This window comes from Bacillus infantis NRRL B-14911 (genome assembly GCF_000473245.1).
In the GTDB taxonomy this organism is placed as follows: Bacteria; Bacillota; Bacilli; order Bacillales; family Cytobacillaceae; genus Bacillus_AB; species Bacillus_AB infantis.
On sequence record NC_022524.1, the window covers coordinates 1,423,268 to 1,538,610 of the forward strand.

A 115,343-nucleotide genomic window follows, 5' to 3' on the forward strand; every position below is an offset into this window, starting at 1 on the left:
AGAAAAAGTGGGAAAAATGGCAGCGAGGATCTATGCCTCTGAATCTATGCAATACAGGACAGCAGGACTGCTTGAAGAGGCGCTGGGCGATGTATGGGACAGCCCTGATTCCCGCCTTGCAGGGAAGAGGATGAGCGAGTATGCCTCAGAATGTGCTGTCTGTAAGGTATTTGGATCGGAAACCCTTGATTATGCAGCAGACGAAACATTGCAGCTTTATGGGGGCGCCGGATTCATAAAAGAATATGGCATCGAACAAATATACAGGGACTCCAGAATTAACCGGATCTTTGAAGGCACAAATGAAATCAACCGGCTGCTCATTCCGGCAGGCTTGTTTAAGAAAGCTGCAAAGGGAGAAGTGGATTTCAGGGAGCTGACCGAAGAAGCGGCATCCGCCATCCTGCAGCCTGCATCTCTTAATGGAGTCCTGGCTATGGAGCGGGAGGCAGTCTCCCTGATGAGACATGCGTTTCTGCTTGCAGCAGGCCTGGCCCTGCAGGTTCACGGCCAGCAGATTTCGGAGGAACAGGAAACGCTGATGAAGCTTTCTGATATGGCGATATCCTTATATGCGGCCGAGTCGGCAGTCTACAGGACATATAAAAGCATCAATAAAGCCGGGGAAGAAGCATCCTTACAAAAAATTGACCTGGCCAGATCTTATCTGGAAGAGGCATTGTGGGAATGTGAGAAAGCCTTCAGGACCCTTTCTTCGGAACTGGCATTACGGGAAGATGTAAAAAAACTGGCCTCCGCTGTTGAAAAAGGATTCAGAAGAATAGAGCTGAATGGGGGAGGCTTCAGCCGGAACCGGAGAATTGCTGAAAGAATTTATCAAGCAACCCGCTATGTATGCTAGAAGCAGCAGAAAACTTGAGGAGTTTTGCAATGGGGACCGGCTGTGCATGCCGATTGAGGTTTTCTCATGTCCAAACCTTATATAACCGATTGGGGGAGAGAATATGGATAATCAGCACCTGCTTTCTGAAAAAAAAGCCAGTGTTCTGCTATTAACGCTGAACAGACCGGACAGCCTGAATGCTTTCAGCAGTGAAATGATTACCGGCCTGACTAAAGCATTCCGCCAGGCTGATCAGGATGAGGATATTAAAGCAATTGTCTTATCCGGCGCAGGCAGATCTTTCTCTGCAGGCGGAGACGTAAAAACAATGGGGCAGGCAGGTCCGGCAGAAATCTATGAACATATCGGGAAACTCAATGAGTGCATTTTAAGCATAAAAGCCGCCAGCAAGCCTGTCATTGCTGCTGTTCATGGATTCGCAGCAGGAGCTGGCTTCAATCTCGCACTCGCATGTGATTTGATCATTGCTGCAGATGACAGCCGCTTTGCGATGAGTTTTTCACAAGTGGGGCTTATTTCAGATGGAGGGGGATCATTTTTCCTGCCGCGGCTGATCGGGCCTCATCTTGCAAAGGAGTTTTTCTTTACGGCTGAAGCGATACCTGCGGACAGGCTGCTGCAGATGGGGATTGTCAGCAGAATTGTACCTGGCACGGAGCTGAGAGAAGAAGCGTTGGCTGTGGCAGAAAAGCTGGCATCAGGACCTGTCAAAGCATATGGGATGATGAAGAAGCTGATTGATGGCGCCCATGCCTCTACACTTGAGGGGGTATTGGAACAAGAACGCCTTATCCAGACGATGATGGCCGGAACAGAAGATCATTTAGAGGGAATTGCAGCATTCAAAGAAAAACGGAAGCCGCAATTCCAGGGAAAGTGAGGGGAACTTATATGAAGGCAATTCAGTTAAAGGAATATGGAGGACCTGATGTCCTGAAGCTTGTTGAAATGGACGTTCCAGAGCCAAGAGGACATGAGGTGCTGATTCAAATCCGCTCGATTGGCGTTAACTATGCCGATACAGCAAGGAGAGAGGGCCAGTATGTAGTAAAAACCCCCCTCCCCTTCATTCCTGGTGCGGAAGTGGCTGGAGTGGTTAAGGCAGTTGGAGAAAAGGCGGATATAGTGCCGGGCACCAGGGTAGTGGCACTGATAGAATCCGGCGGATATTCGGAATTTGCCATTGCCGACAGCAGGGGGCTCATTCCCATTCCGGAAGGACTTGACTTCCATGAGGCAGCGGCACTGCCCCTCCAGGGACTGAGCGCCTATCACATTTTAAAGACAATGGGGAGGCTTCAAAAAGGAGAAAATGTTCTTGTCCATGCAGCTGCTGGAGGTGTGGGAACACTGGCAGTCCAGCTTGCCAGGATATTTGGCGCTGGAAAGATTATCGCGACAGCCAGCTCAGAGCAAAAACTCAGACTGGCCGGGGATATGGGGGCTGACGTTCTGGTGGACTATACAGAAAGCGGATGGGAGGAGAAAGTAAGGGAAGCAACAGAGGGCAAGGGGGCCGATCTGGCACTTGAAATGGCCGGGGGAGAGGTTTTCGCTAAAACCATGAAGTGTCTCGCACCGTTTGGAAGGGTTGTCGTCTATGGCGTGGCAAGCGGAGAGCAATACAGAATGTACCCATCCTCACTGATGGCACGGAACCAGTCTGTGATTGGATTCTTCCTCCCGCAAATCATGAAAATGCCGGAGCTTCTTCATACAAGCATGAAGGAACTGCTCGGCTACCTGGCAGAAGGTAAATTGAAGCTGACGGTCGGCGGAATTTATCCCCTGGAGGAAGCTCCATTTGTTCATGAACAGATGCAGGGGAGGAAAACGAGCGGCAAACTGATTTTAACGCCTTAAAACCTGCTGAAGGCAAATTTTTAGGCTTTTCTTTTTATTCATTTCACCTTTTCAGCCCTCCTTCATACTATATAAAGTAGTTTAAGAAGGAGGCTTGAATTCAGCATGGATAATGGATTCTTTAAAAATATCGAGAAGAAAACAGGCGTTAATATGAAAGATATTCTGGAGCTGGCGAATTCTTTGCAGAATGCAAATTTCAAGGATGAAAAAACTGTCCGCAGCGTAATCCGCAGGGTATCCCAAATTGCCAACAAGCCGGTTCCAAAAGCAACAGAAGATAAAATTGTACAATCCATCGTCGCGGACGGCAAACAGCTGGATTTCAATACAATCAGCCAGATGATCAATAAAAAATAATCTGCAGAAAAGGACTTGGAGCGAGCCAAGTCCTTCTTTGCCTTCTTATGCCATTTTAGCTCCTTACCGGTGCAAGAAACCTGGAAGTCCTCGCCTTTTTGCCCCGCCTTTTCTGCGGGACAGATATGAACAGCTCCTCCTGTGCCCGTGTAACCGCTACATATAATAGCCTTCTTTCCTCTTCCATCGGGTCAGGGTCCCCATTCCTGTAAGCTTCAAGGGCGAAGTCATGGGGGATGCTCCCGTCAACAGCCCCGATAATATAAACAGTCTTATATTCAAGGCCTTTTGAGCGGTGAATCGTACTGAGTGTTATGCTATTGTCCCTTATATTGCCGGGCTTTTTCATTTCTTTATTCATGGCGCGCATATGCTCGGCATGCTCAAGAAATTCTGCTAGGCTCTCAAAATTGTTGGCAGCAACCTTTAAATCGCGAATATCATCTGAGCCTTTTTCCATACTGGAGCCTTCCAGCCCGCGTTTTTTAAGAAAGTCATTGAATCCGAGTTCTTTTTCTATCATATCAATGGCAGCTGCAGGACTCTTCGACTTGATGGAACGAATCGATGGGACAGCCCTTGCCAGCTTTTTCTCCTGAAAAGCAAATCCTGTTTTCACATCAGCAAGGCACTCGAGAAGAGTCCTGTCGGTCAGTATGCTTTCTGCTTTCAAGTCCTGCAGTACAGATTGCTTCAGGAAGAGCGCAGGGAGGATATTTTTGATGGATTCCTGGCTATCCTCATCAAGAGCCAATTTTAAGAAAGCCAGGAGGGTCCTCACTAAATAACGATCGTAAAATGATTCAGCATCCTGGTCAATCCTGAATGGCAGGCTGGAATTGGCCAGCCTTTCAAAAATGGCCCTCATCCCTGCGTGGGTCCTGAATAATAACGCAAATTCCCCTGGACTTCCGCCCTGGGAAATCTTCTCCTGGATATCGGTCACGATCATCGTCGCTTCTTCTTCCTCATCAAGCGGGAAAAAGAGGAGAGGCTTCCTTGCTTTTGAATACTGGGCTTTCATCTTTTTGTCGCGCCGCTGCTTGTTTTTGACAATGATGCTGTTGGCCGCAGACACGATTTCATGTGCGGAACGGTAGTTCTGATCAAGCACAACGATGCTGGCAGCCGGGAAATCTTTATCAAATTCGAGCAGATACCGAGGGTCGCTTCCCCGGAACGCATAAATAGACTGATCATCATCTCCGACTGCACAAACATTATTACTTTTTGCGGAAAGCATCTTAATCAGCTCATACTGGACTTTATTGATATCCTGGAATTCATCAATAAGGAAATAGTGAAAGCGGTTTTGATAAGACTCCAGAATATGGGGATGCTCCTGGAAAAGACGGTAACAGCCAAGAAGCATATCATCAAAATCGAAGAGCCTGTGAATCTCTTTATATTCTTCATAGAGCCTGTATAATTCTGTAACCGTTTTGTCCCAATCAGTTGCAGGTTTTGTGTCCTGTGGAAGAATAAGAGAGTTCTTCCAGAAACCGATTTTCTGCAGAGCCAGATCGAAAGCAAAGTCCTTTTCATCGATTTTCAGCTCTTTTGCAGCCCCTTTTAAAATCTGCTCCCGCTGCCATTCTTTTTTTAGCAGCTTTTGAGAGTTCCATCCTTCTCTGTCATGAAAGGAGAGGATGCGGTAAAAAATACTGTGGAAGGTGCCGGCAAGGAGCTGCTGTGCCTGGGCAGACTTTATGCCTGGATAGTCAATCAGCCTTCTTTTCATTTCAGCAGCAGCTTTAGCTGTGAAAGTAACCAGCATGATGGATTTTGGGTCTATTCTCAGCTCTTGGAGCATATAAGCAGTACGGGTGGTTAAAACCCTCGTCTTTCCGCTGCCTGCCCCGGCCAGAACAAGCAGGGGTCCGTCGATATGAGATACAGCAGCAGATTGTGCAGCATCCAGTTGGAATCCATTGTCTGCGAGATCCTTCAGGTATCCGCTGGCAGCTTTGTTTTTAAGAGGCATAGACTGGAAAGGGGCACCTGTTTTTACAAATGAAGCTTCCTGGAACACAGGAGGAGGCATTGTCTCAGCAGTGATCGTCCTCGATTTAGGCAGCCTGAACCCGCCGGCGGAGATTTCCGCTTCAACCGGCTCTTTTTTCACCTCGTTCAATGTCTCCTCTGCATCCTGGCATTCAGCATTGGAGTGAAGATGGTAGAAGTGGGGGGAAGCCTGTATCCCCAAGTACATCCTCACCCGCTCTCCGCAGGCAGGACAGAAAAGATTGCCCTTCTTTCCTTCATCATAGATTTTTTGGAATTCTTCGCGGCTGTAGTTATCTATATTAATAGTCTGTTGCCGGTAAACAGCAGTTTTCATGAAAAGTCATCCCCGTTTTTCTAGTTCATCTATTATGTATTGAATACCCATAAACCTGGGTTTCCACCTGGAAAAAATAAATATTTTATACCCGTAAACATGCCGAAGCCGGCGAAGTCTATCATAACAAAACAAGTGATTTAAAAAAAGGAGTTTCCTCAGTTTATCACGCGGGCCAAGGGGTATAGGAAGGAAAATATACATTTTCGGCAAAGTCTGGAAAAGACCTTGAAATGGAGGAATGGACAATGGGGTATATCGTGCCTTTCAATCATTATCAATACAATCAGTATGCTGTGAGGGACTTGGATAAAAAGCAGGATCCGTTCCGGCTTTATCCAGTTTCAAGGGTGAACAGAGTGGAAAATGACACACAATGGTTCCAGCCGGAGCAGCTGTTTCAATTTTCGCGTCCTGCTGAGACCCGATACTCGGAGGAAAAGCCGGCGAGGAAGGTAAATGAACGGACTGTTGAAAGAGTGTACGGGGACATGACAGGTAAAGGGACACTATTCAGCGAATCAATTTAAGGGACGTAAAGAAAGGGAGAGCCTAGAAGGTCTGCACATGCAGGGGCTCTCCCTTTTTCCATTCAGCGTAAAGCACATCTTTGACCGTTTTAGCTCCCCATCCCTTCAGTTCGGTTTGAAGCCTGCTTTCATCCCAATGGATCATATGCAGATTATCGGTGACAATTTCACCGTCAAGCACCAGGGTGACTGGAAGTTCTTCCGGCTGCAGCTGGATTTTGAAATCCTTGGCTGCAGGGGAGCTGTATTCCGGTTTCTTAAGCACGCTTACTGTCCCATCTGTTTCAAGTATCGCATACTCGCATTCGCGTATTGAAAAAATATCCTTGGACCTCAATAGATGCTGCAGCTGATTGATGTCAAGGTGATTCTTCTTTAAAGAGTCGTATACAATCTTCCCCTTTTTAATGACGATCGATGGTTCTCCCTCTAAAAAACGGCGCATTCTTTTATATCTCTGTGTCAAATACTCAGTGAAATAAATCAATACTCCCCATAAGAAGACGGCAAACAGGATTTGCCCCAGGCCGATCTCCTTATCAAATAATGCATTTCCCACCAGTTCTCCCAAAACAAGGGCTGAAACAAAGTCAAAGGTTGTGATTTGGGTGATCTGTGTTTTGCCCAGGAACTTAGTGATTAAAAAAAGGGCGGCAAAACCCACAACCAGCTCTGCGAAAATATGCAGATATTCCATGGCTATAACTCCTTTTCGTCCTTATTATTTTCATAGTATGTACGGACATGGAGGAAATTATTGACTGGGAAGAGTATTTTTCAATAGGAAAGGCGCCCTGAAATAAGGGCGCCCGGGTTTTTATAAGTACTTTTTCATTGTGCGGTGAGGGATGCCAGCATCCATAAATTCCTCAGAGACCACTTCATAGCCCAGTTTGCTGTAAAAAGGGATGGCCTGTGTCTGGGCATTCAGCTTAACAGCAGGAAGTTCCTGCTCTCTGGCAAGCTCTTCGATTTTATCCATGACAGCCTTGCCAGCCCCAATTTTGCGGGAATCTTTGAGGACGCAGATCCTTTCAGCCTTCCCGACCCCATCTACGACTCTGTACCTTCCGGCTGCTGCCGGGAGGTGGCTGTCATCGTAGAGAATGATATGGACGGCTTCCTTTTCGAACTCATCATACTCTTCTTCTTCTGGGACCTGCTGTTCGTCTATAAAGACGATTCGCCTGATATTATATACATCTTCAATCTCTTGCTGTTCAACTGCTTTTTTTACGATCACGATTTAAAATTCCTTTCCAAAACGAAATGTTTCATATACTGTCCAAGAACCGTTTTCCAGCTGATAGAGCAGATGGAAGCGGTCGATTGTTTCCTCATAGTTGACACGCTCCATGCGGAGTGAGCCGAAGACATCGGAATGCTCGTCATCCGAGAGCTTTTGCCCGACTGTAATATGGGGAACAAATGCATATTCCTGATTTTCGCCCCCGGGAAATATTTGATTGATTTCCGTGTGGAGTGCATCCAGGTAATCATCTGGTTCAACCTTAAGGTAAATCACGTTGTTGACCGGTTGAAAAGAGCTGAACTTATTGACCTTCATATTAAAAGGCCTAGCATTCTCAGCTGCTTTATGAAGCTTTTCGGAAAGCGATTCAGCCTGCTCATCAGTTGCCTCAAAAGCACCTTTCAGTGTCAAGTGCGGCGGAATGAGAGCATAATGCGGATCATAGCGCTTCCGATAGGAATTGGCCAGATCTTGAAGTTTCTTTGCAGGAAATATAACTATTCCATATTTCATCCTGAATACCTCCATTGATAAAAATGATAAGCACATATATAAGATTTGTTTATCTATTATAACAAATTTTCCGACTTCAATGATATAACAGGTGCTTTTTTAAGGCCGATTGTTTTTGAAAATCAATAAAATGTCTTAGGATTGAAGGCTGAGGACGCCTTTTTTGCTAATGCGTCTTGTGCTTGAGGGCGTTGCCGCAGGACGCGGCGTACTTAGTCCGCGTTCCTCGATAGAACAGTCGCCTCCGCTTTTCTTAAAGCATGTGCTTCAAAGCTCTTTTAAAGTCCGGCTGCCAGTATTTCCAGGTATGATTGCCTTCGAATTCGTCGTAGAAATATTGAAAACCTCTCTCAGATAATATGGATGAGAGACTTCTATTTGGTGTAAGGAAGTCTTCTATTTCTCCTTTAGTCGTTTTTACTTCTGTCTCTTGCGTGCCGACTACATGATAGATATTCAGCAGGCCGGGGGTTGGAAAGCTCCGGGCAGCTTTAAGGATGCTTTCGTCCACATAAGGAGATTGAAGGATTGTTTTCCCGAATGTATGCGGATATTCCAGCGAAGCCAGGAGCGAGACTGAAGCGCCAAGTGAGTCTCCGGCCAAAATGCGGCCCTGCCCCATTTGATAAGTAGGGAATTCTGCATCAAGGTAAGGCACGAGCTCATGTGCCAGGAATCGTATGTACGCCCTGTGTTTATCTCCCTCCGGATGATATTTGCTTCTGCGGTCATGCACATTTTTATAAGGGATGCCCACAATGATAACGTTTTCTATTTCTCTTTTGTGAAGGAGCTCGTCCGCTGCCCGTCCTGCCCGTCCCATTTGGAAATAATCCTTTCCATCCTGGGCAATGAGAAGGGAATATTTATAAAGAGGAGAATAAGAGGGAGGAAGATAGATAAGTATATCCAGCTCTTCTCCCAGCTCCCTGCTCTGAAAAGAGATTTCTTTTATCGTTCCTTTTTGAATTTCCATTCCAGACCTCCATTAACAGCTTTGTAAGCCTTTTAAAAGGAATTCTAACATAAGAATTTAAGAATTGCCCAATCTGTGCACCTTATTGGTTCAGCCTATTGCAGTAATATGTTATTATTGGATAATAAATCCAATCTTAATCCATGAATATTAATAACTCTTCAACATTGAAGGCAAAGACAGTTTTCCTTGCCGGCATAACCGCCCCGCTATTGGTTTTAGGACCGACCAGGGGATGGTAATTGACAATTGTGCAAAAGTTTATGTTAAAATAAACTTGAGAAATTCTAAATAAAAACAGAGGGGGAAATTCTATGAAAAGAAAAAGTTTTCTACTTTCAGCAGCATTGCTGCTGGCGCTTTCTATGATTCTTGCTGCCTGCGGCGGCAATTCAGATGAAGGCGGTTCAGACAATGGAGGGGAAGGCGGATCAGAAAAGCCTAAATTCCTCAGCATCGTTACCGGTGGAACCGGCGGTACATACTTCCCGCTTGGAGGCGCATTTGCGGATATCATTTCCGATGAAACCGGCATCCAGGCCAATGCTGAAACATCAGGCGCTTCTGCCGAGAACATGAATACGCTTAAGGATGGAAATGCTGAAATTGCTTTTTCACAAACTGATATTGCCTCATATGCAAAAGATGGAAAGCTGATGTTTGAAGGTTCTGCTGTTGACAATGTCAGCGCTATCGGAACGCTTTATCCTGAAACGATTCAAATCGTCACTACAGCTAAATCCGGCATCAAATCTGTTGAGGATTTGAAAGGCAAGAAGGTTTCTGTCGGTGCTCCAGGTTCAGGCACGAACCCGAATGCAGAACAGATCCTTGAAGTGCATGGGATGACATTTGATGACATCGACAAGCAGGATCTTTCTTTTGACGAGTCTACTGCAGGTATCCAGGATGGAACTATCGATGCGGCTTTCGTAACTGCCGGAACTCCTACTGGTGCTGTTGAAGGTCTTTCAGCAACTGAAGAAGTTGTCATTGTTCCTATCGAACAAGACAAAATTGATGCTCTGATTGAGAAGTACCCTTATTATATCCAGGATGAAGTCCCATCTGGAACTTACGGACTCTCTGATGCAGTAGCAACTGTTGCTGTACAGGCGATGCTTGTCGTGGCAAATGACCTGTCTGAAGATACGGTTTACGACATTACTAAGGCTATCTTTGAAAACACAGACAAGATCACACACGCAAAAGGCAAATTGATTACAGCTGAAAGTGCTCTTAATGGGGTAGGCATCGATGTGCACCCGGGAGCTCAGAAGTATTTTGACGAAAAAGGCGTAAAAGCCGAATAGTCTGCTGATTTTTCTAAATGGCTTCACCCTGGCCGGCGCCGCAAACCTGAACAGGTTACCGCGCCGGTCAATTCTCTTTAAGAGGACCTGAAGTTTAAGTCAGCCTTAGCCCAATGAGAGATGGGCCAGGTGAAGGTGTTGGCCTTCATCCCATTTTCTAACAGGGGGTCCTGATGAAAAAACGAACTAGATTGAAGAGAGCATTATTGCTGCTTCCCCTCTTAATTGCTGCCATTGCAATTATTATCTTTATCCCTTACAAAAAAGCACTTGTAATTCAATACCAAAATACAGGCAAAGTGCTTGCCTATATCCCTTTCACCGAGGAAGAAATTTTTAAAATAAAATATACCCATTCAATCCATCTTTCAGATGTGGTAGAGAGCTATAAACCAACAAAGGATTTGAAGATCCGGCAATACGAGCTTATGTATGAAGATTTTGCGATCGGCATGCCTGACAACGCTTCCGCAGGTGAGGTATTTGAACAAAAGGACGGGAAATACTATATCCGGAATATGAATAGAGTATTCCCTCATTTTGATATGCGGACAGGCAAGGTCAGGGCAAATCATAGAATTATATATAACGGAACCGAGTATCCTATGGCAGGTTTTATCGAGCCGGGAACATGGGTAAGATTTACAATTGATAAAATAAACATTTACCAGCAGTTGGAAGGAGTGAATATCCTTGAGCAATAAAGGAGAAACACTGACTCAGGAACAGCAGCAGGAGCTGCTCGAAAAATATGATCCCGAAGCGGGGACGCGAAAGCTGAAGGGAGTGCTGGGATGGATTGTCTTTTTAGGCTTGCTGTCCTTCTCCCTATTTCAGCTTTACACTGGAATATTCGGTGTATTGACAGCGCAGCTACAGCGTTCCATCCACTTGGGATTTGCACTTGCGCTTATTTTTCTTCTTTTCCCGGCGAGGAAAAAGGACAGGGGGAAAAAGCATAAGGTAGCTTGGTATGATTTAATCCTTGCCATTGCTGCGGTTGCAGTAGGGGCATACTGGCCGCTTATGATTGATGAAATCGTTATGAGGGTCGGCCGTTTGACTGATCTTGATTTTTATATTGGACTTACAGCAATCATCCTTGTCCTTGAGGCAACCAGGAGGGCAGTCGGGCTTCCTATAACCATCATTGCTGCCCTTTTTCTTGCGTATGCCTTATACGGTCCTTATATGCCCGGATTCCTTGCGCACAGAGGCTTGGATCTCCAAAGGCTGGTGCAGACGATGTTCTTTACAACCGAAGGGATATTGGGTACGCCCCTCGGAGTTTCTGCCACCTTCATTTTCCTGTTCCTGCTGTTCGGGTCGTTCCTGGTAAAAACGGGTGTGGGGCAATATTTCAATGATCTGGCTGTCAGCATTGCCGGAAAAAGGACAGGCGGGCCTGCGAAGGTAGCGATCTTCTCCAGTGCACTTCAGGGTACGATCAGCGGGAGCTCAGTTGCCAATGTGGTAACTTCAGGTTCTTTTACAATCCCGATGATGAAAAAGCTTGGATACAAGAAGGAATTTGCCGGAGCGGTTGAGGCAGCAGCTTCTACAGGCGGACAGCTGATGCCGCCAATCATGGGGGCTGCGGCCTTCCTGATGGTCGAATTCATTGGCGGAGGCATCACCTACTGGGATATTGCCAAAGCAGCAGCGATTCCTGCCCTTCTTTATTTCACGGGGATATGGATCATGACCCACTTTGAAGCGAAAAGAATAGGGCTCAGGGGCCTGAAGAAAGAAGAAATGCCAAACCGCAAAAAAGTGCTGAGCAAAATCTATCTGCTGCTGCCTATCCTGGCAGTGGTCGTCCTGCTTATGAGCGGTATGAGTGTAATTAGGGCCGCTCTCTGGTCTATCCTCATTACAATAGCAGTCAGCGCTATCAAAAAAGAAACCAGGATTAATTTTAAAGATGCTATTGACGCGCTCGTTGACGGTGCAAGAACTGCCCTTGGTGTAGCCGCTGCAACCGCAGCTGCCGGCATTATCGTCGGTGTGGTAACCAAGACAGGGCTGGGGCTGAAGCTGGCAAATGGACTGCTTGATCTGGCCGGCGGTGCTTTAATACCGACGCTTATGCTCACGATGCTGGCTGCCATCGTCCTCGGGATGGGTTCACCGACGACAGCAAACTACGTCATTACATCAACCATCGCGGCACCTGCCATCATTTTGCTTGGTGTGCCTGATTTATCAGCCCACCTGTTTGTCTTTTATTTTGGCATCATTGCCGATATTACACCGCCAGTTGCACTTGCAGCCTTCGCAGCCGCTGGTGTATCCGGAGGGGAGCCGATCAAGACCGGGGTCAATTCGGCGAAGCTGGCGATCGCGGCCTTTATCATTCCGTATATGTTCGTTCTTTCGCCTGAATTGTTAATGATTGATACAACATGGTATTATCTGGTCTGGGTAGTCTTTACTGCTCTTGCGGGAATGATGGCTATCGGGTCAGGTGTTATCGGCTACTGGTTCAGAAGGCTGTGGTGGTTTGAACGCATAATCGGCATTGTTGGTGGTTTATGCCTCATCTATCCAGAAACTTTAACAGATATAATCGGCCTTGTTTCATTTGCAGCTCTTATCATCCTTCAGTTCGTTATTAAAAGGGATGATTCACTAAAGCCGCAGACTGCAGGCTGAATTACAAAGGGAGTCCAATCGGGCTCCTTTTTTGAATGATTAAAATTGTGATAATATGGATGTGGAGGAAGATTTTTGAATATTAACATAGCTTGATTGCAAATCGAGTGGGGCGGAGGCGAAATATAGGTGGCCAAAGCAGAAGAGCTAATCCCAATACAAATATTGAAATTAGCTGATTTTACGGTATGTCTGCTCTTTTTCCGGCATGAGCGAAAGAATGTTTTCGAGCTTGAAGATTCTCATTTGCCTTCTTGTGAAGCAATAGGCAAGAACGGTAGTCCCATTTATATCCTTTACTAAAATCTTCCTTTGTGTCAGCTTGTTCTTGGCGGAAAGATAGATTACCTGTATAGCCATATTTTTTTCCATTGATCTGTATAAAATGCCTTTCATTTAGTTTTCCTCCCATTAAGCCTTCTTAGGGCTTTCATTTCTTGTATTTTTATTATATGCGAACAAATGTTCTTTTTCAAGTATGAGGCTTAACTTTTTTTCATTTTTTTACATTTTAGAGTCACATGATATATCGGTGCTTGCTTTAAAGAAAATCGACTAGGGGATTACTATGAATAAGCATATGATTGAATTAATTGAGGCAGAGAAAAACATAAAAGGGAAGATGATTCTCACTAATATTAATTTAAAGCTGGATGAGGGTGAACGGGCAGCTATAATCGGGCACAATGGCTCTGGGAAAAGCACCTTATTGAAACTGATGGCAGGTTTTTTTGAACCTACTGCCGGAAGCGTAAAAAGGAGGACCAAGAAGATCGGGTTTGTTCCTGAACATTTCCCTGATCAAAATCGGTTCAGGATGAGAGAGTTTCTTTTGTCTGCAGGAAGAATGGGAGGCCGAACGAAGTCAGAGCTTGAGGAAGAGATTGAATATTATGCTGAGTTATTCAATGCAGAAGGGTTTCTGGAAACTCCCTTGAAGAATTGTTCTAAGGGAACGATGCAGAAGGCTGGGATTATCCAGGCCCTTCTGCTGCAGCCGGATGTTCTCCTCCTGGATGAGCCATTGACCGGTCTGGACGAGGAAGCCCAGCAGGCATTCCTCAGGTACCTTCCAGGCCTTAAAGGAAAAATGGCCATTGCTTTTACTGCTCATGAAAACTTCCTTGTCAGAGAGGCGGCGGACAGGGTGATTGAATTGGAAAATGGTTCTGTTGTATCTGATGTTAATAATGTTGCAGAAGCCGTAAAATACATAAAAGCCCTAGTCCCGCATATTTCAATCCTAAAAGAGTTGCCAGCTGTTCAGTATAGCCAATTGGACCATAACCTGTTTATTATTAAAGAAGCAGCTTCGGCATCAGACGTCCTTCTAAAAAGCCTTCTTGATTCTGGCTGTTCAATTGTTGAAGTGATAGAAAGGGGGGGAGCGCTTTGATGGCTTTCCTTCAGTATCAGCTCAGAAGTGTAATCAGATCTTACAGATTCCTGCCTCCGTATACTGTTTACCTGGTCTGGATTTTCGTATTGTACACCTACGAAGGGGCACCCGTCCTTAGCAGCTACGCGGTCTCATCGATTGCTTTATATTTGTGTACAGCCTGGCTGGGCATGCTTTTCTTTTCCTTGGATCAGGAACAGGAAAAGTTTATCCTTATGTCACACCTGGGCAGCAAAAAGAAATACCTTGCTGGCAAGGCAGCTGCTGTGTTTGTCTCCTCCCTGCCGCTCATGATATTTGCTATCTACTTTCCTGTGATCACAGGAAGCTTTAGATTGGAAATGGAGATTTCTTTTTACCTGCTGGCTTTCTATGCCCATATTATGCTGGCGATTCTGGGCCTGCTTGTATCAATGCTTTTCTCTGGCGGACTGAACGCGGATAAAAGGTATGCCTGGCTGGCCGCTGTTCTCATACTTACAGCTTCATTAGCAGCAGAATCAGCTGCAGATGAGTGGAAGGGAGCTTCCTGGTTCCTGTGGCTGCTGCCCCCTGTCATGAGGGCGCTGAGTTATCTAAGCCAGGGGGACATTGCGGCTAAACTGGCACCATTGCTTAAAGACAGTCTGATTATAGTGGCTTACTGTTTGGCAGCAGCTGCTGCGGGGGTTCGTTTATTTTTAAAAAAGGAAGCGTGAATGGACATCGATTGAGGATTCATATTTAACAAATTGGTTAAGGGGAACTGTCACATGCCTCTTTAGGCAATGGAGACGTTCTCCAAACCGCAAAATAAAAAATATATTAAAACGAAAAAATATCTGAAATAGTATTGACTTTGCCCCGAAAATGAATATAATTAAATATGTAGTTAAGACACGATCTGATAGTTCAGCGGGAGAATACTTCCTTGACAGGGAAGGGGTCGGGGGTTCGAATCCCTCTCAGATCATACTGAAGGATGCGTGGCAGTATAATGCCACGCATCTTTTTTTGATGATATTTAGTATAGAAGCAAAAAAGGGCTGCCGAGATTTATCGGCAGCCCTTTTTGTTTACTGTTTTTTCATGATCTCACTAACAATTTCAAATGACCGCAAGCGGGCTTTGTGATCATAAATTTGGGCGTTGACCATGAATTCATTAGCCTGAGTTTTGTCCAGGAATTCCTGCAGCTTCTTCTGCACCGTTTCTGCATCGCCAATAATGGATGAGCCAAGCTGCTGCTGCAGCAGAGCCTTTTCGTATTCACTCCATAGTTCATCCATGTTGTCGACAGGCGGCTTCAGGGCACCTGGTGTATTGCGGATCAAATTAAGGAACTGCTGCTGCATGCTAGTGGCGAGCCTTTCAGCTTCTTCCTGTGTATCAGCGGCAATCACATTGACCCCTACCATTGCATAAGGCTCAGATAGTTCATCTGATGGCGTAAAATGGCTTCGGTAAAGCTGAAGGGCAGGCAGGGTATTATCAGGAGAGAAGTGGCTGGCAAACGCAAAAGGCAGTCCCAGCTGGGCAGAGAGCCTGGCGCTGAAGCCGCTTGAGCCCAAAAGCCAGATCGGTATATTCAAGCCTTCGCCTGGAATGGCTCTTACTCTTTTCCTTTCAGCCGGCGACTCTGCTTCAAAATACTCCCGGAGTTCTTCAAGCTGTTCAGGGAAATCCTGTCCATCGTTTCCGCGGTCCCTGCGCAATGCATGTGCTGTTAGCTGGTCAGTGCCCGGCGCACGCCCGAGACCAAGGTCAATTCTGCCCGGATAAAGAGATTCCAATGTACCGAACTGCTCTGCTATGACAAGCGGTGCATGGTTCGGAAGCATAATTCCGCCGGAACCAACCCTGATGCTAGAGGTTCCCCCGGCGACATGTCCGATCACAACAGAAGTAGCAGAGCTGGCGATCCCTGCCATATTATGATGCTCTGCAAGCCAATAGCGCGTATAGCCCCATTTTTCGGCATGCTGTGCGAGGTCCAGAGTATTCTTCAATGAAACCGCTGCTGTACTGCCTTCATTGATAGGTGAAAGATCAAGTACAGAATATTTAATATCGCTTAACTTTTTATTCTCAGACATATTGTCACTTCTTTCTTCTGGAATGGCGGCTGCTGCAGTTCATCAGCTCATGTCTATTTTATCAGCAGTAATTAGTCTCTCAAAATATTATGATTTAAACCGGAAAAATCCCGCTGGCCAGGCTTATATCCCATTGGGTATTTGCGGGGAGGACTGCCTGAAAAAGTGATTGGTAAAGGGGATTTCTTGCGGGAGGAAGCTGCAAAGGTTATTCTTAATGAAAATATAATTGTAAAGGATGATGACAGTGAAGCGGGTGCTGCCGCCAGGGCAATTTGAAACTGAAAAATGGCCTGTTCTCCACCAGGGCGATGTTTATGAATTTGATGAAGCTTCTTGGGATTTCAGGCTCTTTGGAGAGGTAGAAGAGGAGGTTTCCCTGTCATATGCTGAAATGATGATGCTGCCAAAAACGGTGTCCAGCATTGATATGCATTGTGTGACTACCTGGTCCAAGTTTGGGACCAGGTTTGAAGGCATCGCTTTAAGGGAACTGCTGCAGCTGGTCAATATCAAGGAAGATGTCAAATATATAAAGATATACGGGTATTATAACGGGGACCGTTTTGGCTACTCTGCAAACCTGCCTCTGGGGGACCTTCTAGGCAATGACGCCCTGTTTGTATACAGATGGAAGGATGAAAACCATGAATGGCAGGAAATATCCCCTAAGCATGGCTACCCGCTGAGATTCATACCTCCAGCCTCTTTCTATTTGTGGAAAGGCTCAAAATGGGTATCCGGCATCCGTTTTATGAAAGACGATGAAGAAGGCTTCTGGGAGGAGCTTGGCTACTCCATGACCGCCGATCCGTTTAAGGAGGAAAGATACAGATGAAGGGACTTTTTGGTCCTTTCTAATAACTATTGAAGCTTGAATAGATAAAAAATTTAGAAAAATCCATAAAAATAATTGTCAAAGCAGTCTCTGTTATATTACAATTTCCATAAGGGCGTGTGCATTATAATGAATATTTATGTTCCCGCATAAATGCCTCATATAATATCCCCGCGCCGCAGGAGGGCAATATGTATCAGGACAGCACAGTGTATATTATTGGAGACAGCAAGACATCCTCCAATAATCCGATCATGCAGAAATACAATGGTTTTTTCATTGCACTCGTCATTGACAGGGACACACATAAGATTGAAGATGCAGAATGCTCTTCAACAATTGGGCTGACTTCCCTGTTTGTTAAGTCATTGTTTGCAGGGAAATCCATGCTGGAGGAAGAAGGCATCCTTTCTGAAATAGAAGCGCGGTATTTTGGTTCTTCCCAGAAAGCGCTGATGGTTGCTTTTAAGAATGCCAGCATAAAGTACAAGCAAATAGCCGGAATAAATTTAAATGTATAGCTGCTTTTTCTGCTGAACCCAGATAAAATCCAGCTGTTAGAGACTCTCTCTGGCAGCTGGATTTTTTTAATAGCCTAAGTTCTATTCATAACGCTATTGAAATATAGTAATTTATCCGCTATAATAGTAAGAAAATTCAAAATATTTGAAAGTGTGGAGAGTCTATGAAAATATATCTATCGGTTGATATGGAAGGCATAACCGGGCTGTCTGATTATACCCATGTTGATTCTTCCAGGCATAATTACGAAAGAAGCCGCATCATTATGACAGACGAAGCAAATTTTATTGTTTCAGAAGCTTTTGACCGCGGTGCTACTGAGGTGCTGGTGAATGACAGCCATTCCAAAATGAATAATCTTCTTGTTGAGAGGATGCACCCGGAAACCCAGCTGATCACAGGGGATGTTAAGCCTTTCAGCATGGTCCAGGGTTTAAATTCTGAATTCTCAGGTGCTATATTCGCTGGCTATCATGCACGGGCATCCATGGAAGGTGTAATGTCTCACACCATGATATTCGGTGTCCGGAATATATACATAAATGACACAGCAGTCGGGGAGCTGGGATTCAACGCATATGTGGCAGGCCATTTTGGAGTACCGGTGATCATGGTTGCAGGCGATGACAGGGCGGCCAAAGAAGCCGAAGAGCTTATTCCGAATGTAACGACAGCCGTTGTAAAACAGACCATTTCCCGTTCGGCTGTAAAAACCCTCACACCGGCTAAGGCCGGAATGCTTTTGAAAGAAAAAACCGCCGCTGCTATCGAAAACAGGGAAAAGGTTAAACCGCTTGTCCCGCCGGATGCCCCTCTCCTGAGGATTGAATTTGCAAACTACGGCCAGGCAGAATGGGCAGGGCTTATGCCTGGTACGGAAATAGAAAAAGGAACGACAACTGTCCGGTTCCAGGCAAAAAATATTCTGGAAGCATACCAGGCTATGCTGGTCATGACCGAGCTGGCCATGAGAACGGCATTTTGTTAGGAAGTGGCCGGGATGAATAGTTATATACTCAAAAGACTTTTATCGATGCTTGTTACACTATGGCTGATCATCACGCTTACCTTTTTCCTGATGCACAGCATCCCTGGTTCTCCTTTCAACGAAGAAAGGGCGACGAGCGAAGCTGTCCAGAAGAACCTGGAGGCCTATTATCATCTGGATGAACCGCTTCCTGTCCAATATGCAACTTACCTGAAGTCGCTTATAACGCTGGATTTCGGACCTTCTATCAAAAAGTCGTCACAGACAGTCAATGACATGCTGAGCAGGGGCTTTCCGGTGTCATTTGAACTTGGGATGTGGACTTTGCTCCTGGCAGTCTTTTCGGGGATCGTGCTTGGCATCATCGCAGCACTCAGGCATAACGGATTCATTGACTATCTGGCGATGACCATCGCTGTGCTTGGCATATCAGTTCCCAACTTTGTTCTGGCAACGCTGCTGATCCAGCAGGTTGCTGTCAATTGGGACCTGCTTCCCGCAGCTACATGGACCAGCTGGAGGCATATGATTCTCCCGACACTGGCTCTCGCAACCGGCCCGATGGCAATCATTGCAAGGCTGACAAGGGCAAGCATGCTCGAAGTGCTGACCCAGGATTATATCAGGACGGCCAAGGCAAAGGGACTTACACCGGTAAAAATCGTATTCAAACATGCACTGAGAAACGCATTGCTTCCTGTTGTCACGGTGCTTGGCACCATGGCGGCTAGCATTTTGACCGGCACCTTTGTCATCGAGAAGATCTTTGCCATACCGGGGATGGGCAAGTATTTTATTGAAAGCATCGGAAACCGGGACTATCCCGTCATCATGGGAACAACCGTTTTTTATAGCGCCGTACTTATCTTCATGCTGTTTCTGGTGGATTTCGCCTATGGCGTACTCGATCCCCGCATTAAGCTGAGTAAAAGGGAGGGACGATAATGGAATTGCGAAAACAGCAGGAGCGCAGCGTTTCCCCGGAAATTCCTGATGAGTGGTTTACGCCCCGTTCGAAAGAAGAGGGGGAAGCTGAGGCAGTAGTGAGGCCAAGCCTTTCCTACTGGCAGGATTCGTGGAGGCGGCTGTCGCGCAACAAGCTGGCAATGGCCGGACTCGTATTTCTCATCTTTCTGCTCTTTATGGCTATTTTTGGACCGGTCATTTCACCCCATTCGGTCGAAAGCTCTAAGCTGACCGAACAGAATCTCCCTCCATCCTCCAGCCACTGGTTCGGCACAGATGAATTGGGGCGGGATGTGTTCACAAGAACCTGGTATGGCGCCAGGGTCTCACTGTTCGTAGCGGTGATTGCGGCCCTGCTGGATTTTATGATCGGAGTCATCTATGGAGGCATTGCCGGCTATAAAGGAGGCATGGCAGACAACCTGATGATGCGGATCATTGAAGTCCTGTACGGCCTGCCATATCTGCTGGTTGTTATTCTTCTTGCAGTCGTAATGGGCCCTGGCCTGACGACCATCATTGTCGCCTTGTCAGTTACAGGCTGGATTGGAATGGCCCGGATTGTCAGGGGACAGGTCATGCAAATCAAAAATTATGAATTTATACTGGCATCCAAAACCTTTGGAACAAAGACATCGAGGATCATCAGAAAGAATCTCCTGCCTAATACAATGGGCCCGATCATCGTCCAGCTCACGCTGACCGTGCCGTCGGCCATATTTGCAGAAGCTTTCCTGAGCTTTCTTGGCCTGGGAATCCAGGCACCGTTTGCCAGCTGGGGAGTAATGGCCAATGACGGGCTGTCAACTATCCTTTCCGGCCATTGGTGGAGGCTGTTCTTTCCTGCCTTTTTCATCTCCATGACGATGTTTGCTTTTAATGTTCTCGGGGACGGCCTGCAGGATGCACTGGATCCAAAGCTGAGGAGGTAGAGCCATGATGGAAAAAGTATTGGAAATCAAAAATTTGCATGTTTCCTTTTCCACCTATGGCGGAGAGGTAAAAGCAGTCCGCGGGGTGGAATTTGATTTATACAAAGGGGAAACCCTGGCTATAGTCGGCGAATCCGGAAGCGGCAAAAGCGTCACTTCCCAGAGCATCATGAAGCTGATACCTTCCCCGCCCGGAAGAATCGCAGAGGGGTCGATCCTGTTCAATGGCCGGGACCTGACCCGGCTGAAAGAGTCAGAGATGCGCAAGATCCGGGGGGCGGACATATCCATGATCTTTCAGGATCCCATGACAGCTCTTAATCCGACCATTACAGTTGGGGAACAGATTATAGAAGGAATCCGGCAGCATCAGTCCGTTTCCAAAGACCAGGCTAAGAAAAAGGCTTTGGAGATGCTTAAACTGGTGGGGATACCCAGTCCTGAGTCAAGGCTCAGGCAATACCCGCACCAATTCAGCGGCGGCATGAGGCAGAGAATAGTCATTGCGATGGCCCTTGTCTGCGAGCCGGAAATATTGATTGCGGATGAGCCGACGACCGCCCTGGATGTAACCATTCAGGCACAGATACTTGATTTGTTCAAGGAAATCCAGCAAAAGACAGGTGTATCCATTATATTGATCACCCATGACCTTGGCGTGGTTGCGCAGGTAGCTGACCGTGTCGCAGTTATGTATGCCGGGAAGATCGTTGAGGCAGGCACAAGAAGGGAGATTTTCTATAGTCCTCAGCATCCTTATACAGTAGGGCTGCTGAACTCGGTGCCGCGCCTTGATTCTGAAGAAGGGGAGCTTGTGCCGATACCTGGATCCCCCCCTGATTTGTTCGCACCGCCGCAGGGCTGTCCTTTTGCAGCAAGATGTGATTATGCAATGGAAGTTTGTGAAAAAGTCTATCCGTTTGAAAGCCGTTTAAGCAGTGAGCATCATGTGGACTGCTGGCTGCAGGATGAGCGCGCTAAAAAAATGCTGGTCCGTGTAAGATAGCACCGCCGGCGTTCCGGCTTGCCCGGAACGCCGGCGGAATTATCCAGATGCAGGTTTTCAAGAAACTGCATTGATAGATGAAAATAGAATGAGGGGGAGAAAAATGAAAAAATTTTTCATGTTGTTTCTGGCAATGTCGCTTGTATTCGTCATGGCAGCCTGTACAGCCAATTCGGATACAGGAAGCGAACCTTCAGATGAGGGCAAAGATAGTGGGGATAGCGGAAGTGAAAAGGTGCTTTACTTAAATAATGGTGTAGAACCAACATCCTTTGACCCTCCAATCGGTTTTGATGCCGTTTCCTGGAACTCGCTGAATAATATCATGGAAGGCCTGACAAGGCTCGGCAAGGAGCATGAAGCAGAACCTGCCGCGGCAGAGAAGTGGGATGTTTCTGAAGATGGCAAGACATACACATTCCATATACGTGATAATGCAAAATGGTCTAACGGGGATGATGTCACAGCAGGGGATTTTGTTTTTGCCTGGAAACGCCTGCTTGATCCGAATACAGGTTCGCCGGCAGCTTTCCTCGGCTATTTCATTGAAGGCGGCGAAGCCTTTAATACTGGTGAAGGATCGGCTGATGAAGTGAACGTAAAAGCTGTCGATGATAAAACATTCGAAGTGACTTTGACTAGCCCGCAGGCTTACTTTTTAAGCATCATCGCCAATCCGGCATTTTTCCCGGTCAACGAAAAAACAGCGACTGAAAATCCGGAATGGTTTGCAGAAGCTGACACCTTTGTAGGAAATGGCCCGTTCAAGCTGACAGAATGGGAGCATGACACAAATATGGTCATGGAGAAAAATGAAGAGTATTGGGATGCGGAAAATGTCAAACTGGATAAAGTGCACTGGGCGATGGTGAATGACACGAATACCGAATACCAGATGTATCAAAAAGGGGAGCTGGACACTTCAGATGTACCGGCAGACCTTAGCGAGCAGCTCTTTGAAGAAGGCAAGGTCCAGGTTGAAGATCAGGCCGGCCAATATTTCTACCGCTTTAATGTGAATAAGGAGCCATTCCAGAATGTGAACATCAGAAAAGCTTTTGCAATGGCGGTGGATCAGGAGCAAATCGTTGAATTTGTAACCAAGAATCAGGAGCAGCCTGCTTATGGATTTGTTCCTCCAGGCTTTAAGGATCCGTCCGGGAATGATTTCCGCGAAGTGAACGGGGACCTGGTCAAAACTGATGCCGCACAGGCAAAAGAGCTGCTGAAGAAGGGAATGGAAGAGGAAGGCTACAGCGAGCTTCCTGAAGTGACTCTGACATACAGCACGAATGATGTGCATAAAAAAATTGCAGAAGCCCTACAGCAGATGCTTAAAGAAAATCTTGGGGTCGATGTAAAGCTTGCAAATATGGAAGCAAACGTGTTCGCGACTGAACAGAAGGCGCTGAACCTGCAGCTTTCCAGAAGCTCTTTCCTGGCTGATTATGCTGACCCGATCAACTTCCTTGAGAACTTCCAGACCGGCCACTCGATGAACCGGACCGGCTGGAGCAATGCCGATTTCGATAAGCTGATTCAATCCGCAAAAAATGAAGCTGATGAAGCGAAACGCTATGACATGATGTACGAAGCAGAAAAAATCCTTTATAATGAGTCGCCTATTTTCTCACTGCATTTCTATAACCAGGTATATCTCCAAAATGAAGCTGTATCAGGTATCGTCCGCCACCCAGTCGGATATCTGGAATTAAAATGGGCTGACAAAGAATAGCATTGAAAAGGGGTGTTCTGCTGAACATCCCTTTTTAACTGGCAAACGGCAGCGCATATGGAAAGGGGCATATGATATGAAAATAAAGCCGGGACATTTGAAAAAAGGGGATGCTGTCGGTGTAGTTTCACCGGCCAGCCCGCCTGACCTCAAAAGCCTTGATAGGGGCATTAATTTTCTTAAAGAGCTGGGATTGGAAGTCAGAGAAGGGAAATCTGTCAGGAAACTAAATGGCTACCTGGCTGGCACAGACAAAGAGAGGCTCGAGGATCTGCATGATATGTTCGAAGACAAAGAGATTAAAGCGGTCTTTTGTGCAGGCGGGGGATATGGAACTGCCAGAATTGCAGGTGACCTGGATTATGGCCTTATTAAGGCAAATCCCAAAATATTCTGGGGCTACAGTGATATCACCTTCCTTCACACGAGCGTAAGGCAGAAAACCGGGCTTATTACCTTTCACGGTCCGATGCTTGCTTCCGATATCGGGAAGGAGGACGTCCACCCATTGTCCAAACAATATTTCAGCCAGCTTTTCAAGCCTGCAGATTCCTTATACACTGAAGAGATTTCACCTTTGACAGCAGTAGTGGAAGGAAGAGCAGAAGGTCCCCTGACTGGAGGCAATCTATGCTTGATCGCAAGTACGCTTGGAACTTCTTTTGAGATTGATATGAAAGGGAAGCTGCTGCTGATCGAGGATATCAATGAAGAACCGCGCTCAGTCGACCGGATGCTGAATCAGCTGCTGATGGCAGGCAAATTATCTGAAGCAGCAGGCATTGTCGTGGGGGACTTTAACAAATGTGAACCGCAGCGCGAGCTCAGCTTATCTCTTGATGAAGTTATTGATTACTATCTGATTAAAGCGGGCAGGCCGGCCATGAAAGGATTTAAGATCGGACATTGCTCGCCTCACTTCTCTGTTCCGCTCGGAGCGGATGCGGTGCTGGATACAGCGGAAAAACAATTGTATGTCGAAAGCGGCGTACGCTAAAGAGGTGCAAGGATGAATATTGAGCGAATTGAGACCTTCAGGGTTGCCATCCCATTGATCAAGCCGTTTAAGACTGCCTTAAGGACTGTGACTACAGCGGAATCTGTGGTCATTAAAATCACATGCGACAACGGCATTGAAGGCTGGGGAGAAGCTCCTCCTACAGTCGTCATCACCGGGGACAGCCTCATGAGCATCGAATCGGCCATCCACCATGTGTTCAAGCCATATCTTGTCGGTAAAAGCCTTCTGAACTATGAAACTATTTTCCAGGCAATAAAGACATTGATGGTCGGGAATTCAAGTGCAAAAGCTGCGGTGGATATGGCTCTATATGACTGCCTTTCCAAGCATTGCAGGCTGCCGCTGTATCAATTCCTTGGCGGTGCGAAAAATGAAATCGAGACTGACTATACAGTGAGTGTGAATAATCCCGAAGAAATGGGCGATGATGCTGCTTCCTATATAGATCAGGGATTCAATGTACTGAAGGTTAAGGTCGGAAAAGATGATATCATGACAGACATCAGCCGAATAAAGGAAATCAGAAGGCGTGTCGGCAACAAGGTGAAAATCAGGCTTGATGCGAATCAGGGATGGCAGGCAAAGGATGCAGTCAGGGCCATCAGGAAAATGGAAGACAGCCTACTCGACATTGAGCTGGTCGAACAGCCGGTTCCCGCAGACGATATCGAAGGGCTTAAACAAGTGACCGATTCCGTTGAAACTCTCATCATGGCAGATGAAAGTGTGTTCAGCCCGAAGCAGGCGCTCCAGGTGCTATGTACAAGGAGTGCTGATCTGATCAATATCAAATTAATGAAGGCAGGGGGAATTTTCCAGGCGCAGGCCATCAACCAGCTGGCTGAAACCTGCGGTGTCGAATGCATGGTGGGAAGCATGATTGAAACAAAAATAGGCATCAGTGCCGCTGCCCATTTTGCTGCAAGCAAAAAAAATATCACACGGTTTGATTTTGATGCCCCCCTTATGCTGGCCAAAGATATGGTAGAAGGCGGCATCAGCTACAGCGGAAGGAAAATCACTTTCCCTGATGCTGCAGGGCTTGGCATCAGGCAAGTGTATTCAGAAGGAGGAATTTCAAGTGGGAATTCAGCATAAATGGCTGGTAAATGTACCGGTGGCGACAGTTTGGACCTCACCTGAATCTGCCAGGGAAATAGATGGAAAAGCAATTTCCAGCTGGCCGGATATAGAGGGATGGCTGGCTGGCCTGACATATGAAACTAGCCTCGCGCTTTGCAATGAAAACAGAATCCAGACCCAGGCACTGTTTGGCCAGGAGGTTATCCTGCTGGAAGAAGAGGGACCTTGGGCGAGCGTCATAATCCTTAGCCAGCCTTCAGAAAAAAATGAAAGAGGCTATCCTGGCTGGATGCCAAAAAGCCAGCTGATGAAACTGAATGAATGGAATATCAAAAAAGGCCCTGTTGCATCTATCAGTTCGAAAAAAGCTGTTTTGTATTCAGAGGAAGAGAAGCCTTTAATGGAACTTAGCTTTGAAACTGTCCTTCCTGCTGTTGAGAAATCTGATGAGTGGCTTAAAGTTAGAATCCCTGAGGGGTACGGACTTCTTCGGCAGGAGGATGTTTTCCTTCATCCTTCTTTGGAAGCAAGGAGGAAGGGGAATGGAGCGGGAATCGTTTCCGAAGGTGAGCGCTTCCTTGGCTTGCCTTACCTTTGGGGAGGGATGAGCAGCTGGGGTTATGACTGCTCTGGATTCAGCTATAATATGTGCAGGGCAAACGGCTATATCATCCCAAGGGATGCCCATGATCAGGCACAAAGTGGCAAGAAAGTGGACCTTGCTGAGATCCAGCCGGGCGACCTGCTGTTTTTTGCTTACCAGGAAGGCAGGGGCAGCATCCATCATGTGGGAATCTTCTATGGAAACGGAAAATTGCTCCATTCGCCGAATACAGGCAAAACGATCGAAATTATCCCGCTTAAAGACACCATCTATGAAAAGGAACTATGCGCAGCACGCCGTTATTGGCAGGAGGGGGAAGATTGACGATGCCGGACAGCATACTTGAGGTAAAGAATCTCAAAAAACATTTTACGCTTGGAAAAGGAGAGGTGTTAAAAGCAGTTGACGGCATTTCCTTTGATATAAAAAAGGGAGAAACCCTCGGAATTGTCGGTGAATCAGGATGCGGAAAATCGACTGCCGGCAGGACGATTATCGGGCTTTACGATAGTACAGATGGGGAAGTCATCTTCAATGGAAAAAATGTCCACAGCATGACAAACAGGGAGCGCTTCTCTTTCCACAAGCAGATGCAGATGATTTTCCAGGATCCCTATGCTTCACTCAATCCCAGATCAACAGTAAGTGAAATCATTGCCGAGCCGATGGAAGTCCATGGCTTATTCCGGAATAAACAGGAGCGGATGGAAAAAATCTATCAGCTTCTGGAGGATGTCGGACTTAATAGAGAGCATGCCGGGCGGTATCCGCATGAATTCAGCGGGGGACAGAGACAGAGGATCGGCATTGCGAGGGCCCTCGCCCTGGAGCCTGAATTCATTATAGCTGATGAACCGATATCAGCACTGGACGTTTCGGTCCAGGCCCAGGTGGTGAACCTGCTCAAAAAGCTTCAGAAGGAAAAAGGGCTGACATACTTATTCATCGCCCATGACCTGTCAATGGTCAAGCAGATAAGCGACCGGATCGGCGTCATGTACCTGGGGCATATGATGGAGCTCACAACCAGTAAGGAATTGTACCGTAATCCGCTTCATCCATATACACGGGCTTTGCTTTCAGCCATTCCGATCCCTGACCCGGATGTTGAGGATCAAAGGGAAAGAATCATCCTCCAAGGCGAGCTGCCAAGCCCGATCGACCCTCCAAGCGGCTGTGTGTTCCGGACCAGATGCCCTCACAGCATGGATATTTGTGCAGAAAAGACGCCTGTCTGGCAGGAAGCGGAGAAATCAAGATTTGTTGCCTGCCATTTATACGATCCCAATCTGACCGGAAATCATGACAGCTCTCAGGCAGCAGCATCTAAATGACCGGGCTGCTCTCTGAAAATATCAATCAACTTGAAAAGAGGCTGGCTGATATCCTCAGACAATGTCCGGGTAATGCCAGTCTGGCAGTAGAGTACGGTGAGAGGGCAATCTATATGAACAGCGGGCGGAAATATCCTGCAGCCAGCCTCATCAAAATCCCGATCATGATGGAAGCTTTCTTTCAGGCAGAGGAGGGCGTCCTGGATCTCAGTGAGCAGGTGTGTATTGGCGGGATTGAAAAGGCCGGAGGGGCCGGTATCATTCAATCTCTTTCAGTAACAGCTTCCCTAAGCATTCTGGACTGTATAACCTTGATGATTATAGTCTCAGACAATACAGCTGCCAATCTGCTGATAAAATTGCTGGGCAAGAAAAATATTAATGATAGAATGCATGGACTGGGTCTTCAAACAACTGTACTGGGCAGAAAAATGATGGACTTTGAAGCCGCAGCAAAAGGTATTGACAATTTTACCACTGCCGCGGATATGGTTAAATGCCTGAGAGCAATAAAAGATGGTGAATTATTTTCCGAAAAGAACCGCAGCAAGATGCTAGATATAATGGAAGCGCAGCAATTCAGAGAAAAGCTGCCGGCCCTTGCATGCAAGGAGCTGAAGATTGCCAATAAAACCGGGGAGCTGCCTGGAATAGAGCATGATTGCGCCATCTTTGCTTCAGGCCGGGATGTTTTATATGCTGCCGTCCTGATCGAAGGTCTCTCAAGCCCGGAAGAAGGAAACCATGCAATCAGGCTGATTGGGAGCCGGTTATCTGAGTTTCTTTGCCTTCCGGAAACAGAAATGAGGTGAATTTATGAAAGAGTTTAAGAATTATAATGAGTTCTGGCCTTTTTACCTTTCGCAGCACAGCAAAAAATCCACTAGGACATGGCATTTCATCGGCACTACTTTTGTATATATCTGTATTGCTCTTGCCATCATTTATTTAAATGTCTGGTTTATCATTCTGGCGCCGGTCATTGCTTATGGGTTTGCCTGGTTCTCCCATTTCTTTATTGAAGGAAATAAGCCGGCAACTTTTGGACATCCACTCTGGTCGCTTCGGGCTGACTTCCAAATGTATTTCTATATTTTAACTGGACGTCTTTCAAGGGAAATCGACAATCTGCCTGAACAATATTCAGCAGAAAAATAGACTGTCAGAAAAGCATCCTCAGCCGCTGGGATGCTTCTTTCATTCTCAGTACTCCGCATACTGGTTTTTGACACTATAAGGGGAGGGATAGTAATATAATCATAGGTATATAGTAATTTTTTCCTGATAATAATAGACTAGGACAGGTGGACATCATTGTGAATAGCTACATTATTTCTGCGGCCGCCATGGTGCTGCTGGCTTTTATCTTTTTTTCTTCCGTTTTCCTGGGAAGCAGATATATCTATCAAAAACAAAAGTACTCCCAGACATTGCTTCTTCCGCTATCCAGCTCCTTTTATGTATGGCTGCAACTGATGACCTTATTAAGCATTTACGGATTTATCGAACCTGCAGATGCATTCACACTGAATAGCCTGGCGATTTTTCTGTGCCAGTTCGCTGTTTATATGGTTCTTTTTCAATTTGCTGGAGTTAAAGATGACCGGGAAATGTCGCTCAAGAATCTGGTGCTGTGTGTTTTCTTTGTTGGATTGACAATTGGCATAGATGTTTATTTTGTCAGAAAAATAAATCCTTCATTAGTTGTCAGCACTGAGCATATTCTCATTGCCAGCTTATTCTTCATTATTTCATTGTTCCTATGCTTCCGGTTTGTGCAGCAGATTTATATTGATAAAGTATTCAATAAGCAAAAAGTGCCTTTCTGGTTTCTCTCCTTTGGGGCGCTGCTGCTAGCTTATACATTTGTAGGGAGCACCATTGAGATTATCAGGAGTTTGAACAGCAGCGGGGATAACAGCTTATTTTTTACAGAAGTGCTCTCCATCCTGCTGCTCCTCGGTGTGACGACAGTTTACGGGGAGAAGCAGTATAACCGGAAAGAACAGGAATTGGTTGAAAGCAATAAACACCTTAATCACCTTGCCTACCACGATACATTGACGGGGCTTCCGAACAGGAGAAAGGTCATGCAGTCGATTGAGGAGTGGATGGCAGAGGATATCCAGTTTGCGGTTGTTTTTATCGATCTGGATCATTTCAAGCATGTCAATGATCTTCTCGGCCATAATATCGGTGATGATCTGCTCAAAAAAATTGCATCCAGGCTGAAAGAGAATTCGGGCAGCGAGGATATTGTGGGCAGGCTTGGCGGTGATGAGTTCATCATTTTGAAGCCAGTTAAGGAAAATCTGCAGCTGGATGATTTTTCAGCAGATCTGATTGAAAAGGTTGTAGAGCCTGTCCAGATTCTTGAACACGAGATCGTGATTACAACAAGCATCGGGATAGCCTTATATCCAACGCATGGGAAAGATGTTAATGACATCATGAAAAAGGCGGATATAGCTATGTACAATTCCAAAGATAAAGGGAGAAATACATATTTTATCTTTACGCTTGAGCTGGATGAGAGCATCATCCGCAAGATGACGTTAAAAGAAGATTTAAAGCATGCACTGGTGCGGGATGAATTGGAGGTACACTTTCAGCCGAAGATCAGAGTATCCGATCAATCAGTGAATGGATTTGAAGCGCTTCTGAGATGGAAGCATCCTTCAATCGGCTTTATTCCCCCGGCTGAATTTATCCCGATAGCTGAGGAATCAGGCTCCATATCCGAGATAGGGAGCTGGGTCCTGCGGCAGGCGTGCAGAGAAATTTCCGCTATTAACGAAAAATATGGCAGGCAATATATCATTTCTGTGAATTTCTCGATCAAGCAGCTCCTGCAAAAAGATATTGTGGAAACTGTCTCGGGCATCTTAAACGAAACCGGCCTGGATCCGAAGTTTCTTGAGCTTGAAATAACAGAAAGGGTGGCCATGAATGATGCCTATTCGGCAGGGGATGCTTTTATGCAGCTGCTTGACCTTGGGCTGATGCTGAGCGTCGATGATTTCGGGACAGGATATAATTCGCTGAGCAACCTCCAGGAGCTGCAGATCCAGCGGCTTAAAATAGACAAAACCTTTATTCAGCAGATGGAAAGTGATGAACATAATAAAGCTTTGGTCGCTTCCATTGTATCGATGGGCAAGCATCTTGGCATGCAAATCACTGCCGAGGGCGTTGAAACCCCGGAGCAGCTGTCATTCCTGATGGAAATCGGATGTGATGAGGCGCAGGGCTTCTACTTCTCCAGGCCAAAGCCGATTGAGCAGATTATGAATACAATCAATGCCGGCAGCAAAGCAATAGCCGGAAAGGAGCAGTAATGAATATTCTATGGGACTTTGACGGTACACTTTTTGATACATATCCCGCTTATACACGGATTCTGAAGGATGTGCTGGGAGAAGAGGCAGAACATGAAGAGATCCTGTCTCAATTAAAGATTTCTTTTACCCATGCCTTTACCCATTACAACCTGAAGGAAGAGCAGATTTCCTATATAAGAAAGATGGCAAGAAGTCTGAAGCCGCAGGATCTTCAGCCATTTCCAGGAGTGAAGGATGTGCTGAAAAGGGCCGGGTGCAATGTCATCATGACACATAAAGAGAGGGAGGATGTGCTGGCCATCCTGGAGCATCACAATATGTCCTCTTTATTTGCCGATCTTGTCGCCGGAGATGATGGATATCCCAGGAAGCCGCATAAAGCTTCTTATGAATATCTGCATGGCAAAAACAGCATTGATCTTGCCATCGGTGACAGGGAACTCGATATTCTTCCGGCGAAGGAGCTGGGCATCAGGACCTGCCTTTTCCAGAATACTACACCTGGCGCGGATTATTATTTGCCGCGTTATGAAGATTTTGAGACTGTTATTGGATGGGAAGCATTTAAATGAAAACAGAAAGCAGGCAGCATAGCTGCCTGCTTTCTATTTCATTAGATTATAATTCTAGAGCTTCAAAAGAGCTGTCTTTGCTGTTCATTACCCTGACGTCTGTCGGCTGTATTTCAAGGACGATATAATTCGGGTCATTCGGACCGTCGAACCATGGCTTTAAATGATCATTCCAGACCTTTTCCTTGAGCTCTTCAGAAGCATTTACAGAGGCCCTTCCTTCGATCTCGAGATAAGCATCTCCCAGCCCTTCGCCATCATATCCGATAAGTATATGCACATTCGGATTTTCTTCAATTTCTTCCGTTTTATCGGTCTCTTTGCTTGTTGCAGTATAAAGCTTCAGCTCATCATTGAAAAATGTCATATAGCGTGTATGCGGCTTATTGCTTTTTACAGTCGCAAGCGTTCCTATTTTATTATCTTCCAAGATTTTAAGCACTTTTTCTTTCACATCATTATTAGTCATAAGAATCCCCTCCTATTTTATCTTTATCAATCGTTTCGAAGTCTGCATTATACTTTTCTTCACTTGAGGAATTATCTTTCGTGTTCCTCCCCATCTTCTCCTCGTGCTGCTCCTGCTTTAAGTCCTCAAGAGGAATGGTATCAACATTCTGCTCTTCCTTGAATTTATCGTAGATGCTTTCTTTGTCGGTTTTAAATTGTTCAGGGTTGTCCATATCCTGCTGTTCGTATTTTCCGTCTTTTTCGCCTGCCATGCGAAATCACCTCTTATACGAGATTATTTTTGGTTCTTTTCTGTTTTGGAGCCTTCTCTTTGCGGTTCGATATCTTTGTTGTGTTCTTTCTTCTTTTCCTGTTCAATTGAGTCATTGTCCTGGTGTTTATTTGTTTCAGCCATGAATATAACCTCCTTGATGATTGTGTAATAGTACATTACCCTTTTTCAGAAGTGAAAAACCGGGAGGAGAATTTCAATGTGCAGCTGACGGAAGGGGGAGGGGTGCAAAATGATATATTTCCTCAGAACGAACAGGCTGATTTTTTTTCAGTAGCAATAAAAAATGCCCGCTGCATATGCAGCGGGCATTTTCACTATATACGTCCCAGAAGAGATTCGAACTCCCGACCTACAGTTTAGGAAACTGTTGCTCTATCCTGCTGAGCTACTGGGACAACGTTATTTATTATATAACCTTTTTCTCTGTTGGTCAATAATGATCGAAAAAAAATCCTGTTTTTTTTTGAAAGGCTTTTTCTGCATGAATTTTCCTTGCAGTGGGACAATAGTGGATATTTCTTAAGTAGGTTGGTGAAGAGATGTTCAAGGGCGGCAATAAAAGGGAAGAGCTCCTCCGTTTTTTAAAGGAGAAGGCTGGCCATGCATCAGATACAGCCGTTCAGGAGCTAAAAGGGGCGAGTTTTTCTGTCTATTTATTTTATATAAAAAGTATATGCGATACTGACAAAATCCAGGAGCAGCTTGTAAAGCCTTTTTTCCAGCTGCAGGATGAAACAGGATATAAAAAATATATTTGTTCACTGTCCGGTATCAGTGAGCTTGAGGACAGAGGGCAGGCTCTGAAGGATTTGATGAGGGGCTCGGCGATCCTCTTATTCAGGGAAACTTTTTATGTTCTGCAGCTAAAGAAATATATAAGCCAGGGAGTCAAGGATGCAACAGTCGAAACAACCATCCAGGGACCACAGACTGCATTGAGCGAAGACCTGGGTACAAATCTAAATATCATCCGCCACCGCTATCATAAGACAAGCCTGACGGTGGAAGAAAATGAAATAGGTTCTGTTTCCGGGCTGGGCCTTCTGCTTCTCTATGACAAGGAAAAGATTGAGGCAGACATCCTGCAGGGGGTAAAAGATAAAATAGAAAGCATCAAAGCTTCACAGAAAATCGTCCAGTCAGCAGGGGAAATCCATAGAATGCTGACGCCGCGGGAAAAAACGCTCTTTCCTGTGTTCATGATCACTGAGAGGACTGATCGCATAGCCCTTAATCTTGCACAGGGAAAGATAGTCATCCTTATTGAAGGATCTCCTTTCGGCCTGATTCTGCCGGCCGTTTTTTTCGACTTTATGAGCTCTATGGAAGACCTGTATCAGCCTTATTGGGTTTCTAGATTTCTGATCACCCTGCGGTATCTGGGCCTGTTTATAAGTCTGCTGCTCCCTGGACTTTACGTGGCCATTACTTCTTATAACCCTGAAGTCTTCCAGGTCCAGCTTGCACTGGGAATTGCGGGGAGCCGGTCATCAGTCCCTTATCCCTCCTATCTGGAGGTGCTGTTCATGCTGATTATGATGGAGCTGCTGACAGAAGCATCCATCAGGCTCCCTAAATCGATCGGCTCGACAGCAACGACGGTTGGAGGATTGATTCTGGGACAGGCTGCAACGGAGGCAGGGCTGGTGTCCAACATCATGATTATCATCGTCTCAGCTGTGGCCATTTCCAATTTTGTGATTCCAATCAATGAAATGAGCTTCTCGATGAGGGTCATGAAATATGTCATCCTTCTTTTGGCTGCCATGACCGGCATGATTGGCCTGGTGATTGGCCTGATGGGCCTGCTTCTATTCCTCGTACGATTGGACAGCTTCGGAAAGCCGTATCTGAAAATGTTTTTTGGCGAAGGCAGCAAACAGTAGAAGCGAGGAGGTCCGAATGACTAGCCGTTATTTTTATTATCTGATTTTGTTAAATATGCTTGCCAATATCATCGTTTTTGTTCCAAAGATGCTGATTGAGGAACGTACTGGCGGAGCGGTGATGTCCATGGCGGTTGCTTTGCCTCTTGGCGTGATCGGAGCTTATTTCTTTTCAAGGGCAATGGGCAGATTTGAAGGAAAAAGTCTGCCGCAGATTCTAAAGAACTCTTTCATCCCCGGCTGGGCAGGGAAGCCGCTTATCCTATATCTGGCCGTCATTTGGCTGGCATCTGGCCTGATCACACTTTACGCTTTTACGGACATTACAGAAAGATTTATCAATCCTGACATGGAGAAATGGCAGATAGCGCTTTTCTTTCTGCTATTTGTTGTATGGGCGGCTTCTTCTAAGCCAGAAAAGGTGCTGTACCTCCTGGAAATCATCCTCATTCTGAACGGGCCGCTTGCTGTGCTGCTTCTTGTTAAAATTTATCTCAGCGGATCGCTGAGCTGGCTGGACATTAAAGAGGGAGCGACACACCTGTGGCAAATGCCGACCTGGAAGTCAGTATCTGCTGCAACATATGTCTTTTCCGGATACGCAAATTTAGTCATCTTCAATGTAGTCATGAAGGGGAAGGTAAAGCCGCGCTTCTTTCTGCTGACCCTGCCTGCAGGAGCAGCAGTGCTAGCAACCACGTACTTCGTTCCAATTGGCACTTTTGGGTTTGAAGGAGTGGGCGATCTGGAATATCCCTGGCTGTCGAGTGCTGATGCAGTCAGAATGGAGCTAGCCTTTGTTGAAAGGGCATTCTACATTTTCATCCTGATCTACATAGGAATCTCGCTGATGAATGTTGTGGTTCACTGGCATGTAGCCCAGGCACTGGTTAAAAGTGTCTTCCTGCTTAAAATGCATAAGAATAAAACTAAACTGGGTGCACTTTCAACAAATTTTCCGCTGATGCTGTTTGCTGCATTGTTTTTTATTGGCGTTTTTCTTGTCAATGAAGAGAATATGTCTGTCTTTACAATATGGTGGATGAACATCCGCATGCCGAGCGAGTACATTATGGTTGTCCTGTTTATATTGCTCTCCAGGAGGAAAAACAAATGAAGAAATGGCTGCTGCCGGCTGTTTTCGTTCTCTTAGTGTTTGTTGGAGGCTGCGGATTCAAGGATATAGATAATCGGTTTTTTGTTGTGACAATGGGAATAGATAAGTCCGAGGAAGGAGGGGATCTGATCAAAGTATCATTGAAGCTTGCCATCCCCACGGCAGACACAAGGTCGGATGACAGCCGCTTTGTGGTTGTAACAGAAACTTCTGAAACGATATCAGAGGCGATAAGAATCATCAAATCAAGAGTCGATAAGGAACTTGACTTTGGGCATCTGAAGGTGATCCTGCTTGGTGACCAATTGACAGATGCCAGCATCAAAAGGGAAATGGATTGGTTCTACAGAAGAAGGGACATTCAGAAAATAGCCTGGATAGCGATTGGCAAGCCGACTGCTGAAGAGGTGATGAAAATTAAGCCCCCTTCTGAAAGGCTGGCATCCAATACACTTTTTCTCTCCTTTGATCTGCAGGGTTCTGAGTCTCCTTATACCATTTCCAAGTATTTGTTCCAGTTTTACAGGGAAAGCAAGAGCAAGGGGATCAGCCCGGTGCTCCCGGTGGTCAAAGTGAAAAACGGCCTCCTTGAAATCAACCAGGCTGATATATTTATGAATCATAAACGTGTACTAAGGCTTTCAAAGAACGAGACAAAAACTTTTAATGCCCTCAAGCACGAATTTGAAAAACAGCAGATTACTGTTAAAGAGAAGGATAAATTTTTCGTGGTTTCCATCGACAATTATAAATCTGATATAAAGATTGCTGAATCTGGAAATGAAGCTGCCGTGGAAGTAGGCATTTCAGTTAAAGGTACGATCGAAGAGTCAAGAAGCGATCTATCGGAGAAGGAGCTTGAGGTTTATAATCAGCTTCTTGAGAAGGAGATTGAACGGATAGTGAAAGACTTGCTGAAAAAGTTTCAGGAGAAGTCTCTAGATCCTATGGGGTTTGGGCTTGCTTACAGAGCCAGCCATGTTGAGAAGGATGAGTGGGAAAGATGGAATGAAATTTATCCTGATATCGACATTAAAGTAAAAGCAGATTCGAAAATCATGGGTACGGGGATCATTGAATAGTTTGGCATGTTCGGGCGCAAGTAAAGGGGCTATGGCAGGAGTCTTTTCTTAAAAATTTGGTAAATTTTATAAGGCGAGGATAAGAAATGGTTAAGAGAGGTAAAAAACCTGCAAATCCTATTTTATTTCTTTTTTAATTTTGTAAGATAAGCTTGTAACCGGTTCATTAAAAAAGAGGAGGAATAAAAGATGAAAAAATGGTTTTTGATGCTGTTTGCTGCTCTATCACTATCAATGGCAGTTACAGGATGCAGCGGTACAGAAGATGAAGATACTGATACAGACACAGAGCAGAATGAAGATGCAGATACAGAAACCGAAGAAGGCACTGAGGAAGAATCTGAATAAGGCAAACAGGCTGCCCCGCGGAGGCAGCTTTTATTTTTTGAAGGTGAATCCCATGAAAGACTTTTGGAGACGATATTCTATTATGCAGGCAATATAAAAGGAGTGGTCTCATGGGAAACAAGCCGGCAATCTCATCTTCTGAATTAGGTACTTTATGGATGACATATCAGCAAAAGTCAATGATAATTCATATGCTGCCGTATTTTATTAAAAATGCCGGGGATCCGGAAGGAAAGGAACTGCTGCAGTCTTTATTGGTTCAGGTAACCCCTTATAAAGAAAGGATTGAGCGTTTTTTTGAAGAAGATGGTGCAGTCGTCCCTAAAGGTTTTACCTCTCAGGATGTCAATCCCGATGCCCCGGTTCTGTATCAGCCTTATTTTGATATTCATTTTTTGAGGCTGATGAAGGAAATCAGCATGGGGCTGCATACGCTCCATCTCAGCATGGCGTACAGAGAGGATATCATCACCTTATACAGAAACCTTTCACAGATTACACAGGAATTTTATCAGCACTTTACGCAGTTCCTGCTCAAGAAGGGTCTGCTGCCGCGTCCGCCTTCCGTTACAATGCCCAAGGATGTCGAAATGGCCGAGGGAACTGGGTATATGAAGGGAAACGACCTTTTTGGCAACAAAAGATCCCTGAACACAGTTGAAGTCGCGCATCTATATCATGCCATTGAGAGCAATGTGACCGGGATGCAAATGATCACTGGATTTGCACAGACTGCAAAGAAGCAGGAAGTGAGGGAGTACTTCAATAAAGGAAAAGACCTCTCCCAGAAAATCATTGTTGAATTTGGGCAGAAGCTGACAGATAGCGATATACAGGTCCCATCCACTTCGGCAGGGTATCCGACCTCTTCGACTGAAGGCCCTTTCACTGATAAGCTCATGCTGTATTGCACCAGCCTTTTGTGCAGCTTCGGACTTGGAAGCAATGCGATAGGAACTGCCTTTAGTCTCCGAAATGACCTGCCTTTGAAAATGGCAGCCCTGGCCAAGGATATCTATACATATGGACATGATGGAGGAAGAATCATGGCCAAGAATGGATGGATGGAGGAGCCGCCGCAGATGGAAGACCGCAATACATTGATCTGAATGAAAACGGCCCCTGCAAAGGGCTGTTTTTTTATTTTGTAAAATTTTAATGGATACGGTTTCATATAGGTTCGTACAGGGGTATAGAAGCTTGGGATTTAATGAAAAAACTGGAAGGGTGAGGTTCAGGCAGGGGTCAAAGAAGGGTCTTAAAAATCATTATCACTTCAAAAACATGACGGGAAAAGGTGAAAGAATGCAGACTGGGGATTTATTGATCATTGGAGGCAACGAAGAGAAGTGCAATGAAGTTGAGATTCTGAAGAAATTTGTGGAGATTTCGGCTGCAAGGACAGGCCCGATCGGGGTCCTGCCTACTGCATCCCGGATCCCTGATGAAGTGAGCCGTGAATATATAGAGGTTCTGAACAGGCTTGGAGCTGGTGAAGTGATCTGCCTTGACATCTCTTCACGGGCTGACGCGGATTCGGAGGAAATTGCCCGGAGGATAGAGAGCCTTGCAGCTGTTTTTATCACTGGCGGCGACCAGGGCAGGCTGGCAGAACTGATTCTTGGTTCAAAGGTATACGAAGCATTACATAACAGCTGGAAAAAGGGGATGCCCATTGCCGGGACGAGTGCAGGCGCCTCCATTATGGGGAAAGTTATGATCGTGTCGTCCCAGACAAAAGCGGCAGATGATGTCCTGCAGGTAGAATTGGGAGAAGGCTTCGGTTTTCTCCAAAACCTGGTCATCGATCAGCACTTCTCCCAAAGGGCCCGGTTTGGCAGGCTTTTGGGAGCCATTGCGGAAAACACAGATTTGATGGGGATAGGCATTGATGAAAATACGGCCATCCTCGTCAGAAATGGACAGTTTGAAGTCTTCGGCGAGCATCAGGTGTTCGTCTTTGATGGAAAGGAAGGGGAGTTCGTCAATTCCGCTGTTTCAAGCAACGGAAGCGAGGAACTGACGCTGTCTGATTTTAAGCTGCACACTTTGACCGGCGGATACAGATTTGATTTGGGCAATAGAAAATTACTTCTTAATGGGGAAGAGGGACAAAGATGAACGTAAAGCGCATACGATATTTGCAGGGTCCTAATTATTTCAGCTATAAACCGATGATGTGGGTGGAAATCGATCTCGAAGAGCTGGAGTTCCAGCCCACCAATAAGCTTCCCTTTTTCGCTGACATTCTGCTGGAGGCCATTCCGTCACTCGGGGAGCATACCTGCTCAAGGGGATACAAAGGCGCTTTTGCAGAGCGCCTCCGCGAGGGGACATGGATGGGCCATGTACTGGAGCATATAGCCCTTGAGCTTCAGTTCCTGGCAGGCATCGAAGTGAAGTATGGAAAAACAATCACAAGCGGGAAAAAGGGCATCTATTTTATTGCCTTTGAATACAAAGAGCGGAATCAGGTTTGTACGCCTTTCAGTCAGCAAAAGAGATTGCTGAAAAAATCCTCAGGGGCGAGGAAGGCTTTTCGGTAAAACACTATGTTGAGAAGATCGCCGACTTATTTTACAAGAATAAGCTTGGCCCGAGCACAGAGTCGATTTATCTGGCCGCTGCAGCACGTAAAATTCCTGTTGAACGTGTGGGGAAAAACAGCTTCCTAAGGCTTGGGACAGGCTCTAAACAAAAATATGTACAGGCAACCATTACGAGCCAGACCTCTTATTTGGCTGTCGAGGCCTCCTGTGATAAGGAAATGACCAAGGAAATGCTTCGTGGAACCGGCATTCCTGTACCAGAAGGGGAAGTGGCCGAAACATTGGAAGGGATAACTGAAGCTGCAGTGAGGGTCGGCTTCCCGCTTGTAATCAAGCCCCTTCATGGAAGGCAGGGGCAGGGTGTGGCAACAGGCATCAGCAGCTGGGATGAGCTGAATGCTGTGCAGAAATGCCTCAATGAGGAAGACAAGCCGTATATTGTTGAAAGGCATTATGAAGGAAGCGACTACCGCCTCTTTGTAGTTGACAACCAATTGCGGGCTGCAAGTTTAAGAGTGCCTCCTTTTATCATCGGAAACGGCAAAGATACGATTCAGCAGCTGATCGATAAAGAGAATGAAAATCCGCTGAGAGGAAACGGCCATGAAAAGCCTATGACCAAAATTCCAATGGCTGAGGCGCTGGACTGCTTCCTTGAAAAAATGGATTTGAATAAGAGCTATGTACTTGAAAAAGGAAGGGTTCTGCCGGTAGCAGGAAATGCAAACCTTTCCACCGGAGGACAGGCGATCGATGTTACCGATGAAGTACATCCATCCGTCAGGAAAATGGCTGAAGCGGCTGCAGCTTCGATTGGCCTTGATGTCGCCGGAGTCGATATCATTTCACAGGATATCGCAAAGCCATTGGATCCGCGTGATACCTGTGTACTGGAGGTCAATGCTGCCCCTGGGATCCGGATGCATCTTTACCCTGGAAAAGGAAAGAGCAGAAACGCCGGTGCTGACATTGTTGACTATTTGTTTTCCAGCAGGGAAGAAGCAGCGATCCCGGTAATCGCTGTAACAGGAACGAACGGGAAAACCACAACCTCAAGGCTCGTCAAGCATTTCATCGAAAAGGAAGGTACGACTGTCGGCCTTACCAGCTCAGATGGCGTCTATGTCGGTGAACAGTGCATCGATACAGGGGACTGCTCAGGGCCGATTTCGGCAAGGAAGATATTAAGCCATCCTAAAGTCGATATAGCGGTGCTTGAGTCTGCCAGGGGAGGAATCCTTAGAGAAGGGCTTGCCTTCCGCCATTGTGATATAGGCATTGTCACCAATGTTTCTGAAGATCACCTCGGACTTGATGGGATTGAGGATTTCGCCCAGCTGGTAAAATTAAAGAGGCTTATACCGGAAGTAGTCATTGAAGGGGGCTATTGCATCTTGAATGCCGATGATCCGGAGACTTTAAAAATGGCGTCTTACACGAAAGGGAAAGTCATTTATACATCACTGAATGAAGAGAGCGAGGGTTCCCAAAGGGCTCTGGAGAAGGGCGAGCCTCTTTGGTATCTGGACAGCATGGGACAGATTGTATACGCGGAAGCAGGCATCAAAGCGGAATTCCTGCCTGCTGCTGATGTACCTGTTACAATCAATGGCAGGGCGAAGCACAATATAGCCAATCTGCTTCAGGCACTGGCTGCGGCGGCTGCGCAAGGAGTAAGTCTTGAAACACTCAAGGAAAAGGCTTTATCGTTTACACCTGACTCCAGGAATTCCCGTGGAAGGTTCAATGCTTTCCTTGTTCAAGGGCGGGAAATCATCATTGATTATGCCCATAATGCTGCAGGGCTGTCTGCTGTTTTTGGTACGGCCGCAGATACAAAAAACAAAAGGCTGATTACCATCCTTTCAGCCCCGGGAGACCGGTCGGATTCCGATATTGCCAGGATGGCAGAAATTTCAGCGGGATATTCAGATTTAATCATCATAAAGGAAGATAAAGACCTGAGAGGAAGACTGCCCCTTGAAACTGCCTCTCTTTTGAAAGCAGCTGCTTCCACGGTTATTGACAGCCAGTCAGTGTTCGTACACCCTGATGAACTGGAAGCTTACCAGAAAGCCTGGTCATTGTCCCAGGAGGGAGATACACTCCTGTTTTTATATGAAGACTTTGAGGTGGCGTCCTCTTTTATTGAAGATCTTAAGAAACATGAACAAGCCCTGCAGGGGGATTGACAGGACAGAGTGGCCTGCCATCTTAAAGATGGCAGGCTTTTCTGCGGAAAGAGGCCAAAACTCAGGGCATTTTAAAGAGCACTCTGCCATAAGGTATAGGGAAGCCGTACTTGGAAAGGAGTTTTCTATGATACAGCTGCCCGTATTTCCAGGCCTGTCCGCCGATATGCTGCCAGAAACCCAAAGGGCTATATGGCAAGCTTTAGATAGAAGCCCGGAGACATTTTATTATTCAAATGCCGGTGAGCTATTGTTTGAGCTGGAAACGAGGGAAAAGATCCTGTACTACTCGAGGAAGCTGAGTGAAAGCGGCGCTGTATTTGCCGCCTTTCAAGACTCATTCTTCAATCCGGCATATTGGATAAAAACAAGGGCGGGATATGCCTTAAGGCCGGACGTCCGCCCTTCTGAAGCGGTCAACGATGTTTTTTCCAATGGCAGCAAATATGCTTTTGAATGTTCAACGGCCATCGTGCTTATCTTATACAAGGCAGTGCTTGAGTCTATTTCTGTCCGCTACTTCAATCAGCTGTTCCAAAATCTGCTCGTATGGGATTGGAATTATGACAGAGATCTGGGCATTGTTACAAAAATAGGATCAAACTTTATTCCAGGCGACATTGTCTATTTTTATAATCCCGATTTCCGGCATCCGGTCTGGACGGGGGAGAATGCGGTCTATCTGGGCAATGATGCTTATTTTGGGCATGGAATTGGCATCAAGTCAGAGCAGGAAATGGTTGCTGCCCTCAATACACTCAGGAAACCAAATGCCACCAGATCAGCATTCCTTATCTCCCAGCATAGCAGGATCAATTTCAGTTATTTATTTCAATTTGCTAAAAGGATCCAGGGGTTTTAGGCAGGGAGTTTGCCTTAAAATCAGGCATCGAGTGCACTTCAGTCAATCAAGGAGCTCGATAAAATCTGTTACGATGCCGTCAGCAGGAAGCTTCAATGCTTTTCCTGCTTCTTTTTCTGTTCTGATGGTCCAGATAATGGCCTTCATCCCTTTTTGATGTATCCGGTCCAGAAGCTGTCTGCTTGCGATAGTATGCTTTGGATTTATATAGCAGGCATACTTTGCAATCTGTTCAAGCTCCCTTGCGGTCATCCTTTTCGTTTTGTAATTCAGGAGAATCCCGACCGGGATGGAAGGGAGCAGGCTACGAATCTTTTTCATTGAGCTCCTGTCAAAAGATTGGATGATAATGCGGGATCCAGGGCCCTTGTCCAGCTCCCGGCTCTTTAGCTCTTCTGCAATCTGTTCTTCTATACCCGGGTAAAGGGCCGGCTTCTTCAGTTCAATCAGGAGCCCGGCTTTACCGGCATATTTGTCCAGCATTTCAGTGAATGACGGGATGATTTCCCCCGCATATTCCGTTGAATGCCAGCTGCCCGCATCCAGGCTTCTCAGCTCTTTCCATGTCAGGGAAGAAACTTTTCCCTTGCCGTCTGTTGTCCGGTCGACAGTCGAATCATGAATAACCGCAAGTCTACCGTCCTTGGTCCGCTGGACATCAAATTCAAGAAAATCTGCTCCCATTTGAAGCGCATAGTCAAATGATGAGAAGGTATTTTCCGGCCTGGATCCTGCCGCTCCACGGTGTCCGATTTTGAGCTTTGCTGGCAGGCTGCCATGTGCCTCCTGTACTTTTCGATGGACTTTCAGCCTGGCTAAAAGCAGTGTTAATCCATTCCGGTAGCTGCCCAAGCTTTTCATCTCCTTTTACTGGGGAATTGTAACCTCCTGTTTTCTTTTACCCTGACAATCTATCATAATGAACTGCTCCTGTTTCGGCAAATGAAAACTTAATCCCAATCTTCATATATGATCCTGCCGCCAGTCAAATCTATTTCGTTTCGTTCACCTTTATAGTAAAGCTTTCCATTTTCTTTGATCAGCAGTTTTTCATAAGTGTAAATATTCTTGCCTGCAGGCAGTTCAATGACTACCTTTTGACCCAGATCTTTTTTCGGTGATTCTATCTTAATAAGACTGGTAGAATAGTAGAAAATCAGAAGAACTGCTGCAGCCGTCAACAGGATGAGGAAAGGAATCTTCCATCTGATTGTCCGCCTGCCGGTATATCGGTCTGATCTCATGGTATCTGCAACCTCCGCTAAAATATAATGCTTGCCAAGCGAGTAAATTGATTCTAAGTAAAGCCTTTACTAGCGTATGCAGCAGCGGCAGGGCCGATGACAAAAAGAGGCTGTCTGCCAGGCGGCCGCCTGATGTGGGATCTTAGGCCGGATTGACTACTCTGCCTCAGTTTGAACCAGGCACAGCTATAGGGAATGGAATCAATTTTGGTAGATTAGTCTATTTCTGTTTTAGCTGATAGTATGATATGGTAGGTACGGAGCAGGATTACATAATTTTTAAATGGATCCAATCAGATTAGCCGGAGGAAGAATTATGATTTGGGAAACCGTAGATGGAATTAATATATGGAAACTGAGCAGGTATTTCAAGAAGCTTTCTGCTTCTAAGCTGACGCTGGAAGAAAAAGTTCTGAATGATGTTCTGGTCGTTACACTGCCGCTGAAAAAATCAGATGAACCCACTGCCGCTGAAATCAGGAGACAGATTGAAGAGGCTGTCCTGCACTCAGATGGATTTGAAACATTGAAAGTGGCACTCCTGGAAAACTGCAGGCCATCATACAAAGAAATGATGACGAAATATGGGGTCAGAAGATGGCTGGAAATTCCTGTTGAAGAAAATGTTATATATCAATTTTCATTTGAAAATATAAAAGAAACCAGCCAGCATAGTCCTGCCAGCTAACTAAAGGCAACGGAGCTTATGAGCTTGCTGCATGATAGCATGGGAAACCATGCTTTTTTTTATGGGTAATTTTGAGAAAATTGAAACTTTTGCCATGCCCATTCGTAAATAATACAGAAGCTTCCAGTTGGATAGTCAGAGGGGGAGGAAAAGCAAATCATCTATAATTGTGCTAAGTTTTTAGGCCGTTGTATGTTGTGTGCGAGAAGCGGGAGGGAGGTTTGATATTGATATGGAGATCTTCGGGTTGCCGATCCAGACTCTATACTTGTACATTTTGTGTTTTTCAGGCGGAATAATAGTTTTATATATTTTGTTCGGAGATGTTTTGGAGGGAGCCGGTGATATCAGCCCTTTCCTGGACCCCATACTGATTTTTGCTTTTATGACGATTTTTTCGGCAGCCGGCTTCCTGATGGAATATACAACCGGGATGGACAGCATCTTCATCATAGCCATCTCGGCGGCAATCGCTTTCGTTTTGGATGCCGTTTTATATCTTTTTGTGCTGATCCCTTTATCCCAAGCGGAAGAATCACTTGTCTATACAGATGAATCCTTAAGAGGCAGGGTTGGGAAGGTCATTATCCCGATACCTGATGACGGTTTCGGTGAAGTGCTGATTGAAAGTGTCAGCGGGAGGATTGCCAAGTCAGCCCAGAGTTTTAAAGGAGGGCCGATTGAAGAAGGCCAGGAAGTACTCATTATAGAAGTTAATGAAAATGTCCTTCAGGTTGTCAGGCTTGAAGGATTATAAACAGGAGGGAACAGAATGGCAATGATTTGGGTGGTAGTTGGTGTTGCAGCTTTTCTTTTAATTGCTCTGCTCGGTGTATTTGTTACTAAGTATAAGACGGCAGGACCTGACGAGGCTCTGATCGTGACAGGCAGCTATCTTGGAAACAAGCGGGTCCACGTGGATGAGTCCGGCAATAAAATTAAGATCATCAGGGGAGGAGGGACCTTCGTCCTTCCGGTATTTCAGCAGGCAGAGCCATTGAGCCTGCTTTCAAGCAAGCTTGAGGTATCAACGCCAGAGGTATACACCGAACAAGGTGTTCCAGTGATGGCCGATGGCACTGCCATCATTAAAATAGGCGGCTCCATCAGCGAGATCGCCACTGCAGCAGAACAGTTCCTTGGAAAATCAAAGGAAGACAGGGAGAACGAGGCAAAGGAAGTGCTCGAAGGACACCTGCGTTCCATCCTTGGTTCAATGACTGTCGAAGAAATTTACAAAAACAGAGATAAATTCTCCCAGGAGGTCCAAAGAGTAGCCTCCCAGGATCTGGCTAAGATGGGCCTTGTGATCGTTTCGTTGACGATCAAAGATGTAAGGGACAAAAACGGCTATCTGGATTCTTTGGGCAAGCCAAGAATTGCTCAGGTCAAAAGGGATGCGGATATTGCAACAGCCGAAGCCGATAAAGAAACGAGGATCAAAAAGGCAGAAGCTGATAAAGACGCCAAAAAGGCAGAGCTGGAGAGGGCAACCGAGATAGCTGAGGCCGAAAAGGAAAATAAGATGAAAATGGCAGATTACCGCAGGGATCAGGATATCGCCAAGGCACGTGCCGACCAGGCTTATGATCTGGAAACAGCCAGGGCCAAACAGGAAGTTACTGAGCATGAAATGCAGATCAGGATCATTGAAAGGCAGAAACAGATCGAGCTGGAGGAAAAAGAAATCCTGAGGCGTGAAAAGCAATACGATTCCGAGGTTAAAAAGAAGGCAGATGCAGACCGTTATGCTGTGGAGCAGGCTGCAGAAGCAGAGAAGCGTAAACAGATTACAGCAGCTGATGCCAATCAGTACCGCATTGAATCGCAAGCAAAGGCAGAAGCCGAGCGGGTCAGGGTTGACGGCCTTGCCAAGGCGGATGCCTTAAGGGCCCAAGGGGAATCTGAAGCCGAAATTATCCGCCTGAAAGGACTTGCAGAAGGAGAGGCAAAGCGGAAAATTGCTGAGGCGTTTGAGCAATTCGGAGAGGCTGCAGTTCTCGATATGGTCCTCAAAATGCTTCCTGAATATGCCAAACAGGTTGCGAGCCCGTTATCCAATATTGATAAAATCACGGTCGTCGATACAGGCGGCGATGGCAAAAGCAGCGGGGCCAACAGGGTTGCTGGCTATGCAACAAATCTAATGAGCACCATGCAGGAAACGCTGAAAGCTTCTTCAGGCATCGATGTGAAAGAACTGCTCGAAAACCTCTCAGGCAAGCATAATGTACGCCAGAGCCTGGATGAACTCACATATGAGCTGAAGGAGGCGGCCCAGAAGAAAGAAGGGGAAAAAGGGACCATCAGCACACCATAAGGTTTCAGGCGCAGGAAGAGCGATTCCTGCGCCTTTCATTTTAATTTTTTTCAATTGCCGGCTTTGGTGACTAATGCCGCCAGTTTTTTTATTGGCTGTTTCTGCCTCCCTGTTTGTTTGCCTCTGAGGAAATGACCTAAAAATTGTGCGTTAGTCTATTCGCACAATAGCTCATTGCTGAATAGGATATATTGAATCAACTAAAGGAGGTTTTACAAATGTCAGACGGATGCGGATACGGCGGAGGTTTTGCCCTGCTGGTAGTATTGTTCATTTTATTGATTATCATCGGTGCTTCTTGGGGTTATGGCGGAGGCGGCTACGGCTACTAAACGGTACTGACAAAGAATAAAAGGAGGAGATCTTCCAATGGCATACGGATACGGATACGGCGGCTATGGCGGCTGCGGCTACGGAGGCGGCGGCTACGGCGGCGGGTTTGCGCTGATTGTTGTACTATTCATCCTTCTGATCATCGTTGGTGCAGCCTGCTTTAAATGGTAATAAAGTGAAAGGGGGGGACAGGGCATCCTGTCTCTCCTTTTGTATACCGGGTTCTGTACAAGTCCCCTCCACATACATTTAAGTGTTTTATCCCCCTGCCTAAAGGGAATGTAAACAAAAACAGTAAATGGAGGAGAGAATGATGGAGCATCAGACTGAGGACAGGGCATACACGCTCGATGAGATTCACGGCCTTCTGGAAAGCGGGCTTCAGCGGGAGCTTAACCCAAAGGAAAACGGCATTGTATCAAAGTGGATTGCTTCTTTTGATAAAGAGGATAGGATCGTTGTACTGAATATGTTCAAAGAGCTGCTGAATAAGCATAAACGGATAGATTGAGCGGGGAGCCTTCATTTGAGAAGGCTTTTTTCTATGTACAGAGAAGAAATCCTTCCGGGCCAGAAATGGAGGGAACTTGGCGGAAATGCCACATGCAAATGATTTAATGACAAATCTTGATTGGCTGTTAAAGAACCTCTATAATCGGAGTATAAACGAATTTCCTATAAGTGGAATCAATGCCCGTATTCCCCTATCTGTTTCAGAGGCTTTGACGGACTCTGCTATTATCAATTTTTTCCCTTGAAGTCCTGTCATCGTTATTGAATATCCAGCGTTCGGCCACAGTGGAGGCCGGCTCATTTCGGCATTAATCAGGAGGAATCAATAAAAATATATGTCTATGAAACAATCAATTAACACTGCCGGAAAAAAATCTTTGGGAAAAGAATTTTATATTGTAGGAATTGGCGCGTCTGCCGGGGGACTGGATGCCATTGAACAGTTCTTTTCGAAAGTACCTGCCGATTCCGGTATGGCGTATATAGTTGTTCAGCATTTATCCTCCAAATATAAAAGCTTTATGCCGGAACTTTTGGCAAAGAAGACCAAAATGAAAATATTGCGGATCAAGGAAGGGATGCAGATCCAGCCTGACACCATCTATCTGAATCCCCCGGATTCCTATACGTCCATTGAAGACGGTACATTCAAGGTGAGCGGATACGAAAAAGACAAACAGCTGCATTTTCCGATAGATGCCTTTCTGATATCCCTCGCTGCGAGCAAAAAGGACAAGGCGGTTTCCATAATCTTTTCAGGAAAAGGAAATGATGGAACGGCTGGAGTTAAAGCGATTAAAGATAATGGCGGAACGGTTATAGTCCAGGATGGACAGTCAGCTAAATTCAATGATATGCCGGAAAGTGCAATTCTTTCAGGCTATGCAGATTATATTGAGGCCCCTTCCAACATGCCCTCTATTCTTAGTTCCTTCAATGAAAGTGTCCTGCCCCGCTACAGCCAGGAAACCTTAGAAGAAATTTTTGGCCTGATAAAAAAGAAAACTGGATTGGACTTCGCATGCTATAAGAAAAACAGCATTATAAGAAGAATTGAACGGCGGATCCTGCAGCTTGAATCCAAGCATCAAAGCGTTGAACAATATCTGGATTATCTGCAGGCAAACAGCGGAGAGGTTGAACATCTTCAAAAAGACCTGCTGATCGGCGTTACCCACTTTTTCAGGGATGAGGAAGCTTTCAAGATCATTGAGGATGTGATCGTGCCGGAAGCCGTCCACCGGAAGGCGGCTGCAAAGGAAGAGCTCAGAATCTGGATTGCCGGCTGTTCCACAGGTCAGGAAGCATACTCCTACGCAATTTTGTTCGACCGCTATGTGCAGAGGATGGGCTTAGACCTTAACATTAGGGTCTTTGCAACAGATATAAATAAAGATGCAATAGAGTTTGCCAGACGGGGGATTTATCCCGGCCATCAGACAGAAGGCATACCAAAGGAACTGCTGAAGAATTATTTTGTGAAAAAAGGAGACAGCTGGGAAATCATCAAGCGCATCCGCAGCCATGTCGTCTTTGCTCCACATAATTTGATAAAAGACTCTCCTTTTGTCAACATGGATTTAATCAGCTGCAGGAACGTCATGATTTACTTTCAGCCGGACCTGCAGCGAAAACTGCTGTCGCTCTTTAATTTTGCTTTAACAGAAAAGGGCACACTCGTTCTCGGACACAGCGAAACAACCGGGAAAATGTCCCATTTCTTCCGTCCTGTCAACAGCAAATGGAATATCTATAAAAATGCGATTTCTGAGAACTGGGTGGTGCAGTCAGAAGGGAGAGTTTCAAAAATGCCGGTTTCGGCAGATCAAGCTGAAAATAGGAGCATTGCGGCAGATTCACTCTCTGCACGCAGGAGGGCGGCTATCCATCAAACCCTTATGGATAATTATGTGCTTCCGTGCATCGTCCTGAATGAAGTCAATGAGGTAATATTCACGTCCCGCCGGGCGAATAAGTATCTGAATTTCCTGAATGAATCCGCGAGCAAAAGCATTTACAAAATGGTCCCTGTCCACCTGTCTGTCATGATTGGGACTGCCCTGAAGAAGTTAGATGGTGAGCGGAGTGAGGTACGATATAAAAACGTCCATTTTGACGTAGATGGCGAGAACCGGTATTTTGATCTGATCGTAAAGAAATTTGCAGCCAACGAATCGCTGGTCATCATCCTTTTTGATGAAGACCAGAATACGAAGGAAAAGAAAACGATGCCACTTTACTTCGATCCGCACAGCACGGTGGCCGAGAGGATAGCAGACCTGGAGCAGGAGCTGTACTATACTCAGCAGACACTCCAGACAACCATTGAGGAGCTTGAGACATCCAATGAAGAACTACAGTCTGCAAATGAAGAGCTTATTGCAGCCAATGAAGAAATGCAGAGCGCCAATGAAGAGATGCATTCGATCAATGAAGAGCTTGTGAATGTAAACAATGAGTATGAACAAAAGATCAAAGAAGTGACCGCCCTTGCCGATGATATGGATAATCTGCTCATCAGCACAAATATAGCAGCGGTATTTCTGGATGCTGAACTGAATATCCGCCTTTTTACACCGGAAGCCAAAAAGGTCATCAATGTCATTGATATGGATGTCGGCAGGCCGTTTTTCCACATCTCGCATAATTTTGAACAGGCATCACTTGTGGAGGATGCTGAAAAAGTCGTCAAATCATTTAGTAAAATTGAGAAAGAGCTCATGTCCAAGGATCATAAATGGTATCTGATGCAGGCATTTCCGTATCGTACAAGTGAGAATGTGATGGACGGGGTTGTCTTTACCTTCAATGATATTACCGAAATAAAACGATTCAACCAGAAGCTCAAACTGACCTCCAATGCCCTTGATCAGAGTCCATCCAGGATCTTGATCATTGATAAATCTGGCAATATTGAATACCATAATAGAGAATTTGCCGAGCATGAGGGAAAGCCTGACAGCTTTGTGGGAAGGAATATTAAAGACCTTTACAGAGATCAAATGGATACAGCTGATTTTGAAGAAATTGAAAATGCCATCATTGCGAAGGAAGTGTGGAAAGGCAGCATGTCCTATCCGCTTGATGGCGGAATCGCCAGGTGGGAGAACGTCTGCTTTTTGCCAATCGAGGACCAGTCCGGAGATGTCAGCAGCTATCTTGGCATCATAGAAGATATTACAGTCCATAAGGCATCCGAGGCTATGCTGCAGAAATCAGAAATGCTGTCTGCAGTAGGGCAGCTTGCTGCAGGAATTGTCCATGAGATCCGCAATCCGCTGACTTCCCTGAAAGGATTTCTGCAGCTGATGATGCAGACTGGCAGCTATAACAAGGAATACACTGAAGTCATGATGTCTGAATTCGGCAGGCTGGAAGCCATCATTGACGAGTTCCTTGTCCTTGCAAAGCCTAAAGCAGCTGTTTATGACCTGGTCAATGTTTCCAAAGTCATCCAGGATGTTTGTGTCCTTCTTGATACACAGGCCATTATGCAGAATATAAGCATCACAGCAGTCCATCAGGATGCACTGCCAAAGATCAGGGGAAATGAAAAAGAGCTGAAGCAAGTTTTCATCAATATGGTGAAAAACGCGATTGAAGCAATGGAAAACGGAGGGACAATCCTGATTGAGACGGGGATGGAAGGAAAAAATCTGCTCGTCAAAATATCCGATCAGGGAAAAGGGATACCCGAGAAGCAGCTTAATAAAATGGGAGAGCCGTTTTACACTACAAAAGAAAAAGGGACAGGCCTGGGAGTCATGGTCAGCTTCAGGATCATTGAGAACCACAAAGGCACTCTCAATTATGCAAGTATTGAAGGGAAAGGGACGACAGCAGAAATCCGTATTCCCTGCATTCAATAAAGGCAGGCTCTCAGTCTATTAAAGAGTCTGCCGCTGACATCATATTCAATAGATTTTTCTGGATCCGCTCCAAATACTCCGCTTTTCCATGTTCAATGGCAAGGGGCTGAAGAATGTTTATCAGATCGATTGATTCAGAAGCTGAATGGCTTATGCTTTTCAGCTTCTTTTTATGTTCGATTGCCATTAGTTTTTCATGCGCATTGCTGCTTACTTCAAAAAGGAGGGGATTATGCAGGCCTCGCGGCTTCAATTCTGCCGGCTGCAGGGATGAAAGCCTGTTTCGGAGCATGGCCAGATGATGCTGAACCTCCAAAAGATTTGAAGAAATGGGGGCACAGCATACATAGATAAGCTTCTTTTCAGGGATGCGTGAATAATAGATATTAAAAAGTTCAACTGCATTTCCAGAGGTGCGCAGATTAATTTCAATCATTTCTCCGCTTTTTTTCTCAGGCATGCTGAATACTTTTTCAAGGCTGTCCTGGTCAGCAAGCTGGATAAAGCTGATGCAATAGGGAAATCTGTCCTCGGCTGCTTCAGAAGCGAACACAATTTTCAAGTCAATATCCAATATGAAAAAAGGGATAGGCAGCAAGTTTAAATCCGTTTTCATGTATAATGCCTCCTTTTTGGTAAAATGACAGCCTGCAGGACCTGCAGGCTGATAACTGTATTATATAGCAATCTCTTTAGATTGGCTTAAAATCCAGGGCTCAAGATCTTCCAATTTCTTAATTAGAACGGTTTCTTTGCTGCAGAAGGGTGTAAAATCATAGCGGTTGATCAGTCTGCTGCCTACCAGAATCTTTGGACGGAACGACAGCTGTTCAAGCTCTTCTATATATTTCTTCAATAAAGGAAGATGGTGGGTCAGTGACAATGAGATGCCGATAACATCCGGCTTCCATTTTTCCGCACTGTTCAAGGCATATTCCAATGGCAGGCTGGCACCTAGATTTTTTACCTCCCAGCCATTTTCTTTGAATATGGAAGCTGTCATCTTTAGTCCGAGATAATGCTGTTCGCCCTCCGGACAAAAGAGGAGGGCTTTTCTTCCCTGTGCTGCTTTCTGGCCTTTTTCAAAAGAGTACTTGGTTAGAATGTAATCACATATTCCAGTCGCAAGATGTTCATCCGCCACAGTAATGAGGTCCTTTTGCCATAGCTCTCCAATATAATGCATACTCTCGCTCAGCAAACTTTCAAATATATAGCAGGATTGATAGTCTTTATAATCATATTCCTGGATAATGGCCCAGCTTCCGTAAATATCGCCTTTCAACAGGTAACTGGCAAGCTCCTTGGCTGCTGCTGAATACAATGATATCAACTCCTGATAAAATAATTGTGACCGATGTCCCAAAAACAATCTCTTATTAATAGTATACTATATAAGAGAATAGAAATCGCGTTCATGGCAAAATTATAGAGGAGGGCCCAAGATGGAAAAACATGATAAAGATAGAATCGTCAAAAAGCTTTTTGAGCGCTTCTATGAAGAGTTTCCATCCCTTGAGAAGTTCGGGGAATCAGGAAAGAGGAGGACAGAAGAAGATATAAATTATCACTTTCAATATTTGGAAACTGCCTATAAGCTGGAAAGCATCCAAATTTTCACTGATTACAGCAAGTGGCTCCAGGATATACTCACTTCCAGGGGACTCGATTCTTTTTATCTGGTACTGAATTTTAAATGGCTGATTGAAGAGATGAATGAGACAGATGCTAAGGAGAAAAACTTTTACATTCAAGCTCTTGAAGAAGGCATAAAGGTCCTTGAAGCTTTGGAAGCAGGGGGAAGCCAGGCCTAGAGGCAAAATGAACAACAAGAAAGCCCGCCGGTTTCCCGGCGGGCTTCTTCTGTGCCTGATTATTTAGCGTTGATGTTCAGCTTGCCTCCAGCTGTCTCTCTTGTTTCATTTCCATAATCGTCCGTCACCTTGACTTCAATTTCTGCGCCAGGGGCTTTGACGTTCTTCGTTGCTGTATAGTAGCCCACATAATGGCCCTCCGACGTTTCCATCATCGGAAGCTCCAGAGCATTTGTCAGCTGTCCGCCGGTATTTGTCAGCGGCATTCTGATGGAGAATACAGCTTTCAGGCCTGGTTCACTGTCAAATTCAATTTTGACGCTTTCGCCGGATTTCAGATCTTTATTTTCTTCCGGCAGCAGGTTCTCAATGACAGGCGCGGTGTATTTAGCAAACACTGTCACTTTTTTGTTTATCTTGTTTTTTGCCTTGTCCTGAGCAGTGACAGTGATGATATTTTCACCTTCGTTTAAAAGGATCCTTAATGAATAGGCTCCGTCCTGGACTGAAGCTTTTTTTCCATTGACTTTTACCCAATCAAGGTTCGCATCTGCAACAGTACCTTCGACAGTAACTGTTTCCTTATTTGTTTTTAAGCCGTCAGCAGGGGAAGTAATTGTCAGTTCCGGTTTTTCCGTATCCACAATGACTTTTACAGGGGCGGAAGAGTCAGTTGTCCCGCTGTCAGTGGCGGCTTTGGCAGTCAGGATATTTTCTCCCTCGTTCAATTCCGCTTCTACAGTAAATTTCCCGGAGTCGTCTGCTGTTGTTTCCGCAGCCTTTTCACCGTTAATGTACAGGTGGACCGCTGTGGATGGGGCAGAATTTCCTTCAATCACTGTCTGTTTTTGCTTTGTGATGGTCCCGTCGGCAGGCGATGTGATAACTGGGGCATTCACTTCGTAGTCCACTGCAGCCCGTATCATATAGTTGCCTTCTTCTGCCGGAACTGGTGACCAGGCACCGCCGACCAGCTGCCAGCTCCTCCCTGCATTTGGACCGTCTTCATCAGTAGCAAGGCCCGGGGTATTTGGATTTGGAGCTGATTGGATATAGACCATGTAAAAATCGCCATTGACCATGATGCCTTTGTCTCTTAAATCAACACGGGTCCATTCACCGTTTCTTAAGGCAGATGCTTCAAATGGCCCGGCAAGTTTTTTCCCCGGGGCACCGTCAGGACCGCTTGCGTCAAAGACTGCAACCTGGAATTCCGTTCCTCCTGGCACCGGCCATTCTGTGTCCCAGAAGCGGAATATTCCGCCGGTGACCATTGCGCTGTTCTGGCCATTTTCAAGTGACATTTTCACAGCCCAGCCGTTACCGGCATCATAAAATGCTCTTGCATTTTCTGCTGATCCGTCGTCATAGCCGATCTCACCAGGATAGCCAATGAATGGCTTCAGCTGGATATTTTGTTCGGCACTTGAACTGCCTTCGATTGTTATTTCGGCTTCTTCGCTATAGTAGGATGGAGCAACAACCTTTAAGGTGTATGTCCCTTCATAGGCTGTTAGCGTATATTGTCCATTCTCATCCGCGTAGACTGGTTCAACAGCTGCATCTTCCATAAGCATAACCATGGCTCCCGGTACAGGCTCGCCGGTCAATTCGTTAGTAACCGAACCTGTAACAGTTCCTTCCGGAATTTCTTCCAGTACAAAGTTTGCTGATGCCTCTCCGTCTTCAGGGATATTGACGCTTTGTGATTCTGACCGGAACCCGTAAGCCTCTGCCTGCACCGTATAAGTGCCGGATGCGTGGGTCATTTCATAGGAGCCATCCTGCGGATCTGTAAAGACTGAACGCCCTGTCTCCAATACGGTGACTTCCGCATTTACAGGAAGTAATGCAGGGGATGGGGCAGAACCATTTTCCTGCTCTTTTTTCCCTTGCTCTTTTTCAGGAACAATTTTGGCAGGGTCGATTTGCTTTTTAGCAGACACTGCCGGCCCGGATGGCCCGGCTGGACCGGTTTTTCCAAGCTGGGCTTTCTTGGATGGTGCGTTAGGTGTATCTGACAGGGACACATCGTCCAAATACCAGCCTTGTTTTTGGACTGAGCTGTCAGTTGTAACATTGAAGGCAATATAGATGCGCTGGCCGGCATATTCGCTCAGATCGACTTCGCCGTCAATCCATCCGGCTGTATTGCCGTTCACCCTCAGCTTTTGGGTCCAATTCTCCATATCTGTTGAAACAAAAACATGGCCATAATCATAGCGGTTCTCCAGCTCGTGCCATTGTTTGAATTGCAGATAGGCATTGCCTTCGCCCAGGTCAACGGGCGGCATGAGAAGCGTCATATTAGCTGAGTTGGCATAATTTCCTCCAAGAGCGGTCGCATAGACTTTCTCACCTGATGCGGCATTTCCCGGGCCGGATGCCGGCGCTCCCCATTCCCAGCTGTCATTTGTTCCATATGAAGTCCAGCCTGCAGGCTGGGACTCAAAATCCTGGCTGTATCCCGTGCTGATCCCCGGGATGACATTAACTTCAAATGTAGCAGACTCGGCGCTGTTTCCGCCGAAGTCTACGGCTTTCCACTGATAGGAAAGAGAGGGTTCCTGGATATCCTCCCCAGGGATGACAGCCTCATAGGTTCCATCAGTATAGCTGCCGGATACTCTTTCGGCTCTAACTGCTGCCGTACTTCCGTCAGGCTTCACATATTCAAGCACGGCATTTGTAACACTGATATTATCTGAAACATCAGCCTGAACAGCAAGGTCCATACCGGCATATGTTTCAGTCTGTGCGTCATGTGAAATGGATGGCGCTTCTTCGTCATCTCCTTCTTTGGAAACCTGGCCCTTTAATTTGCCCAGGCCGGAAACGACGGAAGAGACGGCATCGAACACATTGACAAGTCCATGGCCATAGCCGTTATTCGGTACATTCGGGAATGTGGAGTCTGTAAGCGGTACAGCAGTTGCTGACAGGATTTCTTCAATTTCATCTACTGTCAGGCTTGAATCTGCCTGCCTCAGCAAAGCTGCAGCCGCAGCTACGTGAGGGCCAGCCATGGAAGTTCCGTTCCAGCCTCCTTCATAACCTGAACCCGGAACTGACGAACGGATATTTACCCCTGGTGCTGCAATGTCAGGCTTTATTTCTTCATATGGCGAAGGCCCTTGAAGAGAGAAAGAGCCCAGCCGGTTATTGATGTCTGTTGCCCCGGTAGTATAAGACTCTGGATAATTGCCTGGAGAGGCGACTGAACCAGGTCCGCCTGGATTGGTCAGAGTTGTATTTCCTGCTGAAAATTCCGGGAAGATTTCGGCTGCGCGCCATGACTGGACCATCGGACGGTACCATTCATCAAGTCCGGGTCCGCCGCCCCAGCTGTTATTTACAACATCCGGAGCCTGTTCAGGGTGTGGAGTGCCATTGGCATCTTTAGGAGCAAGGATCCATTCCCCAGCCTCCAGAAGGTCGACATCTGAGCCCCCGCTTGGACTGAAAGCTTTTACAGAAATAAATTTGGCTCCTGGTGCAACTCCAATCTGGTTTGCACCGCCAGGATCAGAACCGACCATGGTGCCGGTAACGTGAGTGCCATGGCCATCGTCGTCATATGGGGAGGATTGTCCTCCTACTGCATCAAACCAGTTGTAAGTATGTGAAGGCTGATCAGGGTTTGAAGGATCATAGCCGCGGTATTTTTCCTTGAGCGCGGGATGGTTCCACTGGACGCCTGTATCAATTGAGGCGACAACAGTCCCGGACCCGTCTATGCCCATGTCCCAGGCGGCTGGGGCACCGACCCTGTCTATGTTCCATTCAATGGAGCTGGTTTTATTGTCTGCTGTTTGTTCCATCTGGATGGAAGGCTTAGAGGCTTCTTTTACAGGCTTATGAAGCTGTCTGGTCTCATTAGGAAGGATTTTGTCTACTTCTGGAAAGCTTGCAAGCTTTTCCATGACATCTTTAGTGGCTGTGACGGCAATGCTGTTCACAATATAGAAGGATTTGCTATCTTTCGCTTTGCCGGCTTTTTCCTGCTGCTCAATATATTTGAGTACTCCGGCCTGTGTTTCGGCTGCGACGGCTCTTAAAGAGGAAACTACTGCAGATCTTTTCATGAATTTTGCCTTGGAGGAAGTTGCTTTATCAGCTGAAGCTTTTTTAGCTGCTTCTTGAGCGGCTTTTTTTGTGTCCGCCTGCTCTTTCATTTTTATAAGGAAGGTGACCTTGTCTTTTCCATCAAATTGATCAAGGAGCCTGCCCGAGATTTTGTTTTTTGAAGACCCGGGGGAAGCTTTCTTCATCGAAACATGCGGAGACTTGCCGGCATCCGCCTGTGCTTGATAAGGACTAAGCAGCGGAATGATCAAAAGTGCCGTGAGCAAGAGATAAAGCCAGCGAAAATGCTTCTTGTTCTTCATGAACTATTCCTCCTCTTTTCTATTCATTTTTCATTACAGCAGCTTACAGCCCTCCTTTCTATAAATTTTCCAGTTATGGCATTTCCTGCTGTGACACTTACTGTATCGGAAATAAAAGAATCAAGTTGTCGAAATATGATGGAAAAAGTACTCTTCTCCATGAAATCATTCAATCATCCCAGCAGTTAAAACGCGCATGGACGATTCATAGGCCTTTTTCAATCCATTCTGCTGTATAAAAGCAGGGAATTATATCCATATGTTGCTAAAAAGAGAGGCTGATGCTGAAAAAATAAGAGAATAAGATTATATAAGTCAGGTTTGCCAAGAAAAATTGAAAGAAGCTCCAGCTAAATAGATTGCGGGATTTTAAAAGAGGAAGGGAGGAATATAGAAGAAATTGTAGAAAAAATAAGAAAAGCTGCCTGCAGCCTTGGAGACATTTTACGTAACCATACAGAATCTGAAAAAGTTGCAGACATATTGCATCATTTTATAAAAAAGTTTGAAAATGATGCTTTGTCTCTACTTTTCCTGTCCAGGGCAGGAGGAAAGATGCAGGTACGGCCTATCCTCCAATAAAAAATAAAAAATATGAATGGAAGCTGTTTCCTTTTCTGCTGTCAATCGTCTAACTATGTGCAAGAGGGGGCGCCTACAATGAATAAAGTTTCTGCAGAAACGTTTGAGAACATCTATTACGAATACAGCGACAAAATCTACGGATATATCTTCATGTATGTAAACAATAAAGAAATAGCAGAAGATCTGACTCAGGATACGTTTATAAAAGCTTATAAGCATTTCCACCAATTCAATGGCGAATCCCATATCTTCACCTGGCTTGTGAGGATTTCAAGAAATGTAGCCATTGATTATATCCGGAAGAGGAACCGCTTCAAGTTCTTTTCCATTGAAAAATATCAATTTGATTCAGGTCATGACACACCAGTGGAAATTATGGTAAAAGGGGAAAAAACAGCCAGGCTCTATGCTGCCATCCATGCACTGAAGCTGAGCTACCAGGAAGTCCTTATCCTCCGGAAAATCAAGGAGTTTTCAATCAAGGAAACAGCACAGGTCCTGGGATGGAATGAGAACAAAGTGAAAATAACCACATCCAGGGCAATGGCTGCCCTGAAAAAAGAGATGGAAAAAAGGGGGGATACCCTTGAAGGAGTTATTTGAAGATACGATATCATTTGAAAAGCTTGATGATATTCCCCGTTCCAAAATGCAAAAGGACCGTTCCTTCAAAAAGATTATGGAAGCTGCAGAACCCGGGAGGCTTGGGAAAAAACAGGTCAGGCAGTTCCCTTGGGTGAAGGGACCTCTTTTGACTGCAGCAGCGTTTTTTGTTGCGGCTGTCTATTTTTACTCCCAATTCAGCATTCCGGATCAGGACAGCACTTTCGCTGAACTGAAGGAGCTGCCGATAGCGGATGTCATTACAGCAGAAACAGATTCAGAATACAGCTACATTACCAACGGCGTCAATATAGAGCTTAATGAATCCAGCTATGCCGAAAACCCTTTCATGAAAGCAATGATCAGGTCCATGCTGCATGAATCGGCCCCAACCAATTATACTCCGGCAGAAAAGCCTTCATATGACGCTCTTATAAGGTTTAAAGGAGGCGACACGCTTCAGCTGAAACTCTGGAATGTCAATGAGGTCATTTACTTCCGGGAGGAAAGCAGTAAAGAATTCTTTAAGGCTCCTGAAAAGTTATCCAGAAGCATTTTCAAAACCCTGAAAAAGGAAGGGTTCAGCTGGAAGAAAGCCGGATGATGAAAAAGCAGTATAGATTGGGAATTGAAGAGGCCGGCAGAAAGAGGCCAATTTAAATAACAATAGGAAAAGGCACATGGGATGGAAATGCCCATGCGCCTTTTTTGTTTGTGCATGCAGAATATTCATACTGCAAAATAGCAGGACTGGTACGTGAATCCAAATTTAGAAAAAAATATTTAGACAATTTTCGATATTTTTTTGACAAGCAGGTTTAGAAGCAGAAGAAGCGGGTAGTTTTACAGTAAATTCCTTCTCGGAGTTCAGCACCGTTATGGATCCTTTGCGCAAAGGCAGCTGGGTGTTATTTAGGGAGAAAAAAATTAGACAAATATTAGGGGGATACATATGAAAAAGGGGATAGCCTTATTAATTTCTGTCTTTCTGCTTCTTGGCGTTCTGGCCGGATGCTCAGGCGGAGAGTCTGCCCAGGCGGAAAAAACGAAAGATGGAAAAGTAGTCATTGATTTCTGGACATTCTGGGGATCAGAAACAAGAAGGCCAATCATTGAAAAAATCATAGACGATTACAATGGGTCACAGGATAAGGTTTTTGTTAAGCATACATATTTGCCTTGGGGAGATATTTGGACAAAGAACCTTGCTTCAGTAGCTGCCGGGAACCCGGCAGATGTCATCATCAATGATATCAATACAGTCGGGCAGCGGGCGGAAGCCAAACAGGTTGAAGATTTAAGCAAATATATGGATGAAGGCTTCAAGGATCAGTTTTATCCTCATCTTTGGGACACAGTCCTTTATGAAGACAAGCCTTATGCAGTTCCATTCAATACTGATACCAGACTTCTATTCTATAACAAAACAGCGTTCAAAGAAGCCGGCCTTGATCCAAATAAGCCGCCTTCTACATGGGCAGAGCTTGAAGAATATGCCGAAAAGCTTGATGTGAAAAACGGCAAAACCTATGACAGGGTCGGATTCTATCCGCTTTGGGGAAGCATTGGGGCAGGCAGCTGGATGATCAGTGCTGATGGAGGAAAGAACTTCATCGACAATGGTGAGCTGAAAATCAATACGCCTAAGAAAGTAGAAGCACTGGAATGGGTTCTCAAATGGCAGGACCGCCTTGGCGAGTCAAATGTTCAGGCGCTGAAGGCCGAATTTGGAAGTGAACAGTCCAATCCTTTCATTGCCGGAAAAGTGGCCATGTGGGTGGATGTAGGAACTTTTTATACTCAGATCAGGGACTATGGGCAGGATATGGATTTTGGAGTAGCTCCAATCCCGGCTTATGAAGAAGGAGCTGAAAACTGGAGTGATGGAGGCGGTTTTGTTGCCGAGGTGCCAAAAGGCTCCAGCAATCCGGAAGAAGCAATGGACTTCATTAAGTATCTGACCGGACCTGAAGCTCAGAAATACTGGGCTATGGAGAACTTTGACAATGTTGCCAGCATTGAAGGTGCAGACGCTGCAGCAGAAGAGCTTGAAGGAAAAGATAAAGAGGTCTATGAAGCGACCATAAAAAATCTTGAAGATACTCAGCTTTTCCCAATCCCGGTTGAATATCCTGATTATTTGAGCAGGGTAAATCCACAGATCGACAATGCCCTGCTTGGGAAGCAGTCGCCTGAAGAGGCACTGGAGAAAGCGGAAAAAGACGTTGAAAAACTAAAAAGATAATACATTCTGGAAGAAGAGAAGGGATCTCCTTCTCTTCTTCGAATGCAATCATTTCTGGGAAAGGGTGAAGGGGTATGAAATCGTATGACTCTACAATTGCTCAAAACGAAGCGAACAGCATGGGCAAAGAGAAGGCTAAGTCTGAGCCGAAGCGGCTTTCGCGAAAAGCGAAAGATAATTTATTTGGCTATTTATTCATTAGTCCCTGGATCATCGGCTTTCTGGGACTGACTCTCGGACCGCTCTTATTTTCATTATTTGCAAGTTTTACAGATTATAATATAACGTCAAGAATGAACTTCATCGGGCTGGATAATTTTAAAAGGATGTTTACGATTGATGATCTTTTCAAAACATCGCTCTGGAATACAATCTATTATGTATTATTTTCCGTACCATTGACCACGGCTGGCGCTATCCTTCTGGCTGTGCTGCTGAATCAGAGAGTAAAAGGGATGAAATTTTTCAGGACAGTCTATTATCTGCCTGCCATTCTTTCTGGTGTCGCTGTCTATTTTTTATGGATGCAGCTATTAAGTCCTTCGACAGGCCTTGTCAACACTTTCCTTGCCTGGTTTGACATAGAAGGCCCGGCATGGCTGTTTGATCCTGAATGGACAAAGCCTGCCCTGCTGCTAATGAAGATGTGGAGCGTCGGCGGAGGCATGCTCCTGTATCTTGCCAGCCTGCAGGGAGTTTCGGCCCAGATGTATGAAGCAGCAGACCTGGATGGGGCAAGTTCATTCCAGAAATTTTTCCATATCACTCTGCCGATGATTTCACCGATCATCTTCTTTGATGTCATTACAAGCACTATTGGATCTTTTCAAATTTTCCAGGAAGCGTATGTGATGACCGAGAACGGAGACGGAGGTCCGGGGAATTCCCTGCTGTTCTACAACCTTCATATGTGGAACAATGCGTTTGAAATTTTTGATATGGGCTACGCCTCAGCGATGGCTTGGCTGCTGTTCCTGATTGTCATGGTACTGACAGTCATCAATCTGACACTCGGAAAAAAATGGGTTCACTATGAAGGAGGAGACAACAAATGAAGCAGGCAGCTGCTGAAGCACCGAGGTTCTATGAGACAAAAAAATTCAGGCAGCGGACAAAGCATCTCTTTGTTGCTTTCCTGCTTCTGGCTGGAAGCATACTGATACTATCGCCGCTGTGGTGGATGATTTCAACTTCCCTGAAATCACCGCAGGAAATCGCCCAATACCCGCCAACCTTCATTCCGACCGAATTCCATTTCTCGAATTATCTGGAGGCATGGCAGACAGCGCCATTTACAAGATGGGCGTTTAACACCTTATTTATTGCCCTTGCCGGCATGATTGGGAGCGTGCTTGTTAATTCTCTCGTTGCCTATGCATTCGCAAAAATTCGTTTCAAAGGCAGAAATGCTCTTTTCGTCATCGTATTATCTACCATGCTGATACCGGGTTTTGTCACTATGGTTCCGCAATACATCCTGTTTTCTAAGCTGGGATGGATCAACACTTATCTTCCCTTGATCGTTCCTGCCTTCCTGGGAAGTGCATTTTTCATCTTCCTGTTAAGGCAGTTCATGATGGGCATCCCGAATGAATTGATTGAAGCGGCGGTTCTTGACGGTGCGAGCCATCTGCAGATCTGGTGGAATATCATGCTCCCGCTTACCAAACCCGCACTTATTACAGTCGCGCTGTTCTCCTTTAATGGAGCATGGAATGACCTGCTGGGCCCGCTGCTGTATATAAATGATGAAAGCCTGTATACTCTGCAGATTGGACTGCAGACATTCAAAGGAACAGTATCCACCCAGTGGCACTACCTGATGGCCATGTCAGTAACCGTTCTTCTGCCGGTCGTCCTGCTGTTCTTTTTCTTCCAAAAACACTTCATCGAAGGCTCAAATATAGCATCGGGGAGTAAGGGGTAAGAAAAGCAGAGGCTCTATAGCTGGATGAGCTCTACAAATAGAAAAGCAGAAACGGTTTGCCCCCAAAAGGTCCTCAGACTAATAACGCCACGTTCGGTGGAAAGGTCTGGATGACCAGCATCCTATGTCTCAGGCTGTAAAATAGCCGAATAGATGCTCAAAAAGAAAGAAGCCATGCCGTGGATATTAGCAGTTCAGATAATGTGGAACAAATCTTAAATCACAGGCCTAATAAGATACGTTTTCGTAACGTAAATAACAGGGGAATTAACAAACCGAAAAAGCTTGGGATATCCCAAGCTTTTTCTATTTAATATGTTATTCTAATTTAATTTATGCACCAAACGCTGAATAGTAGAAAAACCGAGGATTTCCCGTTATACTTTTGCATGCTTAAACAGTGAAACTAGGTTCCATGCTATTTGAAAATTATAGAGGGACAAATTCCCCTTATTTTGCATATAGTACTAAAAATAGCTTTAATAGAGGGATAAATTCCTCTTATTTGACTTGAAGGACGTGAAAACAGGTAGTTTTACTTTGCATAGAGGGAGAAACTTCCCTTATTTTCTCCAAAAACACTATTAATCTGAATTTAACAGTAAATACTCCCCTTATATTTCTGTCACCGGTTACTGACTCTTCATCTTCCCAACTTTCTTATCTGCTGGCATATATAGCCACTGCTACTTAACGCGGATGGCAAGCCTTCTTTCTTTATAATCAATTAAGCCGGTGCCGGACAGGTGGTTTTCCAGACGCCTTTTACACAAACCTTATCCTTGGGCACATAGCAATCAATGATTGTTTTGCCGGCGCACAGCAGCCTGCCGACTGAATATTGTGAGCCCGATGAACAGTAGCTGCCGACCAAATTGGCACATGGAAGAGAAACGCTCCCATTGGTATAGCTTGTACATTGCCAGCAAAGATAGTTGCTTCCGTTCACACCTTCTTCACCTGCAGGATTCCCGCTTTGCAGCCCCGCTGAACTGACCATGCTTTCTGCTTTTTCCTCCGTCTGCACGGCAAGTTCTGCGTATAAATCTGTCTCAGACACATCAATTGCAGTGGTGGTGCCGGTGGAGAGTTCTTCAAGATAGATAGCTTGATCTTTGAGAATGCTGCTATAGTCGATAATATAAGCCTGCATATCATCATTGATGCTGTCATAAGCAAACGTAAGGATGGAGGAGAAACTGACAGTGGCTGCACCGCCTGCGGCAAGTGAAGCTTCTTCCTTATATTTAATCTCATACTGGACAATCCAGCCATACTGCTGGTCTTTTTCGTCTTTAAGCGGATTCAGGATATAAGGATCGTTTGAGAGAAAGTCATCTTTAAAGTCCTTATACTCTTCTGTCTTCTTTACGAGCTTAAGAAATTGTTCTTCAGAGGGAATCAGGCTGGCAGTTTCCGGCTGGGCAAAAGCAGAGGTGGAAAAAGAAAACAGGATGATAAGCAGAATCAGACCATATTTTTTCATTCAGCAGTCCTCCAATAAGTTTTTCTTTTACTGTACCTTATATTTCCATTTGGAGATATGGGGAAAATTTATTAAAGGAAAAATGGTTCTATACTACTAAAGAGATCAGATGTGTCTTTTAATATCCCATTCCTGTTTTACCAACAAAAAGCACCCTGCGTAAACAGAGTGCTTCTCATATTCTATAAAAATCCCTGGTATTAGTCAGCAGGAGCGTATATACCTCCGGCAATGCCATTTTTTTGATTTCAGCGATTTTAGCTGCTGAACGATGGATCATGAGTGGTGAAGTCATTTGTTTATTGAAAGGCCCTTCGAATGGCCAGGGACCGTCTGTTTCTGCCATCACCTGCCTGATTGGATAGTCTTTTACCAGAGATTGAATTTCCCCTTCGTACAATACATCAGGAGTCACTGAGATGAAATAGCCATTGGCGGCCATTCGTTCAGCCGTAAGAGCTGAGCCTTTGAACCAATGAAAATGGGCTTTTTCAATAGAATACTTTTCAAGCAGGCTGCATACTATCTCTGCATCTTCATAGATGCTATGGAGGATGACGGGGAGCTGCCACTCCTTTGCTTTCTGGACAAACAGCTCCAGTATTTCAAGATAAGGTTCCAGGCCTATAAAGGAAGCACCCTGTTCTTGTCTTAAATAGTATGGAAGGCCGACCTCTCCGATGGCTATCATATTTTCTTTATGATCCCCCATCCAGCCTATCAGATCAGCAAGTTCTGCTTCAGGAGGGGGGACCTGTTCCGGATGGTACCCAAAAGCCGGCTTTACCTTTGAAAACCTCTCTGCAAGGAGCAGGTTCTTTTTGCAGGAGCTGAGATCCCACGAGACAGTTATGAGTGATTCGAGCTCCTGTATGCTGCAAATATTAGCAATATCCTGATCTGCATAGCGGTCCAGGTGGATATGGCTGTCAATAATCTTGTTCATCCTTTTTCCCTCTTTGGCCGCAGCGAATGATGGACCTTTCTTTTCCATTCCAGAAATTCCTCTTCCAGGAACAGTTCTTCTCTTCTTGGCCGGGAAAAAGGCACCGTAAATTCCGCTGCTGTATGGGCCGGCTTTTCTGATAAGACGATGATGCGATCTGACAGAAAAAGAGCTTCTTCTATATTATGAGTGATAAAGATGATGGCCGGCCGCTGCTCTTCCCAAATGGTCAGGAGCCACTTCTGCATATCAAGCCGCGTCAGTTCATCCAGCGCTGAAAAGGGCTCATCCAGGCAAAGAAGCTCCTGCGGGCTGAGCAGCGCCCTGATGAAGGAAGCGCGCTGCTTCATTCCGCCGGATAATTCATGCGGATAGGCATGCGCATACTGCCCGAGCCCTGCTTTATGTATCATTTCCATGGCTTTTTCCTTATCTGTTCTGCCTGTCAGTTCCTGTCCCAGAAGGACATTTTGCAAAACTGTCCTCCACGGAAGAAGGGAAGGGGTCTGCGGCATATAACTCATGAAACCTTTTTGGCCATTGATCGATTGGCCGTTCATCTGGATGCTTCCTTCATCGGGTAGAAGCAGTCCCCCAATCAGATTGAAAATGGTGCTTTTTCCGCTTCCCGAAGGCCCGAGAAGGGAGACGAATTCACCTTCATTAACTTCAAGGCTTAAGTTATTAAGGACCATCTGTTCCCCAAAAGATTTTGATATATTATCCAGGTGCAGGAGATTCATTTTATCTGCTCCTTTTTATTCCATTTTAAAAGCAGGCTCTCTGCCAAAAGGATTGCTCCGAAGAAAATCAGGCTTAGTATCATAATGGCAAATATGGCTACAAAAACACGGTCTGTCCGGAAGGAGGAGGAGGCGAGAGTCATAAAAACGCCTATCCCTTTTTCCGAACCGAGCCATTCTGAGATGACAGCGCCCATAACACTGTAGGTGGCCGAGATTTTCAGCCCTGAAAATAGCGAGGGCAGGGAGCCGGGCCATTCCAGCTTCCAGAACAGCTGCCTTTTGGTGGCTCCTGACATGGCCATATAATGCTTAAGCTCGGCTGGAACCTGCCTGAAACCGTCCAAAGCTGCCACAGTGATTGGAAAAAAACAGACAAGAATAATGACAATAAATTTCGGCAGCAGCCCAAACCCGAACCAGATGACAAGGAGAGGGGCAAGGACGATGACAGGGACATTCTGGGATAGTATCAGCAGCGGGTAAACAGATTCCCTTACAGCCGGCAGACGGTGAAGGATGATGGCCGCGGTGAGCCCGAAAACAGTCCCCAGTGCAAAGCCGGCCAGTGATAATAGCACAGTTGACGCCAGGTGGCCGGAAAAACGGGCCCAGCTTTCCACAGATTCAGCCATGATGTCAGAGGGCGGCGGCAGGAGCCAGGCAGGGACTTCTGCCAGCCTTACTGCTGCTTCCCAGAGAATGAACAAAAGGAGGAGAACCGCTGCCGGCTTCCATCCTTTTACAGCCACTTTCTTCATTTGTATTTATCCGTCAGGTCATCCATCGTGATCCCATCAGGCTGAAACAGAATTTTGACTTGAGAAATCACATTTTTGCTTCCCATTGCAATCATTCTTTCATTCATCCTTGCGATGATCCGGAATAGCTCTTCAAGCTCGCCTTCCATCGTTGTCTCCAGTGGATGGACCTCGTATTTCACTCCGGATTCTGCAATGATTTTAATTGCTTCATCTACATATGGAATAACATCTTCCCCGTTTTTTGTTTTAGGTATAATCTGAATGCTGATCAGTGTACTGGCCATTATGGTTCCTCCTATTCTGGCAAAAATTCATTGGTAAAAGCTTTTTCAGCGTCCAGCTCGCTGTCCAGCAGTTTATTTTCATACATCCATTGGGCATAGTTTTCCCAAACCTCTATACTCTGTTCTCCCCATTGTTCTGCATCATCCTGATATTTTGGAGACAGCCATTCCTGGCTTTTCTTGACCAGCTCGGCGTCTAAATCAGGTGCAGCCTCAAGCAGGATATCAGCAGCTTCTTCCGGATTCTTGATTGCAAACTGATAGCCCTGTGATGCTGCTTTTACAAAGGCTCTGACAGTATCAGGACTATTTTTGATCATTTTCTCATTTGTAGCCAGAACAGGTGTATAATAATCGAGTTTATCGGAATAGTCGGTAAGGTAGACCATATTCAGATCTTCTCCGCGAAGCTCCGCCTCGACGCCAGTCCACCCATAATAAATCCAGGCAAAATCGATATCCCTTTTAACAGCTGTAAAGAAATCGGCATCCCCCATGTTAACAAAGGAAACATCAGAGACATCTGCATTTTCCTGCTTCATTAATGAGGCGATAACAGATTCCTCAACAGGCGATCCCCAGCCTCCATATTTTTTCCCGGCAAAATCCTTTGGCGAGTCGATATTTTTTGCTGCAGGAGAAGCAAAGCCGGACGTATTATGCTGTATGACGGCGGCTACCGACACAAGCGGGACACCCTGAACCCGTGCCTGTGTAATACTTTCCTGATAGCTGACGCCAAAGTCGGCCTTACCGGAAGCAACCAGCTGGTCTGCTCCAGCGTCACCAGGCATGATGATTTCTGCATCAAGGCCATTTTCTTTGAAAAAATTCTTTGCTTTGGCAGCGTAAAGTCCAGTGTGATTAGTATTTGGTGTCCAGTCAAGGACAACCGTTATCTTTTCCAGGTCCTGCCCTTTATCAGCTTGTCTTTCTTCCTGACCAGTCTGTCCTCCGGTGCAGCCGGCAAGCAGGCAGACAGTGCACAATGCGCTGAGCCATTTCTTCATGATCAATCCTCCATGCTGTTTCTGATATTATTCCAAAAAGACCGCCGGTTAATGGCATAAACTAATTCTGGACAACCGCGGGCGGAGGTGCTGTTCCTTTATATCCCGATGCAAACAAAAAAGCGCCCGGATTTCAGAACCCGTGCGCAATAAAAAACATTCATCAATTAAGAATATGTTTCCTACGCTGGCATCTCTCCAGATCAGGTTCAAAGGGTCCTTTATTGTAAAAATAAAGTCTCAACCGTGCCCGGTTCCCCCACAATTCTCTCCTATTTACAGCCGCATAAAGCAGCCGGTCCGTTCAGAGCTCCCGCATTCATCCGGGAATCATGGTCCATTATAACAGATATTCTCTGCAATGGCATTGAAACAGCTTTCTTCCGGAAAATTCGGAGTTATCCCTATATATCCCTGTGCTGCCATGGAAAGAATTAAGTTTGGAACTGAATCTTTATCTGTGATAGGGTAAGGAATGTTGAAAAAAGATTGAATGGAGGAGAAGACATGAAATATCTTGCCTTAATGATTGCTGCATTCATGCTGATCTCATTCCAGATTGTCCAAAATCCCGGAAAACAAGCATTTGCCAAGACGATTGATAATGTCGATATATATACTGTAAAAGAAGAGGATAGCCTTTCGAAGCTCAGCAGGCAATTTGGTGTGGCTGCAGAGGATATACAGAAGGCTAATTATAAAAAGGATGAAAAGATATTTGCCGGAGATAAGCTCATCATTCCGTCTGCTCCAAAGAAAAAGAAGCGGATAACAGAACAAAAGGTCAGCTTATCTAAAGGAGAAAAAGATCTTTTGGCAAGGCTTGTGCATGCGGAGGCAAAAGGTGAGCCGCATGCCGGAAAAGTCGCTGTGGCTGAAGTGGTCCTCAATAGAATGAAGGACGAAAAATTTCCGGACACAGTCAAAGAAGTTATTTACGAAGACAGGCAATTTGAGCCTGTGGACAATGGGATGATCAATAAACCGGCAGGGAAGGATTCACAGAAAGCAGTCCAGGAGGCATTGACTGAAGAAAGAAAAGACGGTGAGTCCCTGTTTTTCTTTAATCCTGACCAGACTAACAGCAAATGGCTCCGCACAAGGGCCGTTACAAAAGAAATCGGCAACCACCGGTTTGCGAAATAGAATAAAGAAAAAACTCTTGTTGCTATACAAGAGTTTTTTTGCTGTCTTCTTCCATATCTATAATATTGTCTGGCTGTGTTTCTCTCCATAGCTTAAATCTTTCAAGCTCATTGGCGATTTGCTTGATGATAAAGCCGATGATTGCGGCATCATCCAATATGCCGATTCCGGCAAGAAAGTCGGGGACAAGATCCAGGGGAGACACAAAATAGAGAATGCCAGCAATGACCGTAACAGCTGTTTTTGCAGAAATGTCCCTATACTGTCCCTTTGAGTAGGCTTTAATGAGTTCAAACAGGAGCTGAAGCTTGTCCCATACTTCAGATAGGGAATTTTTCCTGGAATCGGCTTTTTTGCTTGCTTTGGAAAGAAGCCCGCTTGTTTTGCCCGGATCATTTAAGTATTTTGCAGCGCGGCTCTCATATTTTTTATACTCCTTTTCGTAATCTTCCTTTTTGAAAGTCTTCATATATAACATCCTTCCGGTTAAAAGATTCTTTTTTATACTTTTATCCCATTTTCGGATGGTTGAACCCCGGAAAAGTTTATAATAGAGAAAAAAGCGAGGTGTCCTTATGCTTTTAGAGTGGCTGAAAGAGTCAAGCTATACGGTTATATTGACTGGTGCAGGCATGTCAACAGAAAGCGGGCTGCCTGATTTCCGGTCTGCAGGAAGCGGGTTAACGAATACAGTGGATTATGGGAAAATTGCCAGTACAGAAGCTCTCAACCATCATGTCAGCGAATTCATTGAATTTTATCGCCGCAGAGTTATGGGGCTGAAGGAATGCAGTCCCCATGCAGGGCATTATATATTGGCAGACTGGGAAAGGAGGGGAATTGTCCAAAGCATCATTACACAGAATGTAGACGGTTTTCATCAGGCGGCAGGAAGCAGAAATGTGGCTGAACTGCATGGTACACTGCAGCAGGTCCATTGCCAGACATGCGGGAAAATATTTCCGAATGATGAATACATAGATGAGCATTTCCGGTGCAGTGATTGCGGGGGGATTTTGCGGCCGTCCATCGTCCTTTTTGGGGAGATGCTCCCCGAGGAAGCTATTGATTTTGCTGCTGCAGAGTCAGAGAAAGCTGATCTTTTCATTGTCCTTGGCTCATCCCTCTCTGTCACTCCTGCCAATCAGTTTCCGCTCATTGCCAAGCAGTGTGGTGCAAAACTGGTTATCATTAATATGGATCCTACTGATTTGGACCTTTACGCGGACAAAGTCATTAACGGAGAAAAAGCTGGAGAATTGCTGAAAGAGCTTGATGCAGAAATAGGAAAAATGTGAAGCCTCCCATTACATTGGAGGCTTTTTTTATTTTAAAATTTTTCTAGTATAATAAATGATTGACTGTCATGTATATACAAGATATAATGAAAACGTAAACACCATGTATATACAAGTTTTCTTTGGAGTGAATACTTAATGAGCTGACTTTGCAGCAAAGGATAAATTTGCAAGAAGGGCAGATAATATGAAGTATATGAGCTCCCGGCCGCATTTTTTTTTGCTTGCTGTTGAAAACGGTAACAGGAGGAGAGAAGCATGAGCAATTACAGAGAATCTGCCGAGCGTATTGTAGAAGCAGTTGGCGGAAAAGAAAATATTGCAGCAGCTACGCACTGCGTAACCCGTCTGCGGTTTGCTTTGAAGGATGAAAGCAAAGTTGATAAAGAAGCATTGGAAAATATAGATAGTGTTAAAGGATCATTTTCTACAAACGGCCAATTCCAGGTGGTCATCGGCCAAGGCCTTGTTGATAAGGTATACAAGGAAATGGCAGCGGCTACAGGAATCGGTGAATTGTCAAAAGAAGAAGTGAAAGCAGCTGCTTCTGAAAAAATGAATCCGCTTCAAAGAGCAATCAAAACGCTGGCCGACATTTTCATTCCTATTCTTCCGGCTATTGTTACAGCCGGCCTGCTGATGGGAATCAACAATATCATGACAGCGCCTGATATCTTTTATACAGGCAAATCATTCATAGACGTTCATCCAGGATGGGCTGATCTCGCTAATATCATCAATATGATAGCCAATACCGCGTTTGTATTCCTGCCGGGGCTGATTGGATGGAGTGCGGTCAATCGTTTCGGCGGAAGTCCGCTTCTTGGCATGGTGCTCGGCCTGATGCTTGTCCACCCCGACTTGCTTAATGCTTGGGGTTATGGTTCTACTGATAAGGTTCCTGTATGGAATCTGTTTGGACTGGAGATAGAGAAAGTCGGCTATCAGGGTCAGGTGCTGCCGGTACTGGCTGCGTCCTATGTTTTGGCAAGGATTGAGATATTTTTAAGAAAGAGGATTCCGGATTCAATCCAGCTGCTGACAGTCGCGCCGATTGCGCTGCTGATCACAGGCTTCCTGTCTTTCATTGCGATCGGGCCTGTTACGTTTACGATCGGAGGCTGGATCACTGACGGTGTTGTATCCATTTTTGATGCGGTTCCTGCTCTTGGAGGATTGATTTACGGCGGCCTTTATGCACCGCTCGTTATTACAGGGATGCACCATACATTCCTGGCTGTCGATCTGCAGCTGATCGGATCAATCGGCGGAACATTCCTCTGGCCGATGGTGGCATTATCAAATATTGCTCAAGGTTCAGCATCGCTTGCGATGTTCTTCTTAAATAAAAATGAAAAAGTAAAGGGACTTGCTGCAACTTCTTCGCTTTCAGCTTTCCTCGGAGTTACAGAGCCAGCCATGTTCGGTGTGAACCTGCGCTTCAAATATCCGTTCATCGCAGCGGTCATCGGCTCTGCCCTGGGCGGCATGTTCATTACCATTAAAGGGGTCATTGCTCCATCGATCGGAGTCGGCGGACTGCCTGCCTTCTTCTCAATCTTATCCGAAAACTGGGGGTCCTTCTTTATCGGGATGGCGATCGTGCTGGTTGTGCCGTTTGTGCTGACATTCCTGTTCGGCAAATTCAGAAAAGCTGAATGATTATTCTGGTACCATGGATAAAAGCCTATCCATGGTATCGCTATTTACATAACGTACTGAGAAATAATGGGAGGTTTTAAAATGAAAGGGCAATGGTGGAAAGAAAGCACAGTTTACCAGATATATCCGAGGAGCTTCATGGACAGCAATGGTGATGGCATAGGCGATTTGCAGGGCATCATTTCCAAGCTGGACTATCTTAAAAAACTGGGGATAGATGTCATCTGGCTGTCGCCTGTTTATCAATCACCCAATGATGATAATGGCTATGATATTAGTGATTATAAAAATATCATGGACGAGTTCGGGACCATGGATGATTGGGAAGAGCTGCTCAATGAGTTGCACCTCCGCGATATGAAGCTGATCATGGACCTTGTCGTCAACCACAGCTCTGATGAGCATGCCTGGTTCATTGAAGCGAAGAAATCCAAAGAAACTCCTTACAGGGATTATTATATTTGGCGCAAAGGGGAAAACGGCAGGGAGCCGAACAATTGGGGTTCCAATTTCGGCGGATCTGCATGGGAATATGACGAAAACTCCGGAGAATACTTCCTCCATTTGTTCTCAAAGAAGCAGCCTGATTTGAACTGGGAGAATCCGGCTCTGAGGCAGGAAGTATATGATATGATGCAGTGGTGGCTCGATAAAGGGATTGATGGCTTCAGGATGGATGTGATCAATTTCATCTCAAAGGAGGATGGCCTCCCGGATGATGAAGTGAAACCCGGCAAGAAATATGCATCAGGAAGCAAATATTATAGAAATGGGCCAAGAATCCATGAGTATCTTCAGGAAATGAACGAAAAAGTCCTTTCGCATTATGATGTTATGACTGTCGGAGAGATGCCTGGGGTCAAGCCCGAAATGGCCCGTGATTATACAGGGGAAGACAGGAATGAACTGAATATGGTGTTCCAATTTGAGCATGTAAGCCTCGACAATGGTCCGGGCGGAAAGTGGGATCTTAAACCGCTAGACCTTTCAGACCTGAAGAAAAGCCTGACAAAATGGCAGACCGAGCTTGAAGAAACGGGCTGGAATTCTTTATATTTCAATAACCATGACCAGCCGAGATCTGTTTCAAGATTCGGCAATGATGGGGAATACCGCAAAGAATCGGCGAAGATGCTGGCTACCCTGCTCCATATGATGAAGGGCACCCCGTATGTGTATCAGGGCGAAGAAATCGGGATGACAAATGTTGAATTTCCGGGTATAGGAGATTACCGGGACATTGAAACCCTTAATTATTTCCGTGAATCGACAGAAGCGGGAGTGCCGGCAGGGAAAGCGATGGAAAGCATATACGCAAAAGGAAGGGACAACGCCAGAACCCCTATGCAATGGAATTCTTCGGAAAATGCCGGTTTTACAACCGGTACTCCATGGATTGGCATTAACCCGAACTTCAGTGATATAAATGCGGCGGAAGCCCTGGAAGATAAGAATTCCATCTTTTATTATTATCAGGACCTGATCAGGCTCAGAAAAGAGCATGACATTATAGTCTACGGAAAATATGAACTGATATTGGAAGAAGATCCGGCGATTTTTGCATACACACGTACCCTGGGCAGTCAGGTGCTTGTAGTGCTGTGTAATTTTTATGGAAATACACGGAAACTGGCATTGCCTGAAGAGCTTAAAGAGATCAAATATTCCTGGCTGACAGGTAACTATGGCAGTGAAGGCAGGGAAGACATAGTGCCTCAGCAGCTTAAGCCTTATGAGGCGATTGTCTTGATTGGCGAAAAATAAGCAGACTAAACGAAAAATAAAATGGCAGGTGGCGAAGATGAAACAACCTTGGTGGAAGAAAGCGACAGTATATCAAATTTATCCGAAAAGCTTTAATGATACAACCGGCAGCGGCGTGGGTGACCTGCAGGGCATTATTGAAAAGCTGGATTACTTAAAAGAGCTTGGCATTGATGTTATCTGGCTTACGCCGATCTACCGGTCTCCACAGCGGGATAACGGCTATGATATCAGTGATTATTTCAGCATCCACGAGGAATACGGGACTATGGAGGAGTTTGATTCACTGCTAAACGAAGCGCACAGCAGAGGTATCAAAGTCATCATGGATATCGTTGTAAACCATACCTCAACAGATCATCACTGGTTCAAGGAAGCAAAGAAATCAAGAGATAATCCTTACCGGGATTTTTATATCTGGAAGGAGCCTAAAGAGGATGGAAGCGCCCCGACGAACTGGGAATCCAAGTTTGGCGGCAATGCGTGGGAGTTCGATGAGGAGACAGGGCAGTACTATCTCCATCTGTTCGATGTAACCCAGGCAGATCTGAATTGGGAAAATGAAAAGCTCCGCCAGGAAGTGTACGATATGATGGACTTCTGGTTTGACAAAGGAGTGGACGGCTTCCGCCTTGATGTCATCAACTTGATATCCAAAGATCAGCGGTTCCCGGATGACGACGGATCGCTCCCGCCCGGGGACGGCAGGAAGTTCTATACAGATGGGCCGCGAGTCCATGAATACATGCATGAAATGAACCGCGAGGTGTTTTCAAAGCATGACAGCATGACTGTAGGTGAAATGTCTTCTACAAGCATCGATCATTGCGTGAAATATTCGAATCCGGAACGGGAAGAGCTCAGCATGACCTTCAATTTTCATCACTTGAAGGTAGATTATCCCGGCGGAGAGAAGTGGGCGCTTGCAGACTTCGATTTTTCTGCTCTGAAGAATATCCTCTCCAAATGGCAGGTGGAGATGAACAAAGGCGGCGGCTGGAATGCCCTGTTCTGGTGCAACCATGATCAGCCCCGTGTTATATCAAGGTACGGAGATGATGGGGAATATCACAATAAATCAGCCAAGATGCTTGCATCTGCCATTCATATGATGCAAGGAACCCCTTATATCTATCAGGGCGAAGAGTTTGGGATGACCAATCCTTATTTTGAAAATATCATCCAATACCGGGATGTAGAATCCTTGAATATCTTTGAAATTAAAAGAAAAGAAGGAGTGCCTGAGGAAGAAATCCTTAAAATACTCCAAAGTAAATCGAGGGATAACTCAAGGACGCCTGTCCAATGGAATGACAGCAGAAATGCAGGCTTTACGGATGGAACTCCATGGATCGGCATTGCCGGCAATTACCAGGAGATCAACGCCGAAAAAGCGGTAAAAGATCCTGATTCCATTTTCCATCATTATAAAAAGCTGATCGGCCTCCGCAAAGAATATGATATTATCACTTACGGGAATTATGAGCTGCTGCTGGAGGACCATCCTGAAATTTTTGCGTACCTCCGGAATGGCAGGGACGAAAAACTCCTTGTACTTAACAATTTCTATGGAAGTGAGACAGCCTTTACACTTCCTGACAGGAAAATAGCTGATGAATATACAGCAGAGCTGCTGCTTTCAAATTATGGTGATGGACCCTCCGACATCAGGGAAATCACATTAAGGCCATATGAATCGATCATTTTCCATTTGACTAAATAAGAATAAGACAGGCTGCCGGCCTGTCTTTTTCCTTATTGGATTAAAAGAGCATCCCTGCAATAGCAGCGCTGAGGAGCGATGCAAGCGCTCCTGCGATGACGGATCTTATCCCAAGCCGGGCGATATCGGCCCTCCGGTTTGGGGCAAGATTGCCCAGGCCGCCAAGAAGGATGGCAAGGGATGAGATATTGGCAAAACCGCAGAGAGCAAAGCTGATGATGGCAACGGTCTTGTCCGTAAGCTCCGGAATTTCCGGAGCGAAGGAGGAATAAGCAACAAATTCATTCAGGATCAGCTTTTGACCGATAAAGTTTCCTGCCTCCACAGCCTCAGCCCATGGAACTCCAATGGCAAAAGCAAGCGGGGAGAAGATATAGCCGAGAATGAGCTGAAGCGTCAGTTCCCCAAATCCGAACCAGCTGCCGATCCAGCCAAGCAAACCATTCAGCAGTGCAACGAGTGCAATGAACGCAAGAAGCATGGCACCGATATTGAGAGCCAGCTGCAGGCCGACACTGGCACCTTTTGCGGCTGCATCAATAACATTCGTCGAATCGCTGTCATTTTCCATTTCCAATTCTTTTGGCTCTTCCTTCTTCTCTGTTTCTGGAAAAATGATCTTAGCCATGATCAGCCCTGCCGGAGCAGCCATAAAGCTCGCTGCGAGAAGGTATTCAAGCGGTACGCCCAAAAGTGAATAGCCGACAAGAACTGAGCCAGCTACAGAAGCGAGCCCTCCTGTCATGACGGCAAACAGCTCAGAGTTTGTCATTTGGCCAATATAGGGGCGGATAACGAGAGGCGCCTCTGTCTGGCCTACAAAAATATTTGCCGCTGCTGACATGGATTCCGCCTTTCGGGTGCCGAGAAGCCAGGATAATCCCCCGCCAAGGATTTTAATGATGAACTGCATGATCTTCAAGTAGTACAGGACCGATATAAGGGCGGAGAAAAAAATAACAATCGGCAATACTTGAAAAGCGAAAACATATGTAACGCCTGATCCTTCTGCAAAGAGGCCGCCAAATAGAAAGTTAATGCCTTCATTGGCATAATTGATGATGCTGTTGACTCCCATAGTCAGCCAGTTAAGTGCCTTGCGTCCGGCTTCCCATTTGAGGACCGCAAATGCAAACAGGATCTGAATGGCAAGGCCTCCCAGGATTGTACGCGGATTGATTGCCCGCCTGTTGTTGGAAAGCAGCAAAGCGATGACCAGTACGGTCAGTATTCCGGCAATTCCCCAGATGAAATTCATAATAGCACTCCATTCTATGTTAATAGACGAATCCAATTAGTGCTATTTTGCCCGACATTAAAAAAAGTATGGGCTCTATTTTCTCTGCCCATACTTTTTCGTTGTTAACGAAATTATAAATGGTAAGTCTTGTGGATAACTATCAATTCTTGATCAACGTCCAGCAGCTGCGCCGAGGTCACAAGCCAAACCTCCCAAAAAGGCAAAGAACGCCTTTCCGGGAGGTTCGTCTTGAGGCCCCCAGGAAGCTGGTCATGCAGATGTTGCCACAGGACGCGGCGTTCTTAGTCTTCGTTCCTTAAAGTGATCAAGGCGCTTGCGCTTTTGTTCTTTATTGCCCTGCTTCTTTTTTTATCGCTTCGAATAAGAAGGATTGGCCATTGATGTAGAATCGGGGATCGTAAAGCCCCAGCTGTTCGTCATCATCTACTATCACAACAAATGGAGACCATTCGTAAAGAGTCTTTGCTTTCGGGTTTTCTTGGAAAAGCCTGTCCATATCTGCATCCTCTGCAGACACAAGGCTATAAGTCTTTTCCCTGCTGGTAAATAATCCATCTTTATAAAGAGAGACTTCCGGGCCATTTTTGGTGATAACGGTAAACTGCCATGGCACAAAATCGGCTGAAAGTGCAACCTCGCTGTCCTGGCTGCTGTATTCCTCATAAAGTATATATCCCTGGATGCTTTGGCTGGCCAGATGAAGGAGCATCAGCACCCATGCCGCCCTGAAATAAATATGCTTCCTCCATTTTTTTCTTTTCCGGACAGAGAGGAGAAAAGCTGCAAGGATGATTGCCCAGAAGACAAGATCGACAATCGGGATGGTTCCGAACGTGATCCTTCTGTCAGAAAACGGCTCAAGATAACCGGTTCCCCATGCATTGAACAGGTCACTCGTATCATGTATAAAGACGGCTATCCAGCTCAGGAAAAAGAGTTTGGGATCTTTTACCTTGAAAATCCAGCGGCATGCCATGTAAATCAGCAGTGCCCAAAGCGGCGTAAGGAAAACAGAATGAGTGATGCCCCTGTGCCACATCTGATAAAGTCCCTGTGTATCCCATAGCTGTGAAATCACATCGATATCAGGTATTTGGCTCGCCGCAACAGCAGCTGTCAAATAGGCGGCCTTTTCTTTTTTCTCAAGCCTGCTTTTATCAACTGAAGCATAAAGGGCAAGCCCGAATAATGTATGTGTAATGGTATCCATTTTTCCCCCGTTTCTGTCCCGGCTGTCTGCAGTCCAGCCTGGCAGCTTGTGCTTTTCAATAAATCGTAGCAAAATTTGTTCAGAAGAGCCATTCTGAATGCTGGAAGTTGATTTCCCAGATTGCAAACTTTCCTGCAGGAAGATAAGATAGATGTTATGATAATAAACGAAGTTAATTAAGAGAGGAATACAACATGTCTAACAATTTTTCAGATGAAGTTCTTTCACGGCGCACGTTTGCGATCATTTCCCACCCGGATGCCGGAAAGACTACGTTAACAGAAAAACTGCTCCTGTTTGGCGGAGCGATACGCGATGCCGGTACCGTTAAAGGAAAGAAAACCGGCAAATTTGCCACAAGCGACTGGATGGAAATCGAAAAGCAGCGCGGCATCTCCGTTACATCAAGTGTAATGCAATTTGACTATAAAGATGCCCGGGTAAATATCCTGGACACTCCTGGGCACCAGGATTTCAGTGAAGACACATACCGTACCTTAACGGCTGTGGACAGCGCCGTCATGATCATTGATTCGGCCAAAGGTATAGAAGCCCAGACATTGAAACTATTCAAAGTCTGCCGGATGAGGGGCATACCGATCTTTACATTCATGAACAAGCTTGACCGCCAGGGGAAAAGTCCTTTGGAGCTTCTTGCAGAGCTGGAAGAAGTAATGGAAATCGAATCATATCCGATGAATTGGCCGATCGGGATGGGCAAGGAATTCCTCGGTATCTACGACCGCCATCATAACCGGATCGAACAGTTCCGTGTAGATGAGTCTGAGCGTTTCCTTGACCTGAATGCAGATGGTGAAATTGATGGGGACCACCCGATGAAGCAGTCTTCCCTTTACGACCAGACGCTTGAGGAAATCATGCTCCTGAATGAAGCAGGAAATGAATTTTCACGTGAGAAGGTGGCAAATGGAACGCTGACGCCTGTATTCTTCGGCAGCGCCCTGGCCAATTTCGGTGTACAGACCTTCCTTGAATCTTATCTGGACTTTGCGCCGTCTCCGCAGGCCCGCAACTCCACTGAAGGTAAGATTGATCCGCTATCAGAGGATTTCTCAGGCTTTATCTTCAAGATCCAGGCAAACATGAATCCTGCCCACCGTGACCGGATAGCATTCCTCAGGATTTGCTCCGGCAAATTCGAGCGCGGGATGACCATCAATATCCCTCGTACAGGCAAGCAGCTGAAGCTGAGCCAGTCGACACAATTTATGGCAGATGACCGCAGTACGGTCGATGAGGCAGTGAGCGGGGATATAATCGGATTGTATGATCCGGGCCTGTACCAAATAGGCGATACCCTGACAGTGGGAAAAAACAAGTTTCAATATGAAAAGCTGCCTCAGTTCACACCTGAGCTGTTTGTAAGAGTCACTGCAAAGAATGTGATGAAGCAGAAGCACTTCCACAAAGGGATCCAGCAGCTCGTCCAGGAGGGTGCCATTCAGCTGTACAAGACAGTTAAAACAGATGAATACCTTCTTGGTGCAGTCGGCCAGCTCCAATTCGAGGTCTTTGAGCACCGCATGAAAAATGAGTACAATGCGGAAGTCAGGATGGAAGGGCAGGGAAGCAAGATTGCCCGATGGATTGAGGGAGACGTGGACGAGAGTCTTTCCAGTTCACGGAGCCTTCTGGTTACAGACCGATATGACAAAAAAGTGTTCTTATTTGAAAATGACTTTGCCCTGAGATGGTTCCAGGACAAAAACCCGGATGTAAAACTTTACAATCCGATGGATATGGAGCAATAATGTAAAAAAAAACGATTCCTGTGCTGGAATCGTTTTTTTACATTATTACTGGGTATAAGAGACTAGCGTATTATATGACGAAACTGTAATAGTTTGCTAAAATAGGTAAAAAGACGAGGAAGAAGGGATCTGTTATTCGACACCTATGCGCACAGTGCGGCCTGCCTTTCCAGCTGGCAGAAGAGGGCTTCCTCTTTCACCAGAATGTTAATGGGGTGCAAAAACAGGAGAGCTGGATCAAAGCTCCTTATCAAAGCCTTGATGAACTTGAAACGAAGCTTGAAGCCATATGCAGGCAACTGGGGGATAGCGCCAAAAAATTAAAAGCGGGCATTTCACAATATGGCACAAAGCCTGCCCAGCTCCTGAATGCATCTGAACTATTCTCCAGGGTCAGCCATCGGGAAATGGTCCATACCATCCAGCATGGTGAGTTTCACAGCTATCAGCAGCCGATTATAAACCTGAAAGAGGGAGACAGGATTTATGGCTATGAATCCTTGCTGAGAACGGCAGGGAGCAAGCAAATACCGCCTGGCATCCTTTTCAAGACAGCCGAGGAAACTGGCCTGATGTCCATGCTTGACCAAAAGGCGAGGGAAGCCGCAATCAAAGCAAGAAAAAATATCATCCCGCCGGGAATCAAGAGCTTTATCAATTTCCTTCCTTCTACAATTTACAATCCGGATTTCTGTCTTCAGCACACATTCCAGATTGTCGAGAAATATGAAATCGATCCGGCAGATCTTGTTTTTGAAGTAGTGGAGACTGAGAAAATCAGTGATATTGACCATTTAAAAAAGGTGTTGAATACATACAAAAAAAGAGGCATGAAAGTGGCGCTCGATGATGTCGGGGCCGGATTTTCAACCCTCGAAATGCTTGAAGCACTCCAGCCCGACTATTTGAAAATAGACAGAAGCTTCATCGACCGCTGCGACCAAAGGCCTGAAAGCCAGCAATTTCTGTCCAAGGTCATGAATATTGCAGACGGTCTTGGTATCATTGTCCTTGCAGAAGGAATCGAGAGGAAAGAAGAGCTGGAGTTCTGCAGATCGATTGGCGCTGATCTTGCACAGGGCTATTATATTGGGCGCCCTGCAAAGGAAATAGAGTCCGCATTGCAGGTGAATTCATAATGAGGATCATCCCCGCAGATCAGCTTGATAAAGAAAAGGCAGCAGCCTTTTTCCAGGAAAATTGGGGAAGTCCTCAGATGGTTATTTCCACTGGCATCTATCATTGTGATGAGCTCCCCGGGTTCGCAGCCATAGACAGTGCTTATAATATCATTGGCCTTATTACTTTTGCAGACAGTGCGGAGGGTAGGGAAATCATCTCCCTGGATGCCGGCATGGAAGGACAGGGGATCGGATCAGGACTTCTGAAAGCTGCTGAAGCTGATGCAAAACAAAAAGGCATCAGCAAAATGGCGCTGATAACAACCAACGATAATTTGAATGCTTTGAGATTTTATCAGAAAAGGGGATATCAGTTAATAAAGGTGCTTCGGAACGCCGTGGAAGAAGCCCGAAAAATTAAACCGGAGATTCCTGTGTTTGGTATTGACGGGATTCCGCTCAGGGATGAATTGATTCTGGAAAAAGAAATTTGATTTGCGGCAGGTCCTGGGGATTCAGGGCCTGTTTTTTTATGTAACGATCATGTCTGCTGCTGATCCGGATTATTTGGGAGGTTTGTGCTCATACTGACGGAATTTGTTGAAGAAGGGGGCTGCTTTGGCGGGCTGTGACAGCATGAATTTTCGGTTGTTAGCAACTTTTCCGGCTTATTAGCAACTTTTTCCTTTTATTAGCAAGTTTTCAATTATACTAGCAACTTTCTGGATATATTAGCAACTCCCAAATTATATTAGCAACTTCTTCCCCCGCCACATGCTTCTAAAAGAAAATTTGACAAAATTTCTGATTGAGATTATAGTAGTATTACAAATAGACGCTTTAACGCTAAAAAGCGTTTAAGTATAATAGTTTTGCCGGATAGACAATAGTAGAATCGCCGGATGCAGCAAATAGAGACTGGGCGGCTGGTGAAAGCCCGGGCGGCGCCGATTTGAAGTACAGCTATCGATTCAAAGGCATTATGTGTGAAGAGAGGGAAGGCCGATGTGCCTTTCAATTAGGGTGGTACCGCGGAGCTCCTCCGTCCCTAGCCGGCGAGAGGGCTTTTTGTGCTGTCTTCAGCGCAATAATGAATTTCTGCCGACCGGAGCCAGTCATACAACAGGAGGAAGTACCATGCATCAGGATCAAGCGGTTATCAAAATCAGTACAGCGGAGGCTGTGGTAATATCCCTGCTTTTGCTCGGAGTAATCAGTTTCTCAATTATAGGCGCAGGGGCGGTTCCCCATGTGCCCATTATAGGGGCAATCATTGCCCTGCTCATATACGGACTTTTAAAAAAGGTTCGGATGAAAGATTTGGAGGAAGGTATGGCTGAGGGTGCAAGGTCAGGATTGGGCGCTGTGTTTATCTTCTTTTTTATCGGAATGCTTATCAGCAGCTGGATGGCCAGCGGTACGATTCCGACTTTTATCCACTTGGCGCTATCGGCAGTAAGCGGGAAGTATTTTTTTGCCATTGCCTTTGCGGTGACAGCAGTCATCGGAATCAGCATCGGCAGCTCGCTGACGACAGCGGCAACGCTTGGAGCGGCCTTTGTCAGCGCGGCTGCTGCACTCGACCTTAGCACAGCAGCTGCTGCAGGCGCCGTTATATCAGGGGCGTTCTTCGGAGACAAAATGTCACCTTTATCAGATACAACCAATCTCGCTTCTATGACAGTAAAAGTAGATCTGTTTGACCATATTAAAAATATGGCATGGACGACCATCCCGGCATTTGTCATATCCATTATTCTCTTTGCTATCATTTCGCCGGCAGCAGCAGAGACCGATTTCCGAAAAATCGCTGCAATCAAGAATAGCCTTGAGGAGCTTAATCTCGTAAGCTGGCAGTCTATAATCCCTTTTGCAGTGCTCGCTGTCCTGGCTGTGAGTAAGGTTCCAGCTATTCTCACCCTGTCTGCCAGTACATTGTCCGCCTTGATCCTGGCTCCATTTATTCAGGGAAGCTTCAGTTTCAGTGACATGGTGAATATACTGTACTCCGGCTACAAGTCGAATACCGGGATGGAGGAGCTCGACTCGCTGCTGACAAGAGGCGGAATTGAAAGCATGCTGTTTTCGGTATCACTGGTCCTCCTTGCCCTCTCAATGGGCGGACTGCTATTCAAGCTCGGCATATTGCCGGCACTTCTTGAAGGCATCAAAGGACTGATTGTAAAGGCACCTGCGCTTATAAGTGCCACAGCTGCATCAGCCATCGGAATCAACTTCCTCCTTGGCGAACAGTATCTGTCCATCCTGCTCACCGGAAATGCATTCACAGAGTCTTATAAAAAGGCCGGGCTGCATCTGAAGAATCTTTCCAGAGTCCTTGAGGATGCAGGGACAGTCATCAATCCCCTTGTTCCCTGGAGTGTTTGCGGGGTATTCCTGACAGGGGTGCTGAATGTGCCGACTGCCGAATATATGCCCTTCGCCTTTTTCTGTCTGCTATCGCCAATCATCACTTTGCTGTTTGGATGGACAGGGTTAACTATCACGAAAGCTTCAGGCAAATGATTTAAAACAAGAGGAGCGGCAATCGCCGCTCCTCTTACTTTTTCCCTTTTCATTCTTCCAGCAAATGGTGCAGCATCCTCTCCCGGTTTTCAAAAAACTGCTTCATAAATTGATAGTGACCGGTATCCTCAAGCCGGACCACCTGGCCCCCTTCTTCTGTCAGCTCAATAATTTTGGCAGAAGGATACGACATGATGATGGGGGAGTGGGTTGCGATGATGAATTGAGAACGGTCTTTGGCCAGTTCGTGGATGCGCGAAACCATCGAAAGCTGCCTGAGCGGAGACAGGGCTGCTTCAGGCTCGTCAAGAATATAAATCCCTTTTCCGCGGAAGCGATTCAGAAAGGTGGCAAAAAAGGCCTCGCCGTGCGACTGTTCATGAAGGGAAGTCCCTCCGAAAGATTCGATCAAAGGAATACCGGGAGATTCCTTATCAAGATCATCAATATAAGAAGCCACATTGTAAAAGCTCTCGGCTCTTAGAAAAAAACCATCCTCAGGACGCTCCGATCCCCTTGAAAGCCTGATGTACTGCTCGAGCTCCGAATGGGAGTTATGTGTAGAAAAACTGAAATTAAGCGACCCTCCTTCCGGATTAAAGCCTGCTGCGATTGCAATAGCTTCCAGGAGAGTGGACTTTCCCATCCCATTCTCGCCGACTATAAAGGTTACATCAGGATGAAGGGGCAGGTTGTCAAGGTTTTTCACGGCAGGAAGGCTATAGGGATATCTGGAATATGAAGGAATATCATTTCTTCTGAGTATAATGCTTTTAAAATAATGGCCATTATCAAATTCCATCATCTAAGCCTCCAATCCATTCTCTTTTTTTTATCATAACATTTTTGGGAGAACCAACATACATCCCCGATGTCGTTAGCTGAACCCTGATACAGGGCTCGACTTTGAAAAAGGTAAAGGATGTATCCTAAAGGGTTTCTCGGTTACATAACACGGCTGAGAAAAGAAGAAGTCATGTATCCCGCCGGGCATCCGGGATACATAACCAGGCTGAGAAAAGAGAAGTCATGTATCCCAACAAGCATTCGGGATACATAACACGGCTGAGAAAAGAAGAAGTCATGTATCCCGCCGGGCATCCGGGATACATAACCAGGCTGAGAAAAGAGAAGTCATGTATCCCAACAAGCATCCGGGATACATAACACGGCTGAGAAAAGAGAAGTCATGTATCCCGCCGGGCATCCGGGATACATAACCAGGCTGAGAAAAGAGAAGTCATGTATCCCAACAAGCATCCGGGATACATAACACGGCTGAGAAAAGTGGAGTCATGTATCCCAACAAGGATCCGGGATACATAACACGGCTGAGAAAAGTGGAGTCATGTATCCCACCGGGCACCCGGGATACATAACCAGGCTTAGAAAAGAGAAGTCATGTATCCCACCAAGCATCTGAGATACATAACACGGCTGAGAAAAGAAGAAGTCATGTATCCCGCCGGGCATCTGGATACATAACCAGGCGTGAAAAATGGCAGTCACACAGCCTATGTGGAGGCAACATATTCACAGGCTCCTCCATACTTGCATCCCGTTTTTCCCTCTTATATAGTTAAACTATTGCACAATATTGAATGCCGGCCCGTGTCCGGCTCTGCAGACGAAAGGAGCAGCATAAGTGAAGATAAGCAATTTTTCGATCCGAAGGCCGATTTTTACACTTGTTACGATGGTTCTGGTTCTCGTTTTAGGGGTGGTGTCCCTTTTGAACATTCCTTTGAAACTGATACCGGACATAAATCCGCCTGTCGGTGTTGTAGTGACCAATTATCAGGGAGCAAGCCCGGAAGAGGTATCTGAAAAGGTGACAAAACCTTTGGAGCAGAGTCTTGCTACACTTCCTGGTTTAAAAACAATGACCGCAACGTCACAGGAAAGCGCCAATCTTGTACTCCTGGAATTTTCCTGGACGACTGATATTGACGAAGTGCAGTCGGAAATCATCCAGCGGCTGGATCAGACTCCGCTGCCGGACGATGTAGATAAACCGCGCTTCCTGAAATTTGATCCTTCCCAGTTTCCGATCATCCAGCTTTCTTTGAGCTCTGACAGCGATGAGGAATCATTAAGGAGCATTGCCGAACAGCTGGAGCTGGAGCTCACAAAGGTAGACGGTGTGGCCAGCGTCAACCTTTCCGGCACCAGTATTAAGGAAGTAAGGGTTGAACTGGACCAGGACAAGCTGAGGGAATACCGGCTCAGCCAGTCTGATATCGTAGATACCATTCAGGCAAACGATATTTCCCTTCCGGGGGATACGATTTTAACAGGCGGCAAGGAGCTGACTACCAGGGTGATCAGCAGCATTGATTCAGTTGATATCTTAAAAAAACTTGTGGTAGCCGCAAATCCGTCCAATGGAAATGAAGTTCTCCTTCAGGATGTGGCCAGTGTCCAGCTTGTCAACCAGGACGACCGTACGATAACAAGGACGAATCAGGAGCCTTCCGTCCTCTTAAGCGTCCTGCAGCAGTCTGATTCAAACACTGCAGAGGTGTCGAAGGAGTTCATCAGCCAGCTCGACGAACTGCTTGAAAAAGATCAATATGAGGGGATTGAGTCTGATATTCTGTTTGATCAGGGAGATTATATCCAGCAGGCGATCGGTAATATCTCAACTTCCCTTCTCTTAGGCGGCCTGTTCGCGATGCTTGTTCTGTTTTTCTTTTTGAAAAATGTCAAAAGCCCGCTGATCATCGGGATTGCCATCCCGTATTCTGTTATCTTCACATTCGTGCTGATGTACTTTTCAAATTTCACCCTAAATATCATGACCCTTGGCGGATTGGCGCTGGGGATCGGAATGCTCGTTGATAACTCAATCGTTGTGATTGAGAATATCTACAGGCATCTATCGATGGGGAAAGATCCAAAAGAAGCGGCAAGAGACGGTGCAGGAGAAGTAGGTGCTGCAATTACAGCCTCCACCCTCACCACTGTGGCAGTGTTCCTGCCTGTCGTTTTTATTACAGGAATCATCGGCCAGCTTTTCACTGAATTTGCTTTGACCATTTCATTCAGTCTTTTTGCTTCGCTTGTCGTTGCTTTGACTGTTGTGCCGATGCTTGCCAGCAGGCTGCTGAAGGCGCCGAAAACCAATCTGGAAGAAAAGCGCCAGGAGTCGGCCATTATGAAGGGGCTTGAGCGTTCTGTCAAATGGGCTCTGCGCAACAGGCTTGCTGTCCTGATTATCATGCTGATCCTGCTCGCCGGAGGCGGATATGGGATCACGACGGTCGGCACACAGTTCCTTCCTAATTCGGACGAAGGTTTCTTCAGCGTCAGGGTCAATCTTGAAAATGGCTCAGCTCTTACAGAAACAGAAAAGGTCATGGCTGCACTTGAGGAGCAGCTGAAGGAACAAGACGATGTTGAGACATATGTCAGCCTGATCGGTACAACCCAGGAATCTTCTTTCAGAGGCTCCGGCAATCCAAATGTGGCTGAGCTTTATGTAAAGATGAAGGATCTGGAGGAGAGGGACCGCTCTACATTTGAATTTGTCGACGATGTGAAGAGGGACTTGGAGAGAGCGGCAGAGAAAGCCAACAGCACGGCAGAGGTCTCATTCAATCTGCAGTCTTCCGCAGGATCCGCGCCGAATACTCTCTCGTTCAGCGTTCGTGATACAAACGAAAAGCGGCTGAATGAATCGGTAGACAAAATTTACAATTCACTCAAAGACCTTGATGACGTGAACGAACTTTCCACAGACCTGATGGATACGGTAGAAGAAATCCAAATCACGGTCGACCGGGAAAAGGCAAGGGCAGCAGGGCTGGCGCCTGCCCAGGTTGCCATGATTGTCAATGATGTGACACGAGGAAACCAGGCAACCCAGATCATTGATGAGAGCTCCAATATTTATGGCGTTTTCGTAGAATATGATCCTGAAGTTACCCAAAATCTTGATAATTTAAAAAAACTCCTGCTGCGTAAGCCTGATGGAAGCTATACAACCCTGGACCAGGTAGCGGCTATTGAAAGAGGCGAAGGGCCGGTCAATATACAGCGGATCAACCAGCAGGACGCTGTCCAGTTTACCCTGAAATATAAGACCTCAACAAACCTCGGGGCTATTTCTAATCTGGTTGATGATGAGATTGCTGATCTGGATTTGCCGGAAGAAACAGAAATTGTCTTCGGCGGTGACCGGGAGCTCCTGGAATCTTCCATTGATGATATGCTCCTGGCATTCATCCTGGCGGTTGTCTTCATCTATCTGGTGATGGCGGCCCAATTCGAATCACTGAAATATCCGTTCGTCATTATGTTCACAGTTCCGCTGATGGTCATTGGCGTAGCGATTGCATTGACCGCGACACGCACTCCTGTCAGCCTGACTGCCATCATCGGCATCATAGTCCTTGCCGGCATAGTGGTCAATAATGCCATAGTCATTGTTGACTATATCAATCAGAAAAAGGCAAGCGGCATGAAAACCTATGACAGCATTGTCGTTTCTGTAAAAGACAGGGCAAGACCTATCCTCATGACAGCACTTACGACGATCCTCGGACTGATCCCGCTTGCGCTGGGGATTGGCGAGGGGGCTGAGATTAACCAGCCGATGGGCATCACGGTAATCGGCGGCCTGATCAGCAGCACCTTCCTGACGCTGTTCGTCATCCCTGTCGTCTACAGCTTCTTTGATAAAGATACAAGGAAGCTCAACAAGATGTATGCCACACCTGACGGCCACTTGATTCCTGCCTATCTCCTTGAAGAAAGGTACGAAGATCCAAAAGGGCAAAGTGACGTTCCGCAGGTTCCTGCAGAAAGCAATAAAAATTACAGCCGCGAAGATATGGCTGCCATGCTTGAGGATTTGCTGAGGGCAGTAAAAGATGACGAAAGAAAACAGCAGGACCAGGATCAAAAGGACAAATAATTTTTAAAAACTCCATAACGCTGAAAAGCCTTTCTCTTTGGAGAGAGGCTTTTTTGCGGGGTTAGATATTTGAATTATCAGAAATATATTGTTTGAAGCTGGTATGACCGGTTACAATTTGAGTAAATCTATGATAGAAAGAGGCGGTCCAATGAAGGAGAGGCATTATTTTTTCACGGGGTTTCCTGGTTTTATATGCTCCCGGCTAGTCAGGGAGGTACTTATTAAAGAGCAAGGGAATGTACATATCAGCGTTTTAAGCCTGTGGGAAATGGAAGCGGCCGCAAAGGATGAAATCAGGAAGATCTGCGGCGAGACCGGTGCAGGGCGCGAGTGCTTTTCAATCATTACTGGAGATATTACCAGGGCTGGGCTTGGTATCGGCCAGCAGGACTTAGCATTCCTCAGGGAAAGCATCACCCATCTTTTTCATCTGGCCGCCATTTATGATTTGGCGGTGCCTGAGGATATTGCTTATAAGGTAAATGTTGAAGGGACGAGGCATGTAACAGAATTTGCAGGAACGTTGGAGATGCTTGAAAGATACGTCTATTTCAGTACTGCCTATGTGGCTGGAAAAAGGGATGGGCTGCTGATGGAGGATGAGCTGACAGAGCCGCCCGGGTTCAAAAACCATTATGAAGAAACAAAATATCTTGCCGAAGTCATTGTTGAAAAAGCTAAAGGTGAAATACCGATTACCATCTTAAGGCCCGGGATTGTAAAGGGGCATTCTGTAACAGGGGAAACCATCAAGTTCGACGGGCCGTATTTTATTCTGAATTTTATGGACCGTCTGAGCAGGCTGCCATTCCTGCCCATGCTCGGGAAAGGGGAGGCTTTTATCAATCTGGTGCCGGTGGATTATATCATTAAAGCAGCCGTATTCCTTGGGACATCAGCTGTTGGGAGGGATAAGACCTACCACCTTACAGATCCGAATCCATATCAAGTTTCCGATCTGTACGAAATGCTGATGGTGGAGCTTTGCGGGAAAAGACCGGCAGGCAGCTTCCCTCTGAGTGCTGCCAGAGGGGCGCTGCGCATCAAAAAGCTGAGGAATTACCTTGGTGTGGAGCAGGAAGCGCTTGACTACTTTACCTGGCAGGGACGCTTTGATTGTTCAATAGCACAGACCGATCTGGAGGGATCAGGAATTCGCTGCCCTGATCTGAAGGAAGGCATCCCGTCGATGGTTTCTTTTTACAGGCTGCATAAATCTGATCCGCGTTTCCAGGTGCATAAGCTGTACTCCTAGCAGGCATTTTGAAGCAAGTTCAGGTATTTGTGATAAAAGAGAGATCTTTGGTGCATGATACCACTATAGAAATATAGCTGGTGATAATGAATGAAAAAAGTCGGAAAACTAGAAGCCATTTTTTGGAGCATTGCTTTGCCCGGTTTCAGCCAGCTGCTGACGGGCCACTATGTAAAAGGTGTTCTCTTTGTGGCACTTGAAGTTCTCATCAACGTTTTCAGCAACTTTAATCTGGCTATCATGCACAGTTTCCTGTGGGAAATTGATAAGGCGGCTGCAGTCCTTGATTATCAGTGGCTGATGTTTTACCCTTGTCTGTATATGTTTGCCATGTGGGATGCTTATAAAGAAGCTATGCCTGCACAGGAAGAATTGTCTTTTCTCCCCTTTGTCTTCGGAGCCTATTTTGTAACTGTCGGTCTTATGTATTCAGTGAGGCTCAAGCTTTTTGGCATCTTGTTTGGCCCGGTCTTTTTGCCGATGATTTTCCTTATTCCCGGGCTTGTGGCGGGCTTTGCGCTAAGGGCCCTGCTATTGTTCCTGCGAAGAAAAGCAGCGTGAAATGCATACAGGGGGGCCAATAAAAAACCTTTGCTGAATCAGCAAAGGTTTTCGCCGTTCATGAGCAATCACCAAACCACCCCCAAAAGCTCCTCTTTCCGGGCGAAGCTTTATGTTAGCAGTGAAAATATTCCTTATTTCTCTCTTCAATCCTTCACCTTGCTGGCTGTTATTTGGCATATGATATAATGTGCTGGTGGAGAGGTGAGGATATGCTCGGTTATTTATTCATCACTAAGAAAAAACAGACACTAGAAAAAACCGTAATAAAAATCCAGCAGGGCGACAGCCGGCTGCTTAATGAACTGATAGAGTCATACAAACCTTTTATTGCAAAAACCGTATCCTCCGTCTGCAGACGCTATATCCATGAGTCTGATGATGAGTACAGCATCGGGCTGATTGCCTTTGATGAAGCGGTCCGTAAATACAGTCCCGAGAAGGGCAGTTCCCTCCTGGGATTTGCCGAAATCATAATCAAGCGAAGGGTCATTGATTATATCAGGCAGCAGGCAAGGCATATGAATGTCAGCTTTGAAGGCAGCAGTGGAAGTGCTGATGAACAAGCTTCAGCCAGTCTTGTGGAAGACAGGCTGTCGATTGAAGAGTTCGTGAAAAAAACAGAGCAAGAGCTTAGACGGGATGAAATCATTCACTTTACAGCTCTTCTCAAAGAATATGGATTAACTTTTGCTGAAATTGCAGATCAGTCCCCAAAACATGCAGATGCGCGGAAAAATGCGATGGAAATAGCATCGGCACTTGTCAGGGACAAAGAGCTGGCTTCCTATTTGCAGGAAAAAAAGCGCCTTCCCATCAAGCAGCTGGAAGGCACTGCAGCAGTGAGCAGAAAAACGATTGAAAGGAACAGGAAGTATATCATTGCTGTTTCCCTTATTTTAATGGGAGATTATGTGTATTTACAGGAGTATATAAAAGGGGTGCTGAAAACGTGAAAAAAGGGGTCATCCTTGAAATTGAGGGACGTTTTATGACGATGCTTACTCCCGAAGGCGAATTTCTTCGTGCCCTTAATACAGAAGGACATCATCAGATAGGGGAAGAAATCTACTTCTACCCTGTTGGAAATGCAGAAAAAGACGGGAAAGGGCTCTTTTCACGCCTGGCGGCAAGAAAGAAACTGATTGCCGCTGCCGCCATGGCCTGCCTTCTTGTTCTATCTCTTGTCATTCCTTTTAATAACAACAGCGAAGTATACGCCTATATGACAATTGATGTAAACCCGAGCATCGAGTTGGGTGTCGACAAGGAACTGTCTGTAGTGGAGCTTCAATCTTATAATCAGGAGGGCAGGAAATTGCTCAGTCTCTTGGAGGATTGGAAGGGAAAAAGCGCCGGCTATGTAACACGGAAGATCCTTAGTCTGGCCCAGCAGCAGGGATATCTGAGAGAGCACGAAGAAATGATTATCGCTTCTGTACTGAAGAAAGAAGTCAGCAAGGATTCCACTGAAAGCAAGAAGCTGAACAGTCAGGTTGAAAGCATCAAAGAAACTGCAGAAGCAGAAAATCTTGAAGTCAAAGTGGTCGAAGCAACTGAAGGTGAACGGGAGAAGGCCAAAGAAAAAGGGCTGACTGCCGGCAAATTTAAAGAAGAGGAAATAGAAAGAAAGCAGCAGCTGGAGGAAAGGGAACGGGAAAAAGAAGAAGCTGCAAGGGAGAAAGCTGAAAGTATTAAAAGGAAACAAGAGCAGCAGAATAGCGGGAGCGCCGATAAGGCGAAAGATAAGAAGGGGGCAGGCGATATAAAGCCTTCGTCTCACGTTCCAAAACGTCCTGTTTCCAAGCCGGAAGGAAAGAATAAGGGAGCAGACAGGAAAGATGATGCCCGCAAAGCAAAGCCTGAAAAAAGGCAGGACGAAAACAAGGAGCGGGACAAACAAAAAAAGGAAGAACAAAGAAAACAGGAACATGACAAGCATGAAAAGCACGAAAAGCCGGAGAATAGTGGCAATAAAAAAGGTTCCCCTCCGCCCGGCAAAGATGGACATGGGAATGGCAATAACGGACATGATAAGGGGCAAAAAGGGAATAATGGAAAATCCGGCTGAAGGCAGCCGGATTTTTTGCCATTTATATTTTATTATTATTGTTCGTTCCGTCCAGCAAGCTGGGATTGGGCTTGTTGTACAAGGCGCTTTGTAATCTCTCCGCCAACAGAACCGTTTGAGCGGGAAACTGTATCTGAACCCAGATTAACGCCAAATTCCTGAGCAATTTCGTATTTGACTTGATCAAGATACTGCTCAATGCCGGGAACGAGCAGTTTATTGCTGCTTCTTGCCATATTGAGTTTCAGCTCCTTCCATATTGATGCAGAGCTTAAGGCCCTGTATCAGTAGTATGGAGCTGTGGAGTTTTTTCATGTTTGGTAATGTTATCTTGCTGTCTGTGCCCCGGCTGCGGCATATTCTGCTGCTTCTAAAAGCAGGTCTGCAATATGGACTGCCTTGACATGGCCTGCCGCCCCTTCACGCTCAATCCCAAGCTTCATCTGAAGAAGGCAGCCGGGATTTGAAGTGACAATGACTGCCGCTTCTGTTGTTCTGGCCTGGTTCATTTTGTAATCAAGAATCTGCATGGACATTTCCGATTCAACAATATTATAAATTCCGGCTGAGCCGCAGCACCTGTCCGCATCTTTCATTTCCCGGTACTCTGCCCCGGTGATAGAGCCCAGGAGCATGCGCGGTGCAGCCGCCGTTTTCATCACATTGCGGAGGTGGCAGGAATCCTGGTACGTAAGAATCTGATGGGGAAGGGTCAACTTATGGTTTTTATGGAAATCCAATTCAAATAGGATCTGGGAAATGTCCTTGATCTTATTTGTAAAGCTCTCAGCGCGGATTTTCCATTCCGGTTCATCTTTCAGGAGATGATCGTAATCTACAAGGAAAGCTCCGCAGCCGCCTGCATTGGTTATGATATAATCTGCTCCCGTCTCCTCAAAGGCAGCGATGTTCCGTTTTGCCAGCTCCCTGGCTTTTTCTTTTTCCCCGCTGTGTCCATGAAGGGCCCCGCAGCAGGCCTGTGACTTGGGTATGACGATTTCACAGCCGGCCATCTGCAGCAGCTTCATGGTCGCGTCATTTGTCCCCATGAAAATGGTGTCCATCAGGCAGCCGGAGAAAAATGCTGCCTTTTTCACTGGCTTCCCATGAGCTGGCAGCTTTTCGGGACGCTTCTTCATATCCTTGTAGGAAGGGACAGCAGGGAGTACTTTTTCCATGGCTGCAAGACTGTCAGGGAAGAGCTTCATAAAACCGATTTTCCTAACAGCGGTTTGCAGGCCGGTCCGCTGATACACGGATAGGAGGCCGGCCGCTGCCGTCATTCTTTCCTGATGCGGGAACAGCCCATGGAAAACAGTCTTCCTGATCGCCTTGACAGGGAGTGAGTACTTTTTATTCTGGCTGATAATATCCCTTGCTTCCTCGAGAAGGTGCCCATAATTAACACCTGAGGGACAAACTGGCTCACATGCCCTGCAGCCCAGACATAAATCCAGGGATCGCTCTACATCGCTGTCCGGCTCGATCAGCCCGTCCGCTACAGCTTTCATCAGTGCGATTCGGCCTCTTGGAGAATGCTCCTCCTTAAAGCCTGAAGTGATGTAAGTGGGGCAGGAGGGGAGGCAGAAACCACATCGCATGCAGTTCAGCATTTCATCCTCATCCATCCTGCTGCTGAACTCACTTTGGATCTTTTGCCGTTCAATTGCTGTACTCATTTAGATACCACCACACGTTTCCTGCTGTCTTTGGCAAATATTTTCCCCGGGTTCATGATATTCTTCGGATCAAGGGCTGCTTTGACGGCCTGCATGGCAGCAATGCCTTCGCTTCCCAATTTAAGTTCAAGATAAGGGGCTTTCATGACTCCCACGCCATGCTCGCCTGTTATAGTTCCTCCAAGCTCGATGGCTTTTGCAAAAATCTCGGCAAAAGCATTTTCCACCCTTTCCATCTCTTCTTTATTTCTTGCATCCGTCGGACAGGTAGGATGGAGATTTCCATCTCCGGCATGGCCGAAAGTACAGATTTTCAGGTCATATTTACTGGCAATCTCATTGATGCTCCTTACCATATTGGCAATTTCAGAGCGGGGGACCGTAGCATCTTCAAGAATGGTGGTGGGCTTGAGCCTTGCAAGGGCTGAAAGGGCGGCTCTTCTCGCAGCCGTCAGCGCCTCTGCCTCGGAGGCCGTCTTGGCCACCTGGACAGAAACAGCACTCTCTTCCCGGCAAATGTTCTCCATCTTTGCCATGTCACGCTCGACAACTTCACGAGGTCCATCCTGCTCAATCAGCAAAACTGCTTTGACATCTGTAGGCAGTCCGATCTGTGCGAACTCTTCCACAACTTCGAGTGTCGGCTGATCAAGGAATTCTAATGTTGCAGGGATGATTTTATTGGCTATGATTTTTGAAACCGTCTTCGCGGCTGCTTCAAGGTCCTGGTAAAGGGCAAGCATCGTCTTTTTAGTTTCCGGCATCGGGATCAGCTTCAAAGTCGCTTCGGTTATAATCCCAAGTGTACCCTCAGAGCCTGTGAAAAGACGGGTGAAGTCATAGCCCGCCACATCCTTTGCGAGCTTGCCTCCCGTCCTGATGACATCCCCATTGGCCAGGACCACTTCAAGGCCCATGACATAATCTCTGGTCACACCATATTTAAGGCCTCGCAATCCGCCGGAGTTTTCATTTATATTTCCTCCGATTGTAGATATTTTCATGGAACTTGGATCAGGAGGATAAAAAAGTCCTTTTGCTTCTGCTTCGCGTATCAAGTCAAGTGTGACAAGCCCGGGCTGAACAGTAATGGCGAGATTCTCTTCATCAAGGTCAAGAATTCTGTTCATATGCTTGAACAGAATAACAAGCCCGCCCTCGGTCGGGCATGTGCCGGCGCACAAATTTGTGCCCGAGCCTCTTGGGACGATGGGAATGGAATACTCGCTGCATACTTTTACAATTTCAGATACTTCGCCTGTATTTCGCGGGCTAATGACCGCATCAGGGAGGGATTGAAAATTCGGGGTGGCATCATAGGAATAAACCAGGCGCACCGCATTAGAGTCATCATATTGGTCTATGCCTGCAATCGCTGTCAATTTCTCTTTAGCAGCTTTCGGTATCATAACAGGAGCCTCCAGTTGCAGCCGGCTTCTGCCGGCAGTACTTTTAGCTTCATTATATGGAAGGATATTTAGAATTTCTATAGATATTAATACGAATATTATCCGCTTAATTAGTGATCATTTGTATGTTCATCCAATAGCAGGCATGCCATATAAAGGATGAACAGCTGCTGTGCATTTCCCGTGCCCAGCCCAGTCAGATCCTCAATCTTCCTAAGGCGATAGTGAAGTGTATTGATATGTATATGCATGCTTTCAGCAGTCTTTTTCAATGAATGGTTCTGCCTGAACAGCTCTTTCAGTGTTGCAAGTACGTCGGGGTGCTGCTGCAGGGGTCCGATGGTCCTTTTAATATAATCCAATTTGGTTTCAGGCTTGATTTCATCCATCAGCATCTCCAAGGTAAGATTTTTATCAAATCTCAGGCCCCTGGCTTTCTTTGCAGCCTTCACAGCCCGTTCCGCCTGCCTGAAGGAACGGGAGAGTGCAGAGGAAGCGGCCGGCTGCCCAGCCCCTCCAGAAAGCGGAGAACCGGAACTTCTGTCGAGATAGCTGTAATACCTGGATACTCTGTCCTCAAGCCTTTGGATGTGCTCTTCTGAATGATGTGCGAAGAGCGCAACAATTCGATCATGACCCCAGCGTATGAAAAGGTCATTACTGTTTTTTTCTGGCCAGGATAGGAGCCTTTGCCAGATTTCCCTTGAAGGAATCTTTTCAGGTTCGAGGAATTCTGCTATAAACACCAGCCGGTCAAGCCTGGTATCGACCTTAAGCATAAGCGCCCTGTCTATAAAAGAACTGCCGTGCCCCCGCTCCTGCAGCCAATCAAAGACAAAGCCTTCAAGGGCCCTTGACTGCCAGTCAATCTGTTCGCTGTAGAAATTTTCGCTGATTAAAAGCTCTGTCATTTTTCTGATAATTTCACCGTAAGGAGCTACCTTTTCCGGGTCGCCTGTGATCCCAATCACTGCGGCAACTTCTTTTTGAAAGAAAACAGGAAGATTGATCCCGGCTTTGACGCCTTTCAGCTTTTTTTCATCATCTGCTGTGATGATTCTTTTATCCCGTTTTTTAACAGACTGGAGTGCTCCTTCATGGAAGGCTCCAACTCTATCTGGAGATGTGCTTGAAACGATGATTCCATCTGTATTGACCACGATGATTTCTTCTTTCAAGACCCCCCGGACCTCGCGAAGGATCTTTTCGGCAAGTGCTGGCAAAAGCATGATCGAGCCTCCTGATTTTGTTGATATAATTATTATCTTTATACTTAATTATATAAAAATAAAAAAAATCACGCTAATAGCCTCATAATCCTTTTAAACCCTTCTGTTTTTCTTTATGATAGGGGATAGGCAATTTAGGAGGGAAAGATCATAATGTGGGATGAAATAAAAGAAAGGCTGGATAAATTATCCCCTGCCCAGGTTATCACCGGCTACTATTTGCTTGCTGTCACCATTTCGGTGCTGCTGCTGCGCATTCCTGCAGTCCATCAGCCCGGTGTTGAGGTTTCCTGGCTCGATTCGGCCTTCACGGCTGTCAGTGCCGTTAGTGTAACGGGGCTTTCAGTTATAAATATATCTGAAACATACAGTACCTTCGGGGTGTTTATGCTGATGTTCGTCCTGCAATTCGGGGGAATCGGCATCATGACGCTGGGTACTTTTTTCTGGATCTTGCTAGGCAAGAAAATCGGTTTAAGGGGAAGGCGGCTCATCATGGTCGACCATAACCAGTCGAACCTGTCGGGCCTGGTCAATTTGATCAGGGAAATCCTGAAGCTGATCCTGATTATTGAAGCGGCGGGGGCACTTATACTGGGTGTGCACTTCCTCAGTTATTATGATACATTCCAGGAAGCCATGCTGCACGGCCTGTTCGCTTCGGTCAGTGCTACGACAAACGGAGGCTTTGATATTACCGGTGCTTCCTTGATCCCTTATGCGGATGATTATTTTGTACAGCTTATACATATAATCCTGATCACACTTGGGGCAATCGGCTTTCCTGTTCTGATAGAAGTAAAGCATTACCTTTTTGACCGGAGAGATTATAAAAACTTCCGCTTTTCCTTATTCACAAAGCTGACGAGCGCCACCTTTGCCGTGCTGCTGGTGGTTGGGACGGTTCTAATCCTCCTTCTGGAAGGAAGGCATTACTTCAGCGGAATGAGCTGGCATAAAACGTTCTTTTATGCTTTCTTCCAATCTGCCACAACCAGGAGCGGAGGCCTTTCGACTTTGAATGTCAATGATTTTGCGGAGTCTACCCAGCTGCTTCTGAGCGGGCTAATGTTCATCGGAGCTTCCCCAAGCTCGGTCGGTGGAGGGATCAGGACCACGACTTTCGCCCTGAATGTCCTCTTTCTTTATCAGTTTGCCCATGGGAACAGGGATATTAAAGTATTTAAAAGGGAAGTCCATCAGGATGATGTATTAAAATCCCTGGTCATCACCATTTTAGCTGTCGGCATGTGTTTCTTTGCAGTTATTGTGCTCAGTCTGACTGAGGCCCACAGCGTGACAGCTATTATTTTTGAAGTGTGTTCGGCCTTCGGAACGACAGGATTGTCGATGGGGATAACCCCCGATCTGTCAGCGGTCGGGAAGTGCGTGATCATCATACTGATGTTCATTGGAAGAATTGGGCTGACTTCCTTCTTATTCATCATTGGAGGAAAAGAAAAGAAGTCAATCTATCATTATCCAAAGGAAAGAGTCATCATTGGGTAAAAGCATATAACCATGGTTATATGCTTTTTTATCGGGGCAAAAGCCCCAAAACCCGGGCCTCGAGTCATCATAAGCCACGGGATGTGGGTTATGCAGACGTTGCCGCAGTACGTGGTTTTTAGTCTGCGTTCCTTAGTGGGCAAGCCGCTTCCGCACTTCGTTTAATCCGTTCCCCTGCTCACGTCTTTTTCTGGGTGCATGAAGGGGGAGCTTTGGGGTTTTTGTTTTTTTTCGAGGAGTTCTCTGTTTTCGTCTGTATTCCAGCCGATGTCGTTTGTCGGGTGGATCCATTGTTCCCCTGACATGACAGCAGGGTCGGTTTCATCGGTCCATTGTTCCAGCGGGGAGTTTTCTGAAGCGTAGAAGCTGTCGCCGATTGTAACCCCAAAAGAGTTTTTGAATGGCTCTTCCAGCTTCAGATGCGTCCCTTTTAAGCTGGGAGCGGAAATTTGGTGGGGCAGTGTGCCATCAATGCCAATCTGCTTCCCTTTTTTCATCTGTTATGTGCACATCCTTTCTTTATAAGAAATGCGAAGAGGTTGGCTACAGAGCTGGACAAGTATTATTTTTTCAAGCTGGCTTCTATTTTATAAAGAAGCAGGACCTGCAAATAAAGGAAAGAGCAAGAAAGAATTCTTTCGGGGTGGAACGAAGAAAATATAGGAGAAACAATGACTTAGGAGGAATCAATATGGCGAAGCGAAAAGCTGAACATGATGCGGTAGAAAAATATTCTAAAACGCCGAAGAAAAATGTTGCAGAATCAGAATTCTCCGCAGAGTTTACACATGGGGAAGAGACTGCTAAAGGAGCCAACCGGAATTCCAAGCAGGGAAGAAAGGGGAGGGGCTGATGAAAAGGAAACCTGAGGGTGACTTGAAGCAGGAGACCTCCAATGTTGAGTTCGGCCTGGAATTTGGGGACATGAACGCAAGCAAATTCTACGAACATCCAGATGCCTTCAGGGAGAAGAACCAGAAGGAAAGAAACAGTAAATAAGAGATGACCGTGCGGCCGATTTGGACCGGTTTTGAGGATTTGGTAGAAAAAATCAGGAAATGATTAAAATATTCGGGAAATAACTAAAAAAACTTTATCTTTAAACAAATAAAGGCTTCAATTGGTAAATAATAGATCCGCGCCAGTTACAAAACCTAAATTCAGCCGGCTCTGAGCACAGCACACGGCTTGAAACGGTCATTCTGAACAAAAAAGCCTGAAACTGCAGCAGTTTCAGGCTTTTTTTCAGAAATTAAGCTGGTTTAAGTGTATTTTTGGTGCAAGAAAAAATTTGTGTCTGTTCATTTGAAGCATCGAAAAAGGCGATGATACTGGAAGCTTCCCGTATAATTTCTCCCGTTTCCAGATACGCGCTGATATCAAATTCAACCTGGTCAAGAAGAGTATGTTTGTGAAGGTCCTTCTCGCTCAGGCGCAGATTTTCAAATTGGCTGCCCAATGAAGCTGGGTTCCTTGCAATTTCCTGATAGATAGCGGATCGATCGCTCTTTTCATAGCCGGCTTCCCACCATGGTTTTCTAGGCTTATACTTCTGGTTTGCAAGATAGTCCAATTTCATAAGGCCTTCAATGACCCTTAGATCTTCCAGCTGCTTATATTCGAGGAATTGCTGCAGCCTGCGGAATAGATCTTCGAGCTGATGACCGATCCTGGACCAGCCCATCTCTTCCCAATAACCTCCAAACTCCTGGAAAAAGTCAAAAGGGGTCGGGAACGAACGGGTAGTCAAATACTCAATAGTATGGTCCATGCGATGGTCATTCCAGTATTTTTCCAAAACATCTTCAACCTGTTTGATCCTGATAATATCTTCAAATGGCAGTACATTATTGCCGAGGATTTCATATGGCGAATGATCCATATAAGTGTATCCGTGCTTTTCTGCACTCAGCCTCAGGCCTGTTCCGCGCAGCATTTTCAGGAAACCAAGCTGAAGCTCTTCTGGCCTCATGGCGAACACATCGTTAAAGGTCTTCTTAAACGAATCATAATCTTCCTCAGGCAGACCCGCAATCAAATCAAGATGCTGATCGATTTTTCCGCCGTCTTTGACCATTGTAACCGTCCTTGTCAATTTGGCAAAGTTCTGTTTTCTCATGACCAATTCATTTGTTGCATCATTTGTCGACTGGACGCCGATCTCAAAACGGAATAGTCCAGGAGGGGCTTCCTTGTTGAGAAAATCAATGACTTCCGGCCTCATGATATCAGCAGTGATCTCAAATTGAAAGACAGTCCCCGGCCGATGCTCATCAATCAGAAAACGGAACATCTCCAGCGCATAGCTTCTGCTGATATTGAAGGTACGGTCCACAAACTTAATCGTTTTAGCTCCATTATCCATTAAATATCTGATATCTTCCTTAATTTTCTCTCTGTCAAAATAACGGACGCCAACTTCAATGGAGGAAAGGCAGAACTGGCAGGAGAAAGGGCAGCCTCTGCTCGTTTCTATATAAGTGACGCGTTTGGAAAGATGCGCTTTGTCTTCTTCAAATCGGAAAGGGGATGGAAGTTCGCGCAAATTCAGCTTATTTCGCTGCGGGTTGAACTTTACCTGGCCATTTTCCCTGTAGGCAATACCATGGACATTTTCCATTTTTTTATCACCATCAAGCTCTGCAAGAAGCTGCTTAAACGTTTCTTCTCCTTCACCGATGACGATATAGTCAAATGCTTCTACCTTTCCCATCCATTCCGGCACATCGTAGGAAACCTCAGGGCCTCCGGCAATAATCTGGATGGCAGGATTGATTTTTTTGATGATATTAATGACCTTGATTGTTTCTTCAATATTCCATATATAACAGCTGAATCCGATAATATCCGGTTTTTTTCTAATCAGATCGGTCACGATATTCATGACAGGATCCTTAATGGTGTACTCTGCCAGCTGAATGTCATACTCAGGCTCGGCGTAAGATTTTAAATACCTGATGGCAATATTGGTATGGATATATTTAGCGTTCAATGTGGTGCAAACGATATTCATAATAGTAGAACTCCTTTAAGAGTAGTGCAGTTCAGAACAACTTATTATTATACGTTATTGTTGACAAAAAAAGTAGCTGTAAATCATCTGACCCGCTTAGGCAATCTTCTTTTTTCCAGCCCTGGGATTCCCGATCCCCGGGCTGCCCAAAGTAAAAAGCCCGCCGTCCGGCGGGCATTCAATCAGCTTAACAGTTTTCTCCTATAAAACTCCAGCCATGTTTTTCCCCGCAGCTGAAGCTGCTTCAGCCTGGAGGTGTTAAGCTCTATAAGCGGCTGGGCAAAAGAAGTTGCAATCCTGCTTGAAAGGATAAGCGTAAGGATCAGGGATATCCCTGCTAAAAGCAGGAAATTCTCGGGCTCATGGAAGTAATCCTGAACCACGCTCTCCCGGAAAATTCTCACAAAGAACCCATGCAGAAGATAGACATATAAAGTGTTCTTGCCGAGATTCGTAAAGAAATATTTTTTTCTTGGTACGAAAGCCAGGAACGAAAACACCATGATGAGGCTGAGAATGTAAAAGGACAGCCTGGTCAGCAATGCTTTAAAAGAAGCTGCGCCCATTTCAGCGTATGGCTTTGATCCAAGCAGCCATTTATAATTGATATCCGGATAAAAATAGAAGCCGATGAACACGATTGCAAAGATGCCTAATGCAGCAAACCTGAATTTTGGCCTGAATAGCATATATAGCTGTTCTTTCCGTAAAAAGTATCCGATCAGGAAAAGCGGGAAGAACACAAACGTCCTGGATAAGCTTAAATAATTGGATACCGTGTCAGCATAGCCGATCAGCAGCCCAATCAATATAGCAGCTCCGATGGAATAAGCAGGCTTGAATTTTGCGAACAAAAGCAGCATGATATTCCAGCAGAACAAGCTCAGCAGAAACCATAGTGACCAGTGCGGCGTAAAAGGATCGAGAGAGATTGTTGATTTGTTATAAAGATAATAATAGAACACAGAATAAATTGCCTGGAAAATTAAATAAGGCAGAATCAGCTTTTTGGCAATTTTCTTCACATATCCCTGTTTCCATATCCCTCTTGCAAAAAATCCTGAAACCAGAATGAAAGCCGGCATATGGAAGGTATAGATGACCTTGTACAGGGTGTAGATTGTTTCATTATCTTCAATAAAGGAACGTAGCAAATGCCCAAAGACAACAAAAAAGATCAAAATGAACTTGGCGTTGTCAAAGTAATAGTCTCGCTGTTTCATAAATCCTCCTTGATTAAAGACCCCCATAAAACTTTTATCTATAATACCCAGCCTAACATGCAGCTAAACAGTTGTGCCGTGTTAATTAGAGGATGGCATACCAGTAAATTCTAAAACAGAATCTGCCGGTTTTTTCTGAAACTTTGGAAAGTATTTCTTCAAAATCAAAAATCTATATATTATAATGAATGTTAATAGTCTAAAAGTTACATAGTTTTATTTCTGCTTATTAGGACAATAGTTTGGTTCAGCGAAGAAGAAATAGGGGGAATAGATGTGAAAGGGGAAAAAAAGGCAAGGGTTAAAAAGGCTAAAGCCAAAAAGCCGAAGATAAAAAAGGAAAGAGGCAGGAAATGGCCCGCCTTGGCTGCAAAGCTGATGAATACTAAGTTCTGGAGAAAGCTTAAGCTGGGACAGAAATATGGAGCGGCTCTATTCATTACTATTGGTCTTTTTGCCGTTTCAACCATCATTACGTTTGTATTGCTGACGATGGTTAATGTAAAGATGAATACAGTTGAAGAAACAGGGGATAAGACGATCCAGACAACAGAAATCGCAGCCCTGTTCAATAATAAAGGAAGCACTATCGGAAATTTCATCATTGATTCCAATCCTAAACACCTCAATAGTTTCAAAGATCTTGAAGAAAGCATAGACAAGCTCAAAAAACAGGTGCAGCCTTCACTCAGGAATGAGGAGACAAAAAGCCTCTATAAGCGGATTGATCAAAATGACAAGCAGATAACAAAGATTTTCAATGATGTCATCATCCCTGAAGTAAAGCTTCAGAATGTCAGGGGCTACCGCCTGGGCAAATTACAGGTGGATAATATTATCACAGAAACAGTCGGCCAGTTGGACGAGCTGCGAAGCATTCTCAAGGAAGACCAAAAAAGTGCTGTTGCATCAGCCAAAGCCGGAACCATTCTGACGATGATTGTATTGGCTGTCTCCGTCGTTGTTTCTTCTGTTCTGGGAGTGGCGAGCATCCTCCTTATCGGGCGACTGATCTCCGGCAAGCTGAGCCAGATTGTCACCTTATCGAATGAGGTTGCAGCAGGAAATCTTAATGTAGAATCGGTGGAAATGGAAGGGGAGGATGAACTCGCAGAGCTGAGCCGTGCCTCTAACTCCATGAAAGAAAAGCTTCAGGCAATGATACAGGAGATTTCAGCCGTGTCCACTTATGTGACTGACAGAAGCGGGGAGTTGAATATCTCGGCGAATGAAGTCAGATCGGCAAGCCAGCAGGCAGCATCCACCATGCAGGAGCTTTCAGGTGGAGCAGAAGAGCAGGCCAATTCTGCAACAAGCCTTGCTGAAATGATGGAAGATTATCTGGGTAAAGTTGAGTATGCCAATAAGAGCGGCGCTGCCATCAGGAAAGATTCAGGCGAAGTTCTGAATATGACGAAAAATGGCGATGAGCTTATGAAAGAATCACAGCAGCAGATGCTGCGCATCAACGAGATCATGAAATCTTCTGTACAAAAGGTGCAGGGACTGGATGAGCAGACTAAGCAAATCTCTAAGCTTGTGCAGGTTATCCATGATATAGCAAACCAAACCAATCTGCTTGCCCTTAATGCTGCCATTGAAGCTGCAAGGGCTGGTGAGCATGGTCGAGGCTTTGCCGTGGTGGCGGATGAGGTAAGGAAACTGGCTGAACAGGTATCTTTCTCTGTGTCAGACATTACCAGGATTGTTAAAGGGATTCAGGCAGAATCCAATGACGTCGTCCTTTCCCTTAAGCATGGATATGAGCAGGTAGAAGAGGGGACCGGCCAGATTGAGCATACAGGCCAGACATTCCAAAATATCTATCAGTCTGTCAACAGGATGTCTGAAAACATCAATGAAATTTCCAGGAGCCTCGAACAAATTTCAAGCAGTTCTGCGGTAATGAATGACTCAATTGAAAATATTGCATCCGTTTCCGAGGAATCTGCAGCAGGGATTGAACAGACGAGTGCCTCCATCAGCCAGACAAATCATTCGATGGAGGAAATTTCTGATAATGCCCAGTCATTGTCCGAGCTCGCAGATCAGCTGAACGAGATGATTTCTAAATTCAGGCTATAAATGAACAAAACAGGCTGCAGGCAAAACTCATTTTTGCCGCAGCCTGTTTTTCATAGAGTCTAAGCTGTTTCGTCTCAACAGAAAAGGGAAAAAATTGCTGGTAATTGTCTAAAAATTGTTTTTTTTTAACCCCAACAGTAATAAAATGTAAGTGTTGTAGTATACAAGCCATAAAAGCCGATAGAATTTTCCAGCACAGTTGGAAAGGTATAAGATAGATGTCAGGCAAGTCTATGTCTTCGAGGAGGAAAATAGGTGGGGGCTTTATCTGATATAGCAAGAAAACAAATGGAGGAAAGGATAGCCGTGCTTGAACTGGAAAATGAAAGGCTGAAACAGGCGGCAGAGCAAATGGGAAAGTCTGTAGTAGCCAATCATGTTTTTGATTCCGCAGCAGATGGAATGATCATCTATACTGAACAGCGGGAGATTATTGCGGTTAATCCTGCCATGTCTCGGTTTTTAGGTACTGAGAAGGGACAGTTCGAGGGACTTAGGCTGGATGACCTGGTTCCCGTCGATTATCATTTTAAGCTGGAAAAGCAGAAAAAGCTGCTGCAGTCCCAGGAAAAAGTCAAAGGTGTTCTGCCGATGGCCAATAACGGCAGCCTTGCCTACTTTGAATTTACAACGAGCCGCCTTCCTGATAGCCGCCTCCTTTTGTCCATATTCAGGGATGTTACAGAGAAGAGACGGCTGGAGCAGAAAATCCGCAAACATGAAGACTTGTATAAAGACCTGTTTGTGGAAGCGCTCGATGGGATCGTTTACTGGAAGGATAAAGGGACAATCATCAATGCAAACCAGGCAGCATGCAGAATATTTGAAAGCACCCATGATGAACTTCTTGCCGGGAAGGTGGATGATTTTGTTCTTCACAAGGATGAAAGCTATTTCCAAATTCTCGAGGAGCTGTACAAAGAGGGACAGGTAAGGAATGAGCTGTTTTTTCTCATGCCAAATGGGCAAAAGAAGCTGCTGGAATTCACCGTTAAGCTGAACGCCGTTGAAGGCTATCATATGACGATTTTCAGGAATGTCAGTGAGCGGCATAAAATGGAAGAAGAACTGCGGGAAAGCGAAAGGAAATTCCGCAGCATTTTTGAAGGTGCCCTGGAGGGGCTGATACTGTGGGATGAAAACTTTACCATTGTCGATATCAATGCTTCAGGAGAAAGAATGCTGCAGATGAGTCAGCATGAAATTGTGGGACAGTCCCTGCTTGCGCTGCTGAATGATTGTAATATAACAGAAGAGGAGCTGCGCATGCATCTGGAGGAACTGTCAGGCAGCGGCCAATCCAACGGGACGATTTCTTATATTTTGAAATCCGGCAGAAAAATGCATTTTGAGTTCTCTTTGAAGCAAAATGTCTTCTCAGGGCTCAGCCTGACGACTTTTAAGGATATTACAGAGAAGCTGGAGATGGAGGACCAGCTGAAGAAGTCTGATACACTGAATGTGATTGGGCAATTAGCAGCGGGAATCGCCCATGAGATCAGAAATCCAATGACAGCTTTGAAAGGGTTCATTCAGCTTCTGGAAGACAGTGCAGGGAGCGGAAATTCCATGTACTTCAATATTATTACCTCTGAACTGCAGAGAATCGACTCCATTATAAATGAATTCCTGATTCTGGCGAAGCCACAGGCCATTCAGTATGTCGAGAAAGATATTATCCAGCTGATGAAAGAGACAGTTGAGCTCCTGACTGCCCAGGCAGTTCTCCATAATGTCCAGTTCAGGACAGATTATGCCAAGAACCTTCCCCTGGTCTTCTGTGAGCCGAACCAATTGAAGAAAGTGTTCATAAATATTATTAAGAATGCGATTGAAGTGATGCCAAAGGGCGGAATCATTACCATTTGCATTCAAAAAAACAGGACAGGGAGCATCCGGATTTCCATAAGGGATGAGGGATCCGGCATTCCGCCGGAAAAATTGCGAAAGCTGGGAGAGCCGTTTTATACAACGAAAGAACGGGGGACCGGGCTGGGCTTAATGGTCACATATAAAATAATTGAAGAGCATGAAGGTAATATTGAAGTGGAAAGCAAAATGGGGGAAGGAACCGTTTTTCATATCGATCTCCCCATAAAGCGGGGCGGGTACCAGGATCCAGGCGGCATTTTTACTTTATAGCAAAAAAGAAATACCGATTGTTCAAATTTGTATCATTCAGCAGAATGATGCATTTTTTTTGCAAAAGAATTGACTGCTGTATTCTAATTTGATATAAATCTAATTAGACATACATCAAATTTGGAGGCTGATCTCATGCAGTTAGACAGACTGGTGGCATTTCATAAAACGATGGGCGACCCTGCCAGAATACGGATTATAGCACTATTATCGAATGGGCCTCTGCATGGCCAGGCAATTGCAGGCAAATTGGGCCTTACTCCCCCGACGATCACCCATCATTTAAACAAGCTAAAAGCTATTAATAGCATCTATCAGCGCCGTGATAAAAACACCATCTATTATTACTTGAATGAATCGGTTATCAAACAGCAGGCAGAGGTTCTCATTAACCTGTTTGATAAAAAGGAAGGAGAGATGGAAGAAATGCTGGAAATGCATAATGAGAAACAAAAGGTTATCGAAAATTTCATCACAAAAGAAGGGAAGCTCAAGAATATACCGGCACAGCGCAAGAAAAAGCTGTTTATCTTTGAGCATATTGCTTCAGGTCTGAAAATGGGAAAGAAATATCCTGAAAAAGAGCTTAATGAGTATATAAAGAAATTCCATGAAGACTATGCGACGATCAGGAGAGAATTTATCGTCAATCATTTCATGTACAGGGAAAACAGCGTTTATGAGTTGAACCCCCGTGAAATGTGGGCTAAGCCGGAGTAGCTTGATATGGCCTATATGTATGAGCATATACCTGGAACTGATTTTGTCCCAGTCTTTGCTTCGGCTGTTCTTGATGGCCTTATACCAGGTGAGGTACAGGAGAGGCAAGGAAGTCTGCTGATATCCCTCACCAGCGGCATCCACTATGCCGCGGGACGAGCGGGAGAAGGGTCATTTGACCTGCTGGCAGGAAAATTGGATGAAGCAGAGAAAAATGGGAGGCGGTTCACACTTTTTTCCGGCTCTGCCGAACTGGATCAATTCATATCCGGCCAGTTTGGAGAGAGGCTCAATAAGCATCACCGCCATTCCTTTCAAAATTTTTCGCCGGTTCCTAAACTGTCTACCAAAAGCAGCGAAGTCTCCTTTTTTCCGCTGGATAGGGAGTCAGCAGGTGAATATCCTGAGTTCCGAATGGATTATTTCAGCACATACTGGGGATCCATTGAGCATTTTCTGAGATCCGGATTCGGCATCAGGGTGCTGATGGGAGAGCAGGCAGCCGGTGAATGTGTTTCTATATTCAGGAGCAATGAATTTGCCGAAATGGATATCCATATAGCAGAAAGTGCCAGGGGAAAGGGGCTGGGAGCCATGCTTGCTGCGAGATTCATTAAAACTGCCCTGGGAAAAAATCTGCAGCCGCGCTGGGATTGCAGCGCGGCCAATCTGGCAAGTAAGAAGCTTGCAGAAAAACTGGGTTTTTCTGAACCTGCGGAATACCTTGTTTTCACCCTGCCGAAACAAGGCTGACAATCCTGCATAAATCCTTTGCATCTGCGATTTCCCTGCGCTGAAGGATCAGGTTTCTCCCTGCAGCCAGTGCAGCTCTCTTGGCAGCCAGGCGCGCCTTTTTGTCTTCTATCCCGTCAAGGTCAGCAACATGGGCCAGTCCGATTGTCCTTCTTATCAGCTCACAGCCTGCAAAACCAACCGCATCTTCCCAATATTTCTGAAGCACAGCGGATAGAAAACCTTCTGTTCCAGCAAAAGGATCTTTATTATCCTTCTGCCATAAAAGAGAGAAATCATCTGAGAAAGTTCCCCAGAATGTTTCAATATGATGATCTATAAGTCTCGTTTTCTCAGGATTGGCGATAGACTGGAATAACAGATTGGCAATCACCTGTCCGATATCAAAACCTGCAGGGCCGTAGAAAGCAAATTCCGGGTCGATGACTTTTGTCTCCGCATCGGAAGCAAAGATGCTTCCTGTATGCAAATCACCGTGAAGCAGCGCCTCCGCTTCATTTAAGAAAATTTTCCTGAGGCGCGCTGCCTCGAGTTTCAATACTGAATCAGCCCATAAGGCTTCTGCATCGCCTTTCAGCTCTTCTTCAAAATCATTGGTCGGGCTATTGAAATAAGGATCTGCAAATATCAGGTCTTCCGTAATTTTGCACAGCTCCGGGTTGTAAAAATCTTTGGCAAGCTTTTTCTTATCAGCCTGAAGAAGGCCGTAGTCCGAGGTATAGAACAAAGTTCTTGCCAGGTAGTTTCCAAGATGGCCGGAAAGCAGCGGATATTCTTTTCCAGAGATCAGCCCTGTACGGCTGATCTCCAGGTGTGAAAGATCTTCCATCACAGTCACCGCGAGCTCTTCATCATTGTAGAAAACTTCCGGCACAAAATCCGGAGCAAGCTTTTTAAAAAGTTTAAGCGCTTCTGCTTCAATAGCAGCCCTTTTCAAGGTCAGCGGCCAGCTTTCGCCTACTACCTTGGCAAAAGGGAGAGCCTGCTTGATAATCAGGCTTTTTCCTGTCCCGTTTTCCTTGATCCTAAAGACAAGGTTAAGATTTCCGTCGCCTATTTCTTCCGTGGCTAAAGATGCATTTCCGGGAAACTGGCCAAGGCTTACAGCGAGTTCCGCGGCTGTTTTTTCTGTCAGCGGAGCATATTTATTTTTTACGAGTGTCATCATTTTTCCCTCCTGAATTTGGAGGCTTTATTTATCCATCAGGACATAAAAAAGCCTCTTTCTCATGCTGAAAGAGGCTTGAAGTATTGAGCTTCGCACCTCTTATCTGCCAGAAAGCCAAGCTTTCTGCTGGAATTAGCACCGTGCCTTATGGAGGAATTCTCCGGCGCAAGGATTGCGCCCCATCTCACGATGGAATTACGGTCGGTTGCTGGGCATCATCGGGCCAAGTCCCTCTGCCTGCTCTTGATAAGAGAATATAAGTTTGTATAAACGGCTGCCGCCAGCCATTTGAAAAAATAGTAACAGCGGCATATGTTTTCTGTCAATAAAAATTTAAAAAATTCTAATAGAATTCAGGTTTGCGGTCCGTAAAAACTGGGATGCGTGCCCTCACTTCCTCTACAAGCCTGAGGTCGAGATCTGCTGAAAGGATTTCTTCGTGCTCTGAAGCCTCTGCAACGACTTCGCCCCATGGATTGATGATGATGGAGTGGCCGGCAAATTGATTGGCCGGATCAGATCCGGCCCTGTTGCAGGCAACCACATAGCATTGATTTTCAATGGCTCTTGCAATCAGCAGCGCGCGCCAATGGGCGAGGCGGGGCAGGGGCCATTCAGCCACGACGAAAATGGCTTCTGCTCCTTCAAGTGCATGCTTGCGGATCCATTCAGGAAAACGGATATCGTAGCAGATAAAGCCGGCCATGGGATGGCCATTCAGATTGAAAGAAGCATCCCCGCTCCCGGGTGACAGGTGGAGATGTTCATCCATCAGTTGAAAAAGGTGCAGCTTGCTGTATTGGTGCAGGAGTTCACCTGTGCTGCTGACTGCAAGCAGGGTGTTGAAAACACCATCCTCTGTTTTATTTGCGACGCTTCCTCCAATGAAGGCAGCATGATGCTTATGGGCCATAGTCTGCAAAAACCGGATGCTTGATTCTGCGTGCCTGTCCCCGATTTCTTCCAGTCGGGTTAAATCATAGCCCGTTGTCCACAGCTCAGGCAGCACGATGATATCGGGATTGTCTTTGCTTGCGCGCTCGATCAGCGTTTCAGCTTTTTCGTAATTTTTCTCAGGGCTGCCAAAGGAGATGTCCATTTGGATGCAGGATATTTTCATAGGGTAAACCTCCGTATGCAAAGGATAAAATGATAAAATTGCAGAATATTTCTTTACTTCCTGCCTTTTACGTTATATCTTTGTCATTGGTTTTTCAAATAAAAATTTAATCCACATGTAAAGCAGGTGACTATGTGATGAAAATATTTCCTCAATCTGAACTGTTGCAAAGTCTGCCAAAGCAGTTCTTTGCAACATTGGTGCAAAAAGCAGCCAGGTATGCCGGGCAGGGGCATGATGTCATCAATCTTGGCCAGGGAAACCCTGACAGGCCCACACCGCCGCATATCGTCAGGAAACTTCAGGAAGCAGCCGAAAATCCCCTTAATCATAAATATTCCCCTTTTCGCGGTCAGCACAGCCTGAAAGCTGCAGCAGCTGAATTTTACAAAAGGGAATATGGTGTGGACCTTGATCCGGAAAAGGAAATAGCTATTTTATTCGGCGGGAAGGCTGGCCTGGTTGAAATTCCTCAATGTCTTCTCAATCCAGGGGAAACGATCCTTGTTCCTGACCCGGGGTATCCTGATTATTGGTCAGGAGTGGCCCTTGCGAAAGCTTCTATGGCTGTCATGCCCCTGAAAGAAGAGAATCATTTTCTGCCGGATTATGGTGAGCTTTCTGAGCAGGACATCGAATCAGCCAGGATGATGTTCCTCAATTATCCGAATAATCCGACCGGAGCCACGGCTACGAAGGAATTTTTCGAAGAAACGGTCCGCTTTGCAGCGGAAAATGAAATTTGCGTTGTTCATGATTTCGCCTACGGTGCAATTGGCTTTGACGGCAAAAAGCCAGTCAGCTTCCTGCAGACGGAAGGGGCAAAGGAAACAGGCATTGAAATTTATACACTCTCTAAAACTTACAATATGGCAGGCTGGAGAGTGGGGTTTGCGGCTGGGAATGAAAGTGTGATTGAAGCCATCAATCTTATGCAGGATCATCTGTATGTCAGCCTTTTTGGTGCTGTGCAGGAAGCGGCAGCAGAGGCTTTGTCCGGGCCGCAGGCATGTGTGGATGAACTGGTGCAGGTCTATGCTTCCAGGCGGAAAGCTTTTATTGAAGGCCTTAGGGAGATAGGCTGGGATGTTAAAGCACCGCTAGGATCATTTTTTGCCTGGCTGAAAGTTCCGGAAGGCTGGACGTCTGAGCAATTTGCCGATGTTCTGCTCGAAAAAGCGCAAGTAGTTGTGGCTCCCGGCATCGGATTTGGCGAATATGGAGAAGGATATGTCCGCGCAGGTCTGCTTGCAGATGAAGAGAGGCTTAAAGAGGCAGCAGCAAGGATCGGAAAGTTGAATATTTTTTGAAAAATCAATTGACATGTTTTTATAATCATGTCATAATCCAAATGAATTATTGATTATCTGAAAACTTTAAATTCCACATAGATTTCGTTTTCTTATCAAGAGCAGGCGGAGGGACTAGCCCTATGAAGCCCGGCAACCGACTTTGTAAAAAGCACGGTGCTAATTCTTGCAGCGTTTGAGCTGATAGATGAGAAGATGTTGGACACAGCTCTGACCTCTTCTTTCTGAAGGGGTCTTTTTTATTGATTCTATTTTTTTTATCGTAACTATTCGCAGGTGAGAGAACCGCGATCAGCATGACCATACATAAATGCAGGGGGAACAGGATTATGAGTGAAATTATCGCGTCATATTTACTGAATGGTTCCAGCGGGGATCTGGAGAAAAAGGCAGAGGAAATTGCCTTGGGATTGACGGTGGGATCGTGGACAGATCTGCCGGATCTAGAAAAGGACCAGCTTAAGAAGCATAAAGGGAGAGTCGTTTCTGTTGAAAATGGGGAGCAGGATGGAAATGATGGGGCTGCGCTGATTAAAATTGCCTACCCGGCCGCAAACTTCAGCGCCGACCTGCCTGCTGTTCTGACAACTGTATTTGGAAAGCTTTCGCTCGATGGAAAAATTAAGCTTCTCGACCTGGATGCAGCAGAGAGCTTCAAGCGGAATTTCCCGGGCCCGCTTTTTGGCATTGAAGGAATCCGCAATAAGCTTGGTGCTCACGGACGGCCGCTGTTAATGAGCATCTTCAAAGGCGTGATTGGGAGAGATCTCAATTATCTTCTGAAGCAGCTGAAGGAACAGGCACGCGGGGGAATTGATATCGTTAAGGACGATGAAATTTTCTTTGATAATGAGCTTGCCCCTTTCTCAGAGAGGATTACAGAAGGCAAAAGGGTTCTTAGGGAAGCTTTTGAAGAAACAGGGCACAAAACACTTTACGCAGTGAATCTTACGGGCCGTACGTATGAGCTGAAGGAAAAAGCAAAAAAAGCGGCTGAGCTTGGCGCTGATTTGCTGCTGTTCAATGCCTTTGCCTATGGACTGGATGTTCTTCAGGCATTAAGGGAGGATGGAGATATCGCCCTTCCAATCATGGCTCACCCGGCAGTGAGCGGTGCAATTACTTCTTCTCCTGTTTACGGCTTGAGCCACAGCTTACTGCTTGGAAAGCTGGCCAGGATGGCAGGTGCAGACTTATCCCTGTTTCCGTCGCCATATGGCTCGGTGGCATTGGAGCGGAACCAGGCATTATCCATCAGTTCCGCGCTGACAGAGGATGATATTTATAAAAAAAGCTTTCCTGTTCCTTCAGCCGGGATTCACCCTGGCCTGGTCCCTTTGCTTGTCAGGGACTTCGGGATGGACAGCGTCATAAATGCCGGAGGCGGCGTCCATGGCCACCCTGATGGTGCTAGAGGCGGGGGAGCAGCGTTCCGGCAGGCAATCAGCCTTGTGATGGAAGGAAAAACCTTGCACCAGCCTCAGCAGGAGTTTCCAGAGCTGGCAAAAGCAATAGCGCTCTGGGGAAGCAAAGAGGTGGCGCAGCATGGATAGGATTGCAGTGTTCTGCGACTTTGACGGGACGATAACAGAATCAGATAATATCATCAGCATCATGAAGCACTTCGCCCCGCCTGAGTGGGAATCGCTGAAGGACAAGGTCCTTGCTGAAGAAATTTCCATTCAGGATGGCGTCGGTCAGATGTTTGCGCTTTTACCGAGCAGCCTGAAGGAGGAAATCACTTCCTATGTCCTCAGTCAGGCAAAGATCAGAAACGGATTTGAAGAGTTCATTGCGTATCTGAAAACAGAAAAAATCCCTTTATACATCGTCAGCGGGGGCATCGACTTTTTCATTCACCCGCTGCTTGAACAGTTCGGCCCTTTTGAAGCCATCTACTGCAATCATTCTGATTTCAGCGGGGAGATGATTAAAGTCAACTGGCCGCATGAATGTGATGAAGAATGTGACAACGGATGCGGCTGCTGCAAGCCTTCGATCATGAGATCGCGGGACGAAGAAGGGTTATATAAGATTGTCATCGGCGACAGCATTACAGATCTGCAGGCCGCGAAGCAGGCAGATTTTGTACTGGCAAGAGATCTGCTGCTGCAGAAGAGCAGAGAGCTTGGCCTGGATCACAGGCCGTTTACCGACTTTTTTGATTGCATTACAGAATTAAAGAGATTGATAGGGGTGAAACTATGAGCCTCATCCAGGAAAAATGGGACCAGCTGGCAGATATAAAGGAAGAACTTGCAGGTCGTGACTGGTTTATGGGAACAAGCGGGAACCTTGCGATTAAGGTTGCTGCCGAACCGCTGCAATTCCTCGTTACGGCAAGCGGGAAAGATAAGCGGAAGCGGACAGAAGAGGATTTCCTGCTGGTCGGCCATGATGGGAAGCCGGCAGATGAAACCGGCCTGAAGCCCTCTGCAGAAACGCTTCTCCATGTAGAAATTTATAAAAGGACCAAAGCGGGATGCAGCCTGCACGTCCATACGGTTGACAATAATGTGATTTCTGAATTGTACGGGGATGCAGGATCTGTTGCTTTTAAAGGCCAGGAGCTTATCAAAGCTTTTGATAGGTGGGATGAGGATGCAGTCCTGACGATCCCGATCATTCCTAATCACGCCCATATACCGAAGCTTGCTGAGTCTTTTTCAGAGCATATACTGGCCGACTCGGGTGCTGTCCTGATCCGCAACCATGGCATTACAGTATGGGGCCGAACACCTTTTGAAGCGAAAAAGCTTTTGGAGGCTTCAGAGTTTTTATTCCGTTATCAGCTGAAGCTGCTGCAGCTGAAGCAGATTCAAACCGCTATATAAAAGTTGAAGGGAGACTATAAAGATGGCTTATATCGTATTGCAGGAAACAAGAGAAGAAATCAGGAACCAGGAAGAGGTGGCCTCTTTCCTTGACAGCCAGGAAGTCATTTATGAAAACTGGGATATTCAAAAGCTGCCTGTGGATCTGAGAGAAAAGTATAATCTTTCAGATGAAGAGAAGGAAAGGATCCTTGAGAGTTTTGCCGCTGAAATCAAGGATATCTCTGAACGAAGGGGCTACCAGGCGCAGGACGTTATTTCGCTGTCTGAAAGCACGCCGAATCTTGACCAGCTGCTGAAGAATTTCCAGCAGGAGCACCATCACACAGACGATGAGGTCCGTTTTATTGTCAGCGGGCACGGCGTTTTCATTATCCAGGGGAAAGACGGCGGCTTTTTTGAAGTATTCCTGGATCCGGGCGACCTGATTTCTGTGCCGGAAAACATCAGGCATTATTTCACCCTCCAGGAAGATCGCAAGGTTGTCGCCGTACGCATCTTTGTTACCTCTGAAGGCTGGGTTCCAATCTATGAAAAAGAAGGCGCAGAAGCTTAATTAAAGAGAATAGAGGCAGCTGTTCTGCCTGTTAAAAAGGGATCGGGAAAAATACCGGTCCCTTTTTTTCTTTTTGGGAAGATGATATCTATGTGATTAAGAATATTTGCTCCAAAAGTTTGAAACCCTGTTGATTGCAGCGGCAGAGCTGAGACCCCGCAGGAGGCACTCGAGGAGGCCTAGAGCGGCCCCGCGGAAAGCGAAGTGCCTGGAACGGAAATCAACATACTCAGTTTGAGGAAGTATCCAGGTAATTCATCAAAGAACTGTTTAAAATCAGAATGGGAAGATGCAAAAAAATTAATAAACCCTGTTGATTGGAGTGGAAGGCACGTAGACTCCTGCGGGATTGCAGCGGCAGAGCTGAGACCCCGCAGGAGGCACGACGAGGAGGCTTAGCGCCGCCCCGCGGAAAGCGAAGTGCCTGGAACGGAAATCAACATACTCAGTTTGAGGAAGTATCCAGGTAATTCATCAAAGAACTGTTTAAAATTAGAATGGGAAGATGCAAAAAAATTAATAAACCCTGTTGATTGGAGTGGAAGGCACGTAGACTCCTGCGGGATTGCAGCGGCAGAGCTGAGACCCCGCAGGAGGCACGACGAGGAGGCCTAGAGCCGCCCCGCGGAAAGCGAAGTGCCTGGAACGGAAATCAACAGCCCCATTCAGAAATAA

Annotated in this window: 107 protein-coding genes, 2 tRNA genes, 1 pseudogene and 3 riboswitches (1 of these 113 cut by a window edge); of the genes and pseudogenes, 75 read left to right on the forward strand and 35 right to left on the reverse strand. The window is 45.8% G+C overall.

What is annotated here, in order from left to right:
• The 4 genes from N288_RS07315 to N288_RS07330 form a co-directional block, all read left to right on the forward strand.
• Positions 1-862, forward strand: the final stretch of a protein-coding gene (locus tag N288_RS07315) for an acyl-CoA dehydrogenase family protein (protein ID WP_009794146.1). Its footprint begins 905 nt before the window's first position; only the last 862 of its 1,767 coding nucleotides appear in the window; its start codon lies off the left edge, out of view; it ends in the stop codon at positions 860-862.
• 103 nt (positions 863-965) lie between these two features.
• Positions 966-1,745: an enoyl-CoA hydratase/isomerase family protein gene (locus N288_RS07320; protein ID WP_009794147.1), complete on the forward strand. Its 780-nt coding sequence runs from the start codon at positions 966-968 to the stop codon at positions 1,743-1,745.
• 11 nt (positions 1,746-1,756) lie between these two features.
• Positions 1,757-2,728, forward strand: a complete 972-nt coding sequence (locus tag N288_RS07325; RefSeq protein ID WP_009794148.1) for a quinone oxidoreductase family protein — start codon at positions 1,757-1,759, stop codon at positions 2,726-2,728.
• 105 nt (positions 2,729-2,833) lie between these two features.
• Positions 2,834-3,088, forward strand: coding sequence for a stage VI sporulation protein F (locus N288_RS07330; protein WP_009794149.1), 255 nt, complete (start codon positions 2,834-2,836; stop codon positions 3,086-3,088).
• A 55-nt stretch (positions 3,089-3,143) separates the two neighbouring features.
• Here the strand turns inward: N288_RS07330 and N288_RS07335 are convergent, their stop codons facing one another.
• On the reverse strand, positions 3,144-5,429 hold the full coding sequence (locus N288_RS07335) for a UvrD-helicase domain-containing protein (protein WP_009794150.1): 2,286 nt from the start codon (positions 5,427-5,429) through the stop codon (positions 3,144-3,146).
• A 248-nt stretch (positions 5,430-5,677) separates the two neighbouring features.
• Here N288_RS07335 and N288_RS07340 point away from each other — a divergent pair, with 248 nt between their 5' ends.
• A complete protein-coding gene (locus N288_RS07340; protein WP_022543618.1) occupies positions 5,678-5,959 on the forward strand; it encodes a hypothetical protein in 282 nt (93 codons plus the stop codon).
• Positions 5,960-5,981: 22 nt separating this feature from the next.
• On the opposite strand, the gene N288_RS07345 is transcribed toward N288_RS07340, so the two are convergent.
• The 4 genes from N288_RS07345 to N288_RS07360 form a co-directional block, all read right to left on the reverse strand.
• Positions 5,982-6,656, reverse strand: a complete 675-nt coding sequence (locus tag N288_RS07345) for a DUF421 domain-containing protein (protein WP_009794152.1) — start codon at positions 6,654-6,656, stop codon at positions 5,982-5,984.
• A gap of 120 nt (positions 6,657-6,776) precedes the next feature.
• Complete coding sequence (locus N288_RS07350) at positions 6,777-7,202, reverse strand: GNAT family N-acetyltransferase (RefSeq protein WP_009794153.1); 426 nt, start codon at positions 7,200-7,202, stop codon at positions 6,777-6,779.
• A gap of 3 nt (positions 7,203-7,205) precedes the next feature.
• Complete coding sequence (locus tag N288_RS07355; protein WP_022543619.1) at positions 7,206-7,724, reverse strand: YjcG family protein; 519 nt, start codon at positions 7,722-7,724, stop codon at positions 7,206-7,208.
• 253 nt (positions 7,725-7,977) lie between these two features.
• Positions 7,978-8,700 carry an alpha/beta hydrolase gene (locus tag N288_RS07360; protein WP_009794155.1) on the reverse strand — a complete coding sequence of 241 codons (723 nt, stop codon included), beginning with the start codon at positions 8,698-8,700 and terminating at the stop codon, positions 7,978-7,980.
• A 314-nt stretch (positions 8,701-9,014) separates the two neighbouring features.
• Between N288_RS07360 and N288_RS07365 the strand changes: the two genes are divergently transcribed.
• From N288_RS07365 to N288_RS07375, 3 genes are all read left to right on the forward strand, one after another.
• Positions 9,015-10,013 (forward strand): TAXI family TRAP transporter solute-binding subunit, encoded by a 999-nt coding sequence (locus N288_RS07365; protein ID WP_009794156.1) that lies wholly within the window; start codon positions 9,015-9,017, stop codon positions 10,011-10,013.
• 173 nt (positions 10,014-10,186) lie between these two features.
• On the forward strand, positions 10,187-10,717 hold the full coding sequence (locus tag N288_RS07370) for a DUF1850 domain-containing protein (RefSeq protein ID WP_035402693.1): 531 nt from the start codon (positions 10,187-10,189) through the stop codon (positions 10,715-10,717).
• The gene (locus N288_RS07375) at positions 10,707-12,668 is read left to right on the forward strand and encodes a TRAP transporter permease (protein WP_009794158.1); all 1,962 of its coding nucleotides are present in this window, start codon (positions 10,707-10,709) and stop codon (positions 12,666-12,668) included. The genes N288_RS07370 and N288_RS07375 overlap by 11 nt, the downstream gene beginning before the upstream one ends.
• Before the next feature lie 171 nt (positions 12,669-12,839).
• Here N288_RS07375 and N288_RS07380 read toward each other — a convergent pair whose 3' ends face one another.
• Positions 12,840-13,064 carry a hypothetical protein gene (locus N288_RS07380; protein WP_009794159.1) on the reverse strand — a complete coding sequence of 75 codons (225 nt, stop codon included), beginning with the start codon at positions 13,062-13,064 and terminating at the stop codon, positions 12,840-12,842.
• 172 nt (positions 13,065-13,236) lie between these two features.
• Between N288_RS07380 and N288_RS07385 the strand changes: the two genes are divergently transcribed.
• From N288_RS07385 to N288_RS07395, 3 genes are all read left to right on the forward strand, one after another.
• Positions 13,237-14,064, forward strand: coding sequence for an ATP-binding cassette domain-containing protein (locus N288_RS07385; RefSeq protein WP_009794160.1), 828 nt, complete (start codon positions 13,237-13,239; stop codon positions 14,062-14,064).
• Positions 14,061-14,765: a hypothetical protein gene (locus N288_RS07390; protein WP_022543620.1), complete on the forward strand. Its 705-nt coding sequence runs from the start codon at positions 14,061-14,063 to the stop codon at positions 14,763-14,765. Before N288_RS07385 ends, N288_RS07390 begins: the two co-directional genes overlap by 4 nt.
• Positions 14,766-14,947: 182 nt before the next feature.
• Positions 14,948-15,019 (forward strand) — tRNA-Val (locus N288_RS07395).
• 103 nt (positions 15,020-15,122) lie between these two features.
• Here N288_RS07395 and N288_RS07400 read toward each other — a convergent pair.
• Positions 15,123-16,142, reverse strand: coding sequence for an LLM class flavin-dependent oxidoreductase (locus tag N288_RS07400; protein ID WP_009794162.1), 1,020 nt, complete (start codon positions 16,140-16,142; stop codon positions 15,123-15,125).
• A 247-nt stretch (positions 16,143-16,389) separates the two neighbouring features.
• Here N288_RS07400 and N288_RS07405 point away from each other — a divergent pair, with 247 nt between their 5' ends.
• The 15 genes from N288_RS07405 to N288_RS07475 all read left to right on the forward strand — a co-directional run bounded on the left by N288_RS07405 (position 16,390) and on the right by N288_RS07475 (position 31,084).
• Complete coding sequence (locus tag N288_RS07405; RefSeq protein WP_022543621.1) at positions 16,390-16,980, forward strand: molybdopterin-dependent oxidoreductase; 591 nt, start codon at positions 16,390-16,392, stop codon at positions 16,978-16,980.
• 191 nt (positions 16,981-17,171) lie between these two features.
• Positions 17,172-17,501: a DUF3870 domain-containing protein gene (locus tag N288_RS07410; protein ID WP_022543622.1), complete on the forward strand. Its 330-nt coding sequence runs from the start codon at positions 17,172-17,174 to the stop codon at positions 17,499-17,501.
• A gap of 164 nt (positions 17,502-17,665) precedes the next feature.
• Entirely contained in the window at positions 17,666-18,490 is an 825-nt protein-coding gene (locus tag N288_RS07415; protein ID WP_009794166.1) for a M55 family metallopeptidase, read from the forward strand.
• Positions 18,491-18,502: 12 nt separating this feature from the next.
• Complete coding sequence (locus N288_RS07420; RefSeq protein WP_022543623.1) at positions 18,503-19,435, forward strand: ABC transporter permease; 933 nt, start codon at positions 18,503-18,505, stop codon at positions 19,433-19,435.
• Positions 19,435-20,388: an ABC transporter permease gene (locus N288_RS07425; protein ID WP_009794168.1), complete on the forward strand. Its 954-nt coding sequence runs from the start codon at positions 19,435-19,437 to the stop codon at positions 20,386-20,388. The genes N288_RS07420 and N288_RS07425 overlap by 1 nt, the downstream gene beginning before the upstream one ends.
• A gap of 7 nt (positions 20,389-20,395) precedes the next feature.
• Positions 20,396-21,394: an ABC transporter ATP-binding protein gene (locus N288_RS07430; protein WP_035402756.1), complete on the forward strand. Its 999-nt coding sequence runs from the start codon at positions 20,396-20,398 to the stop codon at positions 21,392-21,394.
• Positions 21,395-21,497: 103 nt separating this feature from the next.
• Positions 21,498-23,129, forward strand: a complete 1,632-nt coding sequence (locus tag N288_RS07435; protein WP_022543624.1) for a peptide ABC transporter substrate-binding protein — start codon at positions 21,498-21,500, stop codon at positions 23,127-23,129.
• 76 nt (positions 23,130-23,205) lie between these two features.
• Entirely contained in the window at positions 23,206-24,126 is a 921-nt protein-coding gene (locus N288_RS07440; RefSeq protein WP_009794171.1) for a S66 peptidase family protein, read from the forward strand.
• Positions 24,127-24,138: 12 nt separating this feature from the next.
• A complete protein-coding gene (locus tag N288_RS07445; RefSeq protein ID WP_009794172.1) occupies positions 24,139-25,248 on the forward strand; it encodes a mandelate racemase/muconate lactonizing enzyme family protein in 1,110 nt (369 codons plus the stop codon).
• On the forward strand, positions 25,232-26,161 hold the full coding sequence (locus N288_RS07450; protein WP_009794173.1) for a C40 family peptidase: 930 nt from the start codon (positions 25,232-25,234) through the stop codon (positions 26,159-26,161). The genes N288_RS07445 and N288_RS07450 overlap by 17 nt, the downstream gene beginning before the upstream one ends.
• A gap of 2 nt (positions 26,162-26,163) precedes the next feature.
• Positions 26,164-27,171 (forward strand): ABC transporter ATP-binding protein, encoded by a 1,008-nt coding sequence (locus N288_RS07455; protein WP_009794174.1) that lies wholly within the window; start codon positions 26,164-26,166, stop codon positions 27,169-27,171.
• On the forward strand, positions 27,168-27,983 hold the full coding sequence (locus tag N288_RS07460; RefSeq protein ID WP_009794175.1) for a serine hydrolase: 816 nt from the start codon (positions 27,168-27,170) through the stop codon (positions 27,981-27,983). Before N288_RS07455 ends, N288_RS07460 begins: the two co-directional genes overlap by 4 nt.
• A 4-nt stretch (positions 27,984-27,987) precedes the next feature.
• The gene (locus tag N288_RS07465; RefSeq protein ID WP_009794176.1) at positions 27,988-28,329 is read left to right on the forward strand and encodes a DUF962 domain-containing protein; all 342 of its coding nucleotides are present in this window, start codon (positions 27,988-27,990) and stop codon (positions 28,327-28,329) included.
• Positions 28,330-28,487: 158 nt separating this feature from the next.
• On the forward strand, positions 28,488-30,509 hold the full coding sequence (locus N288_RS24255) for a putative bifunctional diguanylate cyclase/phosphodiesterase (protein ID WP_022543626.1): 2,022 nt from the start codon (positions 28,488-28,490) through the stop codon (positions 30,507-30,509).
• Positions 30,509-31,084: an HAD-IA family hydrolase gene (locus N288_RS07475; protein ID WP_009794178.1), complete on the forward strand. Its 576-nt coding sequence runs from the start codon at positions 30,509-30,511 to the stop codon at positions 31,082-31,084. The genes N288_RS24255 and N288_RS07475 overlap by 1 nt, the downstream gene beginning before the upstream one ends.
• 46 nt (positions 31,085-31,130) lie before the next feature.
• Here the strand turns inward: N288_RS07475 and N288_RS07480 are convergent, their stop codons facing one another.
• The 4 genes from N288_RS07480 to N288_RS07495 form a co-directional block, all read right to left on the reverse strand.
• Positions 31,131-31,553, reverse strand: coding sequence for a pyridoxamine 5'-phosphate oxidase family protein (locus N288_RS07480; RefSeq protein WP_009794179.1), 423 nt, complete (start codon positions 31,551-31,553; stop codon positions 31,131-31,133).
• On the reverse strand, positions 31,546-31,806 hold the full coding sequence (locus N288_RS07485) for a hypothetical protein (RefSeq protein WP_009794180.1): 261 nt from the start codon (positions 31,804-31,806) through the stop codon (positions 31,546-31,548). The genes N288_RS07480 and N288_RS07485 overlap by 8 nt, the downstream gene beginning before the upstream one ends.
• A 23-nt stretch (positions 31,807-31,829) precedes the next feature.
• A complete protein-coding gene (locus N288_RS07490; protein WP_022543627.1) occupies positions 31,830-31,949 on the reverse strand; it encodes a hypothetical protein in 120 nt (39 codons plus the stop codon).
• A gap of 201 nt (positions 31,950-32,150) precedes the next feature.
• Positions 32,151-32,224: transfer RNA gene (locus N288_RS07495), tRNA-Arg, on the reverse strand.
• A 144-nt stretch (positions 32,225-32,368) separates the two neighbouring features.
• Between N288_RS07495 and N288_RS07500 the strand changes: the two genes are divergently transcribed.
• The 9 genes from N288_RS07500 (at position 32,369) to N288_RS07530 (ending at position 41,865) form a co-directional block, all read left to right on the forward strand.
• A complete protein-coding gene (locus tag N288_RS07500; RefSeq protein WP_009794183.1) occupies positions 32,369-33,715 on the forward strand; it encodes a spore germination protein in 1,347 nt (448 codons plus the stop codon).
• Positions 33,716-33,731: 16 nt separating this feature from the next.
• Positions 33,732-34,832, forward strand: coding sequence for an SLC5/6 family protein (locus N288_RS07505; protein WP_022543628.1), 1,101 nt, complete (start codon positions 33,732-33,734; stop codon positions 34,830-34,832).
• The gene (locus tag N288_RS07510; RefSeq protein WP_009794185.1) at positions 34,829-35,914 is read left to right on the forward strand and encodes a Ger(x)C family spore germination protein; all 1,086 of its coding nucleotides are present in this window, start codon (positions 34,829-34,831) and stop codon (positions 35,912-35,914) included. The genes N288_RS07505 and N288_RS07510 overlap by 4 nt, the downstream gene beginning before the upstream one ends.
• Before the next feature lie 189 nt (positions 35,915-36,103).
• Positions 36,104-36,262: a hypothetical protein gene (locus N288_RS25365; protein ID WP_009794186.1), complete on the forward strand. Its 159-nt coding sequence runs from the start codon at positions 36,104-36,106 to the stop codon at positions 36,260-36,262.
• Between the two features lie 110 nt (positions 36,263-36,372).
• On the forward strand, positions 36,373-37,371 hold the full coding sequence (locus tag N288_RS07515) for a DUF3231 family protein (RefSeq protein ID WP_009794187.1): 999 nt from the start codon (positions 36,373-36,375) through the stop codon (positions 37,369-37,371).
• Positions 37,372-37,462: 91 nt separating this feature from the next.
• Positions 37,463-38,383 carry a cyanophycinase gene (locus N288_RS07520; protein WP_009794188.1) on the forward strand — a complete coding sequence of 307 codons (921 nt, stop codon included), beginning with the start codon at positions 37,463-37,465 and terminating at the stop codon, positions 38,381-38,383.
• Positions 38,380-38,808 (forward strand): cyanophycin synthetase family protein, encoded by a 429-nt coding sequence (locus N288_RS25510; protein WP_009794189.1) that lies wholly within the window; start codon positions 38,380-38,382, stop codon positions 38,806-38,808. Before N288_RS07520 ends, N288_RS25510 begins: the two co-directional genes overlap by 4 nt.
• Positions 38,739-41,003, forward strand: coding sequence for a cyanophycin synthetase (gene cphA / locus N288_RS07525; protein WP_083783111.1), 2,265 nt, complete (start codon positions 38,739-38,741; stop codon positions 41,001-41,003). The genes N288_RS25510 and cphA overlap by 70 nt, the downstream gene beginning before the upstream one ends.
• A gap of 127 nt (positions 41,004-41,130) precedes the next feature.
• The gene (locus tag N288_RS07530; RefSeq protein ID WP_035402765.1) at positions 41,131-41,865 is read left to right on the forward strand and encodes a hypothetical protein; all 735 of its coding nucleotides are present in this window, start codon (positions 41,131-41,133) and stop codon (positions 41,863-41,865) included.
• Positions 41,866-41,907: 42 nt separating this feature from the next.
• Here N288_RS07530 and N288_RS07535 read toward each other — a convergent pair whose 3' ends face one another.
• A complete protein-coding gene (locus tag N288_RS07535) occupies positions 41,908-42,726 on the reverse strand; it encodes a glycerophosphodiester phosphodiesterase (protein WP_009794192.1) in 819 nt (272 codons plus the stop codon).
• A gap of 89 nt (positions 42,727-42,815) precedes the next feature.
• A complete protein-coding gene (locus N288_RS07540; RefSeq protein ID WP_009794193.1) occupies positions 42,816-43,109 on the reverse strand; it encodes a hypothetical protein in 294 nt (97 codons plus the stop codon).
• 316 nt (positions 43,110-43,425) lie between these two features.
• Between N288_RS07540 and N288_RS07545 the strand changes: the two genes are divergently transcribed.
• From N288_RS07545 to N288_RS07565, 7 genes are all read left to right on the forward strand, one after another.
• A complete protein-coding gene (locus N288_RS07545) occupies positions 43,426-43,797 on the forward strand; it encodes a hypothetical protein (protein ID WP_022543629.1) in 372 nt (123 codons plus the stop codon).
• Positions 43,798-44,029: 232 nt separating this feature from the next.
• Positions 44,030-44,554 carry an NfeD family protein gene (locus N288_RS07550; RefSeq protein WP_009794196.1) on the forward strand — a complete coding sequence of 175 codons (525 nt, stop codon included), beginning with the start codon at positions 44,030-44,032 and terminating at the stop codon, positions 44,552-44,554.
• A gap of 15 nt (positions 44,555-44,569) precedes the next feature.
• The gene (locus tag N288_RS07555; protein ID WP_009794197.1) at positions 44,570-46,117 is read left to right on the forward strand and encodes a flotillin family protein; all 1,548 of its coding nucleotides are present in this window, start codon (positions 44,570-44,572) and stop codon (positions 46,115-46,117) included.
• A gap of 218 nt (positions 46,118-46,335) precedes the next feature.
• Positions 46,336-46,449, forward strand: coding sequence for a YjcZ family sporulation protein (locus tag N288_RS24630; RefSeq protein ID WP_009794198.1), 114 nt, complete (start codon positions 46,336-46,338; stop codon positions 46,447-46,449).
• Positions 46,450-46,486: 37 nt separating this feature from the next.
• Entirely contained in the window at positions 46,487-46,621 is a 135-nt protein-coding gene (locus N288_RS24635) for a YjcZ family sporulation protein (protein WP_009794199.1), read from the forward strand.
• A 139-nt stretch (positions 46,622-46,760) separates the two neighbouring features.
• Positions 46,761-46,961 carry a hypothetical protein gene (locus tag N288_RS07560; protein WP_035402699.1) on the forward strand — a complete coding sequence of 67 codons (201 nt, stop codon included), beginning with the start codon at positions 46,761-46,763 and terminating at the stop codon, positions 46,959-46,961.
• Between the two features lie 379 nt (positions 46,962-47,340).
• Entirely contained in the window at positions 47,341-50,832 is a 3,492-nt protein-coding gene (locus N288_RS07565) for a CheR family methyltransferase (protein ID WP_232217711.1), read from the forward strand.
• A 10-nt stretch (positions 50,833-50,842) separates the two neighbouring features.
• Here the strand turns inward: N288_RS07565 and N288_RS07570 are convergent, their stop codons facing one another.
• Both N288_RS07570 and N288_RS07575 read right to left on the reverse strand, forming a co-directional pair.
• A complete protein-coding gene (locus tag N288_RS07570) occupies positions 50,843-51,448 on the reverse strand; it encodes a hypothetical protein (protein ID WP_009794203.1) in 606 nt (201 codons plus the stop codon).
• Positions 51,449-51,508: 60 nt separating this feature from the next.
• Positions 51,509-52,156, reverse strand: a complete 648-nt coding sequence (locus N288_RS07575; RefSeq protein ID WP_009794204.1) for a cobalamin B12-binding domain-containing protein — start codon at positions 52,154-52,156, stop codon at positions 51,509-51,511.
• Between the two features lie 121 nt (positions 52,157-52,277).
• Between N288_RS07575 and N288_RS07580 the strand changes: the two genes are divergently transcribed.
• Complete coding sequence (locus N288_RS07580) at positions 52,278-52,646, forward strand: hypothetical protein (RefSeq protein ID WP_009794205.1); 369 nt, start codon at positions 52,278-52,280, stop codon at positions 52,644-52,646.
• Between the two features lie 59 nt (positions 52,647-52,705).
• Here the strand turns inward: N288_RS07580 and N288_RS07585 are convergent, their stop codons facing one another.
• Positions 52,706-57,034, reverse strand: coding sequence for a S8 family peptidase (locus tag N288_RS07585; protein ID WP_009794206.1), 4,329 nt, complete (start codon positions 57,032-57,034; stop codon positions 52,706-52,708).
• Between the two features lie 660 nt (positions 57,035-57,694).
• On the opposite strand from N288_RS07585, the gene N288_RS07590 reads away from it, so the two are divergent.
• From N288_RS07590 to N288_RS07610, 5 genes are all read left to right on the forward strand, one after another.
• Entirely contained in the window at positions 57,695-58,222 is a 528-nt protein-coding gene (locus N288_RS07590; RefSeq protein ID WP_009794208.1) for an RNA polymerase sigma factor, read from the forward strand.
• Positions 58,206-58,826, forward strand: a complete 621-nt coding sequence (locus tag N288_RS07595; RefSeq protein ID WP_009794209.1) for a hypothetical protein — start codon at positions 58,206-58,208, stop codon at positions 58,824-58,826. The genes N288_RS07590 and N288_RS07595 overlap by 17 nt, the downstream gene beginning before the upstream one ends.
• 348 nt (positions 58,827-59,174) lie before the next feature.
• Positions 59,175-60,467 (forward strand): ABC transporter substrate-binding protein, encoded by a 1,293-nt coding sequence (locus N288_RS07600; RefSeq protein ID WP_009794210.1) that lies wholly within the window; start codon positions 59,175-59,177, stop codon positions 60,465-60,467.
• Positions 60,468-60,541: 74 nt separating this feature from the next.
• Positions 60,542-61,522, forward strand: coding sequence for a carbohydrate ABC transporter permease (locus N288_RS07605; protein WP_022543631.1), 981 nt, complete (start codon positions 60,542-60,544; stop codon positions 61,520-61,522).
• Positions 61,519-62,394: a carbohydrate ABC transporter permease gene (locus N288_RS07610; RefSeq protein WP_009794212.1), complete on the forward strand. Its 876-nt coding sequence runs from the start codon at positions 61,519-61,521 to the stop codon at positions 62,392-62,394. The genes N288_RS07605 and N288_RS07610 overlap by 4 nt, the downstream gene beginning before the upstream one ends.
• 727 nt (positions 62,395-63,121) lie before the next feature.
• Here the strand turns inward: N288_RS07610 and N288_RS07615 are convergent.
• From N288_RS07615 to N288_RS07640, 6 genes are all read right to left on the reverse strand, one after another.
• On the reverse strand, positions 63,122-63,880 hold the full coding sequence (locus N288_RS07615; RefSeq protein WP_009794213.1) for a hypothetical protein: 759 nt from the start codon (positions 63,878-63,880) through the stop codon (positions 63,122-63,124).
• 175 nt (positions 63,881-64,055) lie between these two features.
• Positions 64,056-64,826 (reverse strand): TatD family hydrolase, encoded by a 771-nt coding sequence (locus tag N288_RS07620; protein WP_022543632.1) that lies wholly within the window; start codon positions 64,824-64,826, stop codon positions 64,056-64,058.
• The gene (locus N288_RS07625) at positions 64,823-65,569 is read right to left on the reverse strand and encodes an ABC transporter ATP-binding protein (protein WP_009794215.1); all 747 of its coding nucleotides are present in this window, start codon (positions 65,567-65,569) and stop codon (positions 64,823-64,825) included. The genes N288_RS07620 and N288_RS07625 overlap by 4 nt, the downstream gene beginning before the upstream one ends.
• A complete protein-coding gene (locus tag N288_RS07630; RefSeq protein WP_009794216.1) occupies positions 65,566-66,330 on the reverse strand; it encodes an ABC transporter permease in 765 nt (254 codons plus the stop codon). The genes N288_RS07625 and N288_RS07630 overlap by 4 nt, the downstream gene beginning before the upstream one ends.
• Positions 66,327-66,617 (reverse strand): thiamine-binding protein, encoded by a 291-nt coding sequence (locus N288_RS07635; RefSeq protein WP_009794217.1) that lies wholly within the window; start codon positions 66,615-66,617, stop codon positions 66,327-66,329. Before N288_RS07635 ends, N288_RS07630 begins: the two co-directional genes overlap by 4 nt.
• Positions 66,618-66,628: 11 nt before the next feature.
• Positions 66,629-67,627 (reverse strand): ABC transporter substrate-binding protein, encoded by a 999-nt coding sequence (locus N288_RS07640; RefSeq protein WP_009794218.1) that lies wholly within the window; start codon positions 67,625-67,627, stop codon positions 66,629-66,631.
• A gap of 162 nt (positions 67,628-67,789) precedes the next feature.
• A riboswitch (TPP riboswitch) is annotated at positions 67,790-67,898 on the reverse strand.
• Positions 67,899-68,134: 236 nt separating this feature from the next.
• Between N288_RS07640 and N288_RS07645 the strand changes: the two genes are divergently transcribed.
• The gene (locus tag N288_RS07645; RefSeq protein WP_022543633.1) at positions 68,135-68,773 is read left to right on the forward strand and encodes a cell wall hydrolase; all 639 of its coding nucleotides are present in this window, start codon (positions 68,135-68,137) and stop codon (positions 68,771-68,773) included.
• Between the two features lie 22 nt (positions 68,774-68,795).
• Here N288_RS07645 and N288_RS07650 read toward each other — a convergent pair whose 3' ends face one another.
• Positions 68,796-69,242: a YkvA family protein gene (locus N288_RS07650; RefSeq protein ID WP_022543634.1), complete on the reverse strand. Its 447-nt coding sequence runs from the start codon at positions 69,240-69,242 to the stop codon at positions 68,796-68,798.
• 106 nt (positions 69,243-69,348) lie between these two features.
• On the opposite strand from N288_RS07650, the gene N288_RS07655 reads away from it, so the two are divergent.
• The 4 genes from N288_RS07655 to treC all read left to right on the forward strand — a co-directional run bounded on the left by N288_RS07655 (position 69,349) and on the right by treC (position 75,220).
• Positions 69,349-70,071, forward strand: a complete 723-nt coding sequence (locus tag N288_RS07655) for an NAD-dependent deacylase (protein ID WP_009794222.1) — start codon at positions 69,349-69,351, stop codon at positions 70,069-70,071.
• 258 nt (positions 70,072-70,329) lie between these two features.
• Complete coding sequence (gene treP / locus N288_RS07660) at positions 70,330-71,733, forward strand: PTS system trehalose-specific EIIBC component (protein ID WP_009794224.1); 1,404 nt, start codon at positions 70,330-70,332, stop codon at positions 71,731-71,733.
• Positions 71,734-71,814: 81 nt separating this feature from the next.
• Complete coding sequence (locus N288_RS07665) at positions 71,815-73,497, forward strand: glycoside hydrolase family 13 protein (RefSeq protein WP_022543635.1); 1,683 nt, start codon at positions 71,815-71,817, stop codon at positions 73,495-73,497.
• 37 nt (positions 73,498-73,534) lie between these two features.
• Positions 73,535-75,220, forward strand: a complete 1,686-nt coding sequence (treC, locus tag N288_RS07670) for an alpha,alpha-phosphotrehalase (RefSeq protein WP_022543636.1) — start codon at positions 73,535-73,537, stop codon at positions 75,218-75,220.
• A gap of 40 nt (positions 75,221-75,260) precedes the next feature.
• Here treC and N288_RS07675 read toward each other — a convergent pair whose 3' ends face one another.
• Together N288_RS07675 and N288_RS07680 are read right to left on the reverse strand one after the other, a co-directional pair.
• Positions 75,261-76,478, reverse strand: coding sequence for a NupC/NupG family nucleoside CNT transporter (locus tag N288_RS07675; protein ID WP_009794227.1), 1,218 nt, complete (start codon positions 76,476-76,478; stop codon positions 75,261-75,263).
• Between the two features lie 331 nt (positions 76,479-76,809).
• A complete protein-coding gene (locus tag N288_RS07680) occupies positions 76,810-77,691 on the reverse strand; it encodes a metal-dependent hydrolase (RefSeq protein WP_035402782.1) in 882 nt (293 codons plus the stop codon).
• A gap of 194 nt (positions 77,692-77,885) precedes the next feature.
• On the opposite strand from N288_RS07680, the gene N288_RS07685 reads away from it, so the two are divergent.
• The 4 genes from N288_RS07685 (at position 77,886) to nhaC (ending at position 83,110) form a co-directional block, all read left to right on the forward strand.
• Positions 77,886-79,463: a peptide chain release factor 3 gene (locus N288_RS07685; protein WP_009794230.1), complete on the forward strand. Its 1,578-nt coding sequence runs from the start codon at positions 77,886-77,888 to the stop codon at positions 79,461-79,463.
• 215 nt (positions 79,464-79,678) lie between these two features.
• Positions 79,679-80,602 carry an EAL domain-containing protein gene (locus N288_RS07690; protein ID WP_009794231.1) on the forward strand — a complete coding sequence of 308 codons (924 nt, stop codon included), beginning with the start codon at positions 79,679-79,681 and terminating at the stop codon, positions 80,600-80,602.
• Positions 80,602-81,078, forward strand: a complete 477-nt coding sequence (locus tag N288_RS07695; RefSeq protein ID WP_009794232.1) for a GNAT family N-acetyltransferase — start codon at positions 80,602-80,604, stop codon at positions 81,076-81,078. The genes N288_RS07690 and N288_RS07695 overlap by 1 nt, the downstream gene beginning before the upstream one ends.
• 643 nt (positions 81,079-81,721) lie before the next feature.
• Positions 81,722-83,110: a Na+/H+ antiporter NhaC gene (gene nhaC / locus N288_RS07700; protein WP_022543637.1), complete on the forward strand. Its 1,389-nt coding sequence runs from the start codon at positions 81,722-81,724 to the stop codon at positions 83,108-83,110.
• A gap of 49 nt (positions 83,111-83,159) precedes the next feature.
• Here the strand turns inward: nhaC and N288_RS07705 are convergent, their stop codons facing one another.
• Complete coding sequence (locus N288_RS07705; protein ID WP_009794235.1) at positions 83,160-83,915, reverse strand: AAA family ATPase; 756 nt, start codon at positions 83,913-83,915, stop codon at positions 83,160-83,162.
• 840 nt (positions 83,916-84,755) lie between these two features.
• Between N288_RS07705 and N288_RS07710 the strand changes: the two genes are divergently transcribed.
• From N288_RS07710 to N288_RS07730, 5 genes are all read left to right on the forward strand, one after another.
• Positions 84,756-88,028: an efflux RND transporter permease subunit gene (locus tag N288_RS07710; RefSeq protein WP_022543639.1), complete on the forward strand. Its 3,273-nt coding sequence runs from the start codon at positions 84,756-84,758 to the stop codon at positions 88,026-88,028.
• Positions 88,029-88,179: 151 nt separating this feature from the next.
• Positions 88,180-89,286, forward strand: coding sequence for an SDR family oxidoreductase (locus tag N288_RS07715; protein WP_022543640.1), 1,107 nt, complete (start codon positions 88,180-88,182; stop codon positions 89,284-89,286).
• A gap of 90 nt (positions 89,287-89,376) precedes the next feature.
• Positions 89,377-89,847, forward strand: coding sequence for a hypothetical protein (locus N288_RS07720; RefSeq protein ID WP_009794238.1), 471 nt, complete (start codon positions 89,377-89,379; stop codon positions 89,845-89,847).
• A gap of 212 nt (positions 89,848-90,059) precedes the next feature.
• A complete protein-coding gene (gene sigI, locus N288_RS07725; protein WP_009794239.1) occupies positions 90,060-90,803 on the forward strand; it encodes an RNA polymerase sigma factor SigI in 744 nt (247 codons plus the stop codon).
• Complete coding sequence (locus tag N288_RS07730; protein ID WP_009794240.1) at positions 90,800-91,918, forward strand: anti-sigma factor domain-containing protein; 1,119 nt, start codon at positions 90,800-90,802, stop codon at positions 91,916-91,918. Before sigI ends, N288_RS07730 begins: the two co-directional genes overlap by 4 nt.
• Before the next feature lie 35 nt (positions 91,919-91,953).
• Here N288_RS07730 and N288_RS07735 read toward each other — a convergent pair whose 3' ends face one another.
• From N288_RS07735 to N288_RS07750, 4 genes are all read right to left on the reverse strand, one after another.
• On the reverse strand, positions 91,954-92,154 hold the full coding sequence (locus N288_RS07735) for an alpha/beta-type small acid-soluble spore protein (protein ID WP_009794241.1): 201 nt from the start codon (positions 92,152-92,154) through the stop codon (positions 91,954-91,956).
• A gap of 90 nt (positions 92,155-92,244) precedes the next feature.
• Positions 92,245-93,597 (reverse strand): (Fe-S)-binding protein, encoded by a 1,353-nt coding sequence (locus N288_RS07740; protein ID WP_009794242.1) that lies wholly within the window; start codon positions 93,595-93,597, stop codon positions 92,245-92,247.
• Positions 93,594-95,006, reverse strand: coding sequence for a glycolate oxidase subunit GlcD (gene glcD, locus N288_RS07745; RefSeq protein WP_009794243.1), 1,413 nt, complete (start codon positions 95,004-95,006; stop codon positions 93,594-93,596). The genes N288_RS07740 and glcD overlap by 4 nt, the downstream gene beginning before the upstream one ends.
• Positions 95,007-95,116: 110 nt before the next feature.
• Positions 95,117-96,235: a CdaR family transcriptional regulator gene (locus N288_RS07750; protein WP_009794244.1), complete on the reverse strand. Its 1,119-nt coding sequence runs from the start codon at positions 96,233-96,235 to the stop codon at positions 95,117-95,119.
• Between the two features lie 153 nt (positions 96,236-96,388).
• Here N288_RS07750 and N288_RS07755 point away from each other — a divergent pair, with 153 nt between their 5' ends.
• Positions 96,389-97,744: a TrkH family potassium uptake protein gene (locus N288_RS07755; RefSeq protein ID WP_009794245.1), complete on the forward strand. Its 1,356-nt coding sequence runs from the start codon at positions 96,389-96,391 to the stop codon at positions 97,742-97,744.
• 161 nt (positions 97,745-97,905) lie between these two features.
• Here the strand turns inward: N288_RS07755 and N288_RS07760 are convergent, their stop codons facing one another.
• Entirely contained in the window at positions 97,906-98,241 is a 336-nt protein-coding gene (locus N288_RS07760) for a DUF3905 domain-containing protein (protein ID WP_009794246.1), read from the reverse strand.
• Positions 98,242-98,435: 194 nt separating this feature from the next.
• Between N288_RS07760 and N288_RS25370 the strand changes: the two genes are divergently transcribed.
• Together N288_RS25370 and N288_RS25375 are read left to right on the forward strand one after the other, a co-directional pair.
• Positions 98,436-98,597 carry a hypothetical protein gene (locus tag N288_RS25370; protein ID WP_022543641.1) on the forward strand — a complete coding sequence of 54 codons (162 nt, stop codon included), beginning with the start codon at positions 98,436-98,438 and terminating at the stop codon, positions 98,595-98,597.
• Positions 98,597-98,743: a hypothetical protein gene (locus tag N288_RS25375; protein WP_009794248.1), complete on the forward strand. Its 147-nt coding sequence runs from the start codon at positions 98,597-98,599 to the stop codon at positions 98,741-98,743. Before N288_RS25370 ends, N288_RS25375 begins: the two co-directional genes overlap by 1 nt.
• 253 nt (positions 98,744-98,996) lie before the next feature.
• Here N288_RS25375 and N288_RS07765 read toward each other — a convergent pair whose 3' ends face one another.
• Positions 98,997-100,757, reverse strand: coding sequence for a B12-binding domain-containing radical SAM protein (locus N288_RS07765; protein ID WP_009794249.1), 1,761 nt, complete (start codon positions 100,755-100,757; stop codon positions 98,997-98,999).
• A gap of 182 nt (positions 100,758-100,939) precedes the next feature.
• Entirely contained in the window at positions 100,940-101,980 is a 1,041-nt protein-coding gene (locus tag N288_RS07770) for an acyltransferase family protein (protein ID WP_022543642.1), read from the reverse strand.
• A 936-nt stretch (positions 101,981-102,916) separates the two neighbouring features.
• On the opposite strand from N288_RS07770, the pseudogene N288_RS25810 reads away from it, so the two are divergent.
• From N288_RS25810 to N288_RS07795, 5 genes and pseudogenes are all read left to right on the forward strand, one after another.
• A pseudogene (locus N288_RS25810) lies at positions 102,917-103,126 on the forward strand (HAMP domain-containing protein); the annotation flags it as partial.
• A 120-nt stretch (positions 103,127-103,246) separates the two neighbouring features.
• Positions 103,247-104,065: a methyl-accepting chemotaxis protein gene (locus N288_RS25815; protein ID WP_404802198.1), complete on the forward strand. Its 819-nt coding sequence runs from the start codon at positions 103,247-103,249 to the stop codon at positions 104,063-104,065.
• A 255-nt stretch (positions 104,066-104,320) separates the two neighbouring features.
• The gene (locus N288_RS07785; protein WP_022543644.1) at positions 104,321-106,207 is read left to right on the forward strand and encodes a PAS domain-containing sensor histidine kinase; all 1,887 of its coding nucleotides are present in this window, start codon (positions 104,321-104,323) and stop codon (positions 106,205-106,207) included.
• Between the two features lie 135 nt (positions 106,208-106,342).
• Positions 106,343-106,927, forward strand: coding sequence for a DUF2087 domain-containing protein (locus N288_RS07790; RefSeq protein ID WP_022543645.1), 585 nt, complete (start codon positions 106,343-106,345; stop codon positions 106,925-106,927).
• A 6-nt stretch (positions 106,928-106,933) separates the two neighbouring features.
• Entirely contained in the window at positions 106,934-107,680 is a 747-nt protein-coding gene (locus N288_RS07795; RefSeq protein WP_009794255.1) for a GNAT family N-acetyltransferase, read from the forward strand.
• On the opposite strand, the gene mtnK is transcribed toward N288_RS07795, so the two are convergent.
• Positions 107,658-108,848, reverse strand: coding sequence for an S-methyl-5-thioribose kinase (gene mtnK / locus N288_RS07800; protein WP_009794256.1), 1,191 nt, complete (start codon positions 108,846-108,848; stop codon positions 107,658-107,660). The genes N288_RS07795 and mtnK overlap by 23 nt on opposite strands.
• Positions 108,849-108,944: 96 nt before the next feature.
• A riboswitch (SAM riboswitch) is annotated at positions 108,945-109,101 on the reverse strand.
• Between the two features lie 90 nt (positions 109,102-109,191).
• Positions 109,192-109,968 carry a carbon-nitrogen family hydrolase gene (locus N288_RS07805; RefSeq protein ID WP_009794257.1) on the reverse strand — a complete coding sequence of 259 codons (777 nt, stop codon included), beginning with the start codon at positions 109,966-109,968 and terminating at the stop codon, positions 109,192-109,194.
• Between the two features lie 137 nt (positions 109,969-110,105).
• Between N288_RS07805 and N288_RS07810 the strand changes: the two genes are divergently transcribed.
• The 5 genes from N288_RS07810 to N288_RS07830 all read left to right on the forward strand — a co-directional run bounded on the left by N288_RS07810 (position 110,106) and on the right by N288_RS07830 (position 114,668).
• Positions 110,106-111,278 carry a pyridoxal phosphate-dependent aminotransferase gene (locus N288_RS07810; RefSeq protein ID WP_009794258.1) on the forward strand — a complete coding sequence of 391 codons (1,173 nt, stop codon included), beginning with the start codon at positions 110,106-110,108 and terminating at the stop codon, positions 111,276-111,278.
• Between the two features lie 89 nt (positions 111,279-111,367).
• Positions 111,368-111,472, forward strand: a riboswitch (SAM riboswitch).
• A gap of 135 nt (positions 111,473-111,607) precedes the next feature.
• Positions 111,608-112,831: a 2,3-diketo-5-methylthiopentyl-1-phosphate enolase gene (gene mtnW / locus N288_RS07815; protein ID WP_022543647.1), complete on the forward strand. Its 1,224-nt coding sequence runs from the start codon at positions 111,608-111,610 to the stop codon at positions 112,829-112,831.
• Positions 112,824-113,486: a 2-hydroxy-3-keto-5-methylthiopentenyl-1-phosphate phosphatase gene (locus N288_RS07820; protein ID WP_009794261.1), complete on the forward strand. Its 663-nt coding sequence runs from the start codon at positions 112,824-112,826 to the stop codon at positions 113,484-113,486. Before mtnW ends, N288_RS07820 begins: the two co-directional genes overlap by 8 nt.
• Entirely contained in the window at positions 113,483-114,112 is a 630-nt protein-coding gene (locus N288_RS07825; RefSeq protein ID WP_009794262.1) for a methylthioribulose 1-phosphate dehydratase, read from the forward strand. Before N288_RS07820 ends, N288_RS07825 begins: the two co-directional genes overlap by 4 nt.
• Positions 114,113-114,134: 22 nt before the next feature.
• Complete coding sequence (locus N288_RS07830; RefSeq protein WP_009794263.1) at positions 114,135-114,668, forward strand: cupin domain-containing protein; 534 nt, start codon at positions 114,135-114,137, stop codon at positions 114,666-114,668.
• The last annotated feature ends 675 nt before the right edge of the window (positions 114,669-115,343 follow it).

Excerpts from the sequence above, each read along its gene's own strand:
- N288_RS07320 (WP_009794147.1), top strand. The coding sequence starts at position 966 with ATGGATAATCAGCACCTGCTTTCTGAAAAAAAAGCCAGTGTTCTGCTA.
- N288_RS07325 (WP_009794148.1), top strand. The coding sequence starts at position 1,757 with ATGAAGGCAATTCAGTTAAAGGAATATGGAGGACCTGATGTCCTGAAG.
- N288_RS07330 (WP_009794149.1), top strand. The coding sequence starts at position 2,834 with ATGGATAATGGATTCTTTAAAAATATCGAGAAGAAAACAGGCGTTAAT.
- N288_RS07335 (WP_009794150.1), bottom strand. The coding sequence starts at position 5,429 with ATGAAAACTGCTGTTTACCGGCAACAGACTATTAATATAGATAACTAC.
- N288_RS07340 (WP_022543618.1), top strand. The coding sequence starts at position 5,678 with ATGGGGTATATCGTGCCTTTCAATCATTATCAATACAATCAGTATGCT.
- N288_RS07345 (WP_009794152.1), bottom strand. The coding sequence starts at position 6,656 with ATGGAATATCTGCATATTTTCGCAGAGCTGGTTGTGGGTTTTGCCGCC.
- N288_RS07355 (WP_022543619.1), bottom strand. The coding sequence starts at position 7,724 with ATGAAATATGGAATAGTTATATTTCCTGCAAAGAAACTTCAAGATCTG.
- N288_RS07360 (WP_009794155.1), bottom strand. The coding sequence starts at position 8,700 with ATGGAAATTCAAAAAGGAACGATAAAAGAAATCTCTTTTCAGAGCAGG.
- N288_RS07365 (WP_009794156.1), top strand. The coding sequence starts at position 9,015 with ATGAAAAGAAAAAGTTTTCTACTTTCAGCAGCATTGCTGCTGGCGCTT.
- N288_RS07370 (WP_035402693.1), top strand. The coding sequence starts at position 10,187 with ATGAAAAAACGAACTAGATTGAAGAGAGCATTATTGCTGCTTCCCCTC.
- N288_RS07380 (WP_009794159.1), bottom strand. The coding sequence starts at position 13,064 with ATGAAAGGCATTTTATACAGATCAATGGAAAAAAATATGGCTATACAG.
- N288_RS07385 (WP_009794160.1), top strand. The coding sequence starts at position 13,237 with ATGAATAAGCATATGATTGAATTAATTGAGGCAGAGAAAAACATAAAA.
- N288_RS07400 (WP_009794162.1), bottom strand. The coding sequence starts at position 16,142 with ATGTCTGAGAATAAAAAGTTAAGCGATATTAAATATTCTGTACTTGAT.
- N288_RS07410 (WP_022543622.1), top strand. The coding sequence starts at position 17,172 with ATGTATCAGGACAGCACAGTGTATATTATTGGAGACAGCAAGACATCC.
- N288_RS07415 (WP_009794166.1), top strand. The coding sequence starts at position 17,666 with ATGAAAATATATCTATCGGTTGATATGGAAGGCATAACCGGGCTGTCT.
- N288_RS07420 (WP_022543623.1), top strand. The coding sequence starts at position 18,503 with ATGAATAGTTATATACTCAAAAGACTTTTATCGATGCTTGTTACACTA.
- N288_RS07425 (WP_009794168.1), top strand. The coding sequence starts at position 19,435 with ATGGAATTGCGAAAACAGCAGGAGCGCAGCGTTTCCCCGGAAATTCCT.
- N288_RS07430 (WP_035402756.1), top strand. The coding sequence starts at position 20,396 with ATGGAAAAAGTATTGGAAATCAAAAATTTGCATGTTTCCTTTTCCACC.
- N288_RS07435 (WP_022543624.1), top strand. The coding sequence starts at position 21,498 with ATGAAAAAATTTTTCATGTTGTTTCTGGCAATGTCGCTTGTATTCGTC.
- N288_RS07440 (WP_009794171.1), top strand. The coding sequence starts at position 23,206 with ATGAAAATAAAGCCGGGACATTTGAAAAAAGGGGATGCTGTCGGTGTA.
- N288_RS07445 (WP_009794172.1), top strand. The coding sequence starts at position 24,139 with ATGAATATTGAGCGAATTGAGACCTTCAGGGTTGCCATCCCATTGATC.
- N288_RS07455 (WP_009794174.1), top strand. The coding sequence starts at position 26,164 with ATGCCGGACAGCATACTTGAGGTAAAGAATCTCAAAAAACATTTTACG.
- N288_RS07460 (WP_009794175.1), top strand. The coding sequence starts at position 27,168 with ATGACCGGGCTGCTCTCTGAAAATATCAATCAACTTGAAAAGAGGCTG.
- N288_RS07465 (WP_009794176.1), top strand. The coding sequence starts at position 27,988 with ATGAAAGAGTTTAAGAATTATAATGAGTTCTGGCCTTTTTACCTTTCG.
- N288_RS07475 (WP_009794178.1), top strand. The coding sequence starts at position 30,509 with ATGAATATTCTATGGGACTTTGACGGTACACTTTTTGATACATATCCC.
- N288_RS07480 (WP_009794179.1), bottom strand. The coding sequence starts at position 31,553 with ATGACTAATAATGATGTGAAAGAAAAAGTGCTTAAAATCTTGGAAGAT.
- N288_RS07485 (WP_009794180.1), bottom strand. The coding sequence starts at position 31,806 with ATGGCAGGCGAAAAAGACGGAAAATACGAACAGCAGGATATGGACAAC.
- N288_RS07490 (WP_022543627.1), bottom strand. The coding sequence starts at position 31,949 with ATGGCTGAAACAAATAAACACCAGGACAATGACTCAATTGAACAGGAA.
- N288_RS07500 (WP_009794183.1), top strand. The coding sequence starts at position 32,369 with ATGTTCAAGGGCGGCAATAAAAGGGAAGAGCTCCTCCGTTTTTTAAAG.
- N288_RS07505 (WP_022543628.1), top strand. The coding sequence starts at position 33,732 with ATGACTAGCCGTTATTTTTATTATCTGATTTTGTTAAATATGCTTGCC.
- N288_RS07510 (WP_009794185.1), top strand. The coding sequence starts at position 34,829 with ATGAAGAAATGGCTGCTGCCGGCTGTTTTCGTTCTCTTAGTGTTTGTT.
- N288_RS25365 (WP_009794186.1), top strand. The coding sequence starts at position 36,104 with ATGAAAAAATGGTTTTTGATGCTGTTTGCTGCTCTATCACTATCAATG.
- N288_RS07515 (WP_009794187.1), top strand. The coding sequence starts at position 36,373 with ATGGGAAACAAGCCGGCAATCTCATCTTCTGAATTAGGTACTTTATGG.
- N288_RS25510 (WP_009794189.1), top strand. The coding sequence starts at position 38,380 with ATGAACGTAAAGCGCATACGATATTTGCAGGGTCCTAATTATTTCAGC.
- N288_RS07530 (WP_035402765.1), top strand. The coding sequence starts at position 41,131 with ATGATACAGCTGCCCGTATTTCCAGGCCTGTCCGCCGATATGCTGCCA.
- N288_RS07535 (WP_009794192.1), bottom strand. The coding sequence starts at position 42,726 with ATGAAAAGCTTGGGCAGCTACCGGAATGGATTAACACTGCTTTTAGCC.
- N288_RS07540 (WP_009794193.1), bottom strand. The coding sequence starts at position 43,109 with ATGAGATCAGACCGATATACCGGCAGGCGGACAATCAGATGGAAGATT.
- N288_RS07545 (WP_022543629.1), top strand. The coding sequence starts at position 43,426 with ATGATTTGGGAAACCGTAGATGGAATTAATATATGGAAACTGAGCAGG.
- N288_RS07550 (WP_009794196.1), top strand. The coding sequence starts at position 44,030 with ATGGAGATCTTCGGGTTGCCGATCCAGACTCTATACTTGTACATTTTG.
- N288_RS07555 (WP_009794197.1), top strand. The coding sequence starts at position 44,570 with ATGGCAATGATTTGGGTGGTAGTTGGTGTTGCAGCTTTTCTTTTAATT.
- N288_RS24630 (WP_009794198.1), top strand. The coding sequence starts at position 46,336 with ATGTCAGACGGATGCGGATACGGCGGAGGTTTTGCCCTGCTGGTAGTA.
- N288_RS24635 (WP_009794199.1), top strand. The coding sequence starts at position 46,487 with ATGGCATACGGATACGGATACGGCGGCTATGGCGGCTGCGGCTACGGA.
- N288_RS07560 (WP_035402699.1), top strand. The coding sequence starts at position 46,761 with ATGATGGAGCATCAGACTGAGGACAGGGCATACACGCTCGATGAGATT.
- N288_RS07570 (WP_009794203.1), bottom strand. The coding sequence starts at position 51,448 with ATGAAAACGGATTTAAACTTGCTGCCTATCCCTTTTTTCATATTGGAT.
- N288_RS07580 (WP_009794205.1), top strand. The coding sequence starts at position 52,278 with ATGGAAAAACATGATAAAGATAGAATCGTCAAAAAGCTTTTTGAGCGC.
- N288_RS07585 (WP_009794206.1), bottom strand. The coding sequence starts at position 57,034 with ATGAAGAACAAGAAGCATTTTCGCTGGCTTTATCTCTTGCTCACGGCA.
- N288_RS07590 (WP_009794208.1), top strand. The coding sequence starts at position 57,695 with ATGAATAAAGTTTCTGCAGAAACGTTTGAGAACATCTATTACGAATAC.
- N288_RS07600 (WP_009794210.1), top strand. The coding sequence starts at position 59,175 with ATGAAAAAGGGGATAGCCTTATTAATTTCTGTCTTTCTGCTTCTTGGC.
- N288_RS07605 (WP_022543631.1), top strand. The coding sequence starts at position 60,542 with ATGAAATCGTATGACTCTACAATTGCTCAAAACGAAGCGAACAGCATG.
- N288_RS07610 (WP_009794212.1), top strand. The coding sequence starts at position 61,519 with ATGAAGCAGGCAGCTGCTGAAGCACCGAGGTTCTATGAGACAAAAAAA.
- N288_RS07615 (WP_009794213.1), bottom strand. The coding sequence starts at position 63,880 with ATGAAAAAATATGGTCTGATTCTGCTTATCATCCTGTTTTCTTTTTCC.
- N288_RS07620 (WP_022543632.1), bottom strand. The coding sequence starts at position 64,826 with ATGAACAAGATTATTGACAGCCATATCCACCTGGACCGCTATGCAGAT.
- N288_RS07625 (WP_009794215.1), bottom strand. The coding sequence starts at position 65,569 with ATGAATCTCCTGCACCTGGATAATATATCAAAATCTTTTGGGGAACAG.
- N288_RS07630 (WP_009794216.1), bottom strand. The coding sequence starts at position 66,330 with ATGAAGAAAGTGGCTGTAAAAGGATGGAAGCCGGCAGCGGTTCTCCTC.
- N288_RS07635 (WP_009794217.1), bottom strand. The coding sequence starts at position 66,617 with ATGGCCAGTACACTGATCAGCATTCAGATTATACCTAAAACAAAAAAC.
- N288_RS07640 (WP_009794218.1), bottom strand. The coding sequence starts at position 67,627 with ATGAAGAAATGGCTCAGCGCATTGTGCACTGTCTGCCTGCTTGCCGGC.
- N288_RS07645 (WP_022543633.1), top strand. The coding sequence starts at position 68,135 with ATGAAATATCTTGCCTTAATGATTGCTGCATTCATGCTGATCTCATTC.
- N288_RS07650 (WP_022543634.1), bottom strand. The coding sequence starts at position 69,242 with ATGAAGACTTTCAAAAAGGAAGATTACGAAAAGGAGTATAAAAAATAT.
- N288_RS07655 (WP_009794222.1), top strand. The coding sequence starts at position 69,349 with ATGCTTTTAGAGTGGCTGAAAGAGTCAAGCTATACGGTTATATTGACT.
- treP (WP_009794224.1), top strand. The coding sequence starts at position 70,330 with ATGAGCAATTACAGAGAATCTGCCGAGCGTATTGTAGAAGCAGTTGGC.
- N288_RS07665 (WP_022543635.1), top strand. The coding sequence starts at position 71,815 with ATGAAAGGGCAATGGTGGAAAGAAAGCACAGTTTACCAGATATATCCG.
- treC (WP_022543636.1), top strand. The coding sequence starts at position 73,535 with ATGAAACAACCTTGGTGGAAGAAAGCGACAGTATATCAAATTTATCCG.
- N288_RS07675 (WP_009794227.1), bottom strand. The coding sequence starts at position 76,478 with ATGAATTTCATCTGGGGAATTGCCGGAATACTGACCGTACTGGTCATC.
- N288_RS07680 (WP_035402782.1), bottom strand. The coding sequence starts at position 77,691 with ATGGATACCATTACACATACATTATTCGGGCTTGCCCTTTATGCTTCA.
- N288_RS07685 (WP_009794230.1), top strand. The coding sequence starts at position 77,886 with ATGTCTAACAATTTTTCAGATGAAGTTCTTTCACGGCGCACGTTTGCG.
- N288_RS07695 (WP_009794232.1), top strand. The coding sequence starts at position 80,602 with ATGAGGATCATCCCCGCAGATCAGCTTGATAAAGAAAAGGCAGCAGCC.
- nhaC (WP_022543637.1), top strand. The coding sequence starts at position 81,722 with ATGCATCAGGATCAAGCGGTTATCAAAATCAGTACAGCGGAGGCTGTG.
- N288_RS07705 (WP_009794235.1), bottom strand. The coding sequence starts at position 83,915 with ATGATGGAATTTGATAATGGCCATTATTTTAAAAGCATTATACTCAGA.
- N288_RS07715 (WP_022543640.1), top strand. The coding sequence starts at position 88,180 with ATGAAGGAGAGGCATTATTTTTTCACGGGGTTTCCTGGTTTTATATGC.
- N288_RS07720 (WP_009794238.1), top strand. The coding sequence starts at position 89,377 with ATGAAAAAAGTCGGAAAACTAGAAGCCATTTTTTGGAGCATTGCTTTG.
- sigI (WP_009794239.1), top strand. The coding sequence starts at position 90,060 with ATGCTCGGTTATTTATTCATCACTAAGAAAAAACAGACACTAGAAAAA.
- N288_RS07735 (WP_009794241.1), bottom strand. The coding sequence starts at position 92,154 with ATGGCAAGAAGCAGCAATAAACTGCTCGTTCCCGGCATTGAGCAGTAT.
- N288_RS07740 (WP_009794242.1), bottom strand. The coding sequence starts at position 93,597 with ATGAGTACAGCAATTGAACGGCAAAAGATCCAAAGTGAGTTCAGCAGC.
- glcD (WP_009794243.1), bottom strand. The coding sequence starts at position 95,006 with ATGATACCGAAAGCTGCTAAAGAGAAATTGACAGCGATTGCAGGCATA.
- N288_RS07750 (WP_009794244.1), bottom strand. The coding sequence starts at position 96,235 with ATGCTTTTGCCAGCACTTGCCGAAAAGATCCTTCGCGAGGTCCGGGGG.
- N288_RS07755 (WP_009794245.1), top strand. The coding sequence starts at position 96,389 with ATGTGGGATGAAATAAAAGAAAGGCTGGATAAATTATCCCCTGCCCAG.
- N288_RS07760 (WP_009794246.1), bottom strand. The coding sequence starts at position 98,241 with ATGAAAAAAGGGAAGCAGATTGGCATTGATGGCACACTGCCCCACCAA.
- N288_RS25370 (WP_022543641.1), top strand. The coding sequence starts at position 98,436 with ATGGCGAAGCGAAAAGCTGAACATGATGCGGTAGAAAAATATTCTAAA.
- N288_RS25375 (WP_009794248.1), top strand. The coding sequence starts at position 98,597 with ATGAAAAGGAAACCTGAGGGTGACTTGAAGCAGGAGACCTCCAATGTT.
- N288_RS07765 (WP_009794249.1), bottom strand. The coding sequence starts at position 100,757 with ATGAATATCGTTTGCACCACATTGAACGCTAAATATATCCATACCAAT.
- N288_RS07770 (WP_022543642.1), bottom strand. The coding sequence starts at position 101,980 with ATGAAACAGCGAGACTATTACTTTGACAACGCCAAGTTCATTTTGATC.
- N288_RS25815 (WP_404802198.1), top strand. The coding sequence starts at position 103,247 with ATGCAGGAGCTTTCAGGTGGAGCAGAAGAGCAGGCCAATTCTGCAACA.
- N288_RS07790 (WP_022543645.1), top strand. The coding sequence starts at position 106,343 with ATGCAGTTAGACAGACTGGTGGCATTTCATAAAACGATGGGCGACCCT.
- N288_RS07795 (WP_009794255.1), top strand. The coding sequence starts at position 106,934 with ATGGCCTATATGTATGAGCATATACCTGGAACTGATTTTGTCCCAGTC.
- mtnK (WP_009794256.1), bottom strand. The coding sequence starts at position 108,848 with ATGATGACACTCGTAAAAAATAAATATGCTCCGCTGACAGAAAAAACA.
- N288_RS07805 (WP_009794257.1), bottom strand. The coding sequence starts at position 109,968 with ATGAAAATATCCTGCATCCAAATGGACATCTCCTTTGGCAGCCCTGAG.
- N288_RS07810 (WP_009794258.1), top strand. The coding sequence starts at position 110,106 with ATGAAAATATTTCCTCAATCTGAACTGTTGCAAAGTCTGCCAAAGCAG.
- mtnW (WP_022543647.1), top strand. The coding sequence starts at position 111,608 with ATGAGTGAAATTATCGCGTCATATTTACTGAATGGTTCCAGCGGGGAT.
- N288_RS07820 (WP_009794261.1), top strand. The coding sequence starts at position 112,824 with ATGGATAGGATTGCAGTGTTCTGCGACTTTGACGGGACGATAACAGAA.
- N288_RS07825 (WP_009794262.1), top strand. The coding sequence starts at position 113,483 with ATGAGCCTCATCCAGGAAAAATGGGACCAGCTGGCAGATATAAAGGAA.
- N288_RS07830 (WP_009794263.1), top strand. The coding sequence starts at position 114,135 with ATGGCTTATATCGTATTGCAGGAAACAAGAGAAGAAATCAGGAACCAG.